Source organism: Klebsiella sp. A52 (genome assembly GCF_018388785.1).
Classification (GTDB): Bacteria; Pseudomonadota; Gammaproteobacteria; order Enterobacterales; family Enterobacteriaceae; genus Klebsiella; species Klebsiella aerogenes.
The window spans coordinates 2,871,625-2,986,967 of sequence record NZ_CP074437.1 but is presented as its reverse complement, the minus strand read 5'-3'; the positions used below and the strand labels follow the sequence as shown (position 1 = coordinate 2,986,967).

At 56.4% G+C, this 115,343-nt stretch carries 96 protein-coding genes and 1 tRNA gene (2 of these 97 only partly in view); 42 read left to right on the top strand and 55 right to left on the bottom strand.

The features are described from left to right. From mglC to folE, 6 genes are all read right to left on the bottom strand, one after another. A protein-coding gene (gene mglC / locus KGA69_RS14140) for a galactose/methyl galactoside ABC transporter permease MglC (RefSeq protein WP_015365713.1) crosses the window boundary here: on the bottom strand, positions 1 to 41 show its 5' end (the start). It extends 970 nt beyond the left edge of the window; 41 of the gene's 1,011 nt are visible here — the first part of the coding sequence; the start codon lies at positions 39 to 41; its stop codon lies beyond the left edge, outside the window. Positions 42 to 56: 15 nt separating this feature from the next. Next, on the bottom strand, positions 57 to 1,577 hold the full coding sequence (gene mglA / locus KGA69_RS14135) for a galactose/methyl galactoside ABC transporter ATP-binding protein MglA (RefSeq protein ID WP_015365712.1): 1,521 nt from the start codon (positions 1,575 to 1,577) through the stop codon (positions 57 to 59). Between the two features lie 116 nt (positions 1,578 to 1,693). Then, positions 1,694 to 2,692 carry a galactose/glucose ABC transporter substrate-binding protein MglB gene (mglB, locus tag KGA69_RS14130; protein WP_045391288.1) on the bottom strand — a complete coding sequence of 333 codons (999 nt, stop codon included), beginning with the start codon at positions 2,690 to 2,692 and terminating at the stop codon, positions 1,694 to 1,696. 298 nt (positions 2,693 to 2,990) lie between these two features. Beyond that, positions 2,991 to 4,013, bottom strand: a complete 1,023-nt coding sequence (gene galS / locus KGA69_RS14125) for an HTH-type transcriptional regulator GalS (protein WP_045391291.1) — start codon at positions 4,011 to 4,013, stop codon at positions 2,991 to 2,993. 155 nt (positions 4,014 to 4,168) lie between these two features. Then, complete coding sequence (yeiB, locus tag KGA69_RS14120) at positions 4,169 to 5,326, bottom strand: DUF418 domain-containing protein YeiB (RefSeq protein ID WP_045391294.1); 1,158 nt, start codon at positions 5,324 to 5,326, stop codon at positions 4,169 to 4,171. 15 nt (positions 5,327 to 5,341) lie between these two features. Then, entirely contained in the window at positions 5,342 to 6,010 is a 669-nt protein-coding gene (gene folE / locus KGA69_RS14115) for a GTP cyclohydrolase I FolE (protein WP_015365708.1), read from the bottom strand. A 343-nt stretch (positions 6,011 to 6,353) separates the two neighbouring features. Here folE and fghA point away from each other — a divergent pair, with 343 nt between their 5' ends. The 4 genes from fghA (at position 6,354) to arsC (ending at position 9,432) form a co-directional block, all read left to right on the top strand. Further along, the gene (fghA, locus tag KGA69_RS14110) at positions 6,354 to 7,190 is read left to right on the top strand and encodes an S-formylglutathione hydrolase (protein WP_045391298.1); all 837 of its coding nucleotides are present in this window, start codon (positions 6,354 to 6,356) and stop codon (positions 7,188 to 7,190) included. A 150-nt stretch (positions 7,191 to 7,340) separates the two neighbouring features. After that, positions 7,341 to 7,661 (top strand): metalloregulator ArsR/SmtB family transcription factor, encoded by a 321-nt coding sequence (locus KGA69_RS14105; RefSeq protein WP_213292400.1) that lies wholly within the window; start codon positions 7,341 to 7,343, stop codon positions 7,659 to 7,661. Positions 7,662 to 7,695: 34 nt separating this feature from the next. Further along, positions 7,696 to 8,985, top strand: coding sequence for an arsenic transporter (locus KGA69_RS14100; protein ID WP_045391304.1), 1,290 nt, complete (start codon positions 7,696 to 7,698; stop codon positions 8,983 to 8,985). Positions 8,986 to 8,997: 12 nt separating this feature from the next. Further along, a complete protein-coding gene (gene arsC / locus KGA69_RS14095; RefSeq protein WP_020078288.1) occupies positions 8,998 to 9,432 on the top strand; it encodes a glutaredoxin-dependent arsenate reductase in 435 nt (144 codons plus the stop codon). 69 nt (positions 9,433 to 9,501) lie between these two features. Here arsC and cirA read toward each other — a convergent pair whose 3' ends face one another. The 3 genes from cirA to yieE all read right to left on the bottom strand — a co-directional run bounded on the left by cirA (position 9,502) and on the right by yieE (position 14,291). After that, positions 9,502 to 11,475 carry a catecholate siderophore receptor CirA gene (gene cirA / locus KGA69_RS14090; protein WP_045391307.1) on the bottom strand — a complete coding sequence of 658 codons (1,974 nt, stop codon included), beginning with the start codon at positions 11,473 to 11,475 and terminating at the stop codon, positions 9,502 to 9,504. Positions 11,476 to 11,777: 302 nt separating this feature from the next. Next, on the bottom strand, positions 11,778 to 13,247 hold the full coding sequence (locus tag KGA69_RS14085) for an amino acid permease (RefSeq protein WP_045376788.1): 1,470 nt from the start codon (positions 13,245 to 13,247) through the stop codon (positions 11,778 to 11,780). 177 nt (positions 13,248 to 13,424) lie between these two features. Beyond that, the gene (yieE, locus tag KGA69_RS14080; protein WP_015365699.1) at positions 13,425 to 14,291 is read right to left on the bottom strand and encodes a DNA-binding transcriptional regulator YeiE; all 867 of its coding nucleotides are present in this window, start codon (positions 14,289 to 14,291) and stop codon (positions 13,425 to 13,427) included. Positions 14,292 to 14,470: 179 nt separating this feature from the next. Here yieE and KGA69_RS14075 point away from each other — a divergent pair, with 179 nt between their 5' ends. Then, entirely contained in the window at positions 14,471 to 15,520 is a 1,050-nt protein-coding gene (locus tag KGA69_RS14075) for a YeiH family protein (RefSeq protein ID WP_045391310.1), read from the top strand. Positions 15,521 to 15,616: 96 nt separating this feature from the next. Next, positions 15,617 to 16,471 (top strand): deoxyribonuclease IV, encoded by an 855-nt coding sequence (gene nfo / locus KGA69_RS14070; RefSeq protein ID WP_045391313.1) that lies wholly within the window; start codon positions 15,617 to 15,619, stop codon positions 16,469 to 16,471. A gap of 53 nt (positions 16,472 to 16,524) precedes the next feature. Here nfo and fruA read toward each other — a convergent pair whose 3' ends face one another. Genes fruA through fruB form a run of 3 tightly spaced genes read right to left on the bottom strand, consistent with a single transcriptional unit; the run spans position 16,525 to position 20,305 of the window. Next, complete coding sequence (gene fruA, locus KGA69_RS14065) at positions 16,525 to 18,219, bottom strand: PTS fructose transporter subunit IIBC (RefSeq protein WP_045391316.1); 1,695 nt, start codon at positions 18,217 to 18,219, stop codon at positions 16,525 to 16,527. 16 nt (positions 18,220 to 18,235) lie between these two features. Then, positions 18,236 to 19,174: a 1-phosphofructokinase gene (gene fruK / locus KGA69_RS14060; RefSeq protein ID WP_015365695.1), complete on the bottom strand. Its 939-nt coding sequence runs from the start codon at positions 19,172 to 19,174 to the stop codon at positions 18,236 to 18,238. Next, positions 19,175 to 20,305, bottom strand: coding sequence for a fused PTS fructose transporter subunit IIA/HPr protein (gene fruB, locus KGA69_RS14055; RefSeq protein WP_045391323.1), 1,131 nt, complete (start codon positions 20,303 to 20,305; stop codon positions 19,175 to 19,177). Between the two features lie 330 nt (positions 20,306 to 20,635). Here fruB and setB point away from each other — a divergent pair, with 330 nt between their 5' ends. Next, complete coding sequence (gene setB, locus KGA69_RS14050) at positions 20,636 to 21,817, top strand: sugar efflux transporter SetB (RefSeq protein WP_015706120.1); 1,182 nt, start codon at positions 20,636 to 20,638, stop codon at positions 21,815 to 21,817. Here setB and KGA69_RS14045 read toward each other — a convergent pair. Further along, positions 21,814 to 22,068, bottom strand: a complete 255-nt coding sequence (locus tag KGA69_RS14045) for a YkgJ family cysteine cluster protein (protein ID WP_045364290.1) — start codon at positions 22,066 to 22,068, stop codon at positions 21,814 to 21,816. The genes setB and KGA69_RS14045 overlap by 4 nt on opposite strands. 205 nt (positions 22,069 to 22,273) lie before the next feature. Between KGA69_RS14045 and yeiP the strand changes: the two genes are divergently transcribed. Continuing rightward, the gene (gene yeiP, locus KGA69_RS14040; RefSeq protein ID WP_015365690.1) at positions 22,274 to 22,846 is read left to right on the top strand and encodes an elongation factor P-like protein YeiP; all 573 of its coding nucleotides are present in this window, start codon (positions 22,274 to 22,276) and stop codon (positions 22,844 to 22,846) included. Between the two features lie 350 nt (positions 22,847 to 23,196). Here yeiP and uxuA read toward each other — a convergent pair whose 3' ends face one another. Continuing rightward, positions 23,197 to 24,387, bottom strand: coding sequence for a mannonate dehydratase (uxuA, locus tag KGA69_RS14035; protein ID WP_045391332.1), 1,191 nt, complete (start codon positions 24,385 to 24,387; stop codon positions 23,197 to 23,199). Positions 24,388 to 24,593: 206 nt separating this feature from the next. Here uxuA and KGA69_RS14030 point away from each other — a divergent pair, with 206 nt between their 5' ends. The 9 genes from KGA69_RS14030 (at position 24,594) to yejF (ending at position 36,254) form a co-directional block, all read left to right on the top strand. Next, positions 24,594 to 26,060, top strand: coding sequence for a mannitol dehydrogenase family protein (locus KGA69_RS14030; RefSeq protein ID WP_049061471.1), 1,467 nt, complete (start codon positions 24,594 to 24,596; stop codon positions 26,058 to 26,060). Between the two features lie 121 nt (positions 26,061 to 26,181). Further along, positions 26,182 to 27,159 (top strand): CobW family GTP-binding protein, encoded by a 978-nt coding sequence (locus tag KGA69_RS14025; RefSeq protein WP_047066138.1) that lies wholly within the window; start codon positions 26,182 to 26,184, stop codon positions 27,157 to 27,159. A gap of 42 nt (positions 27,160 to 27,201) precedes the next feature. Continuing rightward, positions 27,202 to 27,909 carry a phosphatase PAP2 family protein gene (locus KGA69_RS14020; RefSeq protein WP_047078281.1) on the top strand — a complete coding sequence of 236 codons (708 nt, stop codon included), beginning with the start codon at positions 27,202 to 27,204 and terminating at the stop codon, positions 27,907 to 27,909. Positions 27,910 to 28,335: 426 nt separating this feature from the next. Beyond that, positions 28,336 to 28,905: a bifunctional murein DD-endopeptidase/murein LD-carboxypeptidase gene (gene mepS, locus KGA69_RS14015; RefSeq protein WP_047043201.1), complete on the top strand. Its 570-nt coding sequence runs from the start codon at positions 28,336 to 28,338 to the stop codon at positions 28,903 to 28,905. Positions 28,906 to 29,108: 203 nt separating this feature from the next. Then, positions 29,109 to 30,671 carry a cyclic di-GMP phosphodiesterase gene (locus KGA69_RS14010; protein ID WP_047066141.1) on the top strand — a complete coding sequence of 521 codons (1,563 nt, stop codon included), beginning with the start codon at positions 29,109 to 29,111 and terminating at the stop codon, positions 30,669 to 30,671. Between the two features lie 57 nt (positions 30,672 to 30,728). Continuing rightward, entirely contained in the window at positions 30,729 to 32,534 is a 1,806-nt protein-coding gene (locus tag KGA69_RS14005) for an extracellular solute-binding protein (protein ID WP_213292399.1), read from the top strand. A gap of 9 nt (positions 32,535 to 32,543) precedes the next feature. After that, complete coding sequence (locus KGA69_RS14000) at positions 32,544 to 33,638, top strand: microcin C ABC transporter permease YejB (protein WP_020078276.1); 1,095 nt, start codon at positions 32,544 to 32,546, stop codon at positions 33,636 to 33,638. Then, positions 33,638 to 34,663 (top strand): microcin C ABC transporter permease, encoded by a 1,026-nt coding sequence (locus KGA69_RS13995; RefSeq protein ID WP_049059668.1) that lies wholly within the window; start codon positions 33,638 to 33,640, stop codon positions 34,661 to 34,663. Before KGA69_RS14000 ends, KGA69_RS13995 begins: the two co-directional genes overlap by 1 nt. Before the next feature lies 1 nt (position 34,664). After that, positions 34,665 to 36,254 carry a microcin C ABC transporter ATP-binding protein YejF gene (gene yejF / locus KGA69_RS13990; RefSeq protein ID WP_205460681.1) on the top strand — a complete coding sequence of 530 codons (1,590 nt, stop codon included), beginning with the start codon at positions 34,665 to 34,667 and terminating at the stop codon, positions 36,252 to 36,254. Between the two features lie 3 nt (positions 36,255 to 36,257). Here yejF and KGA69_RS13985 read toward each other — a convergent pair whose 3' ends face one another. The 3 genes from KGA69_RS13985 to rsuA all read right to left on the bottom strand — a co-directional run bounded on the left by KGA69_RS13985 (position 36,258) and on the right by rsuA (position 38,846). Continuing rightward, a complete protein-coding gene (locus tag KGA69_RS13985; RefSeq protein WP_045391356.1) occupies positions 36,258 to 36,602 on the bottom strand; it encodes a YejG family protein in 345 nt (114 codons plus the stop codon). A 331-nt stretch (positions 36,603 to 36,933) separates the two neighbouring features. After that, positions 36,934 to 38,130, bottom strand: a complete 1,197-nt coding sequence (locus KGA69_RS13980) for a Bcr/CflA family multidrug efflux MFS transporter (RefSeq protein WP_205460682.1) — start codon at positions 38,128 to 38,130, stop codon at positions 36,934 to 36,936. Beyond that, a complete protein-coding gene (gene rsuA, locus KGA69_RS13975) occupies positions 38,127 to 38,846 on the bottom strand; it encodes a 16S rRNA pseudouridine(516) synthase RsuA (RefSeq protein ID WP_047043216.1) in 720 nt (239 codons plus the stop codon). Before rsuA ends, KGA69_RS13980 begins: the two co-directional genes overlap by 4 nt. 147 nt (positions 38,847 to 38,993) lie before the next feature. Between rsuA and KGA69_RS13970 the strand changes: the two genes are divergently transcribed. Both KGA69_RS13970 and rplY read left to right on the top strand, forming a co-directional pair. After that, entirely contained in the window at positions 38,994 to 40,751 is a 1,758-nt protein-coding gene (locus KGA69_RS13970) for a DEAD/DEAH box helicase (RefSeq protein ID WP_047078284.1), read from the top strand. 136 nt (positions 40,752 to 40,887) lie between these two features. Continuing rightward, positions 40,888 to 41,172: a 50S ribosomal protein L25 gene (rplY, locus tag KGA69_RS13965; protein WP_015365674.1), complete on the top strand. Its 285-nt coding sequence runs from the start codon at positions 40,888 to 40,890 to the stop codon at positions 41,170 to 41,172. 58 nt (positions 41,173 to 41,230) lie between these two features. On the opposite strand, the gene KGA69_RS13960 is transcribed toward rplY, so the two are convergent. After that, positions 41,231 to 42,118, bottom strand: a complete 888-nt coding sequence (locus KGA69_RS13960; protein ID WP_045391365.1) for a LysR family transcriptional regulator — start codon at positions 42,116 to 42,118, stop codon at positions 41,231 to 41,233. 103 nt (positions 42,119 to 42,221) lie between these two features. Between KGA69_RS13960 and KGA69_RS13955 the strand changes: the two genes are divergently transcribed. Continuing rightward, positions 42,222 to 43,508: a serine hydrolase domain-containing protein gene (locus tag KGA69_RS13955; RefSeq protein ID WP_045391367.1), complete on the top strand. Its 1,287-nt coding sequence runs from the start codon at positions 42,222 to 42,224 to the stop codon at positions 43,506 to 43,508. Positions 43,509 to 43,528: 20 nt separating this feature from the next. Here the strand turns inward: KGA69_RS13955 and KGA69_RS13950 are convergent, their stop codons facing one another. Beyond that, entirely contained in the window at positions 43,529 to 44,125 is a 597-nt protein-coding gene (locus tag KGA69_RS13950; RefSeq protein WP_047043222.1) for an NUDIX domain-containing protein, read from the bottom strand. A gap of 81 nt (positions 44,126 to 44,206) precedes the next feature. Here KGA69_RS13950 and KGA69_RS13945 point away from each other — a divergent pair, with 81 nt between their 5' ends. Further along, positions 44,207 to 44,968 (top strand): DeoR/GlpR family DNA-binding transcription regulator, encoded by a 762-nt coding sequence (locus tag KGA69_RS13945; protein ID WP_047078287.1) that lies wholly within the window; start codon positions 44,207 to 44,209, stop codon positions 44,966 to 44,968. Between the two features lie 39 nt (positions 44,969 to 45,007). On the opposite strand, the gene yejK is transcribed toward KGA69_RS13945, so the two are convergent. Next, a complete protein-coding gene (gene yejK / locus KGA69_RS13940; protein ID WP_015365669.1) occupies positions 45,008 to 46,015 on the bottom strand; it encodes a nucleoid-associated protein YejK in 1,008 nt (335 codons plus the stop codon). Positions 46,016 to 46,203: 188 nt separating this feature from the next. Here yejK and KGA69_RS13935 point away from each other — a divergent pair, with 188 nt between their 5' ends. The 4 genes from KGA69_RS13935 to KGA69_RS13920 all read left to right on the top strand — a co-directional run bounded on the left by KGA69_RS13935 (position 46,204) and on the right by KGA69_RS13920 (position 49,443). Next, entirely contained in the window at positions 46,204 to 46,431 is a 228-nt protein-coding gene (locus tag KGA69_RS13935; RefSeq protein WP_045377048.1) for a YejL family protein, read from the top strand. 19 nt (positions 46,432 to 46,450) lie between these two features. Next, positions 46,451 to 48,211: an LPS biosynthesis-modulating metalloenzyme YejM gene (gene yejM / locus KGA69_RS13930; RefSeq protein WP_045391375.1), complete on the top strand. Its 1,761-nt coding sequence runs from the start codon at positions 46,451 to 46,453 to the stop codon at positions 48,209 to 48,211. A gap of 76 nt (positions 48,212 to 48,287) precedes the next feature. Further along, positions 48,288 to 48,364: transfer RNA gene (locus KGA69_RS13925), tRNA-Pro, on the top strand. Between the two features lie 251 nt (positions 48,365 to 48,615). Further along, entirely contained in the window at positions 48,616 to 49,443 is an 828-nt protein-coding gene (locus KGA69_RS13920) for an aminoglycoside phosphotransferase family protein (RefSeq protein WP_063447972.1), read from the top strand. Positions 49,444 to 49,558: 115 nt separating this feature from the next. Here KGA69_RS13920 and KGA69_RS13915 read toward each other — a convergent pair whose 3' ends face one another. Continuing rightward, the gene (locus KGA69_RS13915) at positions 49,559 to 50,014 is read right to left on the bottom strand and encodes a GNAT family N-acetyltransferase (RefSeq protein ID WP_045376845.1); all 456 of its coding nucleotides are present in this window, start codon (positions 50,012 to 50,014) and stop codon (positions 49,559 to 49,561) included. A 227-nt stretch (positions 50,015 to 50,241) separates the two neighbouring features. Here KGA69_RS13915 and KGA69_RS13910 point away from each other — a divergent pair, with 227 nt between their 5' ends. Both KGA69_RS13910 and eco read left to right on the top strand, forming a co-directional pair. Further along, positions 50,242 to 51,351 carry an AI-2E family transporter gene (locus tag KGA69_RS13910; protein WP_045391382.1) on the top strand — a complete coding sequence of 370 codons (1,110 nt, stop codon included), beginning with the start codon at positions 50,242 to 50,244 and terminating at the stop codon, positions 51,349 to 51,351. A 129-nt stretch (positions 51,352 to 51,480) separates the two neighbouring features. After that, the gene (gene eco / locus KGA69_RS13905) at positions 51,481 to 51,972 is read left to right on the top strand and encodes a serine protease inhibitor ecotin (protein ID WP_045391384.1); all 492 of its coding nucleotides are present in this window, start codon (positions 51,481 to 51,483) and stop codon (positions 51,970 to 51,972) included. Positions 51,973 to 52,018: 46 nt separating this feature from the next. Here the strand turns inward: eco and mqo are convergent, their stop codons facing one another. Further along, a complete protein-coding gene (gene mqo / locus KGA69_RS13900; protein ID WP_045391386.1) occupies positions 52,019 to 53,653 on the bottom strand; it encodes a malate dehydrogenase (quinone) in 1,635 nt (544 codons plus the stop codon). A gap of 278 nt (positions 53,654 to 53,931) precedes the next feature. Between mqo and KGA69_RS13895 the strand changes: the two genes are divergently transcribed. After that, positions 53,932 to 55,140, top strand: coding sequence for a SulP family inorganic anion transporter (locus tag KGA69_RS13895; RefSeq protein ID WP_045391388.1), 1,209 nt, complete (start codon positions 53,932 to 53,934; stop codon positions 55,138 to 55,140). Here KGA69_RS13895 and mgtE read toward each other — a convergent pair. The 6 genes from mgtE to KGA69_RS13865 form a co-directional block, all read right to left on the bottom strand. After that, entirely contained in the window at positions 55,103 to 56,539 is a 1,437-nt protein-coding gene (gene mgtE, locus KGA69_RS13890) for a magnesium transporter (protein ID WP_045391390.1), read from the bottom strand. The two genes, KGA69_RS13895 and mgtE, sit on opposite strands and share 38 nt — an antisense overlap. Positions 56,540 to 56,703: 164 nt before the next feature. Beyond that, entirely contained in the window at positions 56,704 to 58,347 is a 1,644-nt protein-coding gene (locus KGA69_RS13885) for a multidrug ABC transporter permease/ATP-binding protein (RefSeq protein WP_045391392.1), read from the bottom strand. Positions 58,348 to 58,415: 68 nt separating this feature from the next. Next, positions 58,416 to 59,075: a DNA oxidative demethylase AlkB gene (gene alkB, locus KGA69_RS13880; RefSeq protein WP_045391394.1), complete on the bottom strand. Its 660-nt coding sequence runs from the start codon at positions 59,073 to 59,075 to the stop codon at positions 58,416 to 58,418. Continuing rightward, entirely contained in the window at positions 59,075 to 60,145 is a 1,071-nt protein-coding gene (gene ada, locus KGA69_RS13875) for a bifunctional DNA-binding transcriptional regulator/O6-methylguanine-DNA methyltransferase Ada (RefSeq protein WP_045391396.1), read from the bottom strand. The genes alkB and ada overlap by 1 nt, the downstream gene beginning before the upstream one ends. A gap of 72 nt (positions 60,146 to 60,217) precedes the next feature. Then, entirely contained in the window at positions 60,218 to 61,270 is a 1,053-nt protein-coding gene (gene apbE, locus KGA69_RS13870; RefSeq protein ID WP_213292398.1) for an FAD:protein FMN transferase ApbE, read from the bottom strand. Positions 61,271 to 61,373: 103 nt separating this feature from the next. After that, on the bottom strand, positions 61,374 to 62,486 hold the full coding sequence (locus tag KGA69_RS13865) for a porin OmpC (protein ID WP_045391399.1): 1,113 nt from the start codon (positions 62,484 to 62,486) through the stop codon (positions 61,374 to 61,376). Positions 62,487 to 63,257: 771 nt separating this feature from the next. On the opposite strand from KGA69_RS13865, the gene rcsD reads away from it, so the two are divergent. Further along, positions 63,258 to 65,918: a phosphotransferase RcsD gene (gene rcsD, locus KGA69_RS13860; protein ID WP_045391401.1), complete on the top strand. Its 2,661-nt coding sequence runs from the start codon at positions 63,258 to 63,260 to the stop codon at positions 65,916 to 65,918. A gap of 16 nt (positions 65,919 to 65,934) precedes the next feature. Beyond that, positions 65,935 to 66,585, top strand: a complete 651-nt coding sequence (gene rcsB, locus KGA69_RS13855; protein ID WP_015365624.1) for a response regulator transcription factor RcsB — start codon at positions 65,935 to 65,937, stop codon at positions 66,583 to 66,585. Between the two features lie 112 nt (positions 66,586 to 66,697). Here the strand turns inward: rcsB and rcsC are convergent, their stop codons facing one another. Both rcsC and gyrA read right to left on the bottom strand, forming a co-directional pair. Further along, complete coding sequence (rcsC, locus tag KGA69_RS13850; protein WP_049061095.1) at positions 66,698 to 69,550, bottom strand: two-component system sensor histidine kinase RcsC; 2,853 nt, start codon at positions 69,548 to 69,550, stop codon at positions 66,698 to 66,700. Between the two features lie 131 nt (positions 69,551 to 69,681). Next, positions 69,682 to 72,315, bottom strand: coding sequence for a DNA topoisomerase (ATP-hydrolyzing) subunit A (gene gyrA, locus KGA69_RS13845; protein WP_045391405.1), 2,634 nt, complete (start codon positions 72,313 to 72,315; stop codon positions 69,682 to 69,684). A 146-nt stretch (positions 72,316 to 72,461) separates the two neighbouring features. Between gyrA and ubiG the strand changes: the two genes are divergently transcribed. The 4 genes from ubiG (at position 72,462) to yfaE (ending at position 77,307) form a co-directional block, all read left to right on the top strand. Then, positions 72,462 to 73,190, top strand: coding sequence for a bifunctional 2-polyprenyl-6-hydroxyphenol methylase/3-demethylubiquinol 3-O-methyltransferase UbiG (gene ubiG, locus KGA69_RS13840; RefSeq protein WP_045391407.1), 729 nt, complete (start codon positions 72,462 to 72,464; stop codon positions 73,188 to 73,190). A gap of 346 nt (positions 73,191 to 73,536) precedes the next feature. Then, positions 73,537 to 75,822: a class 1a ribonucleoside-diphosphate reductase subunit alpha gene (nrdA, locus tag KGA69_RS13835; RefSeq protein WP_015365619.1), complete on the top strand. Its 2,286-nt coding sequence runs from the start codon at positions 73,537 to 73,539 to the stop codon at positions 75,820 to 75,822. Positions 75,823 to 75,922: 100 nt separating this feature from the next. Then, positions 75,923 to 77,053 carry a class Ia ribonucleoside-diphosphate reductase subunit beta gene (nrdB, locus tag KGA69_RS13830; protein WP_015365618.1) on the top strand — a complete coding sequence of 377 codons (1,131 nt, stop codon included), beginning with the start codon at positions 75,923 to 75,925 and terminating at the stop codon, positions 77,051 to 77,053. Then, the gene (gene yfaE, locus KGA69_RS13825; RefSeq protein ID WP_213292397.1) at positions 77,053 to 77,307 is read left to right on the top strand and encodes a class I ribonucleotide reductase maintenance protein YfaE; all 255 of its coding nucleotides are present in this window, start codon (positions 77,053 to 77,055) and stop codon (positions 77,305 to 77,307) included. The genes nrdB and yfaE overlap by 1 nt, the downstream gene beginning before the upstream one ends. A gap of 94 nt (positions 77,308 to 77,401) precedes the next feature. Here the strand turns inward: yfaE and glpQ are convergent, their stop codons facing one another. Both glpQ and glpT read right to left on the bottom strand, forming a co-directional pair. Continuing rightward, positions 77,402 to 78,469, bottom strand: a complete 1,068-nt coding sequence (glpQ, locus tag KGA69_RS13820) for a glycerophosphodiester phosphodiesterase (RefSeq protein ID WP_045391411.1) — start codon at positions 78,467 to 78,469, stop codon at positions 77,402 to 77,404. Between the two features lie 9 nt (positions 78,470 to 78,478). After that, a complete protein-coding gene (glpT, locus tag KGA69_RS13815; protein WP_015365615.1) occupies positions 78,479 to 79,825 on the bottom strand; it encodes a glycerol-3-phosphate transporter in 1,347 nt (448 codons plus the stop codon). Positions 79,826 to 80,095: 270 nt separating this feature from the next. Between glpT and glpA the strand changes: the two genes are divergently transcribed. The 3 genes from glpA to glpC are packed head-to-tail and all read left to right on the top strand — an operon-like array spanning position 80,096 to position 84,151. Then, positions 80,096 to 81,718, top strand: coding sequence for an anaerobic glycerol-3-phosphate dehydrogenase subunit A (gene glpA, locus KGA69_RS13810; RefSeq protein WP_213292396.1), 1,623 nt, complete (start codon positions 80,096 to 80,098; stop codon positions 81,716 to 81,718). Further along, positions 81,708 to 82,967, top strand: coding sequence for a glycerol-3-phosphate dehydrogenase subunit GlpB (gene glpB / locus KGA69_RS13805; RefSeq protein ID WP_045391417.1), 1,260 nt, complete (start codon positions 81,708 to 81,710; stop codon positions 82,965 to 82,967). The genes glpA and glpB overlap by 11 nt, the downstream gene beginning before the upstream one ends. After that, positions 82,964 to 84,151 (top strand): anaerobic glycerol-3-phosphate dehydrogenase subunit GlpC, encoded by a 1,188-nt coding sequence (gene glpC / locus KGA69_RS13800; RefSeq protein WP_045391420.1) that lies wholly within the window; start codon positions 82,964 to 82,966, stop codon positions 84,149 to 84,151. Before glpB ends, glpC begins: the two co-directional genes overlap by 4 nt. Position 84,152: 1 nt before the next feature. Here the strand turns inward: glpC and KGA69_RS13795 are convergent, their stop codons facing one another. The 3 genes from KGA69_RS13795 to KGA69_RS13785 all read right to left on the bottom strand — a co-directional run bounded on the left by KGA69_RS13795 (position 84,153) and on the right by KGA69_RS13785 (position 87,202). Then, complete coding sequence (locus tag KGA69_RS13795) at positions 84,153 to 85,352, bottom strand: nicotinamide mononucleotide deamidase-related protein YfaY (protein WP_213292395.1); 1,200 nt, start codon at positions 85,350 to 85,352, stop codon at positions 84,153 to 84,155. A gap of 94 nt (positions 85,353 to 85,446) precedes the next feature. Next, complete coding sequence (locus tag KGA69_RS13790; protein WP_015365610.1) at positions 85,447 to 85,989, bottom strand: YfaZ family outer membrane protein; 543 nt, start codon at positions 85,987 to 85,989, stop codon at positions 85,447 to 85,449. A gap of 283 nt (positions 85,990 to 86,272) precedes the next feature. After that, complete coding sequence (locus KGA69_RS13785) at positions 86,273 to 87,202, bottom strand: Rpn family recombination-promoting nuclease/putative transposase (protein WP_045391428.1); 930 nt, start codon at positions 87,200 to 87,202, stop codon at positions 86,273 to 86,275. A gap of 137 nt (positions 87,203 to 87,339) precedes the next feature. Between KGA69_RS13785 and nudI the strand changes: the two genes are divergently transcribed. After that, a complete protein-coding gene (gene nudI / locus KGA69_RS13780) occupies positions 87,340 to 87,765 on the top strand; it encodes a nucleoside triphosphatase NudI (protein WP_045391430.1) in 426 nt (141 codons plus the stop codon). Here the strand turns inward: nudI and KGA69_RS13775 are convergent. Both KGA69_RS13775 and tctD read right to left on the bottom strand, forming a co-directional pair. Further along, positions 87,762 to 89,171 carry a sensor histidine kinase gene (locus KGA69_RS13775; RefSeq protein WP_045391433.1) on the bottom strand — a complete coding sequence of 470 codons (1,410 nt, stop codon included), beginning with the start codon at positions 89,169 to 89,171 and terminating at the stop codon, positions 87,762 to 87,764. The two genes, nudI and KGA69_RS13775, sit on opposite strands and share 4 nt — an antisense overlap. Then, a complete protein-coding gene (tctD, locus tag KGA69_RS13770; protein WP_045391436.1) occupies positions 89,158 to 89,835 on the bottom strand; it encodes a transcriptional regulator TctD in 678 nt (225 codons plus the stop codon). Before tctD ends, KGA69_RS13775 begins: the two co-directional genes overlap by 14 nt. A 133-nt stretch (positions 89,836 to 89,968) precedes the next feature. Here tctD and KGA69_RS13765 point away from each other — a divergent pair, with 133 nt between their 5' ends. From KGA69_RS13765 to KGA69_RS13755, 3 genes are read left to right on the top strand one after another with little or no spacing between them, the layout of a single operon-like run. Continuing rightward, on the top strand, positions 89,969 to 90,949 hold the full coding sequence (locus KGA69_RS13765) for a Bug family tripartite tricarboxylate transporter substrate binding protein (RefSeq protein WP_063447964.1): 981 nt from the start codon (positions 89,969 to 89,971) through the stop codon (positions 90,947 to 90,949). A 15-nt stretch (positions 90,950 to 90,964) separates the two neighbouring features. Then, positions 90,965 to 91,396: a tripartite tricarboxylate transporter TctB family protein gene (locus KGA69_RS13760; protein WP_049059391.1), complete on the top strand. Its 432-nt coding sequence runs from the start codon at positions 90,965 to 90,967 to the stop codon at positions 91,394 to 91,396. Between the two features lie 11 nt (positions 91,397 to 91,407). Then, positions 91,408 to 92,925 carry a tripartite tricarboxylate transporter permease gene (locus tag KGA69_RS13755; protein ID WP_213292394.1) on the top strand — a complete coding sequence of 506 codons (1,518 nt, stop codon included), beginning with the start codon at positions 91,408 to 91,410 and terminating at the stop codon, positions 92,923 to 92,925. Here KGA69_RS13755 and menE read toward each other — a convergent pair. The 7 genes from menE to KGA69_RS13720 all read right to left on the bottom strand — a co-directional run bounded on the left by menE (position 92,922) and on the right by KGA69_RS13720 (position 100,549). After that, a complete protein-coding gene (gene menE / locus KGA69_RS13750; protein ID WP_063447962.1) occupies positions 92,922 to 94,283 on the bottom strand; it encodes an o-succinylbenzoate--CoA ligase in 1,362 nt (453 codons plus the stop codon). The genes KGA69_RS13755 and menE overlap by 4 nt on opposite strands. Beyond that, the gene (menC, locus tag KGA69_RS13745) at positions 94,280 to 95,245 is read right to left on the bottom strand and encodes an o-succinylbenzoate synthase (RefSeq protein ID WP_047043272.1); all 966 of its coding nucleotides are present in this window, start codon (positions 95,243 to 95,245) and stop codon (positions 94,280 to 94,282) included. The genes menE and menC overlap by 4 nt, the downstream gene beginning before the upstream one ends. Continuing rightward, positions 95,245 to 96,102 carry a 1,4-dihydroxy-2-naphthoyl-CoA synthase gene (menB, locus tag KGA69_RS13740; protein WP_015365600.1) on the bottom strand — a complete coding sequence of 286 codons (858 nt, stop codon included), beginning with the start codon at positions 96,100 to 96,102 and terminating at the stop codon, positions 95,245 to 95,247. The genes menC and menB overlap by 1 nt, the downstream gene beginning before the upstream one ends. A 14-nt stretch (positions 96,103 to 96,116) precedes the next feature. After that, positions 96,117 to 96,875 carry a 2-succinyl-6-hydroxy-2,4-cyclohexadiene-1-carboxylate synthase gene (gene menH, locus KGA69_RS13735; RefSeq protein WP_047043273.1) on the bottom strand — a complete coding sequence of 253 codons (759 nt, stop codon included), beginning with the start codon at positions 96,873 to 96,875 and terminating at the stop codon, positions 96,117 to 96,119. After that, complete coding sequence (menD, locus tag KGA69_RS13730; protein WP_213292393.1) at positions 96,872 to 98,542, bottom strand: 2-succinyl-5-enolpyruvyl-6-hydroxy-3-cyclohexene-1-carboxylic-acid synthase; 1,671 nt, start codon at positions 98,540 to 98,542, stop codon at positions 96,872 to 96,874. The genes menH and menD overlap by 4 nt, the downstream gene beginning before the upstream one ends. Positions 98,543 to 98,618: 76 nt before the next feature. Beyond that, a complete protein-coding gene (gene menF / locus KGA69_RS13725; RefSeq protein ID WP_049059389.1) occupies positions 98,619 to 99,914 on the bottom strand; it encodes an isochorismate synthase MenF in 1,296 nt (431 codons plus the stop codon). 173 nt (positions 99,915 to 100,087) lie between these two features. Further along, on the bottom strand, positions 100,088 to 100,549 hold the full coding sequence (locus KGA69_RS13720) for a GNAT family N-acetyltransferase (protein ID WP_045391456.1): 462 nt from the start codon (positions 100,547 to 100,549) through the stop codon (positions 100,088 to 100,090). A gap of 56 nt (positions 100,550 to 100,605) precedes the next feature. Between KGA69_RS13720 and rnz the strand changes: the two genes are divergently transcribed. Then, complete coding sequence (rnz, locus tag KGA69_RS13715) at positions 100,606 to 101,526, top strand: ribonuclease Z (protein WP_045391459.1); 921 nt, start codon at positions 100,606 to 100,608, stop codon at positions 101,524 to 101,526. Between the two features lie 56 nt (positions 101,527 to 101,582). Here the strand turns inward: rnz and nuoN are convergent, their stop codons facing one another. The 11 genes from nuoN to nuoC form a co-directional block, all read right to left on the bottom strand. Further along, on the bottom strand, positions 101,583 to 103,040 hold the full coding sequence (gene nuoN / locus KGA69_RS13710; RefSeq protein WP_015365594.1) for an NADH-quinone oxidoreductase subunit NuoN: 1,458 nt from the start codon (positions 103,038 to 103,040) through the stop codon (positions 101,583 to 101,585). A gap of 6 nt (positions 103,041 to 103,046) precedes the next feature. After that, positions 103,047 to 104,576, bottom strand: coding sequence for an NADH-quinone oxidoreductase subunit M (gene nuoM / locus KGA69_RS13705; RefSeq protein WP_015365593.1), 1,530 nt, complete (start codon positions 104,574 to 104,576; stop codon positions 103,047 to 103,049). A gap of 169 nt (positions 104,577 to 104,745) precedes the next feature. Continuing rightward, a complete protein-coding gene (gene nuoL / locus KGA69_RS13700) occupies positions 104,746 to 106,587 on the bottom strand; it encodes an NADH-quinone oxidoreductase subunit L (RefSeq protein WP_032712091.1) in 1,842 nt (613 codons plus the stop codon). Then, a complete protein-coding gene (gene nuoK, locus KGA69_RS13695) occupies positions 106,584 to 106,886 on the bottom strand; it encodes an NADH-quinone oxidoreductase subunit NuoK (protein WP_004865088.1) in 303 nt (100 codons plus the stop codon). The genes nuoL and nuoK overlap by 4 nt, the downstream gene beginning before the upstream one ends. Further along, positions 106,883 to 107,437 carry an NADH-quinone oxidoreductase subunit J gene (gene nuoJ, locus KGA69_RS13690; protein WP_015365591.1) on the bottom strand — a complete coding sequence of 185 codons (555 nt, stop codon included), beginning with the start codon at positions 107,435 to 107,437 and terminating at the stop codon, positions 106,883 to 106,885. Before nuoJ ends, nuoK begins: the two co-directional genes overlap by 4 nt. A gap of 11 nt (positions 107,438 to 107,448) precedes the next feature. Further along, positions 107,449 to 107,991, bottom strand: coding sequence for an NADH-quinone oxidoreductase subunit NuoI (gene nuoI / locus KGA69_RS13685; protein ID WP_015365590.1), 543 nt, complete (start codon positions 107,989 to 107,991; stop codon positions 107,449 to 107,451). A gap of 14 nt (positions 107,992 to 108,005) precedes the next feature. After that, the gene (gene nuoH, locus KGA69_RS13680) at positions 108,006 to 108,983 is read right to left on the bottom strand and encodes an NADH-quinone oxidoreductase subunit NuoH (RefSeq protein ID WP_015365589.1); all 978 of its coding nucleotides are present in this window, start codon (positions 108,981 to 108,983) and stop codon (positions 108,006 to 108,008) included. Beyond that, entirely contained in the window at positions 108,980 to 111,706 is a 2,727-nt protein-coding gene (nuoG, locus tag KGA69_RS13675) for an NADH-quinone oxidoreductase subunit NuoG (RefSeq protein ID WP_045391461.1), read from the bottom strand. The genes nuoH and nuoG overlap by 4 nt, the downstream gene beginning before the upstream one ends. Positions 111,707 to 111,738: 32 nt before the next feature. Beyond that, a complete protein-coding gene (nuoF, locus tag KGA69_RS13670) occupies positions 111,739 to 113,076 on the bottom strand; it encodes an NADH-quinone oxidoreductase subunit NuoF (RefSeq protein WP_045391464.1) in 1,338 nt (445 codons plus the stop codon). Next, positions 113,073 to 113,573 carry an NADH-quinone oxidoreductase subunit NuoE gene (gene nuoE / locus KGA69_RS13665; RefSeq protein WP_015365586.1) on the bottom strand — a complete coding sequence of 167 codons (501 nt, stop codon included), beginning with the start codon at positions 113,571 to 113,573 and terminating at the stop codon, positions 113,073 to 113,075. Before nuoE ends, nuoF begins: the two co-directional genes overlap by 4 nt. Before the next feature lie 2 nt (positions 113,574 to 113,575). Beyond that, positions 113,576 to 115,343 carry the 3' portion of an NADH-quinone oxidoreductase subunit C/D gene (gene nuoC, locus KGA69_RS13660; protein ID WP_015365585.1) on the bottom strand. Its footprint extends 41 nt past the window's final position, so the window shows 1,768 of its 1,809 coding nt (coding positions 42-1,809); its start codon lies off the right edge, out of view; the stop codon is at positions 113,576 to 113,578.

Genomic DNA, 115,343 nt, shown 5'->3' with positions numbered 1-115,343 from the left:
TTCAGGTAAGTGAGGAAACTCTTTTTATTTAACGCACTCATGGAAAGCCCCTGATCTCAAAGGTGCAATGATGCAAGACGCAGAATTTCATTTTGCGTCGTGGTTTTGGTCTCAACAATTCCGGCAACCAGCCCGTTGCTCATAACCAGAATACGGTCGGTAATTCCCAGCAGCTCCGGCATTTCAGAAGAGATAATAATGATGCCCTTATCTTTTTTAGCCAGTTCGGCAATCAGCTGGTAAATTTCAAATTTCGCGCCGACGTCAATTCCGCGGGTCGGTTCATCAAGCATTAATATTTCCGGTTGGGTTAATAACCAACGGCCGATAATAACCTTCTGCTGATTCCCGCCGGAAAGCGAACCGATTTGCGTTTGATGACCTGGCGTTTTTACACGCATGGAATCGATAACCCATTGGGTATCGCTTTTCATCCGTGAATTGTCCAACAGGCCGACCTTGTTTTTATACTTCTTGATATTTGATATCAGCGAGTTAAAACCAATATCGAGATAAGCATAAATCCCCGTCGAACGACGCTCTTCGGTTACCAGCGCAAAGCCGTGGTTAATCGCTTCGTTAGCGCTATGGTTATTAATTTTTTTACCATGCAGGGTAATAGTGCCGCTGGCCTTTTCGCGGATGCCAAACAGCGTTTCAACGATATCGGTACGCTTCGCGCCTACCAGCCCGGCAATACCGAGAATTTCGCCCTTATGCAGATCGAACGAGACATCGCGGATCGACGGCTGGCGCAGCGAGGTCAGGTTACGAACTTCAAGGATTACTTCGCCCGGTTTGTTTTGTTTATCCGGAAAACGCTGGTTCAGCGAACGGCCAACCATCATCGCAATGATCTTATCCATATCCAGCCCTTCCAGCGGCTGGGTGGCAATCCACTGACCATCGCGCAGGATAGTAATCTCATCGCAGAGCTGGAATATCTCCTCCATTTTATGGGAGATATAAACAATGCCGCAGCCACGCTCTTTCAGCTTGCGGATTATTTTAAACAGGTGATTGACCTCTTTTTCGGTCAGCGATGAGGTAGGCTCATCCATAATGACTATTTTGGCGTCATAGGAGAACGCCTTCGCAATTTCAATCATCTGCATCTGCGATACCGATAACGTCCCCACGCGAGCGCGCGGGTCAATATCAATATCCAGTTCATCAAATATCGCTTTGGTATCGCGATACATTTTATCCTGATCGACAAACATACCTTTGGTGGGGTAACGCCCCAGCCACATGTTGTCCATGACCGAACGTTGTAGAACCAGGTTTAACTCCTGGTGCACCATTGAAATACCGTTCTCCAGGGCTTCTTTCGCCGAATGGAAATCGATCTCTTTTCCCTGAAAAAGAATACTGCCGGAATCTTTTTGATAGATCCCAAATAAGCATTTTAATAATGTCGATTTACCCGCGCCATTCTCCCCCATTAATGCATGGATTGAGTGCGGACGAACCTTCAGGTTGACATTATCAAGAGCTTTCACGCCGGGGAAAGATTTGTTGATGTCGCTCATTTCCAACAAATATTCGCCCGACTGTACGCTATTATTGCTGACCATAGTTATACCTGGCTGCGTTCGTGCCGATCCGCGACGATAAGTTATATCGCAGCAAAATCGGCTTCGGTATCAGGAATAATCGGGCGCGCTGAACGCGCCCGCAATGCATGTAAAACTTATTTACCGATAAACTGGCTGAGGTTGTCTTTATCGACGCCTACGTATGGTACGCGGACAATCTTATTCTCAATTTTCCAGTTGGTGCCAGCAGCAGGCTCTTTGCCGTCAGCCAGGTTCTTCGCCAGATCGAAAGTCGCTTTCGCCTGGTTGTTGGCATCGTTCAGCACGGTACCGGCCATCGCGCCGGATTTCACCAGCGCCAGCGCTTCTGGCAGGGCATCGACGCCGAACACCGGAATGCTGCTCTTGTTATGCGCTTTCAGCGCTTCTACCGCGCCCATCGCCATCGCATCGTTGTTAGCGATCACCACTTCGATTTTGTTGGCGTTCGGACCGGAGAGCCAGGCGTCCATTTTATCTTTCGCTTGCGCGGTATCCCACATGGCGGTATCTAACGCCAGTTGCTGAGTTTTAAGACCTTTTTCATTGAGCTCTTTGATAACGTAGGAAGTACGCGCTTCGGCATCCGGGTGGCCCGGCTCGCCTTTCAACAGAACAAACTGAATCTGACCATCTTTATTCAGATCCCAGTTAGGGTTCGCTTTCCAGTGTTTAGCGATAAGATCGCCCTGGATAATCCCGGATTCTTTGGAGTCGGTACCTACATAGTAGGCTTTATCGTAGCTATCCAGTGCCTTGCGCGATGGCTCTTTGTTAAAGAACACCACCGGCACATTTTGCCCGCGCGCTTTGTCGATAACCGTACCCGCCGCCGCCGGGTCAACCAGGTTGATCGCCAGCGCCTTCACCCCTTTCGCCAGCAGCACGTCGATCTGATCGTTCTGTTTGGACTGATCGTTCTGCGAGTCATTCATCAGCAGCTTCACGTCCGGCGCAGATTTGCCGTCTTTTTCGATAGCTTTACGCACGACGGACATAAAGTTGTCGTCATACTTGTAGATCGTAACGCCGATACGGGTATCCGCGGCATGCGCTGCGGCGCCGAAAAGCATACCAGCCATGACGGCGGACAGAGCTAAGACCTTCTTATTCATGGAATCTCCGGTTTTATTATTTTGCATCGTTTTTTTTGGCGTGAAGATAGCTGGCGGGAGTTGTTACATTAGGGTTACCGCACAACGATATTCACAACGTTAATTCTGTCTTCCGTGTAGGGTAACGCTCCAGAAAAACGGCTTCATCAAGTGCCTAACCTATTGTTTAAGATGATGTTTAAACGCATCATCAGCACAGCCTGGTTCGGACTGGTCAACGCTGCCATCATAAACAGCGTAATGTTAATATACTGTGAATTTACTCACAGATTGAAAGCGGTTACATCGATGGATAGATTCAGTTAGTGATCGGCCCCACACTTTGCTTCTGCGTCACAGAATGGCGGCGCACCAGCGTGGGCATAAAACAGTGGCTGGCCTCACTATCGAGTTTTCCTGCCGCCCCTTGTAGCGCCAGTTCGGTAGCCAATTTGGCCATCGACATAATGGGATAGCGCACCGTGGTCAGCTGCGGATCGGTGTAACGGGAAATGGGAATGTCATCAAAGCCAATCAGCGAGAGATGCTGCGGCACAGCAATGCCGTTATCCTTGAGGGTGGTGAGCGCGCCGGCAGCCATACTGTCGTTATAGGCAAACACCGCCGTCAGGCCTAAATTACGCCCAAGCAGTTCCACCATCGCCGCTTCGCCGCCCTGCATATCCGGCGATCCCGAGCCAATCCAACTTTCCGGGGCGATAATACCCTGCTCCTGCAGCGCCTTACTCCACCCTTCACGGCGCAGTTCATCATCCTCAATGCCGTGGTTGGAAGAGAGATAGCCAATCCGCTGATGGCCGTGATTGAGCAGCATCCGCGTAGCCATGAGCGCGCCGCTGACGTTATCGAGACCCACACAGCGGTGCGCGAAGCCGGGTACAATGCGGTTAATCAGCACCATGCCCGGAATATGCTGCATAAAATCGCCGAGTTCGGCATCGCTTAACGCTTTCGAATGCACGATAAGCGCCGAACAGCGCTGGCGAATCAGCACCTCAATGGCGTTGCGCTCTTTTTCAGCTTCATGATAACTGTTGCCGATCAGGACATATTTCTGGTGCTGCTGCGCGACGGTATCCACCGCTTTCACCAGCGCGCCGAAAAAGGCGTCCGACACATCCATCACCACCACGCCGATGGTATCGCTAACCTGGGTCGCCAGCGCCTGGGCATTGGCATTGGGTCGATAGCCCAGCTGCGCGACCGCTTTCATCACCGCTTCCCGCGTATCCGGGCTCACCAGCGCGCTGTTGTTCAGCACCCGTGAGACCGTCGCTACGGAGACCCCCGCCTGACGGGCGACATCACGAATGGTGATCATGGAGACCCACCTTAATAGCATTACAATACGTCACACCCACCTCCTGTGTTCAGCAAGGTGGCTATTCTGGCAGTGACGCGCGCCGCGCTACGTGAGTGAGGTCACACCGCTGGAAACGGTTACATCCATTTTGTTAATGATTGTGATCGAGATCGTTATACGGATGTATCTCTTGTTGTTGTCCCTGAGGCTCTCAGGGTTAACTGACGCCATAGCCACTCAACGGGCCCCTGGCGGAAATGACGCAGCCAAAACTGCGAGAAGAGGAGATTAACCGCCCACACCGCCGGCACAAAGGCCAACAGCTGAAAACGGTCAAATTTCATAAACAGGCCGAGATGATAGAACAGCGTGGTGCAGATCAGGGTTTGCAGTAAATAGTTACTGAGCGCCATCCGCCCAACGCAAGCAATCGCGCCGACCAGACGGAAGCGGCATAATTGCGGCCAGAATCCCCACGCCAGCGCGGCATAGCCGATGGTTTGAAGCGGCGCGCCAAGTTCACGCGGCGCCTGCAGCAGAAAACCACACCAGCGGTAGTCCCATTGCAAGTACCACTGCGCGGCGATGGCCGGCACATTCACCGCCATCCCGGCAATAATCAGCACAAACCCGACGCGGCGGTAGTGACTAAGGCTAAACTGCCCTTTCAACCAGCCGCAGCGCATTAGCGCCGCGCCCATTAGCATCATCCCCGCCAGCTGCCAGCCGTACTGCACGCCCAGCGCCACCAGGTTATCGGACAGCATATCCGCGCGATTGCTCACCGCCTCCATACCGCCTTTGAGCTTCCAGAACTGTTCATACTGCACATTCGCGGCATCGGGCACCCATGACCGGCTGGCGCCGTTGGCGGAAATCAATCCCAGCAATACCAGCACCGCAATACCGATGAGATATAGCACTACGCCGGTATTAAATAGCGATTTAACGTGATGGGCATCGCGTACCATGCGCCAGGCAATCAGCCCCACCAGCGCATAGGCCAGCAGAATATCGCCATCCCAGAAAAAGAGGCCGTGAATAAAACCAAGTAGGGCAAGCAGCGTTAGCCGCGACTGGATCCAGCGTTTACCGCGTACCAGCAGCATTTGTAATCCGGCGCCGAACAGCAGAGCAAACAGGGTGAGGAATTTCACCTGCGCAAACAGGTCGAGGATTGCCCAGCTCCAGGCGTCGCTCAGCGAAATACTCCCGGCCCATGCTGGATTAAGATAGGCCGCCTTCGGCAAGCCGAAGGCGGTGATATTCAGTAGCAGAATGCCGAGGATGGCGACGCCGCGAACGAAGTCCAGCGTGACGTTTCTCTCCATGCACCCTGCTCCGAATTAATTGTGGTGACGTACGGCGCGCAGGAACTCCTGGCGGGTATTCTGGCTGGATTTAAACAGACCGCCAAGCGAAGTGGTGGTCGTGGCGCTGGTCGCATCGCGGATGCCGCGCGCTTTCACGCAGTAATGCACCGCGTCAATGGATACCGCGACGTTACTGGTACCGAGCAGGGTCTGCAGCGCAGTGAGGATCTGCTGCGTCAGGCGCTCCTGCACCTGCGGACGCTGGGCAAAGAACTGCACGATGCGGTTAATTTTCGACAGGCCGATTACCGAATCTTTCGGGATATAAGCTACGGTCGCTTTGCCGTCAATCGTCACAAAGTGATGTTCACAGGTACTGGTCAGCGTGATATCGCGAACCGTCACCATCTCGTCAACTTTCATTTTGTTTTCAATAACGGTGATTTTCGGGAATCTGGCATAATCCAGACCGGAGAAAATCTCATCAACGTACATTTTTGCGATGCGATGCGGAGTCTCCATCAGGCTGTCGTCACTGAGATCAAGATTCAGCAGCTGCATAATCTCAGTCATGTGCCCGGCGATCAGACGCTTGCGCGTTTCATTATCAATTTCTTGTACTGGCGGACGCAGCGGCGTCTCCAGCCCACGAGCGACCAGCGCTTCATGAACGAGTATGGCTTCTTTACTCAATGATGACATTTAGGTTCTCCTGCAGGTGTGGCGCTCTTTGCTCTTCTGAGGGCAAAGTTTGCACTCATTGTGCGTGAGGTGGCGCACATAATCCAGTAGCCGTCACGATAATTATTGAAATTGGCGCAACCTTTCATTTTTACCGCTGCGGTTGGACGTTGTCGATGCGCCACGCCAGCGAGCCCCGCCGCTACCGCGCGCAATCATAAGTACTGTAGATGTTCTGAGATGTTCTTTATAACTCGTATTAATGATGCAATAGCTTTGCGCGACGGGAAAGTGAAAGTTGCTCACCGGTTAATGAAATATCTGTATTATTAAGCATTACACATAGATACCCGAGGAGCCCTGCATGGAACTGCTTGAAGAGCATCGCTGTTACGAGGGTCGACAGCAACGCTGGCGTCATCACTCCAGTACCCTGAACTGCGCCATGACGTTTAGCATCTTTTTACCGCCGGCGACGGAAACCGCCCCGCCGCCGGTGCTGTACTGGCTATCCGGTTTGACCTGCAATGACGAAAACTTTACCACTAAGGCCGGCGCTCAGCGGATAGCCGCCGAACTTGGCATCGCGCTGGTGATGCCCGACACCAGCCCGCGCGGCGATGACGTCGCCGATGATGCCGGTTACGATCTCGGTAAAGGCGCAGGTTTTTACCTCAACGCCACTCAGGCGCCGTGGGCGGCGCATTTTCGCATGTACGACTACCTGCGCGATGAGCTGCCGCAGTTAATTAACAACCAGTTCCAGGTCGCCGACCGTTGCGCCATCAGCGGCCACTCGATGGGCGGCCACGGCGCGCTCATCGTGGCGCTGAAAAACCCAGGGCGCTTTACCAGCGTCTCGGCCTTCGCGCCGATCGTCAACCCATGCAAAGTTCCGTGGGGACAAAAAGCGTTCAGCGCCTATCTCGGCGATGATGAGGCGACCTGGCAGGAGTGGGACAGCTGCGCGCTGATGCAGGCAAGCCAGGCCGGGGATGCCATTCCGACTTTAATTGATCAGGGTGACGCCGACCAGTTTCTCGGTACCCAGCTGCAGCCCGCGGTCCTTGCAGAGGTGGCGCGACAGAAACAGTGGCCGCTGAGCCTGCGTATCCAGCCCGGCTACGACCACAGCTACTATTTCATTGCCACCTTTATAGAAGATCATCTGCGCTTCCACGCGAAGCATCTTTTTAAGTAACCCCCTACTCTGCTCCGCCGGGCATCCTCCGCTTGCCCGGCTTTTTATCATCGTCAGGAACTACCTTGTCGCTACGGGCGATAATTTGTTGTTTAAAACACAACACATATGATTTAGCATATATGTACTCCGATGATAATCTGGTCAACCATGATAAAACCTATCCAGCTGTTTAAAATTCTGGCGGATGAAACCCGTCTAGCCATCATCATGTTGCTACGTGAGTCCGGCGAACTGTGCGTCTGCGATCTGTGTACCGCCACCGGGCAATCCCAGCCGAAAATATCGCGTCATATGGCGATATTACGTGAGTCCGGACTGGTGCTCGACCGTCGGCAAGGGAAATGGGTCCACTATCGCCTCTCGCCCCATATGCCGGCTTGGGCGGCGGAGATCATTGCCGCATCCTGGCAGAGCATGAGAGAAGATATTGACGAATGGCGCACGAAATCAGCGTGTAGCACCTGTTGATACATATATATAAACGCATATATTGGAGTAGGAAATGTTGTTGGCCGGTAGTCTCTTTTTATTCACGCTGGTGTTGGTTATCTGGCAGCCCCGGGGCCTCAGCATCGGCTGGAGCGCGAGTATTGGCGCAGTGCTGGCGCTGGTCAGCGGCGTTATTCATCCCAGTGATATTCCTGTGGTCTGGAATATCGTCTGGAACGCAACTGCGACTTTTATCGCGGTAATTATCATCAGCCTGCTGCTCGATGAATCGGGCTTTTTTGAATGGGCCGCGCTGCATGTCTCCCGCTGGGGCAACGGGCGCGGTCGTCTGCTGTTTAGCTGGATTATCCTGTTAGGCGCGACCGTTGCGGCGCTGTTTGCTAACGATGGCGCAGCGCTCATTCTGACTCCCATCGTCATTGCCATGCTGCTCGCTCTGGGGTTCAGCAAAAGGACAACATTGGCCTTTGTCATGGCAGCCGGGTTTATTGCCGATACCGCCAGCCTGCCGCTTATCGTTTCTAATCTGGTAAACATTGTCTCTGCTGACTTCTTCCGGCTTGGTTTTACGCAATACGCCTCTGTAATGGTTCCTGTTGATATTGCTGCCATCGCGGCCACGCTGGGCATGCTGCATCTGTTTTTCCGCCGGGATATTCCGGCAACCTACAACGTCACTTTGCTGAAAACGCCTGCCAGCGCGATTAAAGATCCCGCAACCTTCAAGGCTGGCAGGGTTGTTCTGCTTTTGTTGCTGGTTGGTTTCTTTGTTCTTGAACCGCTGGGGCTGCCCGTTAGCGCCATCGCCGCTGTCGGAGCTGCTGTTCTGTTTGCCGTTGCGAAAAAAGGTCACGCTATCAATACCGGTAAAGTATTGCGCGGCGCGCCCTGGCAGATCGTTATTTTCTCGCTGGGTATGTACCTGGTGGTCTACGGTCTGCGCAATGCGGGCTTAACGGAATATCTGTCGGGTGTCCTGAATATGCTGGCGGATAAGGGACTGCTGGCGGCAACGTTTGGCACGGGCTTCCTGACAGCTTTCCTGTCGTCGGTAATGAACAATATGCCAACGGTCCTGGTGGGCGCGCTGTCGATTGAAGGAAGCACCGCTTCTGGCGTTATCAAAGAAGCGATGATCTACGCCAACGTGATTGGGTGCGATTTAGGCCCCAAAATCACGCCAATAGGCAGTCTGGCGACCCTGCTGTGGCTGCACGTACTGTCGCAGAAGAGTATGACCATCAGTTGGGGATATTACTTCCGCACCGGCATCATCATGACGCTACCCGTGCTGTTTGTCACTCTGGCCGCGCTGGCGCTGCGGCTCTCTCTCACTCTATAACGAGACACTTATATGAGTAATATCACCATCTATCACAACCCGGCCTGCGGCACGTCACGTAATACGCTGGAGATGATCCGTAACAGCGGTAATGAACCCACCGTTATTCACTACCTTGAAACACCGCCGACTCACGATGAGCTGGTTAAACTTATCGCAGAGATGGGGATCGCGGTGCGTACTCTGCTACGCGAGAATGTTGAACCTTATGCCCAGTTGGGACTCGCGGAGGATAAGTTCACCGACGAACAGTTAATAGAATTTATGCTCGCTCATCCCATCCTGATTAATCGCCCTATTGTGGTTACTGAACGGGGAACCCGCTTATGTCGGCCTTCTGAAGTGGTACTGGATATCCTGCCCGATCCGCAGCAAGGCGCTTTTAGCAAAGAGGATGGAGAAAAGGTGGTGGATGAAAGAGGCAAACGGCTGATACCTGGCGGATAGCGGCGTACACGTTTTATCGGGGCTGCCGCCACTGAAGTTACTTCAGCGGCGGCTGACAGTTTATCGCTATCAGAAGCGGTAATCGACGGCCATAAAGTAGCGACGGCCATCTTCGGTATAGCTGTAATCGTCGCGGTTCAGATCTTTGTCGCCAACGTTAAGCACGCCGGAGCGCAGTTTCACGTTTTTACTGACCTGCCACGCGGCGCCGATATCGAACATGGTATAACCGCCTGGGGTTTTACCCGTCGCGCTTACCGCACGCTGCTCGCCGGTATAGTTGGCCGTGACGTAGAAAGACCAATCCTCCAGCGGTTTCCAGTCGAGGGTACCGTTAGCGGTATGGAACGGCAGCGTCTGCAGCGGTTTATTGCCGCCGTTGCTCAGATCGCGACCATCGTTATAGGTATAGTTGACCGTCAGTTTCCACTCTTCGCCGAACGGAACCTTCACTTCGGTCTCCACGCCTTTAATCCGCGCTTTGTTGACGTTGAAGTAGCGGAATACCGGCACGCGCTTACCGTTCACGGTCTTCCAGCCGACGAAGTTCGGGTAACCCGGCGCCTCGCTGGCGCTGGAGGTGCGCAGGATGTCGATCATATCGTCAACGTTGTTCTGGAAGGCGGTCACGCTGCCTTCAACACCTTCCAGCCAGCCCTCTTCACCGCTGTAATACAGACCAAGCTCAAAGCTTTCGCTGGTTTCCGGCTTCAGATTCGGGTTACCGATAATGCTGCAGCTACCGCGACAGGAGTTGGTGGTCCAGTCCGGGTTCAATTGCAGCAGCGACGGCGCTTTAAAGGCCGTAGCCCAACCGCCTTTCACGGTCACGGTATCGGTGGCGTTATAGACCAGGTACGCACGCGGGCTCCAGTGATCGCCGTAGGTTTGGTGATCGTCCATACGGATGCCGGTGGTCAGCGCCAGCGGTTCAAAGATCCGCCACTCATCTTCGAGGAACAGCGCGTACTGGCTGGCGGAAGTCGATTTGCCGCCGCTGCTCAGGTTTACCGGATCTTTGAGTTTATCGTGGCGCCATTCACCGCCGAGGGTCACGATCTGGTTGATCATACCCAGCGGCATCACATATTTACCATCGACCGCATTACTCTCAGAAGTAATAGTGCCCGCCTGCCCTGGATTTTTGTTATCCACTTTCTCGCCGTAGAATTTCACTTCGCTATTACCAACGTCCCAGCGCCCGTTATGGGTCAAAGAGTAGTTCTGACGTTCGAGGCGGTTTTTGTCGAGCGAGTCTGAATCGCGATCCTGGCGATCGAAACCGTAGCCGGCGGTAATGTCCTGGTTCTCCGTTGGCGTCCAGGCGAACTCAACGTTGCCGTCGCGGCTGGTAAAACCTTCAATGCGCGGCGTTTCGCCCGCGGCGTTGCTGGAAGATTGCTGATCGTCTTTACTGCGTTTCGCCAGGCTACCGTAGGCTTTCATGCCCAACACGCCGTCAATCAGCGGGCCGCTGGTGAAGAACTGGCCGTTATAAGTGTCACCGCGATCGCGGTGTTCCTGAATAGTGGCATCGCTGCTGAGGGTACCGGTCCATTTCTGGCCGATTTTTTTAGTAATGATGTTGACCACGCCGCCGAGCGCGTCGGAACCGTACAGGGAAGACATCGGGCCGCGCACTACTTCAATCCGCTCGATGGAGTCCACCGGGATCCAGTTAAGATCGAAATCGTTATGGCGGAAGACAGCGTTACGCGAGTTCACCCGTTTGCCATCGATCAGGATCAGCGTATAGCTGCTACTCAGGCCGCGAATACTCACGCCCTTACGGTTATCCCCTTCGTTGGTGAGCTGAACGCCAGGCACATCGCGCAGCACGTCCTTCAGGTTCTGCACCGGCTTACGCTGCAAGTCCTGTTGGGTGATAACGCTGATACTGGCGGGGGCATCTTTGACGCTCTGTTCAGTCGCCGCGGCGGTGACAACCAGCGTTTCGTCATCATTTGCGGCCAGCGCCGGAAATGCCAATGCTACGACGGACGCGCACAGTCCCGCCCGGGCAAAAGGGTTTAACCTGAACATACCAAATCTCCATGAGGTCAACTACAAATCAAACAAAGGGTGCTACTTGCACATCTTGTCGACACGCGGCTCTGGCGGCTGCGCGCAAATTTTTACAGTCGATGTGGCTGGTCGCCCCTTGCCTTTCATGGTTGAGCGGCAAGATATGGAGATTGGCTTCATCCTGAATTTTCCGAAATGATAAGGATAATGATTACAATTATCAATACAATTATGAAGAAGTGTGTCCGTTTGTAATTCTTGCAGGCATAAAAAAAGCCCTCTTTAAAAGAGGGCTTTATCGAAAGCGGCAGTGTATGAAGTTAGCCTTTAAAGCGTTCCGGGAACTTCATCTCGCTGTAGCGCACGAAGCGGGTACCTTTCACCAGCTTGTAACCAAACCAGATAACCAGGAACAGCGGAATGCCGATGTAGGTCGCCGCCACGCCGCCCCAATCAATGGTGTCCTTGAGGAAGGCTTCATAGTTCTGGCCAAGGGTGATGATAAGGCACAGTACGAAGGCGAAGATCGGCCCCAGCGGGAAGAAGCCGGAACGGTACGGCAGGTTATTAATATCGTTACCCTGCAACACGTAACCACGACGGAAACGGTAGTGGCTGATCGCAATCCCCAACCAGGCGATAAAGCCGGTCATCCCGGAGGTGTTCAGCAGCCACAGGTAGACCGTCTGGTTGCCGAACATCGAGGTCAGGAAGCACAGCGCCGCAATCACGGTCGTCGCATACAGCGCATTGCGCGGTACGCCGCCTCTCGACAGCTTCGAGAAAATGCGCGGCGCTTTGCCGTCGCACGCCAGGGTATACAACATACGCGTAGAGGCGTACATCCCGGAGTTACCCGCCGACAGCACCGCCGTCAGGATAACCGCGTTCATGATAGCCGCCGCAGAGAGCAGACCGGCGTGCTCGAACACCAGGGTGAACGGGCTAACGGAAATATCTTTAACGTCGTTACGCAGCAGGCTCGGATCGGTATACGGGATGATCAGGCTGATAATCAAAATCGCGAAGACATAGAACAGCAGGATACGCCAGAACACCTGACGCACCGCGCGCGGAATGTTCTTCTCCGGATTTTCCGATTCGCCCGCGGCAATACCGATGAGCTCGGTGCCCTGGAAGGAGAAACCGACAATCATCGCCACGCCGATCATCGCCGCAAAGCCGCCGGCAAACGGCGCGTCATCAATGCCCCAGTTGCTCCAGCCCGCCGGCGTCGTGCCTTCGAAAATGCCAAAAATCATCATGATGCCGACGATGATAAAGATAATCACGGTGGCAACTTTAATCAGCGAGAACCAGTACTCCGCTTCGCCGAAGCCGCGTACCGAGATCCAGTTCAACAGGAACATGATACCAAGGAACAGCGCGCTCCAGATCCAGCCGGGGGTATCCGGGAACCAGTAGCTCATCACCAGCTGCGAGGCAACGAGGTCAACGGCGATAGTCACCGCCCAGTTGTACCAGTAGTTCCAGCCCAGCGCGAAACCAAAGCCTTCTTCTACGTAGTTCTGACCGTAGGTCGCAAAGGAGCCTGAAACCGGCATAAACGCCGCCAGCTCGCCGAGACTGGTCATCAGGAAATACACCATCAGACCGATCAGAATGTAGGAAAGCAGCGCGCCACCGGGGCCTGCCTGTGAAATTGTTGCGCCAGAGGCAACGAAAAGACCTGTACCGATGGAACCGCCAATAGCGATCATGGTCAAGTGGCGCGCTTTTAGCTCGCGGCGGAGCGTGGGCGCTTCTGTGGTTTTAGTTTCCGAAACCATGTGAAAATGCTATCCATCCAAAAAATGAGGCGCGATTGTAGCAGACGATCGTCCGTCCATCCGGTACAAATGCAAAGTTATAAGAGAGCTTCATGATCTGACACAAATTATTAGTAAAGCAGTAATCCTGCATTGGCGCATAAAAAAACAGACAAAAAATCGTGGCTTACGCCAGCGCTATACCTCGCAGTAGCGGATAAAACGCTGCAGCGCCTTGGAAACGTGTTTTTGCCGATGGCGAATACGCCACAACGTGCGCGTCAGGCGCGGTAACGGCAGCTTGAGCTCCACCAGCGTTCCAGCCTCCAGCTGCTCGGCAATCACCCGCCGTGACAGGCAGCTGATGCCTAACCCATGACGGACCGCATGTTTAATCGCCTCCGAGTTGCCAAGCTCCATGCCCAGTTGAAATGCGGGCAGATGCGACAACAGCACGTAGTCGACGATTTCCCGCGTGCCGGAGCCATGCTCGCGCAGGATCCACTGCGCTTCCGCCAGCCGTTGCAGCGTCAATTCGCCCTCTAAGAACGGCGAGTCAGGGGCGGCGAACACCACCAGTTCATCTTCAATCCACGGCTCGGCGATAATATCCGCCGCGTGGCACGGCCCTTCTATCAGACCAATATCGACGCGCAGATCGCTGACCGCATTAATCACGTCCTGGCTGTTGCCGACGCTCAGCTCCAGCGGTAGTTCGGGGAAATCGCGGCGGTAGCGGGCGATGATTTCCGGCAGAATATAGTTGCCGATGGTGCTACTGGCATAAACGCGGATAGCGCCATTATCGCCGCGAAACAGCTGTTCTATCTCTCCGGCGCGCTCCAGCAGGGCCAGCGCGCGCGGATAGAGCAAGCGGCCGTGCTCGTTGACCACCAGCCGTTTGCCAACGCGGTCAAAAAGCTGAACGCCGAGTTGCCCCTCCAGGTCGGTCAGCGCCGCGCTCACCGCCGACTGCGACAGCGCCAGCATCTGTGACGCCTGAGTCGTCGACCCGCTTTTCAAAACCTCAGCAAAAACTTCCAGTTGCCGTAGCGTGATATGCATAACTCACCTGTGTATTAGCCCAAGCTGGATAACCGTCAACGCTATGTTGACATAAATCAGCAGGGCTGTGGCCTGAAGGATGAAGGGTATATCACTTATTCCGATAGATTATAAATATATAATCAATTTTATTTTTAAACCAGCCAGTCGTATTCTTTGCCCAGACAAAGGAGAAGGTTATGACAGCACTCACTTTACCCACTAAACATCGCACCCTGTGGCATTTCGTCCCAGGCCTGGCGCTGACCGCCGCGTTGACCGGCGCCGCCCTGTGGGCAGGCAGTTTTCCTGCTATCGCCGGCGCGGGCTTCAGCGCGCTGACGCTGGCTATCTTGTTCGGCATGGTGGTCGGTAACACCGTTTATCCAAAGATTTGGCAGTCCTGCGATGGCGGGGTGATTTTCGCCAAGCAGCATCTGCTGCGCCTGGGGATCATTCTGTACGGTTTTCGTTTGACGTTCGCCCAGATTGCTGACGTCGGCGTCAGCGGGATCCTGATTGACGTACTGACGCTTTCCAGCACCTTCTTTATCGCCTGTTTCCTCGGGCAGAAGGTCTTCGGTCTCGATAAACACACCAGCTGGCTTATCGGCGCCGGTAGCAGCATCTGCGGCGCCGCGGCGGTTCTGGCCACCGAACCGGTCGTCAAAGCTGAAGCCAGTAAAGTGACGGTCGCCGTGGCGACAGTGGTTATCTTTGGTACCATCGCCATCTTCCTCTACCCGGCGATGTATCCGCTGCTGGCGCACTGGTTCACTCCGGAAACCTATGGCATCTATATGGGCTCCACCATGCATGAAGTCGCGCAGGTGGTTGCCGCCGGTCACGCGGTTAGCCCGGACGCCGAAAATGCCGCGGTTATCGCCAAAATGCTGCGCGTGATGATGCTGGCTCCGTTCCTGCTGTTCATCGCCGCTCGTGTGAAACAGCTGGCGCCAGCCGGTAACGGCGAAAAGAGCAAAATCACCATTCCGTGGTTTGCCATCCTGTTTATTCTGGTGGCGGTGTTTAACTCCTTCCACCTGCTGCCGAAAGCCGTCGTCGATATGCTGGTCACGCTTGATACCGTACTGCTGGCAATGGCAATGGCCGCGCTGGGCTTAACTACCCACGTCAGCGCGCTGAAAAAAGCCGGCGCTAAGCCGCTGCTGATGGCGCTGGTGCTGTTCGTCTGGCTGATTGTTGGCGGCGGCGCGATTAACTTCGCTATCCACCACCTGATTGGCTAAGCAGTAAGTTTCTCGTCGATATTCATTCATTGCTGTAACTCTCCGGTTAAGCCGCTATCATTACCCTCCCCCCAGCGGCTTAACTGGAGTTTTTTTATGAAATACATTGGAGCGCACGTAAGCGCCTCCGGCGGGCTGGCCAATGCCGCCATCCGCGCCGCCGAAATCGAAGCGACCGCCTTCGCCCTGTTCACCAAAAATCAGCGTCAATGGCGCGCCGCGCCGCTCACCGATGACGCGATTGCCGAATTCAAAGCCGCCTGCGAAAAATATCACTTCGGCCCGGGGCAGATCCTGCCGCACGACAGCTACCTGATTAACCTCGGTCATCCGGTCGAAGAAGCGCTGGAGAAATCCCGCGAGGCGTTTATCGATGAATTAACCCGCTGCCAGCAGTTGGGATTAACGCTGCTCAACTTCCATCCGGGCAGCCACCTGCAGCAGATCCCGGAAGATGCATGCCTGGCGCGTATCGCTGAATCCATCAACATCGCGCTGGCGAAAACCGAAGGCGTGACCGCGGTTATCGAAAATACCGCCGGTCAGGGCAGCAATCTTGGTTTTAAATTTGAACATCTGGCCGCCATCATTGACGGCGTTGAAGACAAATCCCGCGTTGGCGTCTGCATTGATACCTGCCACGCTTTCGCCGCCGGTTATGACCTACGCAGCGCGGAGGAGTGTGAAAAGACCTTTGCCGAATTCGAACGGATCGTCGGCTTCCAGTATCTGCGCGGCATGCACCTCAATGATGCCAAAAGCACTTTTGGCAGCCGCGTCGACCGTCACCATAGCCTCGGTGAAGGCAATATCGGCCATGATGCTTTTCGTTGGATCATGCAGGATAACCGTTTCGATGGTATCCCGCTGATTCTGGAAACCATTAACCCGGATATCTGGGCGGAAGAAATTGCCTGGCTGCGGGCGCAGCAGACCGCCGAAGTGGCCTGAATTCAGGAACAAAAAAAGGGCCGATGAATCGGCCCTTTTCTATTGCGCTGATATTACGCCGCTTTTTCAACTTCCGCTGCCGGCGCTTCCGGGCGCTTCAGCACCGCGTAAGAGAGACCCGCGACCAGCGTACCGGCAATAATCGCCAGCAGATAACCCAGCACCGGAGTGATGGCGCCAGGGATCAGCAGGACGAACAGACCGCCGTGCGGCGCCATCAGTTTCGCGCCTACCGCCATCGAGATAGCGCCGGTCACCGCGCCGCCAACGATACAGCAAGGCAGTACGCGCATCGGGTCACGTGCGGCGAATGGAATCGCCCCTTCGGTGATAAAGCACAGCCCCAGAACCAGCGCCGCTTTACCGCCTTCACGCTGCGATTTATCGAACTTGTTACGAGCAATCAGCGTTGCCAGGCCAAGCGCCAGCGGTGGCACCATACCGGCCGCCATAATCGCCGCCATCGGCGCATAGGTTTGGGTACTCAACAGACCCACACCGAAAGCATAAGCCGCTTTGTTCACCGGCCCGCCCATATCGGTACACATCATACCGCCGAGGATCGCGCCCAGCAGCACCGCGTTCGCCGTCCCCATGGTTTGCAGCCAGTGGGTCAGCCAGGCCAGGATACCCGCCACCGGTTTGCCAATCAGGTAGATCATTGCCAGGCCGACAATCAGGCTGGAAATCAGCGGAATGATCAGAATCGGCTTCAACGCTTCCATACTCTGCGGCAGCTTCAGCTTGGTGCTGATTAACTTCGCCACATAACCGGCAAGGAAACCGGCGATAATACCGCCGATAAAGCCGGAGCCGCCGCTGACGGCCAGCATACCGCCGATAAGACCAGGCGTCAGACCCGGACGGTCAGCGATGGAGAAAGCGATAAAGCCCGCCAGTACCGGCACCATCAGCGCAAAGGCTGAACCGCCGCCGATTTGCATCAACGCCGCCGCCATGGTGTCTTTCACTTCAAACGCTTTAATACCGAACGCGAACGACAGCGCGATACACAGCCCGCCCGCGACCACCATCGGCAGCATGTAGGATACGCCGGTCAGCAGGTGACGATAGGCGCCAGCCGACTCTTTTTTACCTTCACCGGACGCCTGCGGTTTGCCGGATGGCTGGTACGGCTTCGCTTCCGCAACGGCTTTATCCAGCTCCTGCGCGGTTTTCTTCAGCGCCAGGCCGGTGGTGGTGCGATACATCGGTTTACCGGCGAACTTCGCCAGATCGACTTCAATGTCGGCGGCGACGATGACCAGATCCGCCTGCTCCACCTCTTCCGGAGTAATGGCATTACCCGCCCCCACGGAGCCACGGGTTTCCACTTTCACCCACCAGCCGCGTTTTTTGGCTTCGGTTTCGATGGCTTCCGCCGCCATAAAGGTATGAGCAACGCCGGTCGGACAAGCGGTAACGGCGACAATACGTTTCTGCCCCTGAGCGGCGGCCGGAACGGCTACCGCCGCTGGCGCAACGTACGGCTTAGCGTGGTCTTTCGCTTCGCCGAGGAACAATTCCGGATGAGCGACTGCACGGTTAATATCGCCCAGATAGACGTTTTTACCGTTCAGCGCGCTGTCAGCCGGCAGCGCGGTTCCCAGCACGATGGCCAGTTCGGCATCGTTCGGGTTATCAATCAGCTCAAGGTGCGCTTTCTGCGCCGCGGCGCTGAGCAGGGTCTTCGCCATGTAGGCGCGAGCCTGTCCAAGCCCGGCATCAATAATCAGCAGCGTTTTCATTATGCCTCTCCTGCTGTCAATTAAAGGGTTGTAAGTCGACGCGCGCCATCATTGCGGCCAACTGGGTACGATCGGTAATGCCAACGTTGCTCTGGCTGACGGCCAGGGCGGCGACGGCAGTCGCCAGGCGCAGGGTATGCTCGCTGGATTCACGCATCAGCAGGCCGTAAATCAGGCCGCCGACCATCGAATCACCAGCGCCTACGGTGCTGACGACCTCGACTGAAGGCGGTTTAGCAATCCATTCGCCGGAGGCGTTGACCCACAGCGCGCCCTCTTCGCCCAGCGAAATCACCACGTGGGCGATACCTTGCTCGCGTAGCGCATGAGCGGCGTCGATGACATCTTTCATCTCCGGCAGCTTGCGGCCAGCCCAGATTTCCAGCTCGCGGCGGTTTGGTTTTACCAGCCACGGCGCGGCTTTCAGTCCGGCGACCAGCGCTTCGCGGCTGCTATCGAAAATAATGCACGGACACTGGCTGCGCAGGCGCGTCATCCAGTCGGTGAAGGCCTCCGGACTTACGCCGGACGGCAGGCTGCCGCTGACGCAAACCATATCGAACTGCCCCAGCCAGCTCAGAGAATCATTAACGAAACGCTCCCAGTCCGCCGGGGTTACTTCAAAACCGGAGAAGTTGAAATCGGTCACTTCGCCGTCTTTTTCCGTCAGCTTGACGTTAATACGGGTACGCCCCTGCACCACCTGGAAGCGGTTGGCGATGCCCAGCTCGCTGAACAGCTGCTGGAAGCCATCCTGGTTATCTTTTCCGAGGAAGCCGCCGACGGTGACGTCGATGCCGAGATCTTTCAGCACTTTCGCCACGTTAATACCTTTACCTGCCGCATGCAGGCCGGTGGTGCGCACGAGGTTCACTTCGCCACGTTCGATTTCCGGGGTGAAGCCCACCAGGTCGTATGCCGGATTTAAAGTAATCGTTGCTACACGTCTGCTCATTTATGCGCCCTCCCCAAGGCCTGCGGCGATCGCTTCGCCAATCGCATCCAGCGCTTGTTGCGCATCTTCACCCTGCGCGGTAAAACGCAGACGGTGACCTTTTTTCACACCCAGCGCCACGACCTTCATCAGGCTGCGGCCATTGGCCGGCTTGCCGGAACCGTCGAGGTTGGTGACGGTAATGTCGCTGGAGAATTGTTTAATCGTATTGACCAACATCGTGCCCGGACGCGCGTGCAGCCCGTGCTCGTTGCGTACTACAAATTCAGCATTCAGCACGTCTTCAGCAATGGCGTCGTCGCTGGTCAGCAGCGCCAGCAGCGTGGCGGCGTCGGCTTTCAGCAGATGCTCCGCTTTTTTATCAATGAGCAGATTGCTCAGGCGATTAAGCACCGCGGTCGGCTGCTCATCGGCCATCGCGACGGTGATCAGCAGCGCCACCGGCTGCCCGTCAGCGGTAAACACGTTGGCGGCGCGACTCACGGCGATAGCGCTACGCAAGTTGCCTTCCGCACAGTCGTTCAACCAGATCCCCTGACCCAGGTTGAGCGGCGCATCGTTAATGGTGCGGCTGACGAAATCGGCGTTTACCGCGCCCGCCTCTTTCAGCCGCGCGGCGTTCAGCGCCTGCAGCGTCAGCAGATCGTTGGCGACCACGTCCAGGCTCAAGGTTTCGTTGTCGAGCTTCAGCGCTTCGCTTTGCTTTTCGCCCATAAGCACAGCGCGCAGTTCTTCTGCCGTAGTGGCGGTTCTCAGCTGTTCAACCACCGAGTCGTCGCTCAGAACGTGCGTCAACTGACGCAGCAGACCAAGGTGCTCGTCGGAGCTGGCGGCAATGCCGATCGCCACATAAGCGGTTTGTCCTTCTCCCCAGGTCACGCCCTGCGGGAACTGATACACCTGTACACCCGTTTTCAGAACCTGGTCGCGGGTATCGGTGGTGCCGTGCGGGATGGCGATGCCATTGCCGAGGAAAGTGGAGGTCTGCTGCTCGCGGGCAAGCATACCGTTAACGTAGCCGTCAGCCACATTACCCGCGCTAACCAGCGCGCCAGCAATCTGACGTATTGCCTCTTCTTTATTCGCGGCCTGCTGGCCGGGATGAATATCCTGAACAGATAACTGGAACATAGTTCTCCTCTCCGCTGAATTGAATCGTTTCAGCTAACATGAGAAAAAATACGCCACCCGATGACTGGATAATACTCTGATGACGCTGAAACGTTTCAATGAGTCTGTACCTTTCTTGCGCACTGCGCAAGTAAACTCCGAAGGCTGATAACAGAATTTAGAGATACCGCACATTTTTGCTGAAGCTAATGGTGAAATGCGCCATTGGCTTCAGCATTTTGCTGAATGACATAATTTGAAACGCCTTTTTAATTTTTCGTGCCATACCACTATTCATTTTATGGGTGTCGGCGTAAACTTCGCCTCTCCTGAAACCAATGATATTCCAGCATGCAAAACAGTAGCGCCGCCCTTCCCCGCCGCGGGTTCGACTTAACCTCCTCCGCTTTTCTTATCGTCGCCTTTCTGACGGGGATCGCCGGGGCTTTACAAACCCCGACCCTGAGCCTGTTTTTGACCAATGAGGTGCACGTGCGCCCGGCAATGGTCGGCTTCTTTTTTACCGGCAGCGCGGTCATCGGTATTCTGGTAAGCCAGTTTCTAGCCGGGCGTTCCGATCGTAAAGGCGATCGCAAGCAGCTGATTGTCGCCTGCTGCCTGCTGGGGGTGCTGGCCTGCGTGCTGTTCGCCTGGAACCGCAACTACTTTATTCTGCTGTTCGTCGGCGTCTTTCTCAGTAGTTTTGGCTCTACCGCCAACCCGCAAATGTTCGCCCTCGCTCGCGAACACGCGGACAAAACCGGGCGCGAGGCGGTGATGTTCAGCTCCATTCTGCGCGCGCAGGTCTCGCTGGCGTGGGTGATCGGCCCGCCGCTGGCCTACGCGCTGGCGATGGGTTTTGGTTTTACCGTGATGTATCTCAGCGCCGCCGTGGCGTTTATCGTCTGCGCGCTGATGGTCTGGTTCTTCCTGCCCAGCATGCGTAAAGAGAGCAAAACCGCCGGTGGTCATCTTGAAGCGCCGCGTACCAATCGCCGCGATGCGCTGCTGCTGTTCAGCATCTGTACGTTAATGTGGGGCACCAACAGCCTCTATATCATTAATATGCCGCTGTTTATCATTAATGAACTGCATCTGCCGGAGAAACTGGCCGGGCTGATGATGGGGACCGCCGCCGGGCTGGAAATCCCCACCATGCTGATTGCCGGTTATTACGCGAAACGTTTTGGAAAGCGCTTGCTGATGCGCATTGCCGCGCTTGCCGGACTGCTGTTTTATGTCGGTATGCTGACTGTCCATACCCCGGCCCTGTTGCTGGCGATGCAGGCGCTGAACGCGATTTACATCGGGATCCTGGCCGGTATCGGTATGCTCTATTTTCAGGATCTGATGCCGGGCCAGGCGGGCGCGGCGACCACGCTGTATACCAATACCACGCGCGTCGGCTGGATCATCGCCGGCTCGCTGGCGGGCGTTGTCGCGGAAATCTGGAGCTATCACGCGGTGTTCTGGATTGCGCTGGCGATGGGAATTATCGCTCAGGGCTGCCTGTGGCGGATTAAAGACGTTTAAGGCGCGGTCAGCGCTTCGAGATGAATAAGATAAGCCATCGCCTGCTGACGCGTGCTGCCGCACATTTCCGCGGCCGGCTGTAAACCTGCACAGACTTTAGGGCGCAGCGGCGAGGCAAAAATCCTGCAGCGCAGATGTTCATCCAGCTGCACGCATGGGGTGTTGGCCGGCTTGCCGTCAGGCATTCCGGGAATGGGGCTTGAGATGGACGGCGCGGTGCAACAGGCTCCGCAGTCCGGGCGACATTCCATACCTGACTCCTTAATGAGTGGGAGGCGGACAGTAGCAAAATATCGGCTATCAGGAAAGCTGAAGCTGGCGAAACGGCTTTTTCAGCAGCGCCGATCGAAGATTTGCCAGGAGATAGCAAAAGTCGCGAATTCCGCTTGCCTGAAAGGCCCGGCGCGAGTAGTTTTACGCGATATTTTTGACCCTTTAAGTGACAGGATTACTGCAATGCCAAGAGCGAATGAAATTAAAAAAGGTATGGTGCTGAATTACAACGGCAAACTGCTGATTGTTAAAAATATTGATATTCAGTCGCCAAGCGCCCGTGGCGCAGCAACGCTGTATAAAATGCGTTTTTCCGACGTGCGTACCGGCCTGAAAGTAGAAGAGCGTTTTAAGGGCGACGATATTGTTGATACCGTCACCCTGACCCGTCGTTTCGTTGACTTCTCCTACGTCGATGGCAACGAATATGTATTCATGGATAAAGAAGACTATACCCCGTATACCTTCACCAAAGAGCAGATCGAAGAAGAGCTGCAGTTTATCCCGGAAGGCGGCATGCCGGATATGCAGGTTCTGACCTGGGATGGCCAGCTGTTGGCGCTGGAGCTGCCGCAGACCGTTGACCTGGAAATCGTAGAAACCGCACCGGGTATCAAAGGCGCTTCCGCCAGCTCGCGCACCAAACCGGCCACCATGAGCACCGGGCTGGTCATTCAGGTTCCGGAATACCTGACCAGCGGTGAGAAAATCCGCATTCATATCGAAGAGTGCCGCTATATGGGCCGCGCGGACTAACCCCCCTCCTCTGACGGTTGCCCGGCCCCGCGTCGCGCAGGCCGGGTCTGTTCCCGGATGGCGGCGCTGCGCGCCTTATCCGGGCTACACAACCCGCGACGTTCGGTAGTTCGGTAGCCCGGCTAAGCGTAGCGCAGGCCGGGGAATGTCCCGGATGGCGGCGTTGCGCGCCTTATCCGGGCTACACAACCCGCGACGTTCGGTAGTTCGGTAGACCGGCTAAGCGTAGCGCAGGCCGGGGAATGTCCCGGATAGCGGCGCTGCGCTCCTTATCCAGGCTACTCGCTGCCGATATCAGGCACAAAAAAGGACAGCCGTTGGCTGTCCTTTTGCTTTCCCTCACGCCATGATTACAGCAGCTCAGGGTATTTGGTCATCTTCAGCGCCAGCTCAACGCCGCGCACTTCCGCCATGCCTTTCAGACGGCCAATAGCCGAATAACCGGGGTTGGTTTTCTTACGCAGATCGTCAAGCATCTGATGGCCGTGATCCGGACGGAACGGGATCGGGCGCAGATCGCCGGCTTTCTTACGACGCAGCTCTTCGCTCAGGATCGCATTGACCACCGCCACCATATTGACGTCGCCGTTCAGGTGCGCCGCCTCGTGGAAGGTTTTAGGATTTTCTTCACGGCAGGTAGAACGCAAATGGGTAAAGTGGATACGATCGCCGAAGGTTTCCACCATCTTCACCAGATCGTTATCGGCGCGCACGCCGTAGGATCCGGTACACATGGTAAAGCCGTTATAAATGCTGTCTACCGTCTCTTTCAACCACTGCATATCGTCGATCGTCGACACGATACGCGGCAGGCCGAGGATCGGACGCGGCGGATCGTCCGGGTGAACCGCCAGGCGCACGCCGACTTCTTCGCACACCGGCACAATCGCCCGCAGGAAGTAGGCCATGTTCTCACGCAGCTGCGCTTTATCGATGTGGTCATACTCCGCCAGCCGCGCGCGGAACTGATCGAGGGTATAGCCCTCTTCCGCTCCCGGCAGACCGGCAATGATATTGCGGGTCAGCTTGTCGATATCCGCCGCGCTCATCGCTTTGAAGTAAACTTCAGCCTGCTGCTGCTCTTCAGCGCTGTAGTCAGCTTCGGCGCCCGGGCGTTTAAGGATGTGCAGTTCAAAAGCGGCGAAAGCAATCTGGTCAAAACGCAGCGCTTTGGAGCCATCGGCCAGCTGATATTCCAGATCGGTACGCGTCCAGTCCAGAATCGGCATGAAGTTATAGCACACGGTATCAATACCGCAGGCCGCCAGATTGCGGATGCTCTGCTGGTAGTTGGCAATCCACTTATCATATTGTCCGCTGTGGGTTTTGATATCCTCATGCACCGGGATACTTTCGACCACCGACCAGCTCAGGCCTTTTTCCGCCAGCAGCGCTAAACGCTGTTGAATCTCGTCTACCGGCCAGACCTGGCCATTCGGAATATGATGCAACGCCGTCACGACACCCGTGGCGCCCGCCTGGCGCACATCATCAAGCGATACCGGATCGTTCGGTCCATACCAACGCCAGGTTTGCTCCATCGCAATGCCCTCTTTAAGTTGTTATACCAATAATGTGAAACATCATGACGACTACCATACATGCTTCTGCTTAATGGTCAATTTCGCCCGTAGCATTGATTGATCCAGCTCACACTAAGCGGATAAATTCGGCTTACCAATTTAAATTGCTGTCATATAACTTTACACTGCGTGATGTTAATCATTGGTTAATCAGGTGTATAAAAATGACTACTATCGCTACCGCCGCGCTGCCAGCAGGCGTGCAACTTCCGCAGTACGATCGCCGCCAATTGCGCTCGCGTATCGTGCACCTTGGTTTTGGCGCGTTTCACCGCGCGCATCAGGCGCTGCTAACCGACCGGGTGCTTAACGCCGGCGGTGGCGACTGGGGAATTTGTGAAATCAGCCTGTTCAGCGGCGATAAGCTGATGAGCCAACTGCGTGCGCAGGACCACCTGTTTACGGTGCTGGAAAAAGGCGCTGAGGGTAACCAGTCGATCGTGGTTGGCGCAGTGCATGAATGCCTGAACGCCAGACTGGATTCGCTGGCGGCGATTATCGAGAAATTCTGCGAACCGCAGGTGGCTATCGTTTCGCTGACGATCACTGAGAAAGGTTACTGCATCGATCCGGCGACCGGTAAACTGGATCCAACCCAGCCGCGTATCGTTCACGATCTGGAAAACCCGACGCTGCCGCAGTCGGCTCCCGGTATTTTAGTTGAAGCGCTCAATCGTCGCCGCGAACGCGGACTCGCTCCCTTCACCGTACTCTCCTGCGACAATATTCCCGACAATGGTCACGTCGTGAAAAACGCCATTCTCGGCATGGCTGAGAAACGTAGTCAGGAGCTGGCCGACTGGATTGCTGAACATGTCAGCTTCCCCGGCACTATGGTTGACCGCATCGTACCGGCCGCCACCGAAGAATCGCTGGCGGAGATTGCCTCCGTGCTGGGCGTTGAAGATCCCTGCGCCATCAGCTGCGAACCGTTTATTCAATGGGTGGTGGAAGATAATTTTGTCGCCGGGCGCCCGGCCTGGGAAACGGCGGGCGTACAGATGACCCGCGACGTCCTGCCGTGGGAACAAATGAAACTGCGGATGCTCAACGGTAGCCACTCTTTCCTCGCCTGGCTGGGCTATCTGGCAGGGCACGCGCATGTGAGTGACTGTATGCAGGATGATGTTTTCCGCCATGCCGCCCGCCGCCTGATGCTTGATGAACAAGCGCCAACGCTATCGATTACCGGCGTGGATTTAGTTGCCTATGCTGACAGCCTGATAACGCGCTTCGCCAATCCGGCGTTAAAGCATCGTACCTGGCAAATCGCCATGGACGGCAGCCAAAAGCTGCCGCAGCGCATGCTCGATAGTATTCGCGTTCATCTGGCAAACGGCAGCCGCTGGCCGCTGCTGGCGCTGGGCGTGGCTGGCTGGATGCGTTATGTAAGCGGCGTCGACGACGCCGGGCAAGCCATTGATGTGCGCGACCCGCTGGTCGACAAAATAAAACAGTTGGTTGGCGCCAGCCAGCAAGAAGAGCGCGTCAGCGCCCTGCTCAGCCTGGAAGAGATATTTGGCAAGGATCTGCCGGGCAATCCGCAGTTTGTTGCCGACGTCACAGCAGCCTGGCATCAGTTGGTTAAATCAGGCGCCCGCGAAGCCGTGGCTAAGGCACTACGCAGTTAACAATTTCTGCTGTTTAGCGGACAGAATGCATTTCTGTCCGCAGTATCCCTTCTCTTTTTCCCCTTTTTTCGTCAGGATAGTCGCAACTGTTACAACATTACATTTCTGTGCTGGAGAAATTGTGACCAAAACTAACCTGATCACGGGCTTTCTCGGCAGCGGCAAGACGACCTCAATTCTTCATCTACTGGCTAATAAACCTGCGGATGAAAAATGGGCCGTGCTGGTCAACGAGTTTGGCGAAGTCGGCATCGACGGCGCCCTGCTGGCGGAAAGCGGCGCGTTGCTAAAAGAGATCCCCGGCGGCTGCATGTGCTGCGTCAACGGTCTGCCGATGCAGGTTGGGCTCAATACGCTGTTGCGCCAGGGAAAACCTGACCGTCTGTTGATTGAGCCTACCGGGCTGGGCCATCCGAAGCAAATTCTCGATATCCTCACCGCCGCCGTCTATGAACCGTGGATCGATCTGCGCGCGACGCTGTGCATTCTCGATCCGCGTCAGCTGTTGGAGGAAAAGATCGTGGCCAATGATAATTTCCGCGATCAGCTGGCCGCAGCCGATGTCATCGTCGCCAATAAAAGCGATCGGGCGACGCCGGAAAGCGATGCCGCTTTTGCCAACTGGTGGCGACAGTACGCCGGGGAGCGCCTGCAGGTAAACGCCACCCAGGGGAATATCGAGCTCGCGCTGCTGGATCTCCCGCGCCGTAACACCGCCCCGCTGCCGGCAAGCCCGGACCACGTGCATAGTCACGGGCAAAAGCAGGGTCTGGCGGCGTTGAATCTACCGGCGCATCAACGCTGGCGTCGCAGTGTTAACAGCGGCCAGGGATACCATGCCTGCGGCTGGATTTTTGATGCTGATACCCAATTTGACACCGTTGGGTTGCTGGAATGGGCGCGCCTGGCGCCGGTTGGCCGGGTGAAAGGCGTGATGCGTATTGCTGAAGGATTGGTGCGGATCAACCGTCAGGGGCTCGATCTGCACATCGAAACCCAAAACGCGCCGCCGCCGGATAGCCGCATCGAACTGATTTCCGAGTCAGAAGTTGACTGGAATGCCCTGCAGTCCTCGCTGTTGAAGCTTCGTTTAAGTTAATGCGGCTATGTTTGGCCGCTGTTTAAAAAAATCGCATCTGTTATGACTAAAAACCGTATCCCCTTTATCTTGCTGCTGAACGTCGCGGGCGTAGCCTTATTTTGTTCCTGGTATCTACCGGCAAATCACGGTTTCTGGTTCCCGCTTGACTCGGCTATTTTTCACTTCTTTAACCAGGGCGTCAGCACCAACCGTGCGTATGCCTGGCTGTTAGCCATTATCAACAATCGCGCGTTCGACGCCTGCTCGCTGCTGGCGATGGGCTGTCTGATGCTCAGTTTCTGGATCAAAGCGCAGAGCGCTGAACGCCGTCGCATTATCCTTATGGGGCTGGTGATGTTGCTCGCGGCGGTGATTATCAATCAACTTGCCCAGCATCTGATGCCGGTACAGCGCGCCAGCCCTTCGTTGTTCTTTACGGATATTACGAAAGTCAGCGACGTGGTCTCACTGCCAACTAAAGACGCTTCAAAAGATAGCTTCCCGGGCGACCACGGCATGATGTTGCTCATTTTCGCCTCGTTTATGTGGCGATATTTCGGCCGCCGGGCATTTATCATTGCACTGGTTATTTTTGTGGTTTTTGCTTTCCCGCGAGTGATGATCGGCGCCCATTGGTTCACCGATATTGCCGTAGGGTCGCTCAGCGCGGTGCTGATAGGTGCGCCGTGGGTATTAATGACCTCGCTTTCCGATAAGTTGATCGCCTGGTTTGACCGTTCGCTTCCGGGTGGAATAGCAAAAAAATAAGATCATTTTTACATTTTATTAATATTATCCATAAGGGGTCGTTCTGACCCCTTTTTTTATATTTGCTGATGATTTATTCGCGACATCATCTTCCTGTCACATTAATCATCATTGAAATGAAGATATTGCATATTTTTCAGCCAAAAAAGGCGCTATTTTTCCCTTTGCCGATGATTCACTTTTTGTCGCAAAAATACTTATAAGAAATCGCGCAAAACCGCTCGCCATCCCACGTTTGATAGGGTAATCTCTTTCTCGTTTTGCCCTTCCAGGCAACACAATTCATCATTTGAATAAATTTGTGCGGTACTCCACATTTTTAGGCTTAAGGAATTGTCTCATTGCTTTCTGGAATCTAGGCTCTACCACGTTTGGCATTTTTTATAACGACATTGTCGTTAAGGACAACAAGGGAAAATAAACATAATGGTCAAATCTCAGCCGATTTTGAGATATATCTTGCGGGTCGTCCCCGCGATTGCAGTTGCGGTTCTGCTTTCCGCGTGTAGTTCAACAAGTACCGCCAAGAATATGCATTCTGAGACGCATGCTGTGGGTAGTGGAGATTTATCATCACTGCAAGCCTCTCAGGATGAATTTGAAAAAATGGTCAGCAACCTGGACGTTAAGTCCCGCTTGATGGACCAGTATGCTAGCTGGAAAGGCGTGCGTTACCGCCTTGGCGGCAGCACCCGGAAAGGGATCGATTGCTCGGCGTTCGTGCAGCGTACTTTCCGTGAACAATTTGGTCTGGAGCTGCCGCGCTCAACTTCCGAGCAGCAGGATTCCGGCAAATCGATTTCGCGCACTCAACTGCGTACCGGTGATTTAGTACTGTTCCGTGCGGGCTCTACGGGCCGTCATGTCGGTATCTACATCGGCAATAACCAGTTTGTACATGCCTCTACCAGCAGCGGCGTCACCATCTCAAGCCTGGATGAGCCATACTGGAAAAAGCGCTATAACGAAGCGCGTCGCGTTCTGAGTCGTTCCTGATACCTCTTCTTACCGTCGGTTATCCCTTGGCTGACGGTAAGAAATGAAAAAAACACTGCCCCGGCAGTGTTTTTTTGCTTTTCCGCCGATGATCTCCGCAAAATAAGCTATGTCTTTACAAGCTATGCCTTTTAAAGGAAATGGAACCATACTCTTCTGGCACCCCATTGGCATGATTCAATTATACGGACAGATTCTGGCCTATGCTAACCCGCTACTTTTCACCCCGACGTAAAATCTGGCTCACCAGTATTTGCATTGGCGTTGCCGTCGCGCTACTGGCCGGCAGCATCCAGTTTATGGTTATCTACCACAACCGCTCTGAACGTTTCGATCAGATAATCAATAACGTCAGTCACTACCTTAATAGTTATTTCGCCGATTTAAGCGAAACCATCGAGGGCCTGCAGCCTCTGCTCGATCAGCCCTGTGAGCATATTGACTCCGGCCTGGCTGCCAGCGCCGCCTTCAGTCCGAACGTACGCGCCTTCCTGCTGGTGAAAAACGGTAAAGCGTTCTGTTCATCCGCCACCGGCGCAATGAACACACCGTTTAAACAATTGATACCGCAGCTTGATATCAATAAACCCCTGGATATGGCCATCCTCCAGGGCACACCGATGATGCCGGACACCGCCGCGTTGGCAATGTGGGTGCAACACCCCGGCGATCGAGACAGCGGCATTTTTGTATCCATCAATGCTAATCTGACGCCTTACATCCTCTATACCGCACGGCAGAATGACTTCAACGGTATTGCGCTGGCCATCGGCCATACTGCGATTTCGACCTTCAGCAGCAAAATTATCGATCCGCTATCATTGCCCAATGAGCCGATACGCCAGATTCAGGTTCCGGGGCTACCGCTAAAAGTGTATCTCTTTTCCAACAGCTGGTTTGGCGAGAATACCCAGTTCGCCCTGCTGCTCGGCGTGGTATGCGGCATGCTTGCCGGCTTACTCAGCTACTACATCCTGACGATCAAATCCGATCCGCGGAAATCGATCCAACTGGGGATCAAAAACAACCAGTTCTACGTGGTCTACCAGCCGGTGGTAAAGGCCGATACCCTGCAGATTAGCGGCGTTGAAGTGCTGATGCGCTGGCGGCATCCGGTGGTGGGTGAAATCCCGCCAGACGTCTTTATTAATCTGGCGGAAACGCAGCAGATGATCGTGCCGCTCACCCATCATCTGTTAATGTTGATTGCCCGCGATGCGCCGACTCTGCAGCGCATTTTGCCGCGCGGTACCAAGCTTGGCCTGAATATCTCCCCCGCCCACCTGCATGCCGCCGAATTTCAGCAAGATATGCGACGTTTTGCCGCCGCGTTACCCGCAAACTACTTCGACGTCGTGCTGGAAATAACCGAGCGCTCGATGATCGATAAAAACCGGTCGATGGCTATTTTTGAGTGGCTGCACCAGCAGGGCTTCGAAATTGCTATTGATGATTTTGGTACCGGCCATAGCGCGCTAATTTATCTTGAGCGCTATAACTTTGATTATCTGAAGATCGATCGTGGTTTTGTGCAGGCGATCGGTACCGAAACCGTCACCTCTCCCGTGCTGGATGCGGTATTAACGCTAAGCCGCCGCCTGCAGCTGAAAACCGTGGCAGAAGGCGTAGAAACACCGGAGCAGGCGGAATGGCTGCGCGCTCACGGCGTGAAATATCTGCAAGGTTACTGCTTCAGCCGCCCGTTGCCGCTGGAGAAACTGGTTGCCGCTCATGATGAACCGGCAAATTATTTCACAAGCCGCTGAGGGTCGCTTATGATGCGAAACCATCGGGGTTAATGGTCAGAGGATGATATTCCAACTATGTTTGCGCGCATCGGCCTGCTGCTGCTGGCTTTATTTAGCCTTAGTAGCCAGGCGCAAACCATAAAAGAGAGCGAGGCGTTCGCTATCATCGGCGAGCCAAAGTATGCCGTTGACTTTCATCACTTCGATTACGTCAATCCGGATGCGCCAAAAGGCGGTGGTATTACGCTTGCCGCCATTGGCACCTTCGACAATTTCAATCGCTACGCCCTGCGCGGTAATCCCGGCGTACGCACCGATGCGCTGTATGACACTCTGTTTACCACCTCGGACGATGAACCGGGCAGCTACTACCCGCTGATTGCCGATCGCGCGCGCTTTACCGATGATTTCTCGTGGATGGAAATTACCATCAACCCGCGCGCCCGCTTTCATGACGGTAGCCCGATTACCGCCAGCGACGTTGCTTTCACCTTTCAAAAATTTATGACCGAAGGGGTCCCGCAGTTCCGTCTTATTTATAAAGGGACGACCGTTAAAGCTATCGCCCCGCTGACGGTGCGCATCGAACTGGCCAAGCCGGGCAAAGAAAATATGCTCAGCCTGCTGTCCCTGCCGATAATGCCCGCGTCATTCTGGCGCCATCATAAACTGAGCGACCCCCTTTCAACGCCGCCGCTCGCCAGTGGCCCCTATCGCATCAGCAGTTGGCGGATGGGGCAATATATTGTCTATTCGCGAGTCGAGAACTACTGGGCCGCCGACCTGCCGGTGAACCGCGGGCGCTGGAACTTCGACACGATTCGCTACGACTACTATCTCGACGATAACGTCGCTTTCGAAGCCTTCAAAGCCGGAGCGGTAGATATGCGCGAGGAGAGTTCGACAAAAAACTGGGCGACGCGCTATATCGGGCGCAACTTTAGCAACGGTTATATAGTGAAAGACGATCGCACGACTACCTCGGCAAAGGATACCCGCTGGCTGGCTTTTAATACTCAGCGCCCGGTCTTTGCCGACCGCCAGGTGCGTGAAGCCATCACCCTTGCATTTGATTTCGAATGGATGAATAAGGCGCTGTTTTACGGCGCCTACAGTCGGCCAAACAGTTACTTTCAGAATACAGAATATGCCGCTCGTGATTACCCGAAGGCCGATGAACTCACTTTGCTGGCGCCGTTGAAAAAAGATTTGCCGCCAGAGGTCTTTACCCGGATTTATCAGCCGCCCGTTTCCAACGGCGATGGTTTTGATCGCGCCAATTTACTTAAAGCAGATGCCCTGTTGAACCAGGCGGGATGGGTGCTAAAAAACCGTCAGCGGGTAAACCGTAAAACCGGCAAACCGCTGCGCTTTGAGCTGCTGCTCGCTTCCGGCGGCAACGTCAGTTGGGTACTACCGTTCCAGCATAATTTACAGCGTTTAGGCGTGACGATGGATATCCGTCAGGTGGATAACTCTCAGGCCACCAGCCGACTGCGGAGCCGCGATTACGACATGATGCCTTCGCTATGGCGCGCCACCGCCTGGCCAGATACGGGTTTACAGGTTTCGTGGGCCTCGGACTATATTAACTCCAGCTATAACGCACCGGGAGTGCAGAACCCGGCGGTCGACGCGCTGATTGCGCAGATCGTTCGCTGGCAGGGCAACAAACAGAAACTCCGGCCGCTGGGTCGCGCGCTCGACCGGGTGCTGACCTGGAACTATTACATGCTGCCGATGTGGTATATGGCGCAGGACAGGACGGCTTACTGGAACAAATTTTCCTTCCCGCAAACACGCCCGACCTACTCCTCCGGTTTTGATGGCTGGTGGTACGATGTTAACAAAGCCGCCAGGCTTCCCGCGGACCGACGTTAAGGATTAAAGATGGGCGCCTACCTGCTCCGCCGACTATTACTGGTGATCCCGACGCTCTGGGCCATCATCACCATCAATTTTTTTATCGTGCAGATTGCGCCAGGCGGTCCGGTCGATCAGGCGATCGCCGCCGTGGAGTTCGGCGACCGCAGCGGGTTGCCCGGCGCAGGAGATAGCGGTATGGGCGCCAGTCATGCGCGTACCGGCGTTGGCAATATCAGTGAAGGCCATTATCGCGGCGGGCGTGGGCTCGATCCGGAAGTGATTGCCGAAATCACCCACCGCTACGGCTTCGATAAACCGATTCACGAACGCTACTTTAAGATGCTCGGCGACTATCTGCGTTTTGATTTTGGCGACAGCCTGTTTCGCAGCGCTTCGGTGCTGCAGTTGATTAAAGACAGCCTGCCGGTGTCTATTACCCTCGGCCTGTGGAGCACGCTGATTATCTACCTGGTGTCGATACCGCTGGGGATCCGTAAAGCCGTCAGTAACGGCAGCCATTTCGACGTCTGGAGCAGCACATTTATCATCATCGGTTACGCCATCCCGGCATTTCTGTTCGCGATATTACTGATCGTGATTTTCGCCGGCGGCAGCTATTTCGATCTTTTTCCGCTGCGCGGCCTGGTCTCCGCTAATTTTGATAGCCTGCCGTGGTATCAGAAGATCGCCGACTATCTCTGGCATATCACCTTACCGGTGCTGGCGACGGTGATCGGCGGTTTCGCCGCCCTGACGATGCTGACTAAAAACAGTTTCCTTGATGAGATCCGCAAACAGTATGTGGTGACGGCCCGCGCCAAAGGCGTCGGGGAAAAACAGATCCTGTGGAAACACGTTTTCCGCAACGCCATGCTGCTGGTGATTGCCGGTTTTCCCGCCACTTTTATCAGCATGTTCTTTACCGGTTCGCTGCTGATTGAGGTGATGTTCTCGCTCAATGGTCTTGGGCTGCTCGGCTACGAAGCCACCGTGTCGCGCGATTACCCGGTGATGTTCGGCACTCTGTATATCTTCACGTTAATCGGCCTGTTATTAAACATTGTCAGCGACATCAGCTATACGTTGGTCGATCCGCGTATCGATTTCGAGGGCCGCTAATGTCATTTCTCTCCCCCGTTAATCAGGCCCGCTGGGCGCGTTTTCGCCACAACCGCCGCGGCTACTGGTCGCTATGGATCTTCCTGGCGCTGTTTATTTGCAGCCTGTGCGCCGAGCTTATCGCCAACGATAAGCCACTGCTGGTGCACTATCGCGGTAGTTTGTACGTACCGGCGCTGAAAACCTATAGCGAAACGACCTTCGGCGGTGATTTTGCCACCGCCGCCGACTATCAGGATCCCTGGCTGCAAAAACGGCTGGCGGAAAACGGTTGGGTGCTGTGGGCCCCGGTGCGTTTCGGCGCCACCAGCATCAATTTCGCCACCGACAGCCCCTTCCCTTCGCCGCCGTCCAGGCACAACTGGCTGGGTACCGACGCTAACGGCGGCGATGTATTCGCACGGATCCTCTATGGCGCGCGGATCTCATTATTATTCGGTCTGCTACTGACGCTCTTCTCCAGCGTGCTTGGCGTGCTTGCCGGGGCGCTGCAGGGCTACTACGGCGGTAAGCTCGACCTGTGGGGGCAGCGTTTTATCGAAGTATGGTCCGGAATGCCGACGCTATTTTTAATTATTCTGCTCTCAAGCGTAGTGCAACCTGATTTCTGGTGGCTGCTGGCGATCACCGTTTTATTTGGCTGGATGACGCTGGTCGGGGTGGTTCGCGCCGAATTCCTGCGCACCCGTAACTACGATTATATTCGCGCCGCACAGGCGCTGGGGGTCAGCGATCGCCATATTATCCTGCGCCATATGCTGCCGAATGCGATGGTCGCCACCCTCACCTTCCTGCCGTTTATTTTGTGCAGTTCGATAACCACCCTGACCTCGCTCGATTTTCTCGGCTTTGGCCTGCCGCTAGGCTCGCCGTCGCTGGGCGAACTGCTACTGCAGGGGAAAAATAACCTGCAGGCGCCGTGGCTGGGGATGGCGGCATTTTTGTCGGTGGCGGTGCTGCTGACGCTGCTGATTTTCATTGGCGAAGCGGTCCGCGACGCCTTCGATCCGAGTAAGGCGGTATAGCATGAGCCAGCCGTTATTAGACATTGACGACCTCTCTATCGCCTTCCGCCAGCAAGGGGCAAGCCAAACGGTAGTCAGCAACCTGACGCTGCAGATTGCCGCGGGTGAAACGCTGGCGTTGGTCGGCGAATCCGGCTCCGGCAAGAGCGTTTCCGCGCTGTCGGTACTGCGCCTTCTGCCCTCGCCGCCGGTTAGCTATCCCAGCGGCGATATCCGCTTTCACGGCCAGTCGCTGCTGCGCGCCGATGAGCGTACCCTGCGCGGGATCCGCGGCAACCGCATCGCGATGATTTTCCAGGAGCCGATGGTCTCGCTCAATCCGCTGCATACGCTGGAGAAACAGCTGTACGAGGTGCTCTCGCTGCACCGCGGCATGCGCAAAGAGGCGGCGCGCGGCGAAATCCTCGACTGTCTGGATCGGGTTGGCATCCGTAACGCTTCACGGCGGCTTGCCGACTATCCGCACCAGCTTTCCGGCGGCGAACGCCAACGGGTGATGATCGCCATGGCGCTGCTGACGCGCCCGGAGCTGCTCATCGCCGATGAACCAACCACCGCGCTGGACGTCTCGGTGCAGGCGCAAATTCTGCAACTGCTGCGCGAACTGAAGCATGAGCTCAACATGGGGATGTTGTTCATCACCCACAATCTGAGCATTGTCCGCCAGCTTGCCGACCGGGTGGCGGTGATGCAAAACGGCCGCTGCGTCGAAGAAAACGGCTGCCGGGAGCTGTTTCAGGCGCCCGCGCATCCGTATACCCGCCGCCTGCTGGATAGCGAACCGACCGGCAAACCGGTGCCGCTACCCGCCGATGCGCCCATCCTGCTGCAGGCCCGCGATCTTAACGTCGCCTTCCCAATCCGCAAAGGGATCCTGCGCCGGGTGGTCGATCACAATCGGGTGGTCAACCATCTGACTTTTACCCTGCGGGCCGGAGAAACGCTGGGGCTGGTGGGAGAATCCGGCTCTGGCAAAAGCACCACCGGGCTGGCGCTGCTGCGGCTGATTAACTCCAGCGGAGAAATGCAGTTTGCCGGCGAGTCGATCCAGGGGCGAAATCGCCGCCAGATGCTGCCGCTGCGCCGACGCATTCAGGTCGTTTTTCAGGATCCGAATTCATCGCTCAACCCGCGCCTGAGCGTCCTGCAGATTATCGAGGAAGGATTACGCGTTCATCAGCCAACGCTGACGCCCGCGGAACGTGAACAGGCGGTGATTCAGGTGATGCAGGAAGTGGGGCTCGACCCCGCGACGCGACAGCGCTATCCGGCGGAATTCTCCGGCGGCCAGCGCCAGCGTATCGCCATTGCCCGGGCGCTGATCGTCAAACCGCAGCTGATGGTGTTAGATGAACCGACTTCATCACTGGATAAAACCGTGCAGGCGCAGATCCTGGCGCTGCTGAAGACGCTACAGCAAAAGCATCAGCTGGCCTATCTGTTTATCAGCCACGATTTACGTGTTGTACGGACGCTCTGTCATCAGGTGATAGTGCTGCGGCAGGGAGAAGTCGTCGAGCAGGGTGAATGCGAGCGCGTATTTACGGCACCGCTTCAGGAGTACACCCGCCAGCTGCTGGCGTTAAGCTGACGGTCAGAAGGGGTTGTTGCCAGAGAAAGGCTCGGCAATGGCCACGCCGAAATTTTTCAGTCGGCAGGTAGCGGCAAACTCATCCTGCATATTAACGAACAGGCATGGCTCGCCTTCACACTCGAGAATGGAACAATCCACTTCGATGTCGCTCAGCGCCTGGCTCAGCGTACGCATCACCGGCCACGCTTTCTCGCCGTCCGGGCTGAGCAGTTTTAATGCCACCAGGCTATTTTCGCCCTGCGCGCCGTTTTGCGGAATCGGTTCAACTCTTGAACCCGCAAAACCGGCCAGCCAGCGATAGCTCTGCGGCAGTCGGTGTACGATAGAGAGTTGCTGTGTATTCACTTGGTTTCCCCGGAAGCAAAAGGCTTCACAATAAATTTACATCAATATTAACACATTGTTGACAAATAGTCCTGCAACAGCTTAGAAAACGCTTACACCCGCATCGGGCCAGGGCTAACAGCTTATTATCCAGAACTTTATAGTTGCCTTGCGGAAACAGTTCGCGGCTATATGTACCCGTTTCTGTGATCCAAAACAACTTTTTTATCGCAACATTGCGACTTTTTACACTAATTGATTTTACATAAAAGAAACAAATAGCTAAACAGGGAAGCCGATTTCGGTTGATATGTATCAAAAAAGGGGCGGAAATCGCCCCTGAAAATGTGACTTAATGTGCGACTTTTCGTCGCCGGCTGGCGTACAGATAGAAGAGAATGGAGCTCGCGGCGCAAAAAGCGATAGAAATCAGCATCGGCCAGGCGGTGGTAAAGGTAGCCATCGACAGCAACGCGCCGATAATCGCGCCAATCCCAAAGCGAAATGTTCCGGCCAGCGACGATGCGGTTCCCGCCATATGCGGAAACTCGTCGAGGATCACCGCCATGGCGTTAGAGGAGACCATCGATACGCAGCCGACGAACGCCGCCACGCCCACCACCAGCGACCAGAAACCAACATCAAGCAGCGCACACACCACCATCCACACCGCCATCGCCAGCTGGATCCACAGCCCGGCGCGGAACATGTTCAATGCGCCGACCCGGCGAACAAAGCGGCTGTTAATGATGGTCATGATGAACAGGAACACGATATTCAGCGCAAAATAGTAGCCAAAGTGCTGCGGCGACACGTGATTAATGTTGATGTAGACAAATGGACCCGCGCTGAGAAATGAAAACATGCCGGCGAAACTGAAGCCGCTGGCCAGCATATAGCTAAGTACCCGCTTGTGGCGGAACAGGGTGGCGAAGTTGCCAAGCGTGGTGCGAATATGAAATTTCTGCCGCCGTTCTACCGGCAGCGTCTCGCTAATAAAGAAAGCAATCATCGCCGATGCCAGCAGCGCCGCCAGCGCCAGGATCCAGAAAATCGCGTGCCAGCTGAACCACACCAGCACCGCGCCGCCGACCATCGGCGCCACCAGCGGCGCAATGGTGGTGACCAGCATGACAAACGACATCATGCGCGAGAACTCCTCTTTCGGGTAGATATCGCGCATCAGGGCATTGATCACCACGCTGGCCGCCGCGGCCGCCAGGCCGTGGAAGAAACGCATAGTAATCAGCATCTCGATGGTCTGCGACAACGCACAGGCCACCGCTGCCGCGGCGAATATCAGCGTCCCGCCGAGGATCACCGGTTTACGGCCAATGCTGTCGGCCATCGGCCCGTACAGCAACTGCCCCAGCGCAAAGCCCAGAATATAGGTACTGAGCGTCATTTGCGCGCTGCCGTCCGGCACGTTGAACTGCGACGAGATAACCGGCAGCGCCGGCAGATACATATCAATCGACAGCGGCATTAACATGGCCAACAGGCCAAGAATAAACACAATCCCAAATGAAGAATTCTGCTTTGTCGTCACGTTTTACTCCGTGCTTGTGGGGCGCCAACGCTGGCGATTTCGTCAGCCGTCAGCGGGCGGTATTCGCCGGGCTCCAGCGACGCATCAAGGGTAATATCGCCGATACGTTCGCGATGTAATCCCACGACGTGGTTACCCACCGCCGCGAACATGCGTTTTACCTGGTGGTAGCGGCCTTCGCTGATGGTCAGGCGTACTTCTGTCGGAGTGATGACTTCGAGGACAGCAGGTTTGGTGAGATCTTTTTCATTATGCAGCTGCACGCCTTTGGCAAACTGCTCGGCGACGCCCTCTTCCAGCGGATTTTCCAGCTCCACCAGATAGGTTTTTTCGCAGTGATGGCGCGGCGAAGTAATGCGGTGCGACCACTGCCCATCATCGGTCATCAGTACCAGACCGGTGGTGTCGATATCCAGACGCCCGGCGGCGTGCAGCTTATGGGCAACCGGCTCATCGAGAAAATAAAGCACCGTTGGATGATCGGGATCGTCTGTTGAACAGACATAACCCTGCGGCTTGTTGAGCATAAAGTAACGGGGGCCGTGCTGCTGGGTCAGCGTATTGCCGTCATATTCTACCTCGTGCTCCGGCTGGAGCTTAAAGGAGGCATCTTTCACAATGTCGCCGTCCACGGTAACGCGGCTGCCGCGGATTTCACGCCCGGCAATAGCACGGCTGACGCCAAGCTGCTGAGCGATAAACTTATCAAGTCGCATGAGATTTTTTAGCCTGTAATAATGCTGGAGCGGGCATCTCGCCCGAAAAAGAAGAATTCCATTGGTTAGTATAACGGGGTCTTAACACCACTCAAGGGAAAAGATTCATGGCATACTATTTGCGAGTTAATTAACCCCCGAGAATTGATGACTTTTACACTACGTCCCTACCAAAAAGAGGCGGTCGACGCCACGCTCGCCTGGTTCCGCCGTCACCATGAGCCGGCCGCCATCGTGCTGCCGACCGGCGCCGGCAAAAGCCTGGTGATCGCCGAACTTGCGCGGCTGGCGCGCGGACGCGTATTGGTTCTGGCCCACGTTAAAGAACTGGTGGCGCAGAATCACAGTAAATACTGTGCGCTTGGCCTGGAAGCCGATATTTTCGCCGCCGGTCTGCAGCGTAAAGAGAGCCAGGGCAAGGTGGTCTTCGGCAGCGTGCAGTCGGTGGCGCGCAATCTTGAGCAGTTTCAGAGCGAATTCTCCTTACTGATCGTCGATGAGTGCCACCGTATCAGCGACGATGACGACAGCCAGTATCAGCAAATCATCAGCCACCTGCGGCAGGTGAATCCACAGCTCAGGCTGCTCGGCCTGACCGCGACCCCCTTCCGTCTCGGCAAGGGGTGGATTTATCAGTTCCACTATCACGGTATGGTGCGCGGAGACGAGAAAGCGCTGTTCCGCGACTGCATCTACGAGCTGCCGCTGCGTTATATGATTAAGCACGGCTACCTGACGCCGCCTGAGCGCCTCGATATGCCGGTGGTACAATACGATTTCAGCCGCCTGCAGGCGCAGAGCAATGGCCTGTTCAGCGAAGCCGACCTTAACCATGAGCTGAAAAAACAGCAGCGCATCACGCCGCATATCGTCAGCCAAATCGTTGAGTTTGCCGAAAGCCGTCAAGGCGTGATGATTTTCGCTGCGACCGTCGAACATGCGCGGGAAATTACCGGCCTGCTGCCGCCCGCGCAGGCGGCGCTGATTACCGGCGAAACGCCGGGGCCGGAGCGCGATCGCATCATCGAAGCTTTTAAAGCGCAGCAGTATCGCTATCTCGTGAACGTCGCGGTACTGACCACCGGCTTTGACGCGCCGCACGTCGATCTTATCGCGATTCTTCGGCCAACCGAGTCGGTAAGCCTTTACCAACAAATTGTTGGCCGCGGCCTGCGTCTGGCGCCGGGCAAAACCGACTGCCTGATCCTCGACTATGCCGGCAACCCTCACGACCTGTATGCGCCGGAAGTCGGCACGCCAAAAGGCAAAAGCGATAATGTCCCGGTACAGGTTTTCTGCCCGGCCTGCGGTTTCGCCAATACTTTTTGGGGGAAAACCACCGCCGACGGCACGTTGATTGAGCATTTTGGCCGTCGCTGCCAGGGCTGGTTCGAAGATGATGACGGCCATCGCGAACAGTGCGACTTCCGCTTTCGTTTTAAAAACTGTCCGCAGTGCAACGCCGAGAATGACATTGCCGCCCGCCGCTGTCGCGAGTGCGATTCTATTCTGGTCGACCCGGACGACATGCTGAAGGCGGCGCTGAAGCTTAAAGACGCGCTGGTGTTGCGCTGCAGCGGCATGGCGCTGCAGCATGGCAGCGATGAAAAAGGCCCGTGGCTGAAAATCACCTATTACGATGAGGACGGCGCCGATGTGAGTGAGCGCTTCCGTTTACAAACGCCCGCGCAGCGTACCGCCTTTGAGCAGTTGTTTATCCGCCCGCATACCCGTACTCCGGGCGTGCCGCTACGCTGGATAACTCCGGCAGACATCATTGCCCAGCAGGCGCTGCTGCGCCATCCGGACTTTGTCGTCGCCCGGATGAAGGGGCAATACTGGCAGGTGCGGGAAAAAGTGTTCGATTATCAGGGCCGTTTCCGTCGCGCCAATGAGCTGCGTTAATCCGCCAAAAACTGAGGTTTTGATTGCCGCTGTGCCGATAGGCGGCTATAATGCCGCCCGCTTTTGCATTCGCAAAGCAGATAATCTGCCTGCTGCTGGGTCGCCTGTTGCAGGCTTTATATATAGAGAGACATCAATGTTTACTATCAACGCAGAAGTACGTAAAGAGCAGGGTAAGGGTGCGAGCCGCCGCCTGCGCGCAGCTAACAAGTTCCCGGCAATCATCTACGGTGGCGAAGCTGCTCCGGTTGCTATCGAACTGGATCACGACAAACTGTGGAACATGCAGGACAAAGCTGAGTTCTACGGCGAAGTTCTGACCCTGGTTGTCGACGGCAAAGAAGAGAAAGTTAAAGTTCAGGCTGTTCAGCGTCACGCGTTCAAGCCGAAACTGACCCACATCGACTTCGTTCGCGCTTAATCGCCGATAGCAAGTTGTATGGCAAACGCCCTGGTGTCTTCTGACCCGGGGCGTTTTGTTATCTGCGCCGCCATAACCCTGGCGCGTCGTCAACAATCTCTCCCAGCGCGCGGTGTTTATTCATTCCCGGCAGCCACAGCATCACCATGGTAACGTTAAGCCCCTGATTACCGACCTCGGTGGCTATTTCAGCAACCCCCTGCCACTCGTCGGGCCGTAAATGGTCGGGTAAAAAACCCCAGCCCTGCCCCTGCTCCATTGCGTGGCGCAACATGGTGATTTCATTCATATACAGCGTATGGCCGGATATCTGTAACCGGCGGGCGATTTGATCGTCGCTGCGCCGGTGCATGACTAACTGCGGGGTGAGCGATAAATTCAGCAACGTCAGCGGCCTTGCGGCATCAGCGAACAACCGCTGCGCGGCGTAAAAGCGTAAATCAACGGTACCCAGCGCCCGCCACTCCATTTCGCTACCCAGCGTACGATTGTTAGCCTGGCAAATGGCCATATCCGCGACGTCATCGCTCAACGCCTGCTCGGCTTCGCGACGCGAAGCGCTCCAGCAGCTTAAACGGATCTGCCGCCGGGCAAGCGTATCGGCCAGCAAACAGAGAAATTCACGCGGCACGAACGGATCGTACACCAGGCGTAACTCCTGCCAGGCCGTTTGCGGCAGCGTTTGCGCAAAAGACTCGAAAGCCTGCGCCTGTCGCAACAACAGGTGCGCCTGGCGAAAAAGCTGCTCTCCCTCGGCCGTTAAAGTCAGGCTACGCCCTTCACGGCTGAATAACCGGTAGCCCAACGCATCTTCCAGGTAATCCAGCAGATCGCGAAGCGTCGTACGGTCTTTCCCTAAACGAATCGCCGCCCGCGACAGGCTGCCGGTCTCAGCAATCGTCGCGAAGGCTTCAATCTGTGCAAATGAATACTGCAGGGTTTTCATCCTTCTCTCCCTTTCAGGGGAAAATCCCCCATAGAGTGATTTTAGCCGCCGCGCGCCGGTTTATATACTGCGATGCGAATCTATGGCAAACGAGGAAATGAAAATGATAAGAAAACCACTGGCTCTGGCGTTAATTTTGGCGGCGCTACCGGCGGCGGCAATGGCGCAAAACTGCGGCGGCCTGACGCTGGATGTCTGCCCCACGCCTTACGATCAAACGCTACCCGCGGCCAAAGACATGCTCACCTGGGATCAGGCGTCACGCGTCGTTGGCTTTCGTAATGACTATCGCAACTATGCTGGCGATGTTTTCCGTCACGGCGACTCGGTCCCGCTGGAGCGCGCAAAAAAACAGCTGACCGATGCCCGCTACACGCTCAACGGCCACACCTGGAATTTGCAAGATTACCTGAAGCGCGAAAACGTCAGCGGTATGCTGGTGCTGAAAGATGGCAAAGTCGCCTGGAAATATCTCGCCGAAGGTAATACCGACACCACGCTGTGGACCTCGCGCTCGGTGGGTAAATCGGTCGTCTCGACGCTGGTCGGTATCGCTATTCAACAGGGTAAAATCCACTCCCTTGATGACCTGATTACCGTTTATGAACCCGAACTGAAAGGCACCGCCTGGGATGGCGTGACGCTCAAGCAGCTCATTCAACATACCAGCGGCGTGGAATGGAATGAAGATTACACCAATCCACAGTCGCACTTCGCCCGCCTGACCCAGTGTGAAGCGCAGCCCGGCGCCTATGATTGCGTGCGTAAAATTGTGTCGACGCTGTCGCGCAAACACCCGGCAGGCGAGCAGTGGTCCTACTCTTCCGGCGGCGCCTGGCTGCTGGGCGATGTGCTGGAACGCGCAACCGGTATGTCGCTGGCCGCCTGGCTTGAACAATCACTGTGGCAGCCTGCGGGCATGGCCCACGATGGCGTGTGGCACGCCTACAAAAAAGGACAACATGATGTCGGCGCCCACGGCTTTAACGCCACCCTCGAAGACTGGGGACGCTTTGGCGAGTTTGTCGCCCGCGATGGCCGCCTGAGCAACGGTGAACAGCTGGTGCCCGCAGGCTGGTTCGATCAAGCCGCGAGCTGGACAAAAGCGCTGAACTCGGTTTCAGCAGCGCATCCGGAAGGTATCTACGGCTATCAATGGTGGAATAACGCCATTCCGGCCAATGCGCAAAACGTGCAGCCGACGCCGCAGGAAGGGCTCAAAGGCTCGCTGTGGGCGCTGGGGATCTACGGCCAGGTGATAATGGTCAACCGTGCGGAACATCTGGTGATCGTGCAGTGGTCAACCTGGCCACAGGCGGAACCGTCCTTTAACGCGCAACCGCTGGAAGCGGCGCTGATGTACAGCGCCATTGCCCGCGAATTGCGCTAATCTTGCCGGCTCCTTGCCGCTTAACCGGCAAGGAGCGTGTCGGCATTTAACGCCAGGTGCTGCAGCAGCATAATGGTTTTCGCATCCACGATTTCGCCATCGCGAATGGCCCGTAACGCCCGCGCCAGCGGCCACTCCAGCACTTCAATATCCTCTCCTTCCGCCGCCAGCCCGCCGCCATCGCCACGGCGATCGTCCGCGGAGTATTCAGCAATAAAGAAGTACAGCTTCTCGGTCACCGACCCCGGACTCATAAACGCGGTGAATACCGGTTCAATACGGGTGACGCGAAAACCGGTCTCCTCTTCCGCTTCGGCGATAATGCGTTCTTCCGGCGAGGCGTTATCCAGTAACCCCGCGGCGGCCTCGATCAAAAAACCGTCGTGACCGTTGATCCACACCGGAAAACGAAACTGGCGGATGAGCACCACGCTCTGCTTGTGGCGATTGTAGAGCAGAATAACCGCGCCGTTGCCGCGGTCGTAGGCTTCCCGGCTCTGCTCCTGCCAGCGTCCATCACGACGCAGCAGTTCGAAGGTATATTTTTTCAGCGTGTACCAGTTATCTGACAAGAGCGTTTCGCGAACGTGGCGAACGCGCGGTGCGTCTACATGCATGTTTTTCCCCTTCTAAGGTGACAGCGGGCAACATAACATGCATAATCGTGCATAAACAAGATCAATCGTGAAGTGAACAACATGCTCGCCAGCCAGAGAAAACAGCACATCCTGCAGATCCTTGCCGCAGAAAAACAGGTGATGTCGGGAGAGTTAAGCCAGCGCTTTAAAGTCTCCGAAGACTCCATTCGTCGCGATCTGCGCGAACTGGCGGCGGAAGGTAAACTGCAACGGGTCCACGGCGGCGCGCTGCCGGTATCCGCCGCTATCGCGCCAATCGAAAGCAGAAAAAGCGTGCAGATGGCTTCCAAACAGGCGATAGCCCGCCGGGCGGCGGCGCTTATCCAGCCAGGACAGGTGGTCATCGTCGACGGCGGCACCACCACCACGGCGATGATCGCCGCGCTACCCGCCGACCTTGCTTGTACCGTGGTGACGCACAGTCCTGGGATCGCCGTGGCGCTGGTCGAGCATCCGCTGATCGACGTGATCCTGCTCGGCGGCACAATGTTTAAACATTCGGTAGTCACGGTCGGCGCCGAGACGCTGGCGGCGATGGCGCGGATTAATGCCGATCTGTTCTTTATGGGAGTAACGGGTGTGCACCCGCGGGTGGGCTTTACCACCGGTGATTATGAAGAGGCGGGCATCAAGCGCGCGCTGGCGGCCAGAGCCGCAGAAACCGTGGTGATGGCCTCTGCCGAGAAAATTAACTCCGCCTCCGCATTTGCCATCGGCGAGCTTAATCTTGCCAGCACAGTGGTTATCGACAGCGAACTGGATGACACGTTACGCCAGAAGCTTAAACAAAGCGGCGTCGGGATTATTCAGGTAGAAGGTTAACCCGGCGGCATCATGTTCCGCCGGGATAAGCTGCAGGGATTAATTACCGCCAGAAGTACGGCGCTGCAGCTGATCGCGCAGGTTCGGCGGCGTACCTTTGATGGTCAGCGTATCCGTTGCCGGATCCCAGAATACGCGCTCGCCTAACAGCATCGCATCAAAGTTAATGGTCAAACCGCCGCCGCTACCGGCAAATTTGGTCAGCTGGCGCAGCGTACTGCGGTCCGCCGGGAAGCTCTCTTCCAGCTCATAACCCTGTTCAGCGGTAAACTCCTGGAAACTCTTTTCGCTGACGCCGGAGAGCTCTTTAGACAGCGACTCCAGCTCGATCTCTTCGCCCGCCTGCAGCTGTTCGTTACAGTAGGCGTACACCTGCTGGCGCACGTTCTGGCGCTCGGATTTATCCAGCTGCGCGTCAGCGGCGAAATCATCCACCGCCTGCAGCAGACCGCGGTTCTGCGCTTTGGCGTTGAGCCCTTCGCTGGCGCCGAGGAAGTCCATGAAGAAATCAGCGACTTTACGCCCCACCCGCCCTTTCAGGAAGGTCAGGTAACGGGTCGATTCGGGATTGGTTTCCCACTCGGTCAGATCGATACGCGCCACGATGTCGGCATGGTTGATATCGAGGTAATGCGTGGAACTGATATCCAGCTCTTCGTTAACGCGCATGCTGCTCAGATTATTGAGCACCGCCACCAGCAGATACTCGACCGCCAGATAACGATACTGACAGAACAGCACAATGCCGCCTTCGGCAAACGGATACTTCGCCAGCTCATCGCGCAGGCGACCGGTTGCCGCACGGCTGAAAGGAAGAAATTCTTCTTCACCCTGACGCTGTAAACGCAACGCTTGCGCCAGCTCGCTCTCTTCATTAAAGAGGCCATAGGCTTTGCTTTTTGCGCTGTAGACACGATGCAGTTCAGCCATCATTTCCACGACAGTGGCATTTGGTTCCAGCAGCGACTCGCGCAGCACCAGTTCCAGATTCTGTTCATCACGTTTGATCAACTGATGCAGGGCAATCTGGTCGATATCCAGACTCATGTTAAACTCTCCTTTTAGACCGGGCGGTATTCAACCACCACCGGGACGATGACGCAACCGGCAGATGTCTGTTTCACGCTTGAGACTCGCGTTGCTGGGCGCTTTTACGCCGTGGCGAAAAAATGCGGAAAAAATGCTGCTGCTACGGTAATATGTTGCCCTTTCACGAACAAACAGATTTTGAGTTTATGCCACAAATATCCCGCTATAGCGATGAACAGGTCGAGCAGCTGCTCAGCGAGCTGACGAACGTCCTGGAAACACACAAAGCGCCGGTTGACCTGTCACTGATGGTGCTGGGCAATATGGTGACCAACCTGATTAACAGTAGCGTCGCGCCGGCGCAGCGTCAGGCAATCGCCCGTTCTTTCGCCCAGGCGCTGCAATCGTCCATTAACGACGATCCCGCGCACTAAGGATAACGAACAACAGTATATGGTGACTCTACGTCAGCCCTACCGAGAAAAAGTCTCCCAGATGGTCAGTTGGGGACACTGGTTCGCCCTGTTCAACATGTTGTTGGCCATGGCGCTCGGCAGCCGCTATCTTTTTGTCGCCGACTGGCCAACGACGCTTGCCGGGCGGGTTTTCTCGTATGTCAGCCTCGTTGGTCATTTCAGTTTTCTGGTGTTCACCAGCTATGTACTGATTCTCTTCCCGCTGACCTTTATCGTCGGCTCGCAGCGGCTTATGCGCTTCCTGTCGGTCATCTTCGCCACCGCCGGGATGACGCTGCTGCTGATCGATAGCGAAGTCTTCACTCGCTTCCACCTGCACTTAAACCCCGTCGTCTGGGAACTGGTGATTAACCCCGACCAGAACGAGATGGCTCGCGACTGGCAGCTGATGTTTATCAGCGTACCGATCATCTTCCTGATCGAGATGCTCTTCGCCACCTGGAGCTGGCAAAAGCTGCGCAGCCTGACGCGCCGCCGTCACTACGCGCGCCCCGTCGCCTGGTTTTTCTTTATTTCGTTTATCAGCAGCCACCTGATTTATATCTGGGCGGATGCTAACTTCTATCGCCCGATCACCATGCAGCGGGCCAACTTGCCGCTCTCTTATCCGATGACCGCTCGCCGCTTCCTTGAGAAGCATGGCCTGCTCGACGCTCAGGATTACCAGCGCCGTCTGGTTGAACAAGGCGCGCCGGAAGCGGTTTCGGTGCAGTATCCGCTGAGCGATCTACGCTATCGAGACCTCGGCACGGGCTACAACGTGTTGCTCATTACCGTGGATAACCTCAACTATTCACGCTTCGAGAAAAATATGCCGCAGCTGGCTGCTTTTGCAAAAGAGAGCGTCAACTTTAGTCAGCATATGAGCTCCGGTAATAGCACCGATAGCGGAATGTTCGGCCTGTTCTACGGCATATCGCCGGGTTATATGGATGGCGTGCTCTCGGCGCGTATCCCGGCGGCGCTGATTACCGCCCTCAACCAACAGGGCTACCAGTTGGGCCTGTTCTCATCAGACGGTTTCAGCAGTCCGCTCTATCGTCAGGCGCTGCTGTCGGACTTCTCGCTGCCGGCGGCCAAAACGCAAAGTGACGAGCAAACGGCAGACCAATGGATCGGCTGGCTGGATCGCTACGCCCAGGATGAGAACCGCTGGTTCTCGTGGGTATCGCTGAACGGCACTAATATTGATAACAGCCAGCAGCAGAATTTTGCGCGCACCTATGGCCGCGCCGCAGGCGACGTCGATACGCAAATTGGCCGTGTGCTCGACGCGCTGCGCAAAGCGGGCAAACTGGATAATACGGTGGTGATTATTACCGCCGGGCACGGCATGCCGCTGGATAACAAGCAGGGTAAATTCGACTGGTCACGGGGCAATCTGCAGGTGCCGCTGGTTATTCACTGGCCGGGAACCCCAGCGCAGGAGATCGCCACGCTCACGGATAACAAAGACGTGATGACGACGCTGATGCAGCGTCTGCTGCACGTGTCGACGCCAGCGAATGAATATTCGCAGGGCGAAGACCTGTTTAGCCCGGCGCGTCGCCGCAGCTGGGTCACCGCGGCCAATAGCGATACTCTGGCGATTACCACGCCAACGATGACCGTGGTGCTCGACCACAACGGCACCTATCACACCTGGAACAGTAACGGCGAGAAGGTGAAAGACCAAAAACCACAGCTCAGCCTGCTGCTGCAGGTGCTGACGGATGAAAAACGCTTTATCGCTAACTGATTGATTAATTTTGAATCAATCAGTTGTCGGTCGCTTGCATTCGATGGGGGAACGGGTAATATTATCCTCCACGCGTCGGCACGTAGCGCAGCCTGGTAGCGCACCGTCATGGGGTGTCGGGGGTCGGAGGTTCAAATCCTCTCGTGCCGACCAAAAACCTTCGAAAAAACCAGCCTCTTATGGCTGGTTTTTTTGTGCCTGTTTTTCGCAGGGGGGAAACCTCGTCGAAAAACTCGATCCTTCCTTCACTCCAGACCTGGAACGTGTTTCCCTGCCCGGCCTTTCTCTAAGGCTGGCATTCCTCATACGGTAGATACGGGCAGCTTTGGTATACTGGTTATCATTGATTTACCCGAAACGGACGTTGTCTAAACGTTGATTGCAAGGATGTTAAAGACCGCTTTATGGATATGTTCAAGTTAACACCCTGGCTAAATTGCTGGAATCTCATTCCTGATGGCACCCCATTTGTCACTCATACGTCACAGTTGTATCCGGTCAAAACAGCAACCCATGGTATTAAAGCCATGTTAAAAGTCACTGATGATACTGACGAACAAGCCGGTAATGCACTCATGGTATGGTGGGAAGGGAACGGCGCTGCCCATGTGATTGCACATGAAAAGGAAGCAATTCTTCTCTCAAGAGCCACAGGTTCCGCGTCTTTATCAGCAATGTCTCGTGGAGATAAGGATGATATCGCTTGTCGTATTTTATGTATGACTGCGAACCGGCTTCATTCATTCGCCAAAAGACCGTTCCCCCGGCTAACCTCCCTGCGTGAATGGTTTTATCCTCTAAAACCAGCCGCCTTGCAGTATGGCGGTATCCTGACACGTTGCGCAGAAATTTCAGAAGAGTTGCTTTCTTCTCCACGAGATGTGGTTGTATTACATGGCGACTTACATCACGGTAACGTGCTTGATTTTGAAACGTCCGGTTGGTTAGCCATTGACCCCAAAGGGCTGATAGGTGAACGGGGATTCGACTTTGCTAATATTTTTACTAATCCGGATCTTGGTTATCCGGTACCTGCTGTTGCGACTGTACCAGAGACCTTTAAACAGCGTCTAAGCATCGTTACCAGGATGGCAGACATGGATAAAGAGCGCCTGCTCAAATGGATAATTGCGTGGTGCGGTCTTTCAACCGCCTGGTCACTCTCAAGTAACGAAACGACTTCAATAACAATAAAAATTGCCGAACTGGCGATTGCTGAATTGGAATCGTGAGTGGGATATCGCCACTGGGTATGGTGATTTCCTGCACGCCCGCTTCGCGTCAAGAGTAGATACATCAGGAAACAAGCCAACAAGCACCTGAATATGAGTGTTTGCCAGACAGATTTTATCCCTTGGTATAAATATCAGGCCTGGTAATAGTCCAGGCGTAGTTTTCCTGGTTTACTGGCTGGTAGCCGAACTTTTCGTAAAGCCAGGGCGCGGTGGTGGTGAATAACATAATTCTGCGAAGCTGTTCAAATAAAGGATGATTATGCAAACATTCCATCATCCACCTTCCAAGCCCTTCTCCCTGATATTCTTCGAGCACATACACATCACAAAGATAGGCAAATGTAGCAAAATCCGTAATCAGGCGAGCGAAGCCTATCTGAGTATCATGATGATAAATGCCAAAATTAAGGCTGTTTTCAATTGATGTAGCGACAGTGTCAAGATTGATACCCTTGGCCCAGGTCGACCTTGTCAGATACCGATGGATAGCCTTAACATCCAGTTTTTCTCTGTCTGTACTGACCAGGTAGCTATTCTTGCGCCACTCGTAGATCTCGGAAATATTCACTTTCGGCCATACCTCAAATAGTTAGATAAACCCAAGCCTATCACCTGACGAAAAAATGTATGATTTAAATTGCACGGACGGATCGCCACACATGATCATGTCGTCTTGTAGCACATCTTTTTAATGTTTGTACTCCCCTTCCCGCTAAGACTGCGATTATCCTGATGGCAAATTGTTAAATTCCATCTATTATTCGACTGTATTCGTTATCATCTGGAGCGGACCCAATGAGAGTTAAAGGACTTCCCAAAGGATTTTTTATCCTTATTTTACTGATCGTTACCCTGGCCTTTTTTGACGTACTCTCCCCTTACTATTCCGCTATCCTGTGGGCCGCAATCCTGGCGGTAATATTTAATCCGATAAAAAACAATATCCGTACGCGCATCGGTGAACGCAACGGCATCGCGGCGCTCCTGACCGTCGTCATTATCTGTCTTATTGTTTTCACCCCGTTGGCGATTATCATTTCGTCGCTAGCCTTCGAGCTGAACGTGGTCTACACCAAGCTACAGCATAATGACACCCAGTTTCCGACGGTGGTCGCCAACCTGTTTGCCCATCTCCCGAGCTGGGCCAGAAGTTTCCTCTCAGAGCACAATCTCGATAGCGCGGAACAGATTCAGCAGCAACTATCCGATGCCGCCCTGAAAGGCGGACAATATCTGGCCGGTAGCGCCTTCCTGATCGGTAAAGGGACGTTCGGCTTTACCGTCAGCTTCGGCATTATGTTATATCTGCTGTTCTTCTTGCTGAAAGATGGCCCTTATCTGGTGCTGTTAATCCTCGAATCTTTGCCGCTATCCAATTATGTCAAACAGCACCTGTTTGCCAAATTCGCCGCCGTCGCGCGGGCGACGGTTAAAGGTACCGTCGCCGTCGCGCTGGCACAGGGGGCGCTCGGCGGCTTTGCATTCTGGATCGTCGGTCTTGATGGCAGCATTTTATGGGGCGCTTTAATGGCCTTTCTGTCGCTCATCCCGGCGGTGGGCTCCGCCATTATCTGGGTGCCGGCGGCGATTTATCTGTTCGCCACCGGGCAATTGTGGCAAGGGGCGTTTATTGTCGGTTTCTTCGTCATTGTCATCGGCCTGGTGGATAACATTCTGCGTCCGCTGCTGGTGGGAAAAGATACCAAAATGCCGGATTACCTGATCCTGATTGCCACTCTTGGCGGCATGGAAATCTACGGTATCAACGGTTTCGTCATTGGCCCGCTGATTGCCGCCTTGTTTATTGCCTGCTGGAACCTGTTATCGGGGCGTGAACACGCCGGGAACGCCGACTTACTGGACGAAGAGTTTATTGAAGAAGCCAAAAACAGCCGCGATGAATAGCTGGCGCACGCTTCACTTTACTAGTGCATTTCACTATTCATATTGAAAATAATGGTAAATAACTCTTACCATTCAGGGCAATGATGTTAGTCTGTATTGGTTAGTAACGATAATAAAGGATGATCAACCGTGAAAAAAATCGCTACGCTTGCTGTTTCTCTGCTGGCCGTTGCCTGTGTTTCCACCAGCGCGTTAGCCGCTGAGCAGCCGTTGGAGAAAGTCGCCCCCTATCCGAAAGCGGAAAAAGGGATGAAGCGTCAGGTGATTCAGCTGCCGCAGCAGCAGGATGAATCCGCGTTAAAAGTTGAACTGATGATTGGCCAGACGCTGGAAGTTGACTGCAACCATCACCGCCTCGGCGGTCAACTGGAAAGCAAAACGCTGGAAGGCTGGGGCTATGACTACTATGTCTTTGATAAGCTGACGTCCCCGGTTTCCACCATGATGGCCTGCCCGGACGGTAAGAAAGAGAAGAAATTTGTTACCGCGGGTCTCGGCGATGCAGCCATGCTGCGCTACAACAGCAAGCTGCCGATCGTGGTTTATACTCCGGCCAACGTTGAAGTGAAATACCGCATCTGGAAAGCCGAAGAAACTATCGGTAATGCCGTGGAGCGTTAATCGCCAGCGGTAATACAAAACGGCAGCCCTCGGGCTGCCGTTTTTGTTATAGCGCGATATCCGCCATCGGTTTGCCGCCGGTCAGCGGCTTGAGTTCAGCCTGCGGCACGTCGTCTGCCGCGGTCGTCGGCTCGTAGTGTAGCCCCAGCACTTCACTGGTCCACGCCAGCGCCTGCTCAATAGCGGCCGGATTACCATCCAGACGCATGCCGTAGCTCGGCACGATCTCTTTCATCTTCGCCTGCCAGGCCGGCGTCTGTACTTTGTCTTTGAAGACTTTCTCCAACAGCTGCACCATGATCGGCGCCGCCGTCGACGCGCCAGGAGAAGCGCCCAGCAGCGCGGCTACGGTGCCTTCATCATCGCACACCACTTCGGTGCCAAGGCGCAACACGCCGCCCATCTTCTTATCACGTTTGATAATCTGTACACGCTGACCGGCCTGCCACAGGCGCCAGTCCTCTTTGCGCGCTTCCGGGTAGTACTCGCACAGTGCGGCATGACGATCTTTATCTTTCTGCAATACCTGGCTAATCAGATATTTCACCAGGTCGAAGTTATCCATCCCGACGTTAAGCATCGGCAGAATATTCGAGGTATTCGTCGAGGCCAGCAGATCCCAAAGGGAGCCGTTTTTCAGGAAGCGGGTCGAGAAGGTCGCGAACGGCCCGAACAGCACCACGCGTTTGCCGTCGATAATACGGGTGTCGATATGCGGCACCGACATCGGCGGCGCGCCAACTTCCGCCTGGCCATAGACTTTCGCCAGGTGATGATTAACCACTTCCGGGTTCTCACACACCAGGAACTGTCCACCAACCGGGAAGCCCGCATACTCTTTCGCCTGCGGAATGCCGGTTTCCTGCAGCAGCGTCAGGGCAGCGCCGCCCGCGCCAATAAAGATGAATTTGGTTTTGATCGTCCGCTTCTGGTGACGATTGTTGGCATCCGCCAGCGTCACCGTCCAGCTGTTGTCCGCATTGCGCTTAAAGCGGCGAACGACGGTACCCAACTGGAGAGAGAAGTTATCATGCTTCTGTAGCCCGGCGATCAGCTGGCGAGTGATCTCGCCGTAGTTAACGTCGGTACCCATTTCGGTACGCGTTGCCGCGACTTTTTGCTGCGGATCGCGTCCTTCCATCACCAGCGGCGCCCACTCTTTGATCTGCTGATGATCTTCAGAATAACGAATACCGCGGAACAGTTCGCTCTGCTGCAGCGCCGCGTAGCGCGCGCGCAGGAAGTTAACGTTGTCTTCGCCCCACACAAAGCTCATGTGCGGCACGCTGTTAATAAAGGATTTCGGCTTAGTCAGGATGCCGCGGGTCACCTGGTGGGCCCAAAACTGACGAGAAATATGGAAGGACTCATTGATATCGACCGCTTTGTCGATATTGATCCCATTGGCGGTTTGCGGCGTGTAGTTGAGCTCCATCAACGCCGCATGGCCGGTACCCGCATTGTTCCAGCCGTTCGAGCTTTCCTCGGCAACGCTGGTCATCTGCTCGACCATGGTAATAGACCAATCCGGCTCCAGTTCCTGCAGCCAGGTTCCCAACGTGGCGCTCATGATACCGCCGCCAATCAACAATACATCCGTCTCTTGCTCATGGCGGGTGTTGGTCCGATTTGTATTGGAACCAACCGCCTGTGAGCTGGGTACGGCCATCTTTTTCTTCATCGGATTTGAGCCTTACTTTTACTCGCTTTTTTTATTTAGCGCAGGTGAAACGATTCTCGGGATCAAAGGTACCACCTGTACTCAAAAATTTAAATATTGTTTAAATTTTAAGTTGAGTTTTGAGATCTGTTATAAAAATGTTTAATAAATGTGTACACAAAATCACTTTTTGTACTGGTATGATGGCCCTTTCCGCGCTATCATCTCCCGTTCTGTGATGGAGCGCACGCCAACGGCGGCTTCTCTCCCTTCAAATTTTTTATCATCCGCGAACTTTTATGCCCTCAACTTCCCGCACTCTCTCACTGGCGTTGATAACACGCGAGACCCTCGCTGGCGTGCTAACTGCCCTGGCGTTAATCCCTGAAGTCATTTCATTTTCGGTCATTGCCGGCGTGGACCCGCAGGTCAGCCTGATTGCTTCAGTGGTGCTCTGTCTGGCGATGTCGGTTCTCGGCGGGCGTCCGGCGATGGTGACGGCGGCGGCAGGTTCTGTCGCCCTGGTAATTGGCCCGATGGTACATCAGCATGGCGTAGGGTATATTCTGCCTGCTGTCATTCTGGCTGGTATTATTCAAATTTTGTTTGGGGTCTGCGGTATGGCGCGGTTAATGCGCTTTATCCCGCCAGCGGTGATGACCGGTTTTGTTAATGCGCTCGGCATTCTTATTTTTTTCGCCCAGGTTCCCCATTTCTGGAGCAGGCAGCCGCTCATCGTCGGCCTGTTCGTTCTGACGCTGCTCATCGTGCTGTGGGCGCCGCGTTTTATCAAAGCCGTGCCGGCGCCGCTTATTGCTATCGTCCTTCTCACCGTTTATACCGTCACCAGCGGACAGTTGCTGCCAACCGTGGGTGATGAAGGCGCTATGGGCGGCGGTCTGCCGGGCTTCAACGCGCTGGCGGTGCCGCTGGATTTAAGCACCTTGAAAATTATCTGGCCCTGCGCCCTGAGTATCGCCTTTGTCGGCCTGATGGAATCGCTGTTGACGGCAAAGCTGGTTGACGATCTCACCCATACGCCGTCAAATAAGTCGCGTGAGAGCGCAGGACTGGGAGTCGCCAATATCCTCGCGGGCTGCTATGGCGGCATCGCCGGGTGCGCGATGATCGGCCAGACTATCGTTAACGTGGAAATGGGCAAGGCGCGTAGCCGCCTATCGACGATAGTGGCCGGTCTGGTACTGCTGCTTCTGGTGACGGCGCTTAGCCAGGTGATGGCCAAAATTCCAATGGCGGTGCTGGCCGGGGTCATGGTGATTGTGGCGGTGAAAACCTTCAGCTGGCAGAGTATTCGCCCAACCGCGCTGGCGCGCAATCCGTGGCCGGAAACGCTGGTCATGGCGGCAACCGTCGTCGTGACGGTCACGACCAGTAATCTGGCGATCGGCGTACTGGCGGGGCTTATCGCAATGGCGCTCATCCCTCGCCGCCTGCGCGTAAAAGCGCAGCTTACATCAGAAACAGCGTCGCCAGACCAAGGAAAATAAAGAACCCGCCGGTGTCGGTAATCGCGGTGATCATCACGCTGGAGCCGACCGCCGGATCGCGCCCCAGCTTGACCATCACCATCGGGATGATAACCCCCATCATCGCCGCCATCAGCAGGTTGAGCATCATCGCCAACGTCATCACCCCGCCAAGCTGCGGGTCATCGTATAACCACCAGGTGATAGCCCCCATAATCCCGCCCCATACGAGGCCATTAATCAGCGCCACCCCCATCTCGCGTAGGATCAGGAAGGTAAAACTTCCCGGCTGGATCTTTTGCAGCGCCATCGCGCGGACGATCATGGTGATCGTCTGATTGCCGGTATTTCCGCCTATCCCGGCGACGATCGGCATCAGCGAGGCCAGGGCCACCAGTTGAGAAATGGTATGTTCAAAGCCATCGATCACCCGTGAAGCGATAAACGCCGTACAGAGGTTCACCGCCAGCCACGCCCAGCGGGTTTTCACCGCTTTGCTTACCGGCGCAAAAACATCATCATCTTCGCTCAGACCGCCCATCCGGCGCAGATCGTTATCGGTCTCTTCGTACACCACATCGACGATTTCATCGATGGTCAAACGCCCCATCAGCTTGCCGTCGGCATCAATCACCGCAGCACTCAGTAAGTCATCACGTTCGAAGGTACGCGCCACTTTCTCCGCCTCTTCCTGCGGCTGGAAAGTCACCGGATCGCCTTCCATCACCTCGCCAACGCGCTTTTGCGCATCGTTGAGCAGAATAGTCTGCAGCTCCAGCTCGCCGAGCAGCAGTTTATTGCGCGTGGTGACGAACAGTTTATCGGTGTTTTCCGGCATTTTGCCCAACCGGCGCAGATAGCGCTGTACCGCCGCCAGAGTGGCTTCCGGGCGAACGGTAATCACCTCAAACTCCATGATCGCGCCGACGGTGTTATCGGCGTAGCGCATCATCTGGCGAATGCGCGCGCGTTTATCCGGCGGCAGCGTCGCCAGCAGGCGGCCGGTTAAGTCGCGCGGCAGGTGCTGCAACAGGTAAACCTGTTCATCAATATCCAGCGATTGCAGGGCAAATATCAGGTCGTGGTCGCTCATCTTGTCGATGAGATCGCCCCATACGCTCTCTGACGCCTCCAGCAGCACTTCGCCGCGCTTGTCATCGGCAACCAGCCCCCACAGCGCGGTACGCGCGTCATAAGGCAGCGCTTCCAGGGCATCGGCGAGATCCGGCGGCGGCAGATGCGACACCAGCACTTCCACTTCCGCCAGGTCATCGGCCAGCGTCCCTTCATCATAGCGCTCCGCGAGGGTGAGTTTCCCCAGCAGCGCGGAGGTGACGGCTTTATCAGTGCTCAATAGCCAAATCAGGCGGGCGCGTTCTTCATCGCGTAATCGGGCGCTTTTTTTATGCAAAACGGACATCGCTCAGGCAATCCTTGTGAGAATAGAAGTCGACCTGCATGGCCGCAGCCATAAGCATAGCGCGAGGAGGGGGAAATAATAACCGCCAGCAATTTATCTGCTGTAAAAACCAGCAATATGTCCCGAACGGACGAAAACGCCCGATCGGGTAACCAGCAAAAACGTTAAGCAGTACGTGCTACCGCGTCGCGGGTCGCCAGTTCGCGCTCAACGCCGGTGAGCTCGCTCAGCTTGCCGCTGCGCATCTCCAGCAGGCGATCGGCATGCTGGAAATAGTGATCATCGTGGCTGATGGCAAACACGGTTTTCCCCATTTGCTGCATCAGCGGCAATAGCACCTGATAAAACTCGCGGCGGAAATGCGGATCCTGATCCGCGGCCCACTCATCGAGCAAAATGATATCGCGCTCTTCGGCCAGCGCCAGCAGCAGCGCCACACGCTTTTTCTGCCCTTTAGACAGCTTCAGATCGAGGATTTTCCCCTCTTCCAGCTGCAGCTTGTGGTCCATCTTCAGATACGCCAGCCACTTCGCGACCAGCGCCGGATCGGCGCGTTCGCCTTTTGGCCCTAACAGACGATCAAATAGCCAGACATCGGTAAATACCGCCGAGAATAGCTTGCGGTAATCTTCTGGTTTTTCCGTCGCCAGAGGTTGACCATCGAGCAGGATCTGCCCGGAGAGCGGTTGATACAGCCCGGTCAGCAGCATCGCCAGCGTCGACTTGCCGCTGCCATTGCCGCCAATCAGAAACACCAGTTCGCCGCGTTTGAGAGTCAGATTAATCGGCCCGACGGCAAAACTGTTATCCGGGTAGCGGAACGAGACGTCGCGCAGCTCCAGAGTCTGCCAGTGCGGATGCGCCTGCGGCTCGGGGAAACCGGGGCGGTAAGGCGCCAGCGCGAACTGATGCAGTTTATTGAATGCCACCTGGGCGCTGAGCAAGGTCGGCAGCGCCCCCACTGCCGACAGCAGCGGCGTACGCAGGAATAGCAGCGTCAGGGAATAGGTCGCCGCCACCGCGGTATTGGCCCACCCGAGGCCATTAGCCATCCAGAACACCAGACCGATGGCGCCAAGCATCATGATATTCGACCAGTTCACCGCGCTCAGGTGGAACGTATCGGCGCGAATGATGTGGTGGCGATAATCGCGGGCATCCGGCAGATACAGCTGATTAAAAACAAATTCGGCGCGTTCGCGGTTCAGCGTCAGCTCTTTGCGCCCTTCCAGCACCGTCTGATAATCATGATACAGCTTATCTTCGGTCTCGCGCAGCGTCGCCATATGCTTATAGACGCGCGCCACCAACACAAAGCCGCCCCAGATGGTGACCGCCATCCAGACCGCGGTCACCAGCATCATTTTACCTGACAGAAAAGCCAGGTAGGCGGCGGACCCGAAGGTCAGGATAATCCCCTGCACCAGCTCCGGCAGGCGCACAAAGGCGATGGTAATGTTACGCACGTCGCTGGTTAAGCCCGCCAGCAGCGAAGCGCTGCCGATTTTTTCGATCTTTTCGATTTGGGTGTCGAGAATGCGTTTAATAAATTCGCCGCGCAGGCGATAGACGAAATGGTGGCCAAGCGTGGTTAACGCCAGCTGCGAGCCGAGCGTGACCGCCATCAACAGCAGCAGCAGGCCGAGAAACTCCGGCAGCACGGTGAGCGAGGTATCCACAAGGGAAATCAGGCGCAGGTTAATAAAGGCGATAAGCCCGATACCCAGCGCCGCGCTGAGCAAACTCAGCGCCATGACGGCAATGAACGGCCAGCGGTACTGGCGCCAAACAAGAACAAGTAATTCCATAAGCTACGATCCGGACAAGCAAACAGCCAGCAGTTTAAACGGCTTGCCGACGACAGCAAGAATAATTCTTATTTTTGTTTTTGCCGGCCTCCCGCGAGGCGAAACGTGAGGTTATAACGACAGGCGCCGGTCAGCGGGTGCTCCCCCGGTTTAAGCGGCTGGATGCCGTGGTAAAAGAGCCGTGATTCGCCGCCCCAAACCACCACATCGCCATGCTCCAGCAGCAGCCGACGCAGCGGATCGTTACGTTTCAGCCCGCCAAACTGAAACACTGCCGGCAGTCCCAGCGACACCGAAACGATAGGCGCACGCAAATCCCGCTCGTCTTTATCCTGATGCAGCGACAGCTTCGCGCCCGGCTGGTAGCGGTTAATCAGACAGGCGTCCGGGGAGAAATGCGCATAGCCCGCCTCCTGCGCTGCCTCCGCCGCCAGTTGCTGAAAGAGCGGCGGCATCGGCGGCCAATGTTCGCCGGTCAACGGATCGCCCGGCGCATAGAGATAGCCGTGCATATCGGTCGTCCAGCCGAGTTGGCCACAGTTGGTCATAGCCACCGACATGGTATAACCACCGGGGGTCACCATCTGGCGGAACGGAGAAGCGCTGGCCACTCCGGCGATGGCCTGCAGCAGCGCCGGCGCGCGCTGAACGGCAAAACGGCGTAACATCATCGCCCCGGGGGCCAGCGGCTCCTGCCAGGGTGGCGTATCGGCAAACAGATCGAGCATTATTTCTCCCGTATTTTTGCTTCGCGCGCCAGCAGCAGCGCTTTGCGTTCGCTGCCCCAACGATAGCCGGAAAGCGCCCCGCCCTCACGTACTACCCGATGGCAAGGAATGACTATCGCCAGTTTATTGGCCGCACAGGCCCCGGCAACCGCTCTGACCGCACGCGGTTGACCAATGCTGTGCGCCACCTCGCGGTAGCTGCGGGTTTCGCCTGGCGGGATCTGGCGCAAGGCTTGCCACACCCGTTGCTGGAAAGCGGTACCGCGAATATCCAGCGGCAAATTCACCGCCTGCTGCGGATTATCCAGATGGGCAACCACCTGCGCCACGCGTTCGGTAAACGTGTCATCACCCGGCTGTAATTGGGCGCCGGGAAACAAGCTCGCCAGCTGCGCATATAACGCCTTATCGTCATCGCCCAGCAACACGGCGCATACGCCACGTTCGCTGAACGCCACCAGGCACCGGCCAGAGGCGCTATCGCTGCAAACCCAGCGAATCACCACATCTTCGCCGCCGCGTTTAAACTGGCGGGCGGTCATGCCCAGCGTCTCGTTTGCCTGGCGATAATAGCTGGCGGAATCGGGGAAGCCTGCAGCTAATGCCGCTCTGGTGACATTCTCGCCCTGGCTTAATGCTTCGCGTAGGCGCCGCGCGCGCCACGCCTGCTGCCAGGCCTTGGGCGTAAGCCCGGTGACGGATTTAAAAATACGATGGAAGTGAAACGGGCTGACCGCCAGCTGCTGCGCCAGCGCCTCAAGGGTGATTGGCGCCTCTTGTTCCAGCAGGCGACAGGCGGCGGCCACCTTCTCGACCCGCTGTTGGTCGGGGTCGAGATTATCCGGCCGACAGCGTTTACAGGGGCGATATCCGGCGGCCTTTGCCGCTTCGACATCAGAATAAAAGCGGACATTCTCCCGTAGCGCGCGCCGTGAACGGCACGAGGGACGGCAGCAGACGCCGGTGGTCAACACGGCGAAGACAAACTGCCCGTCGGCGCTGGCGTCACGTTCGCAGACCGCCTGCCAGCGGCGGTCATCGTTAGTCATATCGGCAATCATCGGTTTCATAGCGGGCTCCTGCTGTAAGTGTATCCTTACTTTGCGCCTTGCTCCGATCTAAAAAACTGCGCTTCTTGCTTTTTAATTCTGCTCGCCGACCAGGAAGGTGCGGAACTGCGGCGACATCCAGGTCTTAAAGCCGTCGCCCTCTTTGACAATCATATAGACCGCCAGCCCCTGCTCGTGTGCCACCTGTTGGGCTTTTTCCGGCCCTAATACCATCAGCCCGGTATCCCAACCGTCGGCTTCCAGCGCCGTCGGCGCAATCACCGTCACCGAAACTAGCTTATGGTTGATGGGGTGCCCGGTTTGCGGATCGATAACGTGAGAAATACGTTTGCCGTCCAGCTCGTAGTAGTTGCGATAGCTACCGGAGGTGCTGATGCCGTGGCCGTTGATATCGACAATCGCCTGGACGGCGTTTTCGCGGTCGGTTGGTTTTTGAATCGCCACTCGCCACGGTTTATCGTCACCGTTCATCCCGCGGCTGACCAGCGCGCCGCCAACCGATACCAGATAGCGGGCAATTCCTTCCTGCTCCATCAGCCGCGCCAGATGATCGGCGGCATAGCCCTCGCCGACCGTGGAAAGATCGACAAATAAATCGGCAATATCTTTTTGCAGATACTGTTGATCGGCGCGGTTAATCACCGTCAAATGCTGCAGCCCGGTACGCGCTTTTGCCGCCGCGATTTGCTGCGCCGTCGGCGTTTTTACCGGTTGCTTATCCGGGCCAAATCCCCATAGATTGACCAGCGGCCCGACGGTAACATCCATCGCTCCGGCGGTTTTGGCGCCAATACGCAGCGACAGAGTGACGATATCCGCCATCGCTTCGTTCACCGGCCACGGTTCGGTAGTGGCGGCATGATTGAAGTGCATCAGCGCGGAGTCGTTTTTCCAGGTCGAAAGCAGCAGATCGTCACCATCGAGCTGCGCCTGAACTTTATGGCGTAAATCTTCGGCTTTCGCCGGATCCAACCCGACGACGCTAACGCGCCAATAGGTCCCCATCGTTTTGCCATCGAGCACGGTGGCGGCGGATTTTGGCGTGGCCGGGGATGTCGCGGAATCACAGCCGGTAAGCAGAACGCAGAGGCCGATAAAGGCGGCGCGGAAAAAGGTGGTATCCATGAAAACGGGCTCCTGTTACAAAGGCAGCCAGAGTATACCAGCGAGGTTAAACCGGGCATAAAAAAAGGCGCCCACAGGCGCCTTTTTCAACACTTCAGCTTGCTTAGAACTGGTAAACCAGGCCCAGAGCAACGACGTTGTCGGTAGAGATACCGGCAGCGCGGGTGAAGTCGTTGTCGTCCAGCAGGTTGATTTTGTAATCAACGTAGGTGGACATGTTTTTGTTGAAGTAGTAGGTCGCGCCCAGGTCAACGTATTTCAGGATATCCTGGTCGCCATAGTTGATACCGGTGCCACGAATGGACAGGTCCTTACCTTTAGACTGCAGGTAAGCGATGGACGGACGCAGGCCGAAATCGAACTGGTACTGAGCAACCACTTCGAAGTTCTGCGCTTTGTCAGCAAAACCGATGTCGCCAGTGCGAGTTGCGTTGTAAGTCTGGGTGTACTGAGTCGCCAGGTATACGTTGTTAGCGTCGTATTTCAGGCCACCGGTATAGGTTTCAGCGTCGTCGCCGTGACCCATAACACCATTAACGTTCTGATCGTCAGTACGTTTAGAGTGGGAGTACGCGAAACCAGCGCTGATGCCGTCCCAGATATCATAAGTAACGGAGGTGCCGTAGCCTTCGCCGTTCTGTTTCTGGAAGCCGCGACCGTTGTTGGTCATGTCTTCACCGCTGGTGCTGCCGTTTTTACCCTGGTACTGCAGAGCAAAGTTCAGGCCGTCAACCAGACCGAAGAAGTCAGAGTTACGGTAGGTAGCAACGCCGTTAGCACGGGATTGCAGGAAGTTGTCGGAACCGTAGGTGTCGCCGCCGAATTCCGGCAGAACGTCGGTCCAGGAAGTCACGTCGTATACAACGCCGTAGTTACGACCGTAGTCGAAAGAACCCGCGTCGCCGAATTTCAGACCAGCGAATGCCAGACGGGTCCAGGACTGCTTGTCAGAACCTTCGGTGTTGTTAGCCTGAACGTTGTATTCCCACTGGCCGTAACCGGTCAGCTGGTCGTTGATCTGGGTTTCGCCTTTCACGCCGATACGCATGTAGGTCTGGTCGCCGTCTACGCTCTTGTCGTCAGAGAAGTAGTGCAGACCATCAATTTTACCGTACAGATCTAATTTGTTGCCGTCTTTGTTATAAATTTCAGCCGCATTTGCTGCGCCCGCTACCAGCAGTGCTGGTACCAGGAGGGACAGTACTTTAACTTTCATGTTATTAACCCTCTGTTTGTTATATGCCTTTTATTATTGCCACTGCTTACTGATTACCCTTCTAATCAGTCGGCTGTATTCATTGTGCTGCAAAATGCAGAATAATCCAACAAGAATATGATACGAAAACTTCTAAGGTGTTTCAAAATGCGCACAAGATGTTTCAATTTGTAAATATCAAGGAACTTTTCAGGCACGATAATGGTCGCCAAAATAAGCATCAAAAATCAAAAAAATAATATTTATCTTTAAAATCAAATTATTGAAAGCATGTAAATGTATAGCACTGAATGGTAAAACAAAATCTTCCCCGAAGACTAAAATAATCCTCGCTATCATCATTAACTTTATTTATTACCGTCATTCAGTTCTGAATGTCTGTTTACCCCTATTTCAACCGGATGCCTCGCATCCGGTTTTTTTTACCCTTCTTTACGTATCTTTAATTATGCTGTGCTATCGCATAAAAAAATAACGACTATTAATCAATCAATTCCGAATGAAAGTTAGCCTATTTCGCCAATTTCTTGTTTTTTCGTGCTATTTACCTGCAACAAATGCCAGTTAATTGTACAAGATCAATTCCACTGTACATATTCGTGGTCGCTATGGTTTTGAGACAAATCTCAGCATTAAAAGATCCCTCAGCGTCAATCTGTTGTATGGATTTCCCGTTTTAGCCTTTATACTTCCAGCCAGTATTCGTTGTGCTGCCCGTCACTATGGCGCAACATCTTGTTTACAAACACTACTGAGCAGCTCTGCTACGCGATGACCCAAAAAAAATTCTCCCTGATCCCAGGCAACATCACCCGCTTCTTCATTTTGATGGTTATCGTCTTGCTCGCGACGATGGGCGTGATGATCCAAAGCTCGGTCAATACGTGGCTAAAAGACAGAAGTTACCAGGTGGTTGATATCAGCCACGCGTTGCACAAACGCATCGATACCTGGCGTTACGCCACCTGGCAGATTTACGACAATATCGCAGCCACCAGTTCCAGTACTTCAAGCGATGGGCTGCAGGAAACCCGGCTAAAGCAGGATGTCTACTATCTGGAAAAGCCTCGGCGCAAAACCGAGGCGCTGATTTTCGGATCTCATGACAGCTCGACGCTTGAAATGACGCAGAAAATTTCTAATTACCTCGATATTCTATGGGGCGCGGAAACCATCCCCTGGTCGATGTATTATCTGAACGGGCTGGATAACAGCTTGATTCTGGTCTCTACGCTGCCGCTGAAAGATCTGTCTTCGAGTTTTAAAGAATCGACGATTAGCAGCGTGGTGGAATCCCGCCGCGCCGAAATGCTGCTGCAGGCAAATACGCTGGACGAACGGGAAACCTTTTCTTCGCTGCGCCATTTGACCTGGCAAAATGGCCACTACTTCACGCTGCGTACCACCTTTAACCAACCGGGCCACCTGGCAACGGTGGTGGCCTTCGATTTACCGATTAACGACCTCATCCCCCCGAGCATGTCGTTGGATAGCTTCCGTCTGGAGGCAGATCCGGCACAGAATGCCGCCAACAGCCCTGATAAAGAAGCCGTTGATAACGTTAGCGTCAGCTTCAATGGCCTGCGTATTGAGATAACTACCGCCATCAATACCACCGGCATGCGGCTGGTGTGGGTCGTGCCGTTCAGCACTTTGCTGATGGAATCCCTGCAGAATATTTTACTGCCGCTGCTGCTCACCATTGGTCTGCTGGCATTAACCCTGTTTGGCTTTACCACATTCCGTCACTATAGCGGTCGCCGTAATACTGGCAGCGTTAGCGCGGCACCCACCGCCGCCAACAGCGAGCTTCGCGCTCAGCGCGCAATTAATGAAGAGATTGTCTCTTTGCTGCCGCTGGGCCTGTTGGTGCACGATCAGGAAGCCAATCGCACTATTATCAGCAACCCGATCGCCGATCATCTGTTGCCTCATCTGAACCTGCAGAACATCACCAACATGGCCGATCAGCATCAAGGGGTCATTCAGGCGACGATCAATAATGAACTTTATGAAATCCGCCAGTACCGTAGCCAGGTTGCTCCGCGTACGCAGATCCTGATTATTCGCGACCAGGACAGAGAAGTACTGGTGAACAAAAAGCTCAAACAGGCCCAGCGTCTGTATGAAAAAAATCAGCAGGGGCGTATCGCCTTTATGCAGAACATCGGCGCCGCGCTGAAAGAACCGGCGCAGGCGCTGGCGCATGAAGCGGCGGCCATCGGCATTAATGAGAGCCGTAAACTGGCGCAGCGCGCGGATGAACTGGTTCATCTGGTCGATGAGATTCAGTTGGCGAACTTACTGGAAAGCGACGCCTGGAAAACCACACCCGGCTTATTCTCCATTCAGGGCTTAATAGATGAAGTAGTTCCTGAAGTCCTACCAATGGTAAAACGCAAGGGACTCCAGCTGTTAATCAATAACGCGCTGCCGGCCAACGAGCAGCGCTACGGCGATCGCGACGCGCTGCGCCGCACGCTATTACTGCTGATTCAGTACGCGATCACCACTACCTCTATCGGTAAAATCACCCTTGAGGTGAGCAAAGATGAATCTGCCGACGATCGGCTGACTTTCCGTATCCTTGATACCGGCAACGGCGTAAGCGCTAATGAAATCGATAATATGCACTTCCCGTTCCTTAACGAGACGCAAGCCGACCAGTACGGCAAGGCCAATGCCCTCACCTTCTGGTTATGCGACCGTTTAACCCGCAAGCTTGGCGGGCAGCTTAATATTAAGGCGCGAGAATCGCTCGGCACCCGCTACTCGCTACACCTTAAAATGGCGGCAAGCGAGGAAGAGAGCGACTCCGGCGAACACCTGTTGGACGATGTAGTCGTAATGATTGACATTACCGCCAATGAAGTACGCCGCATCGTGACGCGCCAGTTAGAGAGCTGGGGCGCGAGCTGCATCACCCCGGACGAAAGACTCTCAAGTCAAGAGTACGATCTCTTTTTAACTGATAATCCGTCTAATCTTACTGCTTCAGGCTTGCTTTTAAGCGATGATGAGGTTGGGATACGCAAAATTGGCCCTGGTCAGTTGAGCGTCAATTTTAATATCAGCACTGCCATGCAGGAAGCTATCCTGCAGCTGATTGAGCAGCAGCTGGCGCAAGAAGAGATTCAGCCCGCCTCCACTGGAAATGAAGGGAATGCTGAACTCCATGCCAGCGGTTATTACGCGCTGTTTGCCGACACTGTTCCGGATGATGTTCAGAGATTGTATACTGAATTAACCATCAGCGATTTCGCTGCGCTGGCGCAGACCGCTCACCGCCTCAAAGGGGCGTTTGCGATGCTTAATCTGATACCCGGCAAGCAGTTATGTGAAGCGCTTGAGCATCTGATTCATGAAAGAGATGCTCAAGGTATAGAAAAATACATCAGCGACATTGACGGTTACGTCAAGAGCTTGCTGTAGCAAGGTAGCCTAATACATGAACAATATGAACGTAATTATTGCCGATGACCATCCGATCGTACTGTTCGGCATTCGTAAGTCACTTGAGCAGATCGAGTGGGTGAATGTTGTTGGCGAATTTGAAGATTCCACAGCTCTGATTAACAATCTTCCTAAACTTGACGCGCACGTCCTGATTACCGACTTGTCGATGCCTGGCGACAAATATGGCGATGGGATCACCCTGATCAAATACATCAAACGCCATTTTCCTGAACTGTCGATTATCGTTCTGACCATGAACAACAACCCGGCTATCCTCAGCGCAGTACTGGATCTCGATATTGAAGGGATCGTACTGAAGCAGGGTGCGCCGACCGATCTGCCGAAAGCGCTGGCCGCGCTGCAGAAAGGCAAAAAGTTTACTCCGGAAAGCGTCTCCCGCCTGCTGGAAAAAATCAGCGCCGGCGGTTATGGCGACAAACGCCTGTCGCCGAAAGAGAGTGAAGTTCTGCGTTTGTTCGCTGAAGGCTTCCTGGTCACCGAGATCGCCAAAAAGCTGAACCGCAGCATTAAAACCATCAGTAGCCAGAAGAAATCGGCAATGATGAAGCTGGGTGTCGAAAATGATATCGCACTGCTGAACTACCTCTCTTCCGTTTCTCTTACCTCAACGGATAAAGAGTAATTCACTTTTCCCGGATGGCGGCCAGCCGCCGTTTCCGGGCCATTCTGAAACTTTATTCCCACCCCGGAGAGCATCGCGCGCCGGGGAGCTCTCAGCACCATTCCGTGCGGCCTCAGCTTGTTTTTCTGGCTTTACGTACCTGTGCGGCATAGGTGGCCAGCGTGTGCTTAAGGATATCCAGCGTCACCGGTTTTGACAGGCAGCTATCCATTCCCGATTCCAGACAACGCTGTTTTTCTTCCGCCAGCGCGTTAGCCGTCACGCCAATAACCGGTAACGTCATCTCCAGCTGACGGATCCGCTGCGTCAGACGGTAACCATCCATATTGGGCATGTTCACATCGCTGAGAACAATATCAATATGCTGTTTACTGAGGACGTTAAGCGCATCGATGCCATCATTGGCCGTTACGCATTGATAACCCAGCGAGCCAAGCTGATCGGCCAACAGGCGGCGGTTAATCGGATGATCGTCGACCACCAGAATCATCATGTCGTCATTGCTGGCCGTTGGCGCGTCATGGGCCGATAGCGCCGGACCATTCTCTTCCGCCGCCAGCGCCAGATGCAGCAGACGCCCCAGTAATGGCAGGAGCTCATGCGGCGTGGTAACGCTATGTAGCCACTCTCCCGGCGCGCGCTCAACAGGAATGCCGATATGGCGGCGGCAGAAGATCACCGCAGCGCTTCCCGGCCAACCCTCATAGCCTTCATCATCGGTTAATAAAATATCGTCGGCAGCCGGCGTCTGACCAGCAAATTGACGTACCGTCAGGCCATGATATTGCAGCAGCGATTCGACAAAAAGCGCCAGTGACGTGTTATGAATCGCCAGCCAACAGGTGCTGTTGCTGTGCCGATCGGCCAGCAGCGGCGGCATCGGCTGCATGCCGTATAGCGGAATACGAATAGTGAAACGGCTTCCCATGCCGGGTTCAGTTTCCACGGCAATGTCGCCATCCATCATGCTGATAAGTTTTTCACAGATAGCCAGCCCCAAGCCGGTGCCCTGGAAATTACGCTGTACTCCGGTACCGACCTGGAAGAACGGGTCGAACAGGCGCACAACCTCTTTCGCCGGGATCCCCTCGCCGGTGTCACGTACGCTAATTTGCAGATAGTCGCCGGCGCGCTGGACGTGCAACACGATACAGCCGGTATCGGTAAATTTAATGGCGTTACTCAGCAGGTTGGAAATAACCTGCTGCAGACGCATCGGGTCGCCGATCATCGTTTGCGGGACATCCGGCTCGATGAAACAGTACAGCCCCAGCTGTTTGCGCACCACCAGCGGTAAATAGTTCGCCGAAATATGATTCATGACCTCGCGCGGCGAGAACTCTCGCGGTTCGATTTTTAGCTGCTCTGACTCAATCTTCGAGAAGTCGAGAATATCGCTGATAATCTTCAAGAGCAGGCTGGAGGAGTTATTCATCGCCGTCACCAGCCGATCGACTCCCTTCGGCAACGCTTTGGTCTGCAGCAGATCGAGGTTGCCAATAATGCCGTACAGCGGCGTACGCAACTCGTGGCTAACGGTGGCGAGGAACATCGATTTCGACTGGCTGGCCTGTTCCGCCGCCTGGGCCATCTCCTGCAGCGACTCTTCCATTTTCACACGGGCGGAAACATCCACCAGCACGCATATCGCGACGTTTTCATTACGATAGCGCGAGTGTACAAAGCTAATCTGCAGGTTGGTGTTGTTGCTGGTTAACACGTCGACGAAGTTGACCTGCTGGCCGCAGATAATCTGCGTGAGCCGCTGGCGGTCTTCGTGAGTCAGCATATTCAGATAGTTATGCGCCAGTTCGTTACTCAGTATGTTAGTGCCGTCCTGGGTACGCAGAATACAGATCCCTACCGGCGCGGAGGCGACGATTTTACGGTTGAACTGCTCATGCTCTTCCAGACGCTGGGCGTCGTTTTCCGCCGGAATAAATATCCGCCGTTCATACATGCGCGCCAGCGCGAACAGGATCGCGCCAGTCAGGATATTCAGCACGATAGCGTTGAGGATCAGCATCCTGATGCGCTCGAGCACCTGATCGACGGAAACCGAATAGACAATACTCAGCGATGACGGCAGCAGGCTCTTTTTCAGCACCAGTTCGCGGAAACCAGAGCTGTAGCCAAACCACATCCGCTCCTGCATCCAGCGGGTTTCCGGTTTAATACTGTTATCCGGCCCGGCAAGGGAAATGAGCTGCTGGCCGTTATCATCGAGGATCGTCACGCTCATCGGCAGGCTGCCTGGCGTAAAGAAGCTCTCCATGCGGATAGTCTGCTCGACGCCGAGCATCGCCTGCAGGCGGTTAGCCATATAGATTGGCGTCAGGGCATAGAAATAGCCGACGCCCGGACGCACGCCCTGGCTAATCCAGAACAGGTTATTGCCGCGCTCGTTTTGCGGCGCATCGCGATATTGTTCGATACGTTGATGCAACACCTTCAGCGCCTGATCGCGCTCCAGCGGCATATCGCGCAGGCCGAAGTTAGCCATACAGAGGTTGTCGCTGCCAATTAAAAAGATACGGTTCAGGTCGTAGGCGGCGGAGAAATTATCGCGCCAGTAGCGCATGAACCACGCCAGCGATTGCAGCGAATTGCGCCAGGCGCCGCTCATTGCGCTGCAGTCGGAATCCGGATACAGCGGTTCAAAATTGGGGATAGTGATATTGCCGCTGTTGGCCAGCGCCGCGCTGCCCTCGCTCCCGGTCGCCGCACGATTGCCTGCGACGTACTTCAGCTCTTTAATGACATCCGCAGTCCGCTGGATATATCGCTGCGCCTGGTCGGCGTTAAGATTCAGTTCCTGACGAATTTCCGATTCCCGTTCATGCAGCGCATTAACGATATAAAACACGGAGACAAAAGCAATCAGCATCCATAGCAGAACCGCCAGCGCTCTGAACAGGTAACGAGAAACCTTTAAGGTCGTATGAAACGAGGCAAGATATTTCAATGGGGCAATGCTCGGTCGTCAGGGGCTCAACAGAATGGGGTTAAAGTAGCGGTAAATGGGCTTTGTCGCAATGTTAATGCAAAAAGGGCCGGGATAATACCCGGCCCTTTCAGAACATTTACCTGCGACGATTACTCTTCGTCTTCGGCGATGTCGTCGTCAGCATCGTTTTCCGGCGCGATATCATCATCGCCTTCCGCTACGCTGCCGTCGATGGCATCCAGTTCTTCGTCGTCAACCGGTTCAGCCACGCGCTGCAGGCCAACAACATTTTCATCTTCCGCGGTACGGATCAGAATCACGCCCTGAGTATTACGACCCACGATGCTCACTTCAGAAACGCGAGTACGCACCAGTGTACCCGCATCGGTGATCATCATGATCTGGTCGCAATCATCGACCTGCACGGCGCCGACCACGGAACCGTTACGTTCGGTGACCTTAATAGAGATAACGCCCTGCGTCGCACGTGACTTGGTCGGATACTCTGCTGCCGCAGTACGCTTGCCGTAACCGTTTTGCGTCACGGTCAGGATAGCGCCTTCGCCGCGAGGAATAATCAGCGACACTACGCTATCTTCGCCTGCCAGCTTGATACCGCGTACGCCGGTTGCGGTACGGCCCATCGCGCGAACGGCGTCTTCTTTAAAGCGCACCACTTTACCAGCGGCGGAGAACAGCATCACTTCGTCCTGGCCAGAAGTCAGATCGACGCCGATCAGTTCGTCGCCTTCGTTCAGATTGACGGCAATGATACCGGCAGAACGCGGACGGCTGAACTCGGTCAATGCCGTTTTCTTCACGGTACCGCTGGCGGTCGCCATAAAGACGTTAACGCCCTCTTCGTACTCGCGAACCGGCAGGATAGCGGTGATACGCTCGTCAGCTTCCAGCGGCAGCAGGTTGACGATCGGCCGACCACGCGCGCCGCGGCTGGCTTCCGGCAGCTGATAAACCTTCATCCAGTACAAACGACCACGGCTGGAGAAGCAGAGGATCGTGTCATGGGTGTTGGCCACCAGCAGGCGGTCGATAAAGTCTTCTTCTTTAATACGCGCTGCCGATTTGCCTTTACCGCCACGACGCTGCGCTTCGTAGTCGGTTAATGGCTGATATTTCACATAGCCCTGGTGCGACAGGGTCACGACAACATCTTCCTGGTTGATCAGGTCTTCGATATTGATATCGGCGCTGTTGGCGGTGATTTCGGTACGACGCGCATCGCCAAACTGTTCTTTAACCAGCTCCAGCTCTTCGCGAATAACTTCCATCAGACGATCGGCGCTACCCAGAATGTGCAGCAGCTCGGCAATCTGATCCAGCAGCTCTTTGTACTCGTCGAGCAGTTTTTCATGCTCCAGACCGGTCAGTTTCTGCAGACGCAGATCCAGAATCGCCTGGGCCTGCTGTTCGGTCAGATAGTACTGGCCGTCACGCACGCCGAACTCTGGCTCCAGCCACTCCGGACGCGCGGCGTTATCGCCGGCGCGCTCCAGCATCGCGGAGACATTGCCCAGATCCCATGAACGCGCGATTAAACCCGCTTTTGCTTCCGCCGGCGTCGGCGCGCGGCGAATCAATTCGATAATCGGATCGATGTTAGCGAGCGCAATCGCCAGCGCTTCAAGGATATGCGCACGGTCGCGCGCTTTACGCAGTTCGAAAATAGTACGACGAGTGACAACCTCGCGGCGGTGACGAACAAACGCCGCAATGATGTCTTTCAGGTTCATGATCTTCGGCTGACCGTGGTGCAGCGCAACCATGTTGATACCGAAAGAAACCTGCAGTTGGGTCTGGGAGTAGAGGTTGTTAAGAACCACTTCACCCACCGCGTCGCGTTTCACTTCGATAACGATACGCATACCGTCTTTGTCAGATTCGTCGCGCAGCGCGCTGATGCCTTCAACGCGTTTTTCTTTCACCAGCTCGGCGATTTTCTCAATCAGGCGCGCTTTGTTCACCTGATACGGAATTTCGTGCACGATGATGGTTTCACGACCGGTTTTCGCGTCAGCTTCGACTTCCGCGCGCGCGCGAATGTAAACTTTACCGCGACCGGTACGATAGGCCTCTTCAATACCGCGACGGCCGTTAATGATAGCGGCGGTCGGGAAGTCCGGGCCCGGAATGTGTTCCATCAGCCCTTCAATGCTGATGTCTTCGTTATCAACGTACGCCAGGCAGCCGTTGATAACTTCCGTCAGGTTATGCGGCGGAATGTTGGTCGCCATACCTACGGCGATACCGGAAGAACCGTTCACCAGCAGGTTAGGGATTTTTGTCGGCATGACGTCAGGGATTTTCTCCGTGCCGTCATAGTTGTCGACGAAATCAACCGTCTCTTTTTCGAGATCGGCCATCAGCTCATGAGCGATCTTCGACATACGGATTTCCGTATAACGCATCGCTGCGGCGGAGTCGCCATCGACAGAACCAAAGTTACCCTGGCCATCGACCAGCATATAACGCAAGGAGAACGGCTGCGCCATACGTACGATGGTGTCATAAACGGCGGTATCACCATGCGGGTGGTATTTACCGATTACGTCGCCAACGACACGGGCTGATTTTTTATAGGCTTTGTTCCAGTCATTGCCCAATACGTTCATGGCGTATAGTACGCGACGGTGTACCGGCTTCAGGCCATCTCGGACATCCGGCAGCGCACGGCCAACAATGACCGACATCGCATAATCCAGATACGAGCTTTTCAGCTCTTCCTCAATGTTGACCGGTGTAATTTCTCTCGCAAGGTCGCTCATCTAACCGCTATCCCTCTACTGTGTCCCGGATTCAAAGGTCGCAAATTATAACACAGCCGTCGTAATAGAGGTAAAGCAATACGGTTTATTCGTGGCAGTCTGCTGATATACTCGCAGGTCAGAACAGAAAAGGAGTAAAAGCGCCCATGAATGCCGAAAAACCGTCGGTGGCCCCCAACGTTGATCACAATGAAATCGCCAAATTTGAAGCCGTCGCCTCGCGCTGGTGGGATTTAGAAGGCGAGTTCAAACCGCTGCATCGCATCAACCCGTTGCGCCTTGGCTATATTGCCGAACGCTCCGGCGGCCTGTTCGGCAAAAAAGTGCTTGATGTCGGCTGCGGCGGCGGCATCCTCGCCGAAAGCATGGCGCGCGAAGGTGCAACGGTCACCGGTCTGGATATGGGCTTCGAGCCGCTGCAGGTCGCAAAACTGCACGCGCTGGAGAGCGGCGTTCAGGTGGAGTATGTGCAGGAGACCGTCGAAGAGCACGCGGCGAAGCACGCCCAACAGTACGACGTCGTCACCTGTATGGAGATGCTCGAGCACGTCCCTGATCCACAGTCGGTCGTGCATGCCTGCGCGCGGCTGGTGAAGCCCGGCGGCCAGGTCTTCTTCTCGACCATTAACCGCAACGGCAAAGCCTGGCTGATGGCCGTGGTCGGCGCGGAATACGTGATGAAAATGGTGCCAAAAGGTACGCATGACGTTAAGAAGTTCATCAAGCCGGCGGAGCTCATCGGCTGGATCGATCAGACTTCTCTGAAAGAGCAGCACATTACCGGCCTGCATTACAATCCGCTCACTAATACCTTCAAGCTGGCGCCGGGGGTTGATGTTAACTATATGTTGCATACAACGGCGAAAAAAGCATAACGTCATACGTTTTTATGATGATGATTGCGCGGCATCAAGCTGCGCAATTTTCCCTTCCGACGAAGAAATCAGCACTCGATCAAATTTTGATTTTTTTTTCTGTTTTATTGACTTCTTCTCCAGGCCTTATACGGCGTGGACTTAGCGATTATTACGCCTGCGCAACCTCAAATTAACGTCAAAATCAACCCTTGTACTCAAAAGAATCCTTACTAAAATAACTCACCATATAGCGTTCTTTTTATCGACAACCCCCTACATATAGTATTTATCCACAGAGTTAGTCACAACGACTTGCTGTGGATAAATGGGGGGATATTTTTTCTCACGGACAGGTAAAAACCACATGAATCAGAGTCTGCTGGTGACAAAGCGCGACGGTAGCACCGAGCGTATCAATCTCGACAAAATCCATCGCGTACTAGATTGGGCGGCAGAAGGACTGAATAACGTTTCGATTTCTCAGGTAGAACTGCGTTCGCATATTCAGTTCTATGACGGCATCAAAACCGCCGACATCCACGAGACCATTATTAAGGCCGCAGCGGACCTGATCTCCCGCGATGCGCCGGACTACCAGTACCTCGCCGCGCGACTGGCGATTTTCCACCTGCGCAAAAAAGCGTTTGGCCAGTTTGAACCGCCGGCGCTGTACACCCATGTGGTGAACATGGTCGAAAAAGGTAAATACGATCATCATCTGCTGGAAGACTACACGGAAGAAGAGTTCCAGCAGATGGACGGTTTTATCGACCACTGGCGCGATATGAACTTCTCCTATGCCGCCGTTAAGCAGCTGGAAGGTAAATACCTGGTGCAGAACCGCGTCAGCGGCGAAATCTATGAAAGCGCCCAGTTCCTCTATATTCTGGTCGCGGCTTGCCTGTTCTCTAACTATCCGCGTGAGACCCGTCTGGACTACATCAAGCGTTTCTATGACGCGGTGTCCACCTTTAAAATTTCGCTGCCGACGCCGATCATGTCCGGCGTGCGTACCCCTACTCGTCAGTTCAGCTCCTGCGTGCTGATCGAGTGCGGCGATAGCCTGGATTCGATCAACGCCACCTCCAGCGCGATTGTGAAATACGTTTCCCAGCGCGCCGGTATCGGTATCAACGCCGGCCGCATTCGCGCGCTGGGTAGCCCGATCCGCGGCGGCGAAGCTTTCCACACCGGCTGCATCCCGTTCTATAAGCACTTCCAGACCGCGGTGAAATCCTGCTCGCAGGGCGGCGTTCGCGGCGGCGCGGCCACCCTCTTCTATCCGATGTGGCATCTGGAAGTCGAAAGCCTGCTGGTGTTGAAAAACAACCGCGGCACCGACGCCAACCGCGTTCGCCACATGGACTACGGCGTGCAGATCAACAAGCTGATGTACACCCGCCTGCTGAAAGGCGAGGACATCACCCTGTTCAGCCCGTCCGACGTTCCTGGCCTGTACGATGCGTTCTTCGCCGATCAGGACGAGTTCGAACGTCTGTACACTAAATACGAAAAAGACGACAGCATCCGCAAACAGCGTATTAAAGCCGTTGAGCTGTTCTCGCTGATGATGCAGGAACGCGCCTCCACCGGCCGTATCTATATTCAGAACGTTGACCACTGCAACACCCACAGCCCGTTCGACCCGGTTGTCGCGCCGGTGCGCCAGTCTAACCTGTGCCTGGAAATCGCCCTGCCGACCAAACCGCTGGACGATGTGAACGACGAAAACGGCGAAATCGCGCTGTGCACGCTGTCGGCGTTCAACCTTGGCGCCATCGATAGCCTCGATGAGCTGGAAGATCTGGCGGTGCTGGCGGTGCGCGCGCTGGATGCGTTGCTGGATTATCAGGATTACCCAATCCCGGCGGCCAAACGCGGCGCGATGGGTCGTCGTACGCTGGGCATCGGCGTTATCAACTTCGCTTACTATCTGGCGAAACATGGCAAACGCTACTCCGACGGCAGCGCCAACAATCTGACGCACAAAACGTTCGAAGCTATTCAGTATTATCTGCTGAAGGCCTCCAACGAACTGGCTATCGAACAAGGCGCCTGCCCGTGGTTCAACGAAACCACCTACGCGCAGGGTATTCTGCCGATCGATACCTACAAGAAAGACCTGGATGCGATCGTGAGCGAATCCCTGCATTTCGACTGGGAGCAGCTGCGCGAATCCATCAAAACCCACGGCCTGCGTAACTCCACGCTCTCCGCATTGATGCCGTCTGAGACCTCTTCGCAGATCTCCAACGCCACCAACGGCATTGAGCCGCCGCGCGGCCACGTGAGCATCAAAGCGTCGAAAGACGGGATCCTGCGCCAGGTCGTTCCGGATTACGAAAATCTGCAGAACGCCTACGAACTGCTGTGGGAAATGCCGAATAACGACGGCTATCTGCAGCTGGTCGGCATCATGCAGAAGTTTATCGATCAGTCGATTTCCGCCAACACCAACTACGACCCGACGCGTTTCCCGTCCGGAAAAGTGCCGATGCAGCAGTTGCTGAAAGACCTGCTCAACGCCTATAAATTCGGCGTGAAAACGCTGTACTATCACAACACCCGTGATGGCGCGGAAGACGCCCAGGATGACCTGGCGCCGTCAATTCAGGACGACGGCTGCGAAAGCGGCGCATGTAAGATCTAAGGTATTTTTGCCGGGTGGCGCGATGCCTACCCGGCCTACGGTTTTGTAGGCCCGGCAAACGCAGTGTTGCCGGGCGATACAATCTCAACAGGACCCACTCATGGCATACACCACTTTTTCACAGACGAAAAACAATCAACTGCTTGAGCCGATGTTTTTTGGCCAGCCGGTTAACGTGGCCCGCTACGATCAGCAAAAATATGACATCTTTGAAAAGCTGATTGAAAAGCAGCTCTCCTTCTTCTGGCGCCCGGAAGAAGTCGACGTTTCGCGCGATCGCATCGACTATCAGGCGCTGCCGGAACATGAAAAGCATATTTTCATCAGCAACCTGAAATATCAGACGTTGCTCGACTCCATCCAGGGCCGTAGCCCGAACGTCGCGCTGCTGCCGCTGATTTCCATCCCGGAACTGGAAACCTGGGTGGAAACCTGGGCCTTTTCCGAGACGATCCACTCGCGCTCTTACACCCATATTATTCGCAACATCGTCAACGATCCGGCGACGGTGTTCGACGATATCGTGACCAATGAGCAGATCCAGAAACGCGCGGAAGGCATCTCTCACTATTACGATTCGCTGATCGAAATGACCAGCTACTGGCATTTGCTGGGCGAAGGCACCCACACCGTCAACGGCAAAACCGTGACCGTGAATCTGCGCGAGCTGAAAAAGAAACTGTATCTGTGCCTGATGAGCGTCAACGCGCTGGAAGCGATCCGCTTCTACGTTAGCTTCGCCTGCTCCTTCGCCTTTGCCGAACGCAAGCTGATGGAAGGCAACGCCAAGATTATTCGCCTGATCGCCCGTGATGAAGCGCTGCACCTGACCGGCACTCAGCATATGCTGAACCTGCTGCGCTCCGGCAGCGACGATCCGGAAATGGCGGAAATCGCCGAAGAGTGCAAACAGGAGTGCTATGACCTGTTCGTGCTGGCGGCGCAGCAGGAAAAAGAGTGGGCGGACTATCTGTTCCGCGACGGCTCGATGATCGGTCTGAACAAAGATATTCTCTGCCAGTACGTCGAGTACATCACCAATATCCGCATGCAGGCGGTGGGCCTCGATCTACCGTTCCAGACCCGCTCCAACCCGATCCCATGGATCAACACCTGGCTGGTTTCCGACAACGTTCAGGTCGCGCCGCAGGAAGTGGAAGTCAGCTCTTATCTCGTCGGCCAGATCGATTCTGAAGTCGACGCTGACGATCTGAGCAACTTCCAGCTGTAATGAAGCGGATTTTCTTGAGGATTTCTGGCACTCGCCTTGAGTGTCAGGATGAACATACTTCCCTGTTGGCCGCGCTTGAATCGCATAACATCGACGTGGAGTATCAGTGCCGCGAAGGCTATTGCGGTTCCTGCCGCACGCGTCTGGTGTCAGGTCAGGTTGACTGGCTGACCGAACCGCTGGCGTTTATCCAGCCGGGAGAAATTTTGCCCTGCTGCTGCCGGGCGAAAGGCGATATTGAGATCGAGATGTAGTGTTGTCGATGTGTGCGGCCTGATGCCCTCACCCCGGCCCTCTCCCACAGGGAGAGGGGGAAAACATAAAAAAGGGCCTTACGGCCCTTTTGTTTTATTTCGCGTCCAGGAACTGCACCGCTTTATCCGGGAAATCGGTAAACAAGCCGTCGACGCCCGCCTGGTTATACAGCACGTCATAGAGCTGATTAACGTTAGTGGCGTACTCCGGCAACTGATCCGCGCGCACGGTATACGGATGCACCTGCAGATGGCTGGCGTGCGCCTCTTTTACCATCGCCGTCAGCTTCACCGCGCCCGGCTTCGAGCCTTCCGCTACCAGCATATGGTAATCCGGACCAATACCGTCGGCGTACTGCGCAATCTGCGCCATCGCCCCCGGCTTGAACATCCAGTCATAGCTGTAGTTCACCCATTTACCATCGGCCTGTTTCTGCTGCGTTTCATTCCAGTCGGTATAGGCGATGAGCTGCACCAGATTGAGATCCATCCCCATCTTCGGCTCCAGCTCATTCTTAATGCGTTTGAGCTCGTTGGCGTCAAAGCACTGCAGATAAACCTTATCCTGCTTGCTGGTGTAGCCATATTCCTTCAGCACTTTCAGCGTGCTGGCGGCAATATCTTTGCCTTCCTGATGGTGGAACCACGGCGCTTTGATTTCCGGGTAGATACCGATATTTTTACCCGTCGAATGGTTTAGCCCCTGTACAAACTCAATCTCTTCTTCAAAGGTATGAATACGGAAATCGGATTTACCCATCGGGAAACGCCCGGGATAGGTTTGCACGTTTTTACCATCTTTCGGCTCAAAACCTTCGGTGAACTTCAGCGACTTAATCTCGGCCAGGGTAAAGTCAATAGCGTAAAAACGACCATCTTTACGCGCCCGCTGCGGGAAACGCTGCGCTACGTCAGTTACCCGATCGAGATAGTGGTCATGCAACACCACCAGCCGGTCGTCTTTGGTCATCACCAGGTCTTGCTCAAGGTAATCCGCCCCCTGAGCGTAAGCCATCGCTTTCGCCGGCAGGGTATGTTCCGGCAGATACCCGCTGGCGCCGCGGTGGGCGATGACAATCTTCTCTGCCGCGACGGCGCTGAAGCACAGCGCCGAACTGGCCAAAATCATTCCGCTCATTAGCGCGGTAAGTTTCATTTTCATCGCCGCTCCTTAGGCTTGTTTCAGTTGTTGATGATGACGACGCTCGCCAAGCATGACGATAATCAGCAGCAGAACCGCCAGTACGCTACCGCCAATCATTACCATGAAGCCGCCGTCCCAGCCGAAGAAATCGACGGTATAGCCAACAATGGCGCTCGCGGCTACGGAACCGCCGAGATAACCGAACAGACCGGTGAAGCCCGCAGCGGTGCCGGCAGCTTTTTTCGGCGCCAGTTCCAGCGCATGTAGACCGATCAGCATCACCGGGCCGTAAATCAGGAAGCCAATGACGATCATACAGGCCATATCGACGCCCGGATTACCCGGAGGGTTCAGCCAGTAAACGATAGTGGCAATCGTCACCAGGGTCATAAAGAACACGCCGGTTGCGCCGCGGTTGCCTTTAAATACTTTGTCCGACATCCAGCCGCACAACAGGGTGCCCGGAATGCCCGCGTACTCATAGAGGAAGTAGGCCCAGGAGGATTTATCCAGCGCGAAGTGTTTGACTTCTTTCAGGTAGGTCGGCGACCAGTCCAGAATGCCGTAGCGCAGCAGATAAACGAAGACGTTAGCGATAGCGATGTACCACAGCAGCTTGTTCGGCAGAATGTACTGCATAAAGATCTGCTTCGCCGTCAGCTCTTCTTCGTGCTTTTCGCTATAGTCATCCGGATAGTCGTTTTTATACTCTTCGATCGGCGGCAGACCGCAGGACTGCGGGGTATCACGCATCATCGCGAAGGCAAAAATGGCCAGCAGAATCGCGCCGAAAGCCGGCATATACAGCGCCGCGTGCCAGTCGTTAAACCACGCCATCCCCAGCAGGAACAGCAGCGGCGGAATACCGCCGCCGACGTTATGCGCGCAGTTCCACACTGAGACAATCCCGCCGCGCTCTTTCTGCGACCACCAGTGCACCATGGTACGACCACACGGCGGCCAGCCCATCCCCTGGAACCATCCGCAAAGGAACAGCAATACGAACATGATCATGATGCTGGAAGTCGCCCACGGCACGAAGCCCATCACCAGCATCACCAGCGCCGCCAGAATTAACCCTGCGGGCAGGAAAATGCGCGGATTCGAGCGGTCGGAGACCGATCCCATGATGAATTTCGAAAATCCGTAGGCGATGGAGATACCGGAAAGCGCGAAACCGAGGTCGCCACGAGAGAACCCCTGCTCAATCAGATAAGGCATCGCCAGCGCAAAGTTCTTACGAACCAGATAGTAAGCGGCATAACCGAAGAAGATGCCAATAAAGATCTGCCAACGTAATCGACGATACAACGGGTCGATTTCCGCCGCCGGCAAACGCGCTTTATGCGCTGCGGGTTTAAAAATACTTAACATATCAGCCTCCGTGGCCATTGCTGTTTCACTGACATCGACGCAAAAAATCTAATTTATTCACGCACTTCTAATTAGGTCGCGATGGTAGGCAAAGCGTAGAACTAATACTGTGAAATATCGCACATTTTGTTACAGATATATGACAAAATTTTCCATTGTGAGCACAAAATCACAGCAAACGCTCGAATTGCGCGCAAATATGCTCGAAATCAAACATTCCACACTTTTGATATGGCTAAATGGTGTAAAACGAAAGTAGAGGACCGGAAGATGGACGAGACGCAAGAATTTGATGCGCTGATTATTGGCGGCGGCGCCACCGGCGCGGGAATCGCCCGCGACTGCGCCCTGCGCGGGTTACGCGTAGTGTTGATTGAGCGGCACGATATCGCCACCGGCGCCACCGGCCGTAACCATGGTCTGTTGCACAGCGGCGCACGCTATGCCGTCACCGATGGCGAATCCGCGCGCGAATGCATCAGCGAGAATCGCATTTTACGCCGCATCGCCCGCCACTGCATTGAACCCACCAACGGGCTGTTTATCACCCTACCCGAAGATGACATCGCCTGGCAGCAAACCTTTATCAACGCCTGTCAGCAGGCCGGTATCGATGCCAAACCGCTTACCCCCGCTGAAGCTTTGCGTCTGGAACCCGCGGTCAACCCGACGCTGCTTGGCGCCGTACAGGTACCGGACGGCACCGTCGATCCGTTCCGCCTGACGGCCGCTAATATGCTCGACGCCCGCGAACACGGCGCGCAGATCCTCACCGGCTGCGAGGTTACCGGCCTGCTACGTCAGGGCGATCGTGTGTACGGCGTACAGATCTACGATCATCAACGCCGTGAAGCGCGCAGTATGCGTGCACAGGTCGTCGTCAACGCCGCCGGGATCTGGGGCCAACGCATCGCGGAATACGCCGATCTGCGCATCTCCATGTTCCCGGCAAAAGGCTCGCTGCTGATCCTCGACCACCGCATTAATAACCAGGTGATTAACCGCTGCCGCAAGCCGGCGGATGCCGATATTCTGGTGCCCGGCGATACCATCTCGCTGATTGGCACCACCTCGACGCATATTCCTTATGACGAAATTGACGATAACCGGGTGACGACGGAAGAGGTCGATACGCTGCTGCGCGAAGGTGAAAAACTGGCGCCGATCATGGGACGTACCCGAGTACTACGCGCTTACTCCGGCGTCCGTCCGCTGGTCGCCAGCGATGACGATCCCAGCGGACGCAGCGTCAGCCGCGGTATTGTGTTGCTCGACCACGCCGCGCGCGACGGTATGGAAGGCTTTATCACCATTACCGGCGGTAAGTTGATGACCTACCGTCTGATGGCGGAATGGGCCAGCGACGCCGTCTGCCGCAAACTCGGCAATGCTGAGCCGTGCCGTACCGCGGAGCGTCCGCTGCCGGGTTCCCAGGAAGCCACAGAAACCACGCTGAAAAAGATTATCTCGCTACCGACGCCCCTGCGCGGGTCGGCGGTCTATCGCCACGGCGACCGCACCCCGGCATGGCTCGGCGACAGCCGCCAGCACCGCAGCCTGGTCTGTGAATGTGAAGCGGTCACCGCCGGGGAAGTGCAGTACGCGGTAGAGAATCTGGCGGTGAAGAATCTGCTCGACCTGCGCCGCCGGACCCGAGTCGGTATGGGCACCTGCCAGGGGGAACTGTGCGCCTGCCGCGCCGCCGGGCTGCTACAGCGCTTCAACGTCGCCACACCGGCGCAGTCGTTAACTCAGCTGTCGGAATTTCTTAATGAACGCTGGAAGGGCGTTCAGCCCATCGCCTGGGGCGACGCGCTGCGCGAAAGTGAATTTACCCGCTGGGTCTACCTCGGCTTATGCGGACTGCAAAAGGAGCATCAGGATGAAATTTGATTGCGCCATCGTCGGCGGCGGACTAGCCGGTCTACTGTGCGGGCTGGCGCTGAATCAATACGGCCTACGCTGCGTGATAATCAGCCGCGGGCAAAGCGCGCTGCACTTTTCCTCTGCTTCGTTAGACCTGCTCTCGGCGCTGCCGAACGGTGATACCGTCACAGACGTCGCACAAGGTCTTCAGCAACTGGCCGTTCAGCTGCCTGAACACCCTTACTCCCGCCTCGGCGCAGACGCGGTGCTCGAATACGCCAGGCAGACCGAAATGCTGCTGGCCGCCTGCGGCGCGAACATGCAAGGCGAAGCGCGCCAACCTCATCTGCGGGTGACGCCGCTGGGGACGTTGCGCCCGGCGTGGCTGTCGCCGGAAGAGGTTCCGCTGGCGCCCTTCGCGCAGCAACGGGTATGCCTGGTAGGGATTAGCGGTTTTGCCGATTTTCAGCCGCACCTGGCAGCCGCCGCCCTCGGGCAGAGCGGAGTGAATGCCACCGCCGCGGAGATTGATTTACCGCTGCTTGATGTGCTGCGCGATAACCCTACGGAGTTCCGTGCCGCCAACATCGCCCGCGTGCTTGATGATGAAAACCTGTGGCCTGCCCTGCAGTCCGCGCTGCTGCCGCTGGCGCAAGAGTACGAGCTGCTGATGATGCCCGCCTGTTTTGGGCTCGCGGATAATCGCCTCTGGCATTGGCTACAGGAACATCTGCCCTGCCCGCTGCGCCTGCTGCCGACGCTACCGCCTTCGGTGCCGGGGATGCGCCTGCATAGCCAGCTTCAGCGTCAGTTCATCCGCACCGGCGGTACCTGGCTTGCCGGTGACGAAGTGGTGAAAATCAGCCATCAGCAGGGCGCCGTCGAGGCCGTCTGGACGCGAAATCACGGCGATATCGCGCTGCGCCCGCGCTTTACCGTGCTGGCGAGCGGTAGCTTTTTCAGTAACGGTCTCGTCGCCACCCGTGATAGCGTGCGCGAACCGATCCTCGGCCTCGATCTGCAGCAAACGCTGGCGCGCGATAGCTGGTATCAGCGTGATTTCTTCGCGTCACAACCGTGGCAACGCTTTGGTTTGAAGACGGACCCCATGCTACGCCCACACCTGCTCGGCCAGCCGCTGAGTAATCTTTTCGCTATCGGCTCGCTGCTCGGCGGTTTCGATGCCATTCAACTCGGCTGCGGCGGCGGCGTTTGCGCCGTCACCGCGCTGCATGCCGCCAGACAGATCCACGACCTTGCAGGAGGCCGACCATGAATGATACCCGCTTTGAAAGCTGCATAAAATGTACGGTCTGTACCACCGCCTGCCCGGTGAGCCGGGTGAATCCGCGCTATCCTGGCCCGAAACAGGCGGGGCCGGACGGCGAACGTCTGCGTCTGAAAGATGGCGCGCTGTACGACGACGCGCTGAAATATTGTATTAATTGCAAACGCTGCGAGGTGGCCTGTCCATCTGATGTGAAAATCGGCGATATCATTCAACGCGCGCGTGCGCAGTACAGCCAGCAAACACCGACCCTGCGCGATGCTATCCTCAGCCATACCGACCTGATGGGTACCCTTTCCACGCCTTTTGCGCCGCTGGTCAACGCCACGACCGGTTTAAAACCGGTGCGCCGCCTGCTCGATGCGGCGCTGAAAATCGACCATCGCCGCACGCTGCCAAAATATGGCTTCGGCACCTTCCGCCGCGCTTACCGCCAGCTCGCCGCCGCACAGGCGCAGTACAGCGAGCAGGTGGCTTTCTTCCATGGCTGCTACGTCAACTATAACCACCCGCAATTGGGTAAGGATCTGATTCGCGTCGTCAACGCGCTGGGTACCGGCGTGCAGCTCTTATCAAAAGAAAAATGCTGCGGCGTCCCGCTTATCGCCAACGGCTTTTTTGACAAAGCGCGCAAGCAAGCGCACAGCAACGTCGCCGCCATGCGCGAAAACACCTTGCCGATCATCGCCACCTCTTCAACCTGTACTTTTACCCTGCGCGATGAATATCCCCATCTCCTGGATATCGATAACAGCGATCTGCGGGATCGGGTGGAGTTAGCGACGCGCTGGATTTGGAAACAGCTCGATGCCGGCAAAACCCTTCCATTGCGCCCGCTGCCGCTGAAGGTGGTCTATCACACTCCATGTCACATGGAAAAAATGGGCTGGTCGCTATACACCCTTGAGCTTTTGCGCCAAATCCCGGGCCTACAGCTGGAAGTACTGGATTCGCAGTGCTGCGGTATCGCCGGCACCTTCGGCTTCAAGTCGGAAAACTATTCGTCGGCGCAGGCGATTGGCGCACCATTATTTCGCCAGATTGAGGAGAGCGGCGCGGACTTAGTGATTACCGATTGCGAAACCTGCAAATGGCAGATAGAGATGTCCACCAGCAAGCGCTGCGAACATCCCATTACTCTGCTGGCGCAGGCGCTGGGGGCGCCTGCCTGAATCAGTCGATAAACAGCGTCTCGACGACATTAATCCAGCCATGCTCGCCGCTGACCGGCTTACCGTTGAGCCAGCGGCGCAGCATATTCAGCGCCATCATGGTGCACACTTCTTGCCGTACCGCCAGCCCATGACGATTCACGCTGAACTTAACCCGCAGCGCGTGCGTACCTTCCGGCGTCGCCAGCACAAAGTTCAGGTAATCGGCCTCCTGACCGCTGACCGACAATGCCAGTCCGGCAAAATGGTTTACGCGCCGCTCGGCGGCCCAGCGCGCCGATTGCGCTAACGTCTCCTCCTGCGCCGGCACCACTTCGCTGGCGAGAAGCGGCGCGTTCGCCCGCCTCAGCTGCAGCGCCAGCAGGCCGCTGGTGAACTGTTCGCTCAAGGTCAGGCTAAGCTGACGCTCCTGCAGGCAGCGCGCGATCTGCGCCGGTAACCCTTCCGTGCCCTCGAAGATAACGCTCTCCCCGGCCACTTTACGCACCTCTGGCCACAGCGCCAGCATCGCATCGCGCTGCGTCGCGGGACCGGTCAACTTCAGTTCGATAATCGGCATTGACGAGCGATAGCCCATCACCACACCCGGGGGGAGCTGCAGGTGGTTGAGGCTCTGCGCCAGCTCGCTTTCTGAGCGTCCGAAGGTGGTTAAGCGCAGACAGACAGGCGGCGACGGAAGCGTGAAGCGCGCACGTAAACGCGGTACGATCTCCTGCTCGACCATAACTTTGAATTCAGACGGCACGCCGGGGGTGAAAAACATCAGGCAGCGGTTGAGCTGTACGGCGAACCCGCAGGCGGTGCCCACCGGATTATTGATCATTTCGGCGCTGGCGGGGATTTCCGCCTGCTTGCGATTGCTTTGCGCCATTGGCCGACCGCGCTCGGCAAAGAATCGCGTCATCGTCTCCAGCCATTCAGCGTTGAGGACCAACCCTTCGCCTTTCGCCGTCGCCGCCGCCAGCGCGCTAAGATCGTCGCTGGTCGGCCCCAGACCGCCATTCACGATCAGCACATCCGCCTGTTCGCTGCGTTCGCGCAGAATAGCCACCAGCGCGTCGAGGTCATCGCCGACGGTATTGCGGCGCGTTAACGGTAAACCCTGATTAAAAAAGTAATCCGCCAGCCAGGCGGCATTGGTATCGACAATCTGCCCATGCAGCACTTCATCGCCGGTGGACAGCATTTCCACTTGTAGCATTATGAACTCCAGCCTGATAAGTCGAATTACTATAGCGCAAAGGCGCGGGCTGGCGACGAAGAAATTTGGCGCGGCGGCAGGCCGCGCCGGAGGATTAGAAGCTGGCGCTGGCGCCGATGTACGGACCGTCGGCGATAGTGTTATCACGGTTGCCGTCTTTACCCGCCAGGTTCAGATAGCGATAGCCTGCCTGGATGCTAAGCGGACGCATAATGGTCCAGCTGGCGCCGACGTTAGCTTCTTCATAGCTATCGATGCCGCTGGAGAGTGAATCAGGCGAGTAGTAATAGTCGCCGTACAGACGGAAGCTATCGCCGATTTTCCACTGCAGGCCGCCGCCGACCGCCGCCGCGTAACCTTCATCGCCCTGCTTCGGATTGGTGTAGATACCTTTGCCGCCCACGGTCGCCAGGAATGGTCCCAGCGGAATATTCAGACCCAGACCCAGGCCCGCGGCGTCGCCGTCGTTATCGCTATGCAACCAGTTGCCGGAAATTGCCAGGCCGGTGGATTCGGTGCCAAAGCCAACGCCGAGGTTGGTATAGTGCTCGCCGGCTTCGCCGGTAACGCTAATAGCATGGGCCGCCGAGGAAACCATCATTACCCCGGCCAGGGCCATAAAAATGCTCTTTTTCATTATTTACTCTATCCAGAAAAGAAGAATCAAAGAAGTCCCGAAAAAACCAGAAAATTCTACTGCGCACCCGTCAGGAATCAATGACCTGGCGAAATGATTTTTCACAAGAGTGTAACCAGTTGCGTCTTTTTACATCAATACCGACGCGCATTTGCGAAAGAAAGTAAATTCCACCGAATTCAAATTCAGCGTAATTATATTTAATTAGGTTGTATTGATTAAATAAATCTATATTAACCTGCGCAATCAGCGTCGCGCAGGCCATTTGAAGGAAGCAGAAAAATTAATGGGCGAGCAGGGCCAGACGCTCCGGCGCAAGCCCCGTCAGCTTCGCCACCAGCGCCAGGTCAAGCCCGTTTTCCAGCATCGCCTGGGCAATACGTTGCGCAGCCAATTGTTCTCCCTGTTCAAGGCCTTGCTGCAGGCCCTGCTCAAGGCCCTGCTGATGGCCGCGTTGTTCCAGAAACTGGGCAATGTTCATTAGCGTCTCCTTATGCGGCCGTCTGGGGACATTTTGCGCAAGATTACGTAAAAAGGCGACCGGATCGGCGGCATTTCCTGCCTGCAATAAATAGTGAAGCAGCGTCCTGAGCTGTCTGCGGCTAGTGTATCCCAGCGCCAACAGGCTGGCTAGTTGCTCCTGCAGTTCCATCATATCGCGTTGCCGGATATGCTTTTGCAGCAACTCAAGCATCGCGACCCGTCGGTGCTGCATTATTGTATCGTCAGGAAGCACCGTGATATCGATTAAGTGAAAATCCTGATTGTATACCTGCCGCGCGGTTTGTGGATGAGCAAATCCTTCCAGCCAGCACATGGGATACGGCCAGGGCGAGACTTGCCCATGATAAAAAAGCAGCGGGATCACCAATGGCAGTTGTGTATGCCCTTTATCCAGATGCCGCTGCATCGCTGCTATCGCATAACGCATCAGGCGAAATGCCATATGACGGTCCACAGAGCTTTGATGTTCGATAAGCAGATAGATATATCCGTCTCCCGCCTGAGTTTGCAGCGAGTAAAGAATATCGGAATGGCTGGCGCGCAGGTCTTCATCGATAAAACTTCCGGATTCCAACTGCAGCGTTTGCAGATTGCATAATTCTCGCAAATGTTCAGGAAGGTGAATATCCAGAAAATCCCGCGCCGTCGCCCGATGCGACAGCAGGTGTTTAAACACGGCGTCATGTGGGGAATGGGTAGTCCTTTCCATGGTGGCTCTCCATAAGATAATTTCGCTTAACTTAGCACTCTGTAGAGCCAGCGCCGTATTTCCCTTGCGGTTTGCCGAGGCGCCTCGCAAACTGTTTCCTCGATACCCGGCCCGACTCACTGCGAAGGAGAAAAATCATGCGTCAAAGGACGATTGTTTGCCCGCTCATCCAAAATGATGGCCATTATCTGTTGTGCAAGATGGCTGCCGACCGCGGGGTTTTTCCCGGACAGTGGGCGCTGTCCGGCGGCGGCGTGGAGCCGGGTGAAAGAATTGAAGAGGCGCTGCGACGTGAAGTCCGCGAGGAGCTTGGCGAAAAACTGCAGTTGACCCACATCACGCCATGGAGCTTCCGCGATGATACCCGCGTGAAAACCTATGCCGATGGTCGCCAGGAAGAGATCTACATGATCTATTTGATTTTCGATTGCATAAGCGCCAACCGCGAGGTCACGATCAACGAGGAATTCGACGATTACGCCTGGGTGAAGGGCGAAGACCTGCAACATTACGATCTTAATGCCGCGACCCGCCTCACCCTCAGCCAGAAAGGGCTGCTTTAAGCCACGGTCAGCAGACGCAGCGTCACCTTTAATCCTCCCAGGCTTTCGCTGCGCGACAGCTGCGGCCGGCTACGATGCAGACGCGCGATATCGTTTACCAGCGCCAGGCCCAGCCCGGCGCCGGGTAGACCGCCGCCATTCTCCAGCCGTCGAAACGGCGTCAGCGCCTGGTGAATCAGGTTTTCCTCGATACCCGGGCCGCTATCCTCCACGCTCAGCGTGACGGCTTCGCCATCGCGATGCAGGCTCAGCGTCACCGTTCCGCGTTCCGGGGTGTAGCGAATCGCATTGTCGAGCAGGTTGGCGCACAGTTCGCCCAACAAAACGCCATCACCCAAAACGTACACCGGCGACTGTTCGCCCTCATAACCCAGATCGATGTTTTTACTGCGCGCCTGAGCAATACGCGAAAAACAGCTATGGTGCACGACCTCCTGCAGATCGACCGCGGCAAACGCCTGCTCGCCCTGCTCCCGGCGTTTCACCGTCGCCAGTTGCAACAAACGTTCGGTGAGTAAAATCGTATCATCCAGCGTCGCGCGCATGGCCTGCAAACTCTCGCGCCACAGCCGCGGATCGTCGCTGGCCAGCGCCACCGAAGCCTGGGTTTTCAGGACCGCCAGCGGCGTTTTCAACTGATGTGAAGCATCGGCGCTAAAGCGTTCCTGCCGGGAGATCATCACCCGCAGGCGGTCGATATAGCGGTTAAAAGCCACGATCAGCAGCCGCGTTTCCGACCACGGCAACAATTCCGGTAGCGGCGTCAGCAGGCCGGGTTCACGGCGCACCATCAGCGCCGAGAGCTGACGCATTGGCCGCAGAACGCGGCGCAGTAGCCACCCCGCCAGTACCAACGTCAACAGCACTAATAAGCCCTGCGACACCCAGGATGAAAACAGCAGTTGTCCGGCCAGCCAGCGCCGCGACTGCAGCGTTTCGGCAATATAAATCTCCGCCATACCAACGATACCGCCTTCATTGACCGGCTGCAGCAGGCGCGCCACGCGGATTGCCTGACCGCGGTATTCGGTATGATAAAACCATGCCAGCGCCGGATAAAGTTGAGTTCGTGAAGTGGCCGGCGGCATTGCCGGCAGATCGTCAAAGCCGGAAATCACTTTCCCCTGCGGGTCGACCACCTTGTAATACAGCCGGTCGTTCATGTTGAGTTCAAAGCTGTCCAGCACCACCCAGGGCACATTGACCTCCAGATGACCGCCGCGCACTACCAGCCGCTCCGCCACGGTGCGCGCCGAGGAGAGCAGCGTACGATCGTAGGCCTGCGTCGCCGCCTGCAGCGCGCTCACGTAGCTATTGAATGCCGATAACCCCCACAACAGCGCCAGCGGCAGGCCGAGAAACAGCAGCAGTTGGGCATACAGCGATTGCGGTTTACCCCAGCTCATGCGGCTCACACTCCAGCAGATAACCCAGCCCGCGTAGCGTAGTGATACGCACATTACTCTGCTGGAGCTTCTTGCGCAGTCGGTGAATGTAAAGTTCGATGCTTTCCGGACTGACGTCGTCGCTGAGGCTAAACACCTGTTCAAACAACTGCTGGCGGGAAACCGGACGGGTACGGCGAAACATCAGCACTTTCAATAGCGCCAGCTCGCGCGGCGTCAGGGGCAACATCTCACCGCGCAGCAGAAAATAGCCTTCATCGCGATATTCCAGATCGCCAAGCTGCTGCACCTCATGTACCTGCCCTTCGCTACGTCGCAGCAGCGCCCGCAGCCTGGCGTCGAGCTCCTCCAGCTCGAAAGGTTTAGGCAGGTAATCGTCGGCGCCGACGTTCAGCCCTTTCACCCGATCCGCTACCGCGCTGCGCGCGGTCAACAGCAGCACCGGCAGCGTTTGTCCACGCTTACGTAACCGCTGTACCACCTCGAGGCCATCCAGGCCCGGCATACCGATATCCAGCACCGCCAGCGCATATTTTTCGCTTTGCAGCAGGTGATCCGCCGCCCGGCCATCAAAAACGCAATCCACGGCAAAACCGCCCTGCACCAGAGCCTTTTCCAGCCAGTGAGCCAGCTCACGGTTATCCTCGGCTAATAAGAGACGCATATCACATCCTGTAAAGTTGCTGCCGCATTGAAAGGGAAATGAAAGGTAACTGTTTTAACAATCACGCAACCGAATCGCCACATGTCGGTTCACATAATCAGAAAAACATTCCCTGTACCTACTGAGGAAGCCTATGAAAACGCCATTTTTCCGCCATCTTAGCGCCATCGCGCTGTGCCTCTGTACAACCACCGCTTTCGCGGCGCAAGCCCCGTCCCGCACCGAATGTATCGCGCCCGCCAAGCCCGGCGGTGGCTTTGACCTCACCTGTAAGCTGATTCAGGTGAGCCTGATGGAAACCGGCGCGATCGAGAAACCGATGCGCGTCACCTATATGCCCGGCGGCGTCGGCGCGGTGGCCTATAACGCCATCGTCGCCCAGCGCCCGGCGGAAGCCGGAACCGTGGTCGCCTTTTCCGGCGGCTCGCTGCTGAATTTGTCGCAGGGGAAATTCGGCCGCTACGGGGTTGATGACGTGCGCTGGCTGGCCAGCGTCGGTACCGACTACGGCATGATTGCCGTACGCGCCGATTCGCCATGGAAAGACCTGAAGTCATTCATGACCGCGATGGAGAAAAATCCCGCCACTATCGTCATTGGCGCCGGGGCCTCCATCGGCAGCCAGGATTGGATGAAAGCGGCGCTGCTGGCGCAAAAAGCCAACGTTGACCCGCACAAGATGCGCTACGTCGCCTTTGAGGGCGGCGGCGAGCCGGTAACCGCGCTGCTCGGCAACCATGTGCAGGCGGTCTCCGGCGATCTGAGTGAAATGGTGCCGTACCTGCAGGGAAATAAGATCCGCGTATTGGCGGTCTTCTCCAACGAGCGTCTGCCGGGCGCGCTGGCCGATGTCCCTACCGCTAAAGAGCAGGGCTATGAGCTGGTCTGGCCGATTATTCGCGGCTTCTTTATGGGCCCGAAGGTAAGCGATGCCGACTACCAGTGGTGGGTTGATGAATTCACTAAACTGCAGCAAACCGATGAGTTCAAAAAGCAACGTGAACTGCGCGGCCTGTTTGAATTCAACATGAACGGCAAGGAGCTCGATACCTATGTAAAACAGCAGGTCAGCGATTATCGCGAACAGGCGAAAGCCTTTGGCCTGGCTAAATAATCCGCGGAGGCGCTTATGAGCGATCGTATCTTTGCCGGAGTCTGGCTGTTGTTATGCATTGGCGGCCTGTTTATCGCCTGGCAGATCCACAGCGAATACTCGTATGAACCCGTCGGCCCGCGCCCTTTCCCGTTGGGCATTATCGGCCTGATGCTGCTGTGTTCAGCGCTGATGCTGCTGCGTCGCCCGGACGCTATCGAGTGGCCGGGACGACATGTCCTGCAACGGCTGTTAACCATGGTCGTGGTGCTGGTGGTCTATGCCTGGGGATTTGAATGGCTGGGCTTTCCGCTGGCGACCGCGCTGCTGACGGCGGTGATCGGCCTGCTGTTCGGCGCCACGCTACCGGCGGCAGGTATTGCCGGCGTGATGATGGGCGTCTCGTTATGGTACGCCTTTGATACCTTACTTGATGTGACTCTGCCGCTTGGCGTCTGGTTAAATTAACGGAGAAGCTTATGGATACCTGGATCTATCTGTCGCAGGGTTTCGCCGTCGCCATGACGCCGGAAAATCTGCTTATCGCCCTCATCGGCTGCTTTGTCGGAACCATCGTCGGGCTGCTGCCCGGCCTCGGGCCGATTAACGGCGTCGCCATTCTGCTGCCGCTGGCCTTTGCCCTGCACCTGCCCGCGGAATCGGCGCTGATCCTGTTGGCGACGGTCTATATCGGTTGCGAATATGGCGGGCGTATTTCGTCTATCCTGCTGAACGTGCCCGGCGATGCCGCCGCCATCATGACGGCGCTTGATGGCTATCCCATGGCGCAGCAAGGGCGCGGCGGCGTCGCGCTGTCGATTTCCGCCGTCAGCTCTTTCTTCGGTTCGCTGATTGCGATCGGCGGTATTATTCTGTTCGCGCCGCTCCTCGCCCAGTGGTCGCTGGCGTTCGGCCCGGCGGAATATTTCGCGCTGATGGTGTTTGCCATCGCCTGCCTCGGCAGCATGATGGCGCAAAACCCGCTGAAATCGTTCCTCGCGGCGTTAATCGGTTTGGGCCTGGCGACGGTCGGCGTCGATGCCAACACCGGGGTTTACCGCTTCACCTTCGACAGCGTCCATCTCTCCGATGGCGTGCAATTTATTGTGGTGGTTATCGGTCTGTTCTCCGTTTCGGAGATTCTGTTGATGCTGGAGAGCACCAGCGGCGGGCAAACGCTGGTGCGTAAAACCGGGCGCATGCTGTTTAACACCAAAGAGGCCGCGCAGTGCGTCGGCGCGACCCTACGCTCTTCCGTGGTGGGTTTCTTCGTTGGTATTCTACCCGGCGCCGGGGCGACCATCGCCAGCGCCATCACCTATATGACGGAGAAAAAAATCAGTGGTAATAGCGATAACTTCGGCAAGGGGGATATTCGCGGCGTGGCGGCGCCGGAAGCCGCGAATAACGCCTCCGCCTGCGGTTCGTTTATTCCGATGCTGACGCTTGGCGTGCCTGGCTCCGGCACCACCGCGGTCATGATGGGCGCATTGACGCTGTATAACATTACGCCCGGCCCGGCGATGTTCACCGAACAGCCGGATATCGTCTGGGGGCTCATCGCCGCGCTGCTTATCGCCAACGTGATGCTGCTTATTATGAACATTCCGCTGATTGGCCTGTTCACCCGCATGCTGACGATCCCGCTATGGTTCCTGGTACCCGCCATCGCCGCCGTTTCCGCCGTTGGCGTCTATGCGGTTCACAGCACCACCTTTGACCTGTTGCTGATGGTTGGCCTCGGCGTGCTCGGCTACATCATGCGTAAAATGCACTTTCCGATGTCGCCGCTGATCCTCGGTTTTGTGTTGGGCGAGATGCTGGAGCAGAACCTGCGCCGCGCGCTGTCAATCAGCAACGGTAATCTGGCTATCCTCTGGGAAAGCGGCGTAACCAAAACGCTGCTGATGCTGGCTGTCGCCGTCCTGGTGGTACCGCCGCTGCTGCGTGTGAGACGTAAACAGCGCCAGCGCCGCGCCGAGGCCAATATCGGCTAAACCGGCGAATTGACCCATTCGCGCAGCGCCCGGCGCGAAATCTTAATCCCGCCGTTCTTTAACGTTTCCGGCAGCCGTAGCCACTGTATCGGCTGCTGGAAACGCGCTAACCGTTCAGCACTCCATGCCGCCAGGGTGGTCATTTCGCAGCCATCCTCGCATTCAACCACCGCCACCGGGCGCTGGCCATATTCGACATCATCCTGCGGCACAATAAACACCTGCTGAACCTGCGGATGGGCGAGTATCACGCGCTCAACCTCCTCCGGCTGAATGCCTTCGCCGCCGCTAAAAAAGAGATTATCCAGTCGCCCAATAACCGACAGTCGACCGGCACGTAACTCCCCGCGATCGCGCGTCGCAAACCAGCCTTCATCATTGGTTAATGACAACAGTTGACCATTCCGCCAGTAGCCGGCGGCCATGCTCGCCGCCCGCAGCCAGATCTCGCCGGCGACAATTTTCACCTCCCTTCCCGGCAGCGCCTCGCCCACATCCGCCGCTCCGTCGGCCTCTTTAGCGCAGACCGTGGAGGCGAATTCGGTGAGGCCATAGCCGCAGAAGCTGCGTATCCCCTGCGCTCGCGCCCTTTCGGTCAGCTCGACGGGGATCGCCGCGCCGCCAAGCAGCACCGCCTTAAGTGAAACGTCGGCATCGCCATTCAACAGGCGCCATAGCTGAGTCGGTACCAGTGAAGCATGGGTACAGCCCAGCAGCGCTTGCTCCAGCGGTTGTCTATCGCGCACCGTCAGCCGCGCGCCAGCCAGCAGCCAACGCCAGATGATCCCCTGCCCGGAGACATGGAACAACGGCAGCGACAGCAGCCAGTCGTCCTCCCCGGCAAACGGCATCAGCGCCAGCACGCCAGCGGCGCTGGCCAGATGGGCGCTGGCGCTATGCACCGCCGCCTTTGGCAGGCCGGTCGAGCCGGAGGTTAACGTCATCGACACCAGCCGTTCGCCATGCCAGCAAACGGTATGGGCGGCTTCTGCCGCCTGCAGAGTTAACGCCGGTAAATTCCCCGGCAGCGTATCACCGTTAAGCACCAGTTGATGCTGTACGGTTAACGCAGGCAGCAGTTCCTGCAGCAATGCCATAGGCAGCTGCGGATTAAGCGGCAGCACCCGCGCCCCGCACTGCAGCAGCGCCAGCCAGGCGAGTAGCGTCTCCGGCTGGTTGTAGGCCCGTAGCGCCACGCCCTGACCTTCCATGACGCCCTGCGCGGCAAAACCAGACGCCAGCGCGTCAATCCGCGCGCATAGCTCACGCCAGGTCAACGCCTGGTCATTCAGGCGTAGCGCCTGCGACTCGCCGCGTAACTGACGCCAGTGGCGCCACGGCCAATCGGAAAACATCACAGCAGTTGCTCCAGCTCATCAGCATTGAATATTGGCAGCGTACTCTCCGGCCACGCCCGCACCAGCTGCGCGCCCATCAGCGCCAGCGTGTCGAGTCCGGGGATAGTCTGCGGGGTCAGCCAGGCGGCGATCCGCGCCAACTGCGTTAACCCCAGGCTGGACTCGATCGACGAGCTAATCACCGCGCTCAGCCCCAGCGCATGCGCCGCAGCGACCTGTTGCTGAACCTTTTGCAAGCTGCCGGTCAGCGTCGGTTTGATCACCACCGCGCGCACGCCGGGCTCGGCGACAAAGCGGAAATCCGCCTCGCGCAGGCTTTCATCCCAGGCGATAGCGATACCGGTCTGCTGGCTGAATTCGCGCGAATCGTCGCGGCTTTTGCACGGTTCTTCGAGAAAGGCAATGCGTTGGCGATACGCCGGATTAACGTATTTGGCGAACTGCTGCGCTTTGACCGGCGTCCACGCCCGGTTGGCATCCAGCCGCAGCTGCAGGTCGGGGATCGCTTCCAGCAGCAGATTCACCACCATGCCGTCACGTACCGCCTCCCACAGCCCCACTTTCACCTTAGCGACTTTCTCGCCGGGCATCGCCGCCAGTTTGGCGAACAGTTCATCCGGGTCGCCGGAACAGAGCGGCGCCGCGCGATAATCCGCCGCCTGCGGTAGTTCGCCGCCAAGCTCCGCCTGCGCGCAGCTAATACCAAAAGCAACGGAGGGCTGCATGGGAAGCGGCGGCTCGGCGCCGTCGCGCCAGGCCCGCGCCCACGCCAGCAGCGTCATTTGTGCCTCTTCCAGCGTTTCGTCACTGAATCCCGGCAGGGGAGAAATTTCCCCCCAGCCTTCGCGTTCACCCTCCTGCAGGCGGATGAACAGCCCATCGCGGGTTTTTAACCGCCGTTCGCGCAGAACCACGCCCGCGTCCATCGGTATCTGCCAGCGGTAAACCTGCGAAACGCGCATTATGGATTCCGTTTAAATTTGCTGAAGTCCGGCTGACGTTTCTGGTTAAAGGCGTTACGTCCTTCTTGCCCTTCTTCCGTCATGTAGAACAGCATGGTGGCGTTACCCGCCAGCTCCTGCAGCCCGGCCTGGCCATCGCAGTCGGCGTTCAGCGCCGCTTTCAGGCAACGCAGCGCCATCGGGCTGTTTTGCAGCATTTCACGGCACCAGCGCACGGTCTCTTTTTCCAGATCCGCCAACGGGACCACGGTGTTCACCAGCCCCATATCCAGCGCCTGCTGGGCGTCGTACTGACGGCACAGGAACCAGATTTCGCGCGCTTTTTTCTGCCCGACGATACGCGCCATATAGGAAGCGCCCCAGCCGCCATCAAAGGAGCCGACTTTAGGCCCGGTCTGGCCGAAGATGGCATTATCCGCCGCGATGGTCAGGTCGCACATCATGTGCAGTACGTGGCCGCCGCCGATAGAGTAACCGGCGACCATCGCTACTACCGGTTTCGGGCAGGTGCGGATCTGGCGCTGGAAGTCGAGTACGTTGAGATGGTGAACGCCGGAGTCGTCCTGATAGCCGCCGTAGTCGCCGCGGACTTTCTGGTCGCCGCCGGCGCAGAAAGCTTTATCGCCTTCACCGGTCAGCACGATGACGCCGATATTGTCGTCATAGCGGGCATCCGCCAGCGCCTGAATCATCTCTTTAACGGTCAGCGGACGGAAGGCGTTGCGCACCTGCGGACGATTGATGGTGATTTTAGCAATCCCGTCAGTCGATTTTTGATAACGAATATCGGTATAGCCTTCTGAGCAATCGTGCCATTCAACGGGGGCATAGAGCATTGCTTCATCAAGAGAGATCATAGAATGTCCTTCAGTTAACTTGCCAGAATCTGCGCCAGACAGGCAATCACCGCCGCGGGGTTGTCCCGGTGCGCGTTGTGTCCGGCATGGTGAATGATATGGGTATCGGCGGCGAGCGCTTGCGCGATAGCGCGAAACTTCGCGTCGCGTTCGCCGCACAGGTAGTGAAAAGGAAAATCGCGAGCCTGCAGAGACGGGCGCAAATCGGCCTGCCGGGCAAGGGAGGTCGCCTCCAGCATCGCCGCCAGCGTAGCGCCGTTATTGTGGCGACGTAGGGCGACCAGCGACGCGCGCTGCGCCGCATTCAGCGAAGCGAAGACTGGCTGCTGATACCAGTCGGCGAAGACCTGCGCTAACGGCTCGCGGCGAAAGCGTTCCGCCCAAGCGCTATCATTGCCGCGCCGCGCCTGCCGCGACGCTTCATCCTGCAGGCCCGGATGTCCGCCCTCGACGATCAGGCCGCGCAGGCCCGCGCGCGGCTGGCAGGCGAAGTTCATCGCCACCCGGCCGCCCAGGGAGTAGCCAACCAGCCAGTAATCCAGGATGTTGTAACTATTTAGGGTAGCCTGCAGTAATTCGCTGACCCCGGCAAAGCCATCGACCGCGATATCCGCCGAGCCACCGTGTCCCGGCAGATCGAGATACAGCCGCGGCCAGGCCGGAAACGCTTCGCCAACCGTACGCCACTCGTCGCGGTCTCCGGAAAAGCCGTGCAGGAATACCAGCCAGGGATAACCCGGTTGGCCGCTTTCAACCGCCGCGTTGAGCGTCACAGCCGGCTTACCTGCGCCAGCAGTTGCTGGAGAGTCTGCGTACCGTCGGTCTCGTTAACCGCCAGCTCAATCACCGTCGCCCCGGCGCGGCGCCACGCGCCTGCCATCGCCTCATCCAGCGACTGCCAGTCATCAGGGCGGTGATAAGCCAGACCGAACATCGCCGCCGCGTGGCTGAAATCCACGTCCTGCGGCATTAAATAGAACTGACGCCTCTCGTCCTGTGGCGTCGGCAGCATAGAGAAAATCTGCCCGCCGTTATTATTGACCACGATCAGCACCAGCGGCGCCGACGCCTGGCGCAGCAGGGCCAGCGAGTTGAGATCGTATAACGCCGAAAGATCGCCGACGATCGCAAGCGTAGGCCGGGCGCTCGCGCGCTGCACGCCGGCGGCTGTCGCCAGTAGGCCATCGATGCCGCTGGCGCCGCGATTACTATAGACCGGATAACCCGCCGGCAGTTGCCCCAGCGCGTCTATCAGGCGTACCACTAAACTGTTGCCAACAAACAGCTGTCCCTGATCCGGCAAATAGCGCCGAATGCGCTGCGCCAGCTGCGCTTCGCCAAAGGGCTCGTTGCTGGCAACCGCGACCTGCCACGCCTGCCCGGCAAGCTGCGGGATCACCGTCGCCCACGGCTGGCGTTTCTCCGCCGGATGCAGTTCGAGCCAGCGCTCAACGCTTGAGAGCAGACGGCGACCGCGGTGCTGCGCCGGATCGAGGCGACCGCGCAGATTATCCACCAGCCAGTATTCATCCGGCTCGCAGGTCGCCTGCCACTGGAGCACGCGTTTGCCGGTCAGACTGCTACCGAGTTGCACGACGATTTGCGCCTGCGCCAGTTCGCTGACCGCTTTACCGTTTCCCAGCCACAGGTCGGCGCACGGCAACGGCTGCCCGGTCTGCGACAGGACATCGCCAATCAGCGGCCAGCCGAGGGTCTGCGCCCATTCAGCCACTTTTTTACCTTCCGCGGCGCTCATCCTGCCCGCGACCACTACGCCGCGCTTTTGCCGCCAGAAGAACCAGTCGCGCTGTTTCTCACTCTCCATCTGCAGCGCCTGACGCAACCAGGGTTTATCGCTCTGCCACCAGTTGCCGAGCTGCTGTTGCCACTCCAGCCCGCTATCGTCCATATCGCCATATAGCGGCTCAGCGAACGGGCAGTTGATATGCACCCCGCCGGCATGCAGCTCGCCCAGCGCCTGATCGATAGTCGAGACCAACCAGCGCGCGGAAATATCCTGCGAAGGACGCGGTAAAGAAACGGTCTGCGCAGGATGAGAAGCAAACATTCCCGGTTGGCGGATGGCCTGATTGGCGCCGCAGTCGATAAGCTCCGGCGGGCGGTCGGCGGTCAGCAGGATCAGTTTTTCACCCGTCAGGCCCGCTTCAATCAGCGCCGGATAGAGATTCGCAGTTGCTGTTCCGGAGGTGACAATCACCGCCACAGGCTGGCGGCTGGCCTTCGCCAGTCCCAGCGCCAGGTGACCAAGGCCACGTTCGTCAAAATGAGTGTGATGAATAAAAGCGCGGTTTTCCGCCGCCGCCAGGGTTAAGGGCGTCGAGCGCGAGCCTGGGGCAATGCAAATGTGCTGCACGCCGTGGCGGGTTAAAGCTTCAAGGATCACCGCCGCCCAGCGTCGGTTAAATGCGCTTACTGACATGAAATTGTCCGGTATCAAATATTGATGCTAAGTATAGATAAGGCAGAGTTGCGTCGTTTTGATATACGTCGTCTCTCTACGTTTCTGAAAGTAATAACGTTCGTAATCCCGCCGCTTTATTTTCTATTTCTTGCCACTCCTGCTGCGGGTCAGATCCGCTGACAATACCGGCCCCGGCATACAGCCGCAGGGTGCTGTTCTCGACTTTTGCCGAGCGCAGCGCCACGCAAAACTCGCTTTGCGCCAGTGAAAGATAACCTGCGGAGCCGGCATACCATTCGCGGGCGAAAGGCTCATGACGGCGGATGAAAGCCAGCGCCGCCTGGCGCGGTAGCCCCGCCACCGCCGCGGTAGGCTGCAGCTGCAGCAAGCAGCGGCTATCGTCGGGCTCGGCCAGTTCGCTCCAGATACAGCGCCGCAGATGCTGCACCTTGCGCAGGCGTACGACCTGCGGCGGCAGAACGTCAAGCGTCGGCGACTCGCCCTGCAAACGCTGGCAGATATCCTCCACCACCAGCATATTCTCCCGCTGGTTTTTATCGTCTTTCATTAGCCAATCGGCCAACTGCTGCGCCCGGGCGTCATCGTGATGGTTAGCGACGGTGCCCGCCAGCGCTTCGGTGCGCAGCAGCGCGCCGCGTCGCCGCCATAGCCGTTCCGGCGTGGAGCCGAGAAACGCCTGCTGCGGGCTAAAGGCCATCAGGAAGTGGAAACAGTTAAGATTGCTGCGCCGACTGGCCGCCATAATGGCAAACGCCTGCAGCGGCGCGCTAAAGCGTAAATCCGTGACCCGCGCCAGCACAACCTTATCCATTTCGCCGGCGCCGATTGCCTGCGTCGCCTGCATAATCAGCTCGCGCCACTGCGGGTATTCCGGCGCATGCTGCTCGCTTCGCAGCGACGGCATCGATGCCGCCGTCGCCTGCTCGCTATTTAATGATTGAAGAAACGCCCGCGCGGCCACCGCGTCGTCAAGCAGCGAGGTCGCGCTATGTATCACCAACCGCAAGGTCGCTTTACCGCCCAGGCGGCGCCACTCCAGCCGCGGCAGAAACAGATTGCCCTGCTGCGGATCGAACGCGTTCAGCCCAAGGATGCGCAGATCTTCCCGCCCCTGCGCGCATAAAAAATCATGCGCCGCGGACAAGGAGGCAAAGATGGTTACCGCGCCCAGCGCCGCCAGCTCTTCATCACCGTTACGCTGCTGCCAGTAGAATTGCGGCCAGCACGGCTGATGCGCGCACCACAGTAACGGGTCGAAGGCGTCGTTTAACGGGAAGGGGATATCAAAAATTCGCGTGCCGGGTGACGGAGGGAAATCTTCAGCCAGGCAGCCCAACAGGCTTTCCAGCGCAGTGGAAACAGACAGCACGCGAACCTCCACGAAATTAAAAACCCCACATTATAAAGGGTAGCTGCGATAAATAGCAGTACCCATCATGAGGGAGCGAACCTTAACAGGCACGGCGAACGCCAGCCACTGGATTCGCTACAGGAGGAAAAGTATAGATAATTGATAGCGATACGCTATTACTATTTAGCTTCTTAATGAGTTGTGATGTCACGCGCCATACCGATATGGGCAATCCCGTCTTCATCGTATACGTCCGTCACCGGCACAAAACCAAAGCTGGCATAAAATTTCTGCAGATGCGCCTGCGCCCCAAGATAAATCGCCTTCTGCGGCCAGTTCTGCCGGCAGCTGGCCAGCGCCTGCTCCATCAGCTGGTAGCCCAGCTTCTCGCCGCGCAAGGTCGGGCTAACGATAACCCGGCCGATCACCACCGGTTCGAACTCCTCTTCGCTTTTGAGGATCCGCGCATAGGCCACCAGCTCGCCGTCGCGCCAGCCGAGCAGATGACGGTTCTCACCGACTAAATCATCGCCGTCGATATCCTGATAGACGCAGTGTTGTTCGACGACAAACACCGCGCTGCGCAGCTTCAGCAAGGCGTACAGTTGGGCAACGGTGAGCTCACTGTGATGTAAATCCTGCCAGGTCATCATTTGTTACTCCTTATTGATATACTGATGCTTTACCACTCGCCTGAGGACACTGGACGATGGAATTAACATTTTTGGGGACATCCGCCGGCGTGCCGACCCGTACGCGTAATATGACGTCGATAATACTGAATTTGCAACAACCCACCAGCGCTGAAATGTGGTTGTTTGACTGCGGCGAAGGCACCCAACATCAGTTTCTCCACACCCCTTACCATCCAGGCAAACTGAATAAAATTTTCATCACTCACCTGCACGGCGATCATCTGTTCGGCCTGCCCGGCCTGTTGTGCAGCCGCTCGATGCAGGGAAATTCGCTGCCGCTGACGGTCTACGGACCAAAAGGGATTAAAGAATTCATCGAAACCGCGCTGCGCCTGAGCGGCTCGTGGACCGATTATCCGCTCACTATCATTGAAGTCGGCCCCGGTCTGGTCTTCGACGAAGACGGCTATCGGGTCAGCGCGTACCCGCTCAGCCATCCGGTGGAGTGCTACGGCTACCGCATCGAACAGCATGACAAACCCGGCACCCTCGATGCCGCCCAACTGATTGCCGATGGCGTGCGTCCGGGGCCGCTGTTCCATCAGCTCAAGCTCGGCCAGCGCGTTAAGCTGGAAGATGGTCGGGTCATCGACGGTAGCCGCTATCTGGGGCCATCGACGCCGGGTAAAACGCTGGCCATTTTTGGCGATACCGCCCCCTGCCCGCAGGCGCTGGAGATGGCGCGCGGCGCGGATGTGATGGTCCACGAAACCACCCTTGAGCAGGCGATGGCGGAGAAAGCCAATAGCCGTGGCCACTCTTCCAGTCAGCAAACCGCGGCGCTTGCCAAAGAAGCGGGGGTCGGCACGCTAATCGCCACCCACTTTAGCTCGCGCTACGATGCCGAAGGCTGCCTGCGCATGCTGGCGGAATGCCGGGAGATTTTCGCCAATACGCTACTGGCGGAGGATTTTATGGTCTATCGGCTGGCGTAAAGCGCGGGCATAAAAAAACCGCCGACAAGTCGGCGGTTTTTTATTTATAGCGCAGATTACATCAGCGGCGTCGCCAGCTGCACGATGCTAATCAGCGGCTGCGGCCACACGCCAAGCACCAGCACCAGCAGCGCGGAGATCAGCACCACGATACCGCCGGCGCTGTACTGCCAGTTTGACGGCGCATCGCGGTTCAGCTGCTCCGGGGCGCTCAGGTACAGGCTGACGGCAACGCGCAGGTAGTAGTAGAGACCAATCGCCGAACCAATCACTACCGCGGCAACCAGCCACCACAGGTGCGCATGCACACCAACGGCCAGCACGTAGAACTTACCGATAAATCCGAGGGTCATCGGAATACCGGCCAGCGACAGCATCATCACCGTCATTACCGCCGACAGGATCGGACGGTGCCAGAACAGACCGCGGTAGGAGAACAGCGAGTCAGCATCCGGGCCGCGATACGGGCTGGACATCAGGCTGACCACGCCGAACGCGCCGAGGCTGCTGAACAGATAACCGGCCAGGTAGACGCCGACGGCTTCCATCGACATTTCGCCGCTCTGCAGGGCGATTAACGCCACCAGCAGATAGCCGAGGTGGGAAATGGAAGAGTAACCGAGCAGACGCTTAATGTTGGTCTGGCTCAGCGCCATCAGGTTACCGAAGATGATAGAGGCGAAGGCGATCAGGCCCAGCACCACGCGTACCGCTTCGCTGTCGCCCACCGGCATGTACAGGAACAGACGCATCACCACGCCGAAGATGGCAATCTTGCTGGCGGTCGCCAGGAAGGTGGATACCGGCGCAGGCGCGCCCTGGTATACATCCGGCGTCCACAGGTGGAACGGCACCAGCGACAGTTTAAAGCCAAGACCGACGATCATCAGACCGAGGCCCGCCAGCAGCAGCGGCTCGTGCAGCGCGTTGTCAGCCAGGCTCTTGCCCAGCGCGAGGAAGGACAGGTTGCCGGAGTTCGCATACACCAGCGCCATACCGAACAGCAGGAAAGACGAGGCTGCCGCGGAGAGGATGGTGTATTTGATGCTCGCTTCCAGCGAACGTTTCTGACGGAAGGCGTAGCCGACCAGGCCGAACAACGGCAGCGAAATTAATTCGATACCGAGGAACAGCGAGGCCAGGTGATTGGCGCCGGCCAGCAGAATGCCACCCAGCGCGGCGATCAGCACCAGCAGGTAGAACTCTTCTTTATTGTCCTTGTAACCCTCAAGCCATGGGTAGGCGAAAGTACAGGTCGCGAGGCTCGCCAACAGCACCAGCCCGGTATAGAGCATCGAGTAACCGTCAACGCGGATCAGCGGGGTGACGTCCATCGCCCCGTTCTGACCAACAAACCAGAGCGAGACCAGCGCGGCGTTTAGTCCGAGAACCGACAACGTGGCATTGAGAAAATGATTGCGTCGCCACGCAATGGAGAGCATCACAACCACCACCGTCAAGCCGACGATCAGCAGCGGTAGCAGTGCGATCAGTTGTTGTGGAGTTATTGTCATGGCGAATTACGGCCTTGTAGTAGAAACAGAATTAACAAACCACTGCTGAATGTTGCTCATCGCAGCATGCGAGGTGTCGAGAATCGGCTGCGGGAAGAAGCCCAACAGCACCAGCAGCACCACCAGCAGCAGGATGATAGACAGTTCACGCAGGGACATCCCCGGCAGCTCTTTCGTCGCGATTTCGCTCTTCGCCTTACCGAAGTAGGCGCGATGCAGCATCGACAGCGAGTAAACGGAAGCGAATACCAGACCAAAGGTCGAGATAACGGTAATCACCGGCACCACTTTATAGCTGCCGAACAGAATCATAAATTCGCCGACAAAGTTACCGGTGCCCGGCATCCCCAGGGTGGCGACAGCGAAGAACATCGACATCGCCGGCAGCCATTTAATTTTGCTCCACAAGCCGCCCATCTGGCGCATATCGCGGGTGTGCAGACGTTCGTACAGCTGGCCGCACAGAATGAACAGACCCGCCGCGGACAGACCGTGGGCAATCATCTGAATCACCGCCCCTTGATAAGCCAGCTGGCTACCGGTGTAGATAGCAATCAGCACGAAGCCCATGTGGGAAACGGAGGTGTATGCAATCAGACGTTTGATATCGGTCTGGGCGAAGGCCATCCACGCGCCGTAGAAGATACCGATCACGCCCAGCCACATGGCGATTGGCGCAAACTCGGCGGAGGCGTTCGGGAACAGCGGCAGCGCAAAGCGCAGCAGACCGTAGGCCGCGGTTTTCAACAAGATGCCCGCGAGGTCGACGGAACCGGCAGTCGGCGCCTGGGAGTGGGCGTCCGGTAGCCAGCCGTGCAGCGGCACCACCGGCATTTTCACCGCGAAGGCGATGAAGAAGCCGAGCATCAGCATGTATTCCACGCCGTGCGACATCGGGGTTTTCAGCAGCTCTTCATAGTTGAAGGTCCACACGCCGGTGGCGTTGAAATGGACGAATGCCAGCGCCAGAATGGCGATCAGCATCACCAGACCGCTCGCCTGGGTATAGATGAAGAACTTGGTGGCCGCCGTGATACGCGTTTTACCGTCAGAGGCTTTGTGACCCCACAGCGCGATCAGGAAGTACATCGGCACCAACATCATTTCCCAGAAGAAGAAGAACAGGAACATGTCGATGGCGAGGAATACGCCGATGACGCCGCCCAGGATCCACATCAGGTTGAGGTGGAAAAATCCCTGGTACTTTTCGATTTCGCGCCAGGAACAGAGCACCGCCAACACGCCGAGCAGGCCGGTCAGCACCACCATAAGCAGCGACAGACCGTCAATCGCCAGATGGATGCTAATGCCGAAACGTGGGATCCACGGCAGCACGAATTCCGACTGCCACTGCGGAATCCCCGCGGATTGCGTCAGAGAATAGCCGCCCTGCATCCACAGCTGCAGGCCAAGCACCAGCGTCAGTCCCATGGTAATCAGCGCAATCCAGCGCGGCAGTTTCACGCCAAAGCGTTCAGTCTGCCAGCACAGGAAGCCGCCAATAAAGGGGATTAATATTAGCCAGGGTAATAACATGGCGATTTTTATTCCTTGTTAAAGTCCCGTTCAGGACCGATTTTCAACGAATTCGACTACATTCACGTTTGACGGCGGTTTGTTGTGTCGGGTGGCGATTCGCTTACCCGACCTACGGTTTCGTAGGCCCGGTAAGCGAAGCGCCACCGGGCAAAACCGCGCGCTCAAATCAACGCAGTACCATCAGCAGAGCCAGCACCACCACCGCGCCGATGCTCATTGAAGCCACATACCAGCGCAGATAGCCGTTCTCGCTCACCAGCAGACCTTTGCCTGCGAAGCGGGACAGAATCGCCGGGATATTCATCAACGAGTTCAGCGGATCGCTCTTCAGCAGCCAGGCAATACCGAGGAATGGTTTCACGAACACTTTGTCGTATAACCAGTCGAAGCCCCAGGCATGGAACCACCAGGTGCCGAAGAAGCGGCCAGGCGCGCTGTTGGCGATGGAAGTCACCAGCGTACGTTTGCCCAGCCACAGCCACGCGGCGATCAGGATGCCGGCAATAGCGATAATCCCGGAGGTCATTTCCAGCGTCATCACGCTACCGTGGGCGAGCTCAGTGGTCTGCGGCAGTACGCCTTCCAGCGGCGGCACAATCAGCGCGCCAACGAAGGTGGACAGAACCAGCAGCACAATCAGCGGCAGATGGTGGGTAATCCCCTTCCCTGCGTGCGCGTGAATTTGCTCTTTACCGTGGAACACGATGAAAATCATACGGAAAGTATACAGCGAGGTCATAAAGGCGCCGACCAGGCCCGCTACCATCAGATTGATATGGCCGTTGGCCATCGCGCCAGCCAGAATCTCATCCTTACTGAAGAAGCCTGCAGTGATAAGCGGCAGAGCGGACAGCGCCGCGCCCCCCACCAGGAAGCAGACATAAACCAGCGGAATGGATTTGCGCAGGCCGCCCATCTTGAAGATGTTCTGTTCGTGATGGCAGGCGAGGATCACCGAACCGGACGACAGGAACAGCAGCGCTTTAAAGAACGCGTGCGTCATCAGGTGGAAGATCGCCGCGTCCCAGGCCTGCACGCCCAGCGCGAGGAACATGTAGCCAATCTGGCTCATGGTCGAGTAAGCCAGCACGCGTTTGATGTCGGTCTGCACCAGCGCGGCGAAGCCCGCCAGCACCAGCGTGATTGCGCCAACGATACCGACCAGATGCAGCACTTCCGGCGTCATCAGGAACAGGCCGTGGGTACGGGCAATCAGGTACACGCCCGCGGTCACCATGGTAGCGGCGTGGATCAGCGCAGAGACCGGCGTCGGGCCCGCCATCGCATCGGCAAGCCACGTTTGCAGCGGCAGCTGAGCGGATTTACCGACCGCGCCGCCGAGCAGCATCAGCGTCGCCCACTGCAGCGTGGTGCTGCCGTTAGCGAAGTGCTGCGGCGCCAGCTCAACCATTTCACGGAAGTTCAGGGTGCCCAGTTCGTTATAAAGAATGAACAGCGCGAAGGCGAGGAACACGTCGCCGACGCGGGTGACCACGAACGCTTTCATCGCCGCGGCGTTATTCTTCGGATCGGTGTAGTAGAAACCGATCAGCAGGTAAGAACAGAGACCCACGCCTTCCCAACCCAGGTACATCAACAGCAGGTTATCGGCCAGCACCAGAACGACCATGCTGGCGATAAACAGGTTGGTGTAAGCGAAGAAGCGAGAGTAGCCCTCTTCGCCGCGCATGTACCAGGAGGCGAACATGTGGATCAGGAAGCCGACGCCGGTAACCACGGAGAGCATGGTCAGAGACAGGCCATCCAGTACCAGGTTGAAGCCGATGTTGAAATCACCGACCGACATCCAGTTCCACAGCGGTACGCTGACCGCCTGTTTGCCGTTAGCGAAAAAGTCGACGCCGACGTACGCCGTCACCAGCGCCGCCAGGCCTACCGAGCCCATCCCCACAGTGGCGGAAAGATTTTCCGACCAGCGTCCGCGGGAGAAGGCCAGCAGCACAAAGCCAATCAATGGCAGAAGAATGGTTAAGGCAAGCATGTTCATCCACGCAACTCACTTACTGAATCGATGTTCAGGTTCTGGCGGCGACGATGGAGCTGCAGCAGCAGCGCCAGACCGATACTCGCTTCCGCAGCCGCGAGGCTGATGGCGAGGATATACATAATCTGACCATCAGTCTGGCCCCAGTAGCTTCCCGCGACCACGAATGCCAGCGCGGCGGCGTTAATCATGATTTCCAGGCTAATCAGCATAAATAGCAGATTGCGGCGGATCACAAGACCAGTCAGGCCGAGCACAAACAGGATGGCGGCGAGGATCAGTCCATGTGTTAAGGGGATCATGCGTGTTCCTCCGTTTTTCTTTTGTCGCTGTCGTTCACGCGGTTGCTCAGCACCTCACCGGCGCGCTCTTCGCGGCCAATGTGGAAGGCGACAACCAGGCCCGCCAGCAGCAGCATGGAGGCCAGCTCCACCGCCAGGACGTACGGCCCAAACAGCGCAATACCCACTTCTTTGGCGTTGATCGCCGCGCCGTCGATACCCTGGTCATTGATGCCCAGGATGGCGTAAACGATAACCACCAGCAGCACCGCGGAAAGGATGGCAGGGCCAATCCAGATCCCCGGCTGCAGCCATTTGCGTTCCTGTTCGATCTCGGTGCCGCCCAGGTTGAGCATCATCACCACGAACACGAACAGCACCATAATGGCCCCGGCGTAAACGATGATTTCCAGCGCACCGGCGAAGTAAGCGCCCAGCGAGAAAAACACCCCGGCAATCGCTAACAGCGAAATGATCAGGTACAGCAGCGCGTGCACCGGATTGGTGTGGGTGACGACCCGCAAGGTTGCGAGGATGGCTATCAGGCCACAGATATAAAAAGCGAATTCCATTGCCCCTCTCCTTACGGTAACAGGCTCTTGACGTCGATTGGCTTAGCTTCGTTTTCCGCTTCGCCCTTATCTTTGCCGTCGATTGCCATACCCGCCATCCGGTAGAAGTTATATTCCGGGTATTTGCCCGGACCGGAAATCAGCAGATCCTCTTTTTCGTACACCAGATCCTGACGTTTGTATTCGCCCAGTTCGAAGTCCGGGGTCAACTGAATCGCCGTGGTCGGGCACGCTTCTTCGCACAGGCCGCAGAAAATGCAGCGTGAGAAGTTGATGCGGAAGAACTCCGGGTACCAGCGGCCGTCTTTGGTCTCTGCTTTCTGCAGAGAGATACAGCCAACCGGGCAGGCTACCGCACACAGGTTACAGGCAACGCAGCGCTCTTCACCGTCCGGATCGCGCGTCAGCACGATACGGCCACGATAGCGCGGCGGCAGATATACCGGCTCTTCCGGGTACATCTGAGTTTCACGTTTGGCGAAGGCGTGCATCCCGATCATGCAAATACTGCGGACCTGGGTGCCGAACCCTACCAATAATTCTTTTAAGGTCATGTTCAATTCACCCCTTATTGCGCCTGCCAGAGAATGACAGCCGCCGTTACCAACAAGTTGACCAGCGTTAACGGCAGGCATACCTTCCAGCCAAAGGACATTACCTGGTCATAACGCGGACGCGGTAATGATGCGCGGATCAAAATGAACATCATCATGAAGAACGCGGTTTTCAGCGCGAACCAGATGAAAGGCGGTAACCACGGGCCATTCCAGCCGCCGAAGAACAGCGTAACGATCAGCGCTGATACGGTGACGATACCGATGTATTCACCGACGAAGAACAGACCGAATTTCATACCGGAATATTCAATGTGGTAACCATCGGCCAGTTCCTGCTCCGCTTCCGGCTGGTCAAACGGGTGACGGTGACACACCGCCACGCCGGCGATGGCGAAAGTCACGAAGCCGAAGAACTGCGGGATGACGTTCCACAGATGCGCCTGGTTGTTGACGATATCGGTCATGTTGAATGACCCCGCCTGCGCCACCACGCCCATCAGGGAGAGACCAAGGAACACTTCGTAGCTCAACGTTTGTGCGGAAGCACGCATCGCCCCCAGCAGCGAGTATTTGTTGTTGCTCGACCAACCGGCGAACAGGACCGCGTAAACCGCCAGGCCTGCCATCATCAGGAAGAACAGAATACCGATGTTCAGGTCGGCGACCACCCACGACGGGCTAACCGGCACGATAGCAAAGGCCAGCAGCAACGAGGTAAAGGCGATAACCGGCGCCAGAGTAAAGATCACGCGATCGGAGAAGCGCGGGATCCAGTCCTCTTTGAAGAACATCTTGATCATGTCGGCGACCAGCTGCAGCGAACCGCCCCAGCCCACGCGGTTAGGTCCGTAGCGGTTCTGGAACAGGCCGAGCAGACGACGCTCGCCGAAGCTCATGAACGCGCCGCAGGTGACGACCACCAGCAGAATGACCACGGCCTTCAGGATGCTTAACAGAATGTCGATAAGATCCGGCGTTAACCAACTCATGCTTGCGCCTCCTGCAGTGAATCAATACGCGCCCCGGCCAGTACCGGCGCGATGCCCGGCATGCCCATCGGTAAGCCAACCTGTCCCGCGGCCAGCCCTTCAGAAATAACCAGCGGCAGACTCAGCGTCTGGCCTTCAACGCTGAAGGAAACCATCGCCCCGGCATTGACGCCAAGCTTTGCGGCATCCGCCGGGTTCAGCTTGATGTACGGCTCAGGCATCCGGCTCTGGAACACCGGAGAGCGCTGAGACAGCTCATCGCTGCCAAACAGGTGATAGTACGGCGCGATACGCCATTTGCCTTCTTCCGCGTGGAAGCTGGCCGGAACCGCCGTGAAGTACTCCAGCCCGCTGGAGGAAGCTTCAATCAGACGCACGCCCGGATCGCCGTGGCGCAGTTTACCGCCCACTTCATCCTGGAATTTGTTCCATGCCTGCGGGGAGTTCCAGCCCGGCGCCCAGGCGAACGGGATCTGCGAACGCGGCGCGGACGGCTGGTTGTTCCCTTCCATTGAGAAGGCGAACATGGTGTCTTTATCCTGCGGCTGACGCGGCTCGTGCACGCTGATGTTGGCGCGCATCGCCGTGCGGCCGCTGTAGCGGTGCGGTTCACGCGCCAGCTTCTGGCCGCGAATGCGGAAGGTCGCATCCGGCGCGGCATCTTTAATGCCCGCCAGCTGCGGCAGGGCGGCAATCGCGGCATCGATGACGTGGTCCAGCTGCGTCCAGTCAACCTGACGGTTGTTAACGGTACTGTGCAGCGAATGCAGCCAGCGCCAGCTTTCCAGCATCACGGTTTTCGCGTCGTAGTAAGCCGGGTCGTAAACCTGGAAGAAGCGCTGGGCGCGGCCTTCGTTGTTCACCACGGTACCGTCGCTTTCCGCAAAGCTTGCCGCGGAGAGCACCAGGTGCGCTTTGTCCATAATCGCGGTGCGCTGATGGTCAACCACCATCACCAGCGGCGCTTTCGCAAGCGCTGCGTCGACGCGCGCGGCGGAAGCATGACGGTGCAGGTCGTTTTCCAGCACGATAACCGCGTCTGCGGCGCCGCTTTCCAGTTCGTCCAGCGCCTCTTCAAGCGAGCCGCCACCGATCATGCCCAGACCGACGCTGTTCACCGCGCGGGCAACCATCGTGATGCCAACATCGGCGCCGCGGCCTTTCAACGCTTTCGCCACGTTAGCGGCAGCCTGAATGATTTCCATGCTGCCGGCGTTAGTGCCGGAGATAATCAGCGGTTTTTTCGCCCCGGCCAGCGCCTGAACGATCACATCGACTTTACCCTGCAGGTCATGGCTCAGGCCATCAACCGCCGGCGCGCTGTCATCCAGCGCATGGGCGATAGCGAAGCCCAGACGCGCCTGATCTTCCACCGGCGCGCGGTAAGTCCACGCCGCGATGTCATCCAGACGCGTGTCGTCGATATTAGTGACAAATAACGGATGCTTGGCGCGCTGTCCGATGTTGAGAATTGCCGCAATCTGCCAGTCGGCCACTTTCTGCGCCGCCGCCATTTCACGTGCTTTCCCTTTCACCGCCTGGCGTACTGCCAGGGCAACGCGCGCGCCGGTCTGGGTAATGTCTTCGCCCAGCACCAGTACCGCATCGTAGGATTCGATATCGCGCAGCGTCGGGGTATGGATCCCGCCTTCACGCAGCACTTTAAGCATCATCTGCAGGCGCGCTTGTTCGCCTTTAGCGATGCCGGTATAGAAGTTTTCGCTACCGACCAGCTCACGCAGCGCGAAGTTGCTTTCAATGCTGGCGCGCGGAGAACCGATACCAATGACTTTCTTCGACTGACGCAGGATATCCGCCGCCCCCTGCATCGCCTGTTCGGCGTTGAGCGCGATCAGATCGTCGCCGCGGCGCTGAACCGGCTGACGCGGACGATCTTTGAGGTTTACGTAGCCATAGCCGAAACGACCGCGGTCGCAGAGGAAGTAGCGGTTAACGGTACCGTTATAGCGGTTTTCGATACGACGCAGCTCGCCATAGCGTTCGCCAGGGCTGATGTTACAGCCAATGGAACACTGCTGGCAGATGCTCGGCGCAAACTGCATGTCCCACTTACGGTTGTAACGCTCGGAGTGCGTTTTATCGGTGAAGACGCCGGTCGGGCAAACTTCAACCAGGTTACCGGAGAACTCGCTTTCCAGCGTGCCATCTTCCGGGCGGCCGAAGTAGACGTTGTCATGAGCGCCATAAACGCCCAGATCGGTGCCGTCGGCATAATCTTTATAGTAGCGAACGCAGCGGTAGCAGGCGATGCAGCGGTTCATTTCGTGAGAAATAAATGGCCCCAGATCCTGGTTGCGGTGGGTACGCTTGGTGAAACGATAGCGGCGGAAGCTATGACCGGTCATGACCGTCATATCCTGCAGGTGGCAGTTGCCGCCCTCTTCGCAGACCGGGCAATCGTGCGGGTGGTTGGTCATCAGCCACTCCACCACGCTTTCGCGGAACTGCTTCGCTTCGCCGTCGTCAATAGAAATAAAGGTGCCGTCGGATGCCGGAGTCATACAGGACATCACCAGGCGACCACGCGTGTCTTCCGCGTTCTGATATTGCTTCACCGCACACTGGCGGCAAGCACCGACGCTCCCTAGCGCCGGGTGCCAGCAAAAGTATGGAATATCAAGACCAAGAGAGAGACAAGCCTCTAGCAGGTTGTCCGCTCCGTTGACCTCGTATTCTTTGCCGTCTACATGAATCGTAGCCATTTGCGTGCTTCCAAAAATAAAAAACCTTTAGATTACCAGCGCGTCTTAAGCAGGTTCGGCTGAATACCGTTAATTGCATGGGTATTGCTGAACTGCTGCTTAATGCCAGCCTCGAATTCTTCGCGGAAATATTTGATAGCGCTCTGCAGCGGTTCAACCGCGCCCGGCGCGTGCGCGCAGAAGGTTTTACCCGGCCCGAGGAATCGACACAGTTGCTCAAGGGTTTCGATGTCGCCAGGCTGGCCTTCGCCGCGCTCCAGGGCGCGCAGGATCTTCACGCTCCACGGCAGGCCGTCGCGGCAAGGCGTACACCAGCCGCAGGATTCGCGGGCAAAAAATTCTTCGAGGTTGCGCACCAGCGGAACCATGCCGATCTCGTGGTCGACGGCCATCGCCAGCGCGGTGCCCAGACGGCTCCCTGCCTTACCAATGCTTTCAAACTCCATCGGCAAATCGAGGTGCGCTTCGGTCAGGAAGTCGGTACCGGCACCGCCCGGCTGCCAGGCTTTAAACTTCAGGCCATCGCGCATGCCGCCGGCGTAATCTTCGAGGATCTCGCGCGCGGTGGTGCCGAACGGCAGTTCCCAGACGCCCGGATTCTTCACGCGCCCGGAGAAGCCCATCAGCTTGGTGCCGGCATCTTTGCTGGTTGAAATATTCTGGTACCACTCCACGCCGTTGGCGAGAATGGCTGGCACGTTGCACAGGGTTTCAACGTTGTTGACGCAGGTCGGTTTGCCCCATACGCCCGAGCTCGCCGGGAACGGCGGCTTGGAGCGCGGGTTCGCGCGGCGGCCTTCCAGCGAGTTGATAAGCGCCGTCTCTTCACCGCAGATATAGCGCCCTGCCCCGGTATGCACGAACAGCTCGAAGTCAAAACCGGTGCCGAGGATATTTTTCCCCAACAGGCCCGCTTCGGTGGCTTCGGCGATCGCGCGACGCAGATGCTGCGCCGCTTCGATATATTCGCCGCGCAGGAAGATGTAACCGCGGTATGCCTTCAGCGCAAAGGCGGAGATCAGCATACCTTCCACCAGCAGGTGCGGCAGCTGTTCCATCAGCAGACGGTCTTTATAGGTGCCCGGTTCCATTTCATCAGCGTTACACAGCAGGTAACGGATGTTCATGGACTCGTCTTTCGGCATCAGGCTCCACTTCAGACCGGTGGAAAAGCCCGCGCCGCCGCGCCCTTTCAGGCCGGCGTCTTTTACCGCATTGACGATTTCATCCGGCGCCATGCCGCCTAAGGCCTTGCGCGCCCCTTCATAACCGTTTTTGCTGCGATACTCGTCCAGCCACACCGGCTGCTTGTCATCGCGCAGACGCCAGGTTAATGGATGCGTTTCGGCAGTACGAATAATGGTTTTCATTTATACCGCTCCAGGAGGTCAGGAATCGCTTCCGGCGTCAGATAACTGTGCGTGTCGTCATCAATCATCATGGTCGGCCCCTTGTCGCAGTTGCCAAGGCAACAGGTCGGCAGCAGCGTGAAGCGGCCATCAAAGGTGGTTTGACCCGGTTTGATGTCCAGCTTTTTCTCGATAGCCGACTGGATCCCCTGGAAGCCAGTGATATGGCACACCACGCTATCGCAGTAGCGGATCACGTGACGGCCAACCGGCTGGCGGAAGATCTGGCTATAGAATGTCGCCACGCCTTCGACGTCGCTTGCCGGGATCCCCAGCACATCGGCGATCGCATAGATCGCGCCATCCGGCACCCAGCCGCGCTGTTTTTGAACAATTTTCAGCGCTTCGATGGACGCCGCACGCGGGTCTTCGTAGTGGTGCTTCTCGTGCTCAATAGCCTCACGCTCTGCCGCACTCAGCTCAAAAGCCTCGGTTTGTGGTTGTTGATTCTCGTGCATAATTAGCGGTCCACGTCTGACATAACAAAATCGATACTACCCAGATAGACAATAAGGTCGGATACCAGGCTGCCGCGGATCGCCGCCGGGATCTGCTGCAGGTGCGCATAGCTCGGGGTACGAATACGGGTACGGTAACTCATGGTGCTGCCGTCGCTGGTCAGGTAGTAACTGTTAATCCCCTTCGTCGCTTCAACCATCTGGAAGGATTCGTTGGCCGGCATCACCGGGCCCCAGGAAACCTGCAGGAAGTGAGTAATCAGGGTCTCAATGTGCTGCAGCGTGCGCTCTTTCGGCGGCGGCGTGGTCAGCGGGTGATCCGCTTTGAACGGGCCTTCCGGCATATTATCGAGGCACTGCTGGAGAATGCGCAGGCTCTGGCGCAGCTCTTCCACTTTCAGCATCACGCGGGTGTAGCAGTCGGAAACGCCGCCGCCGGTCGGGATTTCAAAGTCGAAGTTTTCGTAGCCAGAATAAGGACGCCATTTACGCACGTCGAAGCCGATACCGGTCGCGCGCAGGCCTGCGCCGGTGGTGCCCCACTCCAGCGCTTCTTTCGCGGTGTAGGCGGCAACGCCTTTCGAGCGGCCAATCAGAATGGTGTTGCGCAGCGCGGCTTTCTCATAGGAATCCAGGCGCTTCGGCATCCACTCAAGGAATTCACGCAGCAGGCGATCCCAGCCGCGCGGCAGGTCGTGGGCGACGCCGCCGATGCGGAACCACGCCGGGTGCATACGGAAACCGGTGATCGCTTCGACCAGATCGTAGATTTTCTGACGGTCGGTAAAGGCGAAGAAGACCGGCGTCATCGCGCCGACGTCCTGAATAAAGGTCGAGATATACAGCAGGTGGCTGTTGATGCGGAACAGTTCGGACAGCATCACGCGGATCACGTTCACGCGATCCGGCACGGTGATCCCGGCCAGTTTTTCCACCGCCAGTACGTACGGCATCTCGTTGACGCAGCCGCCGAGGTATTCAATACGGTCGGTGTAAGGGATGTAGCTGTGCCAGGACTGGCGTTCGCCCATCTTCTCCGCGCCGCGGTGGTGGTAGCCGATATCCGGCACGCAGTCGACGATCTCTTCGCCATCCAGCTGCAGAATGATACGGAATGCGCCGTGAGCGGACGGGTGGTTCGGGCCGAGGTTGAGGAACATAAAGTCCTCGTTTTCGGTGCCGCGCTTCATGCCCCACTCTTCCGGCTTGAAGGTTAACGCTTCCATTTCCAGATCCTGCTTGGCTTTAGTCAGCTCAAACGGATCGAATTCGGTGGCGCGCGCCGGATAGTCTTTACGCAGCGGGTGGCCTTCCCAGGTCGGCGGCATCATGATGCGGCGCAGATTCGGGTGACCGTCAAAGGTCACGCCAAACATTTCCCAGGTTTCACGCTCATACCAGTTGGCGTTAGGGAAAAGTTTGGTGAAGGTCGGCAGATGCAGATCGTTTTCAGACAACGCCACCTTGAGCATGATATCGCGGTTGCGGTCTACTGAGATCAGGTGGTAGAAAACGGAAAAATCCGCGGCTGGCAAACCATCGCGGTGCGTACGTAAACGTTCGTCCATGCCGTGCAGGTCAAACAGCATCACGTAAGGTTTTGGCAATCTCTTCAGGAAATCACCCACCTCAAGCAGCTGTTCGCGCTTCACCCACACCACCGGAACGCCGGTACGGGTAGGCTGAACGGTAAAGGCATCCGGCCCAAAACGGTTGCGCAGTTCGCCGATCACCGGGTCATCAAGGTGATCGCGGGTTTGCCAGGCTGGT

Bases quoted from the DNA above. Each gene is read 5' to 3' on its own strand.
- yeiP (WP_015365690.1), top strand. From the start codon at position 22,274: ATGCCAAGAGCGAATGAAATTAAAAAAGGTATGGTGCTGAATTACAAC.
- KGA69_RS13765 (WP_063447964.1), top strand. From the start codon at position 89,969: ATGAAAACGCCATTTTTCCGCCATCTTAGCGCCATCGCGCTGTGCCTC.
- mglA (WP_015365712.1), bottom strand. From the start codon at position 1,577: ATGGTCAGCAATAATAGCGTACAGTCGGGCGAATATTTGTTGGAAATG.
- nuoF (WP_045391464.1), bottom strand. From the start codon at position 113,076: ATGAAAACCATTATTCGTACTGCCGAAACGCATCCATTAACCTGGCGT.
- KGA69_RS14045 (WP_045364290.1), bottom strand. From the start codon at position 22,068: ATGGAATGTCGCCCGGACTGCGGAGCCTGTTGCACCGCGCCGTCCATC.
- nrdB (WP_015365618.1), top strand. From the start codon at position 75,923: ATGGCATACACCACTTTTTCACAGACGAAAAACAATCAACTGCTTGAG.
- KGA69_RS14020 (WP_047078281.1), top strand. From the start codon at position 27,202: ATGACTAAAAACCGTATCCCCTTTATCTTGCTGCTGAACGTCGCGGGC.
- mepS (WP_047043201.1), top strand. From the start codon at position 28,336: ATGGTCAAATCTCAGCCGATTTTGAGATATATCTTGCGGGTCGTCCCC.
- KGA69_RS13720 (WP_045391456.1), bottom strand. From the start codon at position 100,549: ATGATGACCTGGCAGGATTTACATCACAGTGAGCTCACCGTTGCCCAA.
- yejM (WP_045391375.1), top strand. From the start codon at position 46,451: ATGGTGACTCTACGTCAGCCCTACCGAGAAAAAGTCTCCCAGATGGTC.
- ada (WP_045391396.1), bottom strand. From the start codon at position 60,145: ATGAAACCGATGATTGCCGATATGACTAACGATGACCGCCGCTGGCAG.
- nfo (WP_045391313.1), top strand. From the start codon at position 15,617: ATGAAATACATTGGAGCGCACGTAAGCGCCTCCGGCGGGCTGGCCAAT.
- mgtE (WP_045391390.1), bottom strand. From the start codon at position 56,539: ATGTCCGTTTTGCATAAAAAAAGCGCCCGATTACGCGATGAAGAACGC.
- yieE (WP_015365699.1), bottom strand. From the start codon at position 14,291: ATGCATATCACGCTACGGCAACTGGAAGTTTTTGCTGAGGTTTTGAAA.
- KGA69_RS13945 (WP_047078287.1), top strand. From the start codon at position 44,207: ATGCTCGCCAGCCAGAGAAAACAGCACATCCTGCAGATCCTTGCCGCA.
- menB (WP_015365600.1), bottom strand. From the start codon at position 96,102: ATGATCTCTCTTGATGAAGCAATGCTCTATGCCCCCGTTGAATGGCAC.
- fruB (WP_045391323.1), bottom strand. From the start codon at position 20,305: ATGTTCCAGTTATCTGTTCAGGATATTCATCCCGGCCAGCAGGCCGCG.
- KGA69_RS13995 (WP_049059668.1), top strand. From the start codon at position 33,638: ATGTCATTTCTCTCCCCCGTTAATCAGGCCCGCTGGGCGCGTTTTCGC.
- KGA69_RS13775 (WP_045391433.1), bottom strand. From the start codon at position 89,171: ATGAGCTGGGGTAAACCGCAATCGCTGTATGCCCAACTGCTGCTGTTT.
- nuoI (WP_015365590.1), bottom strand. From the start codon at position 107,991: ATGACCTTAAAAGAATTATTGGTAGGGTTCGGCACCCAGGTCCGCAGT.
- folE (WP_015365708.1), bottom strand. From the start codon at position 6,010: ATGTCATCATTGAGTAAAGAAGCCATACTCGTTCATGAAGCGCTGGTC.
- fruK (WP_015365695.1), bottom strand. From the start codon at position 19,174: ATGAGCAGACGTGTAGCAACGATTACTTTAAATCCGGCATACGACCTG.
- KGA69_RS13885 (WP_045391392.1), bottom strand. From the start codon at position 58,347: ATGGAATTACTTGTTCTTGTTTGGCGCCAGTACCGCTGGCCGTTCATT.
- KGA69_RS13755 (WP_213292394.1), top strand. From the start codon at position 91,408: ATGGATACCTGGATCTATCTGTCGCAGGGTTTCGCCGTCGCCATGACG.
- glpC (WP_045391420.1), top strand. From the start codon at position 82,964: ATGAATGATACCCGCTTTGAAAGCTGCATAAAATGTACGGTCTGTACC.
- KGA69_RS13920 (WP_063447972.1), top strand. From the start codon at position 48,616: ATGGATATGTTCAAGTTAACACCCTGGCTAAATTGCTGGAATCTCATT.
- nuoH (WP_015365589.1), bottom strand. From the start codon at position 108,983: ATGAGTTGGTTAACGCCGGATCTTATCGACATTCTGTTAAGCATCCTG.
- rplY (WP_015365674.1), top strand. From the start codon at position 40,888: ATGTTTACTATCAACGCAGAAGTACGTAAAGAGCAGGGTAAGGGTGCG.
- alkB (WP_045391394.1), bottom strand. From the start codon at position 59,075: ATGCTCGATCTGTTTGCCGATACGCCACCCTGGCAGGAGCCGCTGGCC.
- KGA69_RS13895 (WP_045391388.1), top strand. From the start codon at position 53,932: ATGCCCTCAACTTCCCGCACTCTCTCACTGGCGTTGATAACACGCGAG.
- rnz (WP_045391459.1), top strand. From the start codon at position 100,606: ATGGAATTAACATTTTTGGGGACATCCGCCGGCGTGCCGACCCGTACG.
- KGA69_RS13935 (WP_045377048.1), top strand. From the start codon at position 46,204: ATGCCACAAATATCCCGCTATAGCGATGAACAGGTCGAGCAGCTGCTC.
- nuoL (WP_032712091.1), bottom strand. From the start codon at position 106,587: ATGAACATGCTTGCCTTAACCATTCTTCTGCCATTGATTGGCTTTGTG.
- apbE (WP_213292398.1), bottom strand. From the start codon at position 61,270: ATGGATACCACCTTTTTCCGCGCCGCCTTTATCGGCCTCTGCGTTCTG.
- KGA69_RS13865 (WP_045391399.1), bottom strand. From the start codon at position 62,486: ATGAAAGTTAAAGTACTGTCCCTCCTGGTACCAGCACTGCTGGTAGCG.
- rcsB (WP_015365624.1), top strand. From the start codon at position 65,935: ATGAACAATATGAACGTAATTATTGCCGATGACCATCCGATCGTACTG.
- tctD (WP_045391436.1), bottom strand. From the start codon at position 89,835: ATGCGTCTCTTATTAGCCGAGGATAACCGTGAGCTGGCTCACTGGCTG.
- rsuA (WP_047043216.1), bottom strand. From the start codon at position 38,846: ATGCGACTTGATAAGTTTATCGCTCAGCAGCTTGGCGTCAGCCGTGCT.
- ubiG (WP_045391407.1), top strand. From the start codon at position 72,462: ATGAATGCCGAAAAACCGTCGGTGGCCCCCAACGTTGATCACAATGAA.
- fruA (WP_045391316.1), bottom strand. From the start codon at position 18,219: ATGAAAACGCTGCTGATTATTGATGCCGGGCTTGGACAGGCTCGCGCC.
- nuoK (WP_004865088.1), bottom strand. From the start codon at position 106,886: ATGATCCCCTTAACACATGGACTGATCCTCGCCGCCATCCTGTTTGTG.
- fghA (WP_045391298.1), top strand. From the start codon at position 6,354: ATGGAACTGCTTGAAGAGCATCGCTGTTACGAGGGTCGACAGCAACGC.
- KGA69_RS13795 (WP_213292395.1), bottom strand. From the start codon at position 85,352: ATGCTACAAGTGGAAATGCTGTCCACCGGCGATGAAGTGCTGCATGGG.
- KGA69_RS13960 (WP_045391365.1), bottom strand. From the start codon at position 42,118: ATGAAAACCCTGCAGTATTCATTTGCACAGATTGAAGCCTTCGCGACG.
- uxuA (WP_045391332.1), bottom strand. From the start codon at position 24,387: ATGGAGCAAACCTGGCGTTGGTATGGACCGAACGATCCGGTATCGCTT.
- yeiB (WP_045391294.1), bottom strand. From the start codon at position 5,326: ATGGAGAGAAACGTCACGCTGGACTTCGTTCGCGGCGTCGCCATCCTC.
- nuoG (WP_045391461.1), bottom strand. From the start codon at position 111,706: ATGGCTACGATTCATGTAGACGGCAAAGAATACGAGGTCAACGGAGCG.
- gyrA (WP_045391405.1), bottom strand. From the start codon at position 72,315: ATGAGCGACCTTGCGAGAGAAATTACACCGGTCAACATTGAGGAAGAG.
- rcsD (WP_045391401.1), top strand. From the start codon at position 63,258: ATGACCCAAAAAAAATTCTCCCTGATCCCAGGCAACATCACCCGCTTC.
- glpT (WP_015365615.1), bottom strand. From the start codon at position 79,825: ATGTTAAGTATTTTTAAACCCGCAGCGCATAAAGCGCGTTTGCCGGCG.
- KGA69_RS14100 (WP_045391304.1), top strand. From the start codon at position 7,696: ATGTTGTTGGCCGGTAGTCTCTTTTTATTCACGCTGGTGTTGGTTATC.
- nuoN (WP_015365594.1), bottom strand. From the start codon at position 103,040: ATGACAATAACTCCACAACAACTGATCGCACTGCTACCGCTGCTGATC.
- KGA69_RS13955 (WP_045391367.1), top strand. From the start codon at position 42,222: ATGATAAGAAAACCACTGGCTCTGGCGTTAATTTTGGCGGCGCTACCG.
- yfaE (WP_213292397.1), top strand. From the start codon at position 77,053: ATGAAGCGGATTTTCTTGAGGATTTCTGGCACTCGCCTTGAGTGTCAG.
- menC (WP_047043272.1), bottom strand. From the start codon at position 95,245: ATGCGCGTTTCGCAGGTTTACCGCTGGCAGATACCGATGGACGCGGGC.
- KGA69_RS14075 (WP_045391310.1), top strand. From the start codon at position 14,471: ATGACAGCACTCACTTTACCCACTAAACATCGCACCCTGTGGCATTTC.
- glpB (WP_045391417.1), top strand. From the start codon at position 81,708: ATGAAATTTGATTGCGCCATCGTCGGCGGCGGACTAGCCGGTCTACTG.
- KGA69_RS13790 (WP_015365610.1), bottom strand. From the start codon at position 85,989: ATGAAAAAGAGCATTTTTATGGCCCTGGCCGGGGTAATGATGGTTTCC.
- mqo (WP_045391386.1), bottom strand. From the start codon at position 53,653: ATGAAGAAAAAGATGGCCGTACCCAGCTCACAGGCGGTTGGTTCCAAT.
- KGA69_RS13950 (WP_047043222.1), bottom strand. From the start codon at position 44,125: ATGCATGTAGACGCACCGCGCGTTCGCCACGTTCGCGAAACGCTCTTG.
- yejF (WP_205460681.1), top strand. From the start codon at position 34,665: ATGAGCCAGCCGTTATTAGACATTGACGACCTCTCTATCGCCTTCCGC.
- KGA69_RS14005 (WP_213292399.1), top strand. From the start codon at position 30,729: ATGTTTGCGCGCATCGGCCTGCTGCTGCTGGCTTTATTTAGCCTTAGT.
- cirA (WP_045391307.1), bottom strand. From the start codon at position 11,475: ATGTTCAGGTTAAACCCTTTTGCCCGGGCGGGACTGTGCGCGTCCGTC.
- yejK (WP_015365669.1), bottom strand. From the start codon at position 46,015: ATGAGTCTGGATATCGACCAGATTGCCCTGCATCAGTTGATCAAACGT.
- menD (WP_213292393.1), bottom strand. From the start codon at position 98,542: ATGTCAGTAAGCGCATTTAACCGACGCTGGGCGGCGGTGATCCTTGAA.
- KGA69_RS13760 (WP_049059391.1), top strand. From the start codon at position 90,965: ATGAGCGATCGTATCTTTGCCGGAGTCTGGCTGTTGTTATGCATTGGC.
- KGA69_RS14105 (WP_213292400.1), top strand. From the start codon at position 7,341: ATGATAAAACCTATCCAGCTGTTTAAAATTCTGGCGGATGAAACCCGT.
- nuoE (WP_015365586.1), bottom strand. From the start codon at position 113,573: ATGCACGAGAATCAACAACCACAAACCGAGGCTTTTGAGCTGAGTGCG.
- KGA69_RS14000 (WP_020078276.1), top strand. From the start codon at position 32,544: ATGGGCGCCTACCTGCTCCGCCGACTATTACTGGTGATCCCGACGCTC.
- setB (WP_015706120.1), top strand. From the start codon at position 20,636: ATGCAAAACAGTAGCGCCGCCCTTCCCCGCCGCGGGTTCGACTTAACC.
- nuoM (WP_015365593.1), bottom strand. From the start codon at position 104,576: ATGTTATTACCCTGGCTAATATTAATCCCCTTTATTGGCGGCTTCCTG.
- nudI (WP_045391430.1), top strand. From the start codon at position 87,340: ATGCGTCAAAGGACGATTGTTTGCCCGCTCATCCAAAATGATGGCCAT.
- KGA69_RS14010 (WP_047066141.1), top strand. From the start codon at position 29,109: ATGCTAACCCGCTACTTTTCACCCCGACGTAAAATCTGGCTCACCAGT.
- glpQ (WP_045391411.1), bottom strand. From the start codon at position 78,469: ATGAAAATGAAACTTACCGCGCTAATGAGCGGAATGATTTTGGCCAGT.
- KGA69_RS14030 (WP_049061471.1), top strand. From the start codon at position 24,594: ATGACTACTATCGCTACCGCCGCGCTGCCAGCAGGCGTGCAACTTCCG.
- arsC (WP_020078288.1), top strand. From the start codon at position 8,998: ATGAGTAATATCACCATCTATCACAACCCGGCCTGCGGCACGTCACGT.
- mglB (WP_045391288.1), bottom strand. From the start codon at position 2,692: ATGAATAAGAAGGTCTTAGCTCTGTCCGCCGTCATGGCTGGTATGCTT.
- nrdA (WP_015365619.1), top strand. From the start codon at position 73,537: ATGAATCAGAGTCTGCTGGTGACAAAGCGCGACGGTAGCACCGAGCGT.
- nuoJ (WP_015365591.1), bottom strand. From the start codon at position 107,437: ATGGAATTCGCTTTTTATATCTGTGGCCTGATAGCCATCCTCGCAACC.
- KGA69_RS13970 (WP_047078284.1), top strand. From the start codon at position 38,994: ATGACTTTTACACTACGTCCCTACCAAAAAGAGGCGGTCGACGCCACG.
- KGA69_RS13785 (WP_045391428.1), bottom strand. From the start codon at position 87,202: ATGGAAAGGACTACCCATTCCCCACATGACGCCGTGTTTAAACACCTG.
- galS (WP_045391291.1), bottom strand. From the start codon at position 4,013: ATGATCACCATTCGTGATGTCGCCCGTCAGGCGGGGGTCTCCGTAGCG.
- KGA69_RS13910 (WP_045391382.1), top strand. From the start codon at position 50,242: ATGAGAGTTAAAGGACTTCCCAAAGGATTTTTTATCCTTATTTTACTG.
- KGA69_RS14085 (WP_045376788.1), bottom strand. From the start codon at position 13,247: ATGGTTTCGGAAACTAAAACCACAGAAGCGCCCACGCTCCGCCGCGAG.
- glpA (WP_213292396.1), top strand. From the start codon at position 80,096: ATGGACGAGACGCAAGAATTTGATGCGCTGATTATTGGCGGCGGCGCC.